This window comes from Mesorhizobium sp. USDA 4775 (assembly GCF_054062655.1).
In genome coordinates this window covers 6312920-6425240 of record NZ_JBSSFM010000001.1, presented here as the reverse complement: position 1 = coordinate 6425240, position 112321 = coordinate 6312920, and the positions used below count along the sequence as shown (strand labels likewise).

The window sequence follows — 112321 nt, the reverse complement described above, 5'->3', positions numbered from 1 at the left end:
GCGGGCGTAGCCGCATTGCCGCCCTCGATCAGGCCCTTCCAGTAGCTCTCCGCCCCTTGCAGATGGGCGCTCATCAGTGCCTGGGCGAGATTGCCGTCACGGCGCAGCAGCGCCTCGTAGATCTGCACATGCTCGGCATGCGAACGCACGCTGCGTTCGGGATCGTTGAAATAGATCGGCAGGCGCTGCTCGCCCATCAGATAGTAGACGCTGCAGATGTTGTGGAAGACGCTGTTCTTGGTGGCGCGCACAATCTCCAGGTGGAACTCGCGGTCCTCTTTGGCCAGACCTTCGCCGGCAGCGATGCGTTCCTCGGAAGCCTTGAGGATCTCGCGCAGTCGCTCGAAATTCTCCTCGGTGGCGCGCGAGCAGGCAAGTTCGGCGGCCTTGATCTCGTGGATCTTGCGCAACTCGACCGTCTCGTAGATCTGCAAGGGATCGAGCGGCAGGCCGGCGCGCGCGAACAGCGCCAGCGCCTCGACGCTCGCCTGCTTGGTGTCGATGTAGATGCCGGATTTGGCGCGCCGCTCGACGATGCGCATGGCTTCGAGGATGGCCAGCGCCTCGCGGATCTGGCCGCGGCTGACGGCGAAATGCTCCGCCAGCTCACGTTCGGATGGGGTGCGGCCGCTCTCCTTGTCCGAGTGGGAGAACAGATAGGCTGCGAGTTCCGCGAGAAGGTTCTTTTCTTTCATCGTCAATTGCGTTGCGCGTGCGCCTCCAGGAATCGCTCAGAAACGGTGAATCCCAATCCGGGCTTTTCCGGGATCGCTATCATACCGTCCTGTGCTTCGACAGTCTCTTCGATCAGATCGTGGATCATCGGGTTGGCGCCGAGTGAATATTCGACGGTGAAACTCGACGGCGAGGCGGCGCAGACATGCAGCCCGGCGAAGAAGCAGGGCGCGCCGGCCCACAGATGCGGCGCAAAGCGCAGATTGAAGGCGCTGGCGATGGTGCCGATCTTCATCGCTTCGCTGATGCCGCCGCAAAAGGCGGGATCGGGCTGGAAGATGTCGGCGGCCTTGAGCACGGCGAGGTCGCGGAAGGCATAGCGCGTCGCCTCGCTTTCGCCAGTGGCGATCGGCACGGCGCCGGAGGCGCGCACTTCCGCCATGCCCGGCTTGTCGTCGGCGATCACCGGTTCCTCGAACCAGGCAAGATCGAGGTCGTTGACGAGGTGGATGAAGCGTTTGGCCTCCGCCACCGTATAGGTGCCGTGGGCGTCGACCATCAGCTCAACATCGGGGCCGAGCGCCTGGCGCGCGGCGCGGACGCGGGCCGCCGAGATGTGCGCGGCGCCATCCATGGCGCCGACCCGCATCTTCAGCGCATTGAAGCCGCCCCGGGCGATGTAGGATTTCAACTGCTCGCCGATGGCGTCGGCGGACGCCCAGCCGCCCGAGGCATAGGCCTGCATGCGGTCGATCTTGCGGCCGCCGAGCAGCCGCCAGACCGGCTGGCCGAGTGACTTGCCCAGGATGTCCCAAAGCGCGATGTCGACGGCGCTGATGGCAGCGATGCTCATGCCGCGCCGCGCCAGTTGCGGCATGGCGTGGCCGGCGCGGGCGGCACTGTCGTGGCGCACGCCGTTGTAGAGCATTTCCCAGATGATGCCGATGTCGGCCGGATCGCGGCCGATCAGCTGCGGCCCGACCTCCTGGTTCAGCATGTGGACGAGGGCGCCGTAGCTGCCGGCGCTGCCGGCAGCGTTCTTGCCTTCGCCCCAGCCGACCAGTCCGTCATCGGTTTCGATGCGCAGGATGGCGGCGTCGAAGGTCGTCACCTGGCCGAAGTCGCTGCGGTGCTGCCGAGCGGCTTCGATCGGGATGCGGACCCACCAGGCTTGGACGGTCTTGATGCGCATGTCTTTCCCCAGCCCCGCCGCCGGTCAGGGCGAAAGGGCGAATTTCCCAACAGTCGTCGACTACTTGATCAGCGGCAGCAGCGTTTCGGCGGTGATGCGCATCTGGTCGGTGTAGAATTTCTCGGTCAGCACGCTGGAGCCGTGGTCCTGGATGAACTTCAGCTGCTCAGGCGAGATATCGACCGGGTGGCGCTCGACCATTTCGGGATAGGGTGCCGCCGGCGTGCGGTCGACCGGGGCGACGAATTCGTTGGTCAGCGCGCCGTCGTAGCCGACCTCCTTCAAGGTGGCGACGATCTTCGGCCAGTCGATCTGGCCGAGGCCGGCTGCGAAGCGGTTGTTGTCGGCGACGTGGAAGTCGAACAGGCGCTTTCCGACCTGACGGATGGCGTCGTAGACGTTAAATTCCTCCATATGGATGTGGTAGGCGTCGAGGCAGACGCCGCATTCGGGGCTGACCGCGTCGGCCAGCGCCAGCGCCTGGGCGCCGCGATTGAACAGGTAGGTCTCGAAGCGGTTGAGCGGCTCGACGGCGATCTTGACGCCGACCTTCTTGGCATGGGTGAAGCATTCGCGGGTCGCGTCGACCACCCATTTCCATTCCTCTTCCTCGGTGCCGTCCGGCACGACCTTGCCGACCGTCGCGGGGACGAGCGTGATGATCTCGCCATCGAGCTCGCTGACCATGGTCAGCACGTCCTTGACGTACTGCACCGAGCGCTCGCGCTGACCCTGGTTCTTGGCGGCAAGGTTGCGTTCGCCCAGCATCAGGGTCACCGCGCCCCAGCAGCGAATGCCATGCTCCTTCAACAGCGCCCGCGTCTCCTTGGTCTTGTACTGCTCGGGCTCGCCGGAAATCTCGATCGACTCATAGCCGAACTTCTTGATGCGCTTGAGCGTCGTCTCCAATGGTTCCGCCCGCATCCAGTTGTGCGTCGAAAGATGCATGGTCTGTCCTTCCCAAATTCGTCCGTATCGTCTGCCTTCGACATGCACCGCCGAAAGACGGCGCAAGGGTTCCTCCCAAGGCATCCCCAGCCTTTTTCCTGCAAACTGGTTCGACCAATTGGGCCTGAAGTGAGGTCTACAGCAAATTGCCTGGAACGGCAAGAAGCGCGGATGCGCAACTTGCTGTGCGAATTATTCCGTTGATTATATTGTGATATATGCCGATGCTTTGGACATTTGCAGATCTCGATCGATGCATTGCCAGGCTTGACCAAATTCCCCTATTTGGTAATACCAGAATGGCAGTGCCTGCAAAGCGCCCGATGCAAAAAGACCAAAATGGCTGGCCCTGCTTCCAATCGGCGCTATGCTTGGTCGCGACACAATGAGGGAGGATGCCGATGCCGACGACAATGAAGGGCCCTGGACTGTTTCTGGCGCAGTTCGCGGGTGACGCAGCGCCATTCAATTCGCTGGCCGCGATCACCAAATGGGCCGCCGGTCTCGGCTATAAGGGCGTGCAGATCCCGACCTGGGACGTGCGCCTGTTCGATCTCGAGAAAGCGGCGTCTTCCAAGACCTATTGCGACGAGGTGAAGGGCATTTGCGCCGATGCCGGCGTCGAGATCACCGAACTGTCGACGCATCTGCAGGGTCAGTTGGTGGCGGTGCATCCGGCCTATGACGCGCAGTTCGACGGCTTCGCGCCGGCCTCGGTCCACAACAATCCCAAGGCGCGGCAGAAATGGGCGGTCGAACAGATGAAGTTCGGCGCCAAGGCCTCGAAGAATCTCAGCCTCAAGGCTTCGGTGTCCTTCTCCGGTGCGCTGGCCTTCCCCTACCTCTACCCCTGGCCGCAGCGGCCGGCCGGTCTGATCGAGGAGGCCTTCGCCGAACTCGGAAAGCGCTGGAAGCCGATCCTCGACGTCTATGAGGACAATGGTGTCGATGTCGGCTACGAAATCCATCCCGGCGAGGACGTGTTCGACGGCGCCACCTTCGAGATGTTCCTCGAGGCGGTCGGTGGCCACAAGCGCTGCAACATCAACTACGACCCGTCGCACTTCCTGCTGCAGCAACTCGACTATCTCGAATTCATCGACATCTACCACGAGCGCATCAAGGCCTTCCACGTCAAGGATGCCGAGTTCAACCCGACCGGCCGGCAAGGCGTCTATTCCGGCTATCAGAGCTGGACCAACCGCGCAGGACGCTTCCGCTCGCTCGGCGACGGGCAGGTGGATTTCGGCGGCATCTTCTCCAAGTTGACGCAGTACAATTATGATTCCTGGGCGGTGCTGGAATGGGAGTGCTGCCTGAAGCACCCCGAGGATGGAGCTGCCGAAGGGGCGCCTTTCATCCAGCACCACATCATCCGCGTGACGGAGAAGGCATTCGACGACTTCGCCGGTGGCGCGACGGACAAGAAAGTGCTGCGCGCGATGATGGGAATCTGACACGGCTTTCCCTTCCCGGAGGGGAGAAGTATCCAAGACACGAGGGACAAAACATGGTCGGCGCATCGAAATCGGAAACGGGAGGCGGCCCGATCCGCTATGGCATGGTCGGCGGCGGGCAAGGCGCCTTCATCGGCGCGGTGCACCGCATAGCGGCGCGCCTGGACAATGAATTCGTGCTGGTGGCTGGTGCGCTGTCGGCGAACCCCGAGCGCGCCAAGGCTTCGGCCGCCGAACTCGGGCTCGATCCGGATCGCAGCTACGCTTCCTATGCCGAGATGGCCAAGGCCGAGGCCAAGCGCCCCGACGGCATCGAGGCGGTGGCCATCGTGACGCCCAACAATGTCCATGTGCCGGCAGCCAAGGCGTTTCTCGAGGCCGGCATCCACGTGATCTGCGACAAGCCGCTGGCGACGACACTGGCCGAGGCGAAAAAGCTCGCCGCGGTCGTCGAGAAGACCGGCAAGGTGTTCGTGCTCACCCACAATTACACCGCCTATCCGATGGTGCGGCAGGCGCGCGAAATGGTGGCCAAGGGCGTGCTCGGCGACATCCGCATCGTGCAGTCGGAATATCCGCAGGACTGGCTGACCGAGGACCTCGCCGCCACCGGCCAGAAGCAGGCATCATGGCGCGGCGACCCCAAGCAGGCGGGCGCCGGCGGTGCGCTGGGCGACATCGGCACCCATGCCTACAATCTTGCCCGCTTCGTCTCCGGGCTAGAGCTGGATTCGCTGTCGGCCGATCTCGATGCCTTCGTGCCGGGGCGGCTGCTCGACGACAATGTCAACGTCATGCTGCGCTTCAAGCCCACCGGCAAGACGCATCCTGCCAAGGGCATGATCTGGGCGAGCCAGGTGGCGCCCGGCCATGAGAACGGGCTGAAGCTGCGCATCTATGGCTCGAAGGGTGGGCTGGAATGGGTGCAGGCCGATCCCAACTATCTCTGGTACACCCCATTCGGCCAGCCCAAGCAGTTGATCACCCGCAACGGCGCCGGCGCGCTGCCGGTGGCGGGCCGTGTCAGCCGCGTGCCGTCAGGCCATCCCGAGGGCTATCTCGAAGGCTTCGCCAACATCTATCAGGAGGCTGCACGCGCCATTCGTGCGGCGCGCAAGAAGGGTGGCAAGCCGGCCAAGGATGTCGTCTTCCCGACCATCCAGGACGGCGTCGAAGGCATGGCCTTCATCGAAGCCTGCGTGAAATCGTCGAAGAAGAATGGCGCGTGGACGAAGCTTTAAGCGCCGGCGGGTAACGAAGGCCTCTTCACTCGGATTGCCGGCCGAATTGCGAAGGGCAATTCGGGGCAATCCGACCTTCTCCAGAGGGGAGAGGAGGTGTCGGCGCTAGGTTTCTTCTCGGGGAGAAGGTGGCCGCGAAGCGGCCGGATGAGGGGGAGTTTGCGCGAAGTTGGTGGGGACAGCCAGCACGCGCTACCAAATTGGGGAGGGCGTCGATGAAAATCGGCATGTGCATGTTCTTGTGGACGACGGCGGTGTCGAAGAAGCATGAGCCTCTGCTTCGCGACATCAAGGCGACGGGCTTCGACGGTGTCGAGATACCGATCTTTGCCGGCATGCCGGACGATTATAAAAAGCTCGGCGACCTGCTCGATCGCATCGGGCTGGAGCGGACTGCGGTCTCCGCGATGGGCGATCCCTCGATGAACCTGATCTCGGCCGATGCGGCAACGCGCAAGGCTGGTATCGCTTACATGAAATGGGCTGTTGATTGCGCCGATGCGCTTGGCGCCAGGACGCTCAGCGGGCCGCTGCATTCGACGCTCGGCGCCTTTTCCGGCAGCGGGCCGACCCCCGCCGAGAAGAACCGTTCCATCGCCTCGCAGCGCGCCATCGGCGACCATGCCGGCACGCGCAACGTCACCATCGGGCTGGAGGCGCTGAACCGCTTCGAATGTTATCTTTTCAACACGATGGCGGACCTCTCGGAGCACATCGATGCCGTCGGCCGTCCGCACATCAAGGCGATGTACGACACCTTTCATGCCAATATCGAGGAGGCCGACCCGATTGGCGCCTATACGAAGCATCGCCGGAATGTCGTGCATATCCACATATCGGAAAACGATCGCGGCGTGCCGGGGCGCGGCAACATTCCGTGGAAAGAGACGTTCGCGGCGATCCGCAAGAGCGGCTATGACGACTGGCTGACAATCGAGGCGTTCGGGCGGTCGCTGAAGGACCTGGCTGCGGCGACCAAGGTTTGGCGCGATTTTTCCGAGAGCCCGGAAGCTGTCTATCGCGACGGGTATAAGCATATCAGGAATGGGTGGAAGAAGGCGGCTTAGGCTCCTCTCTTCGCGAGATGCCGCCGCCAACCATGGCATCCAGGCCTATCACCCCTGCTCGACCTGGATCCTGTTCTAGTCGTGGATGGTGCGGCTCAGCCGGCGGCGCAGGAAGTTCGAGATGTTGTCGAAGATGAAGACGACCAGCAGGATCAGCAGCACCATGTAGAAGACGTTGGCCCAGTTGGAATTGGTGCGCATTGCTTCCCACAGTTTCAGGCCGATGCCGCCGGCGCCGACGGCGCCGATGATGGTAGCGCCGCGGGTGTTGGATTCCCACTGGTAGAGCGTCTGGCTGATGAAGACCGGAATGACTTCCGGCATGACGCCGTAGCGCTGCACCAGGAGACCGTTGGCACCGGTCGACAGCACACCTTCGCGCGGCTTGTCGTCGATGTTCTCCAGCGCCTCGGAATAGGTTTTGCCGAGCGTGCCGATCTCGGTGAAGAAGATCGCGGCACTGCCCGCAAGCGGACCAGGGCCGAAGGCGCGGGTGAAGAACAGCGCCCAGATCAGCATGTCGACCGAGCGCATGAAGTCGAAGAAGCGTTTCAGGACCTGGCTGAGCACACCGCTCGGCGTGATGTTGCGGGCGGCGAAGAAGGCAAGCGGGAAGGCGACGATACCGCCAAGCAGGGTACCCAGGAACGCCATGACGATGGTCTGCAGCAGCTTCGTCCAGACGTCACCGTGCTGCCACTGGGCGTTGTTCCAGATGTTGTCGCCCGCCAGCGCCAGGTTCGAGGTGCCCGGCTTCAAATCAGGCCCGGACACGATCAGCGAGATCACCTCTCCCGCCGATTTGCCGAAGAAGGGCGAGCGTGTGTCGAAGACGAAATTCGCCCAGCCGAGGAAGCGCTTGCGCACCTTGACGCGATCGACGGTGACGCGCACTTCGCCGACGAAGCCCATCTTGGCAACCACCTCGTCGTCATGCGCGGCGATCCAGTCCGGCACCGGGCCTGATATCACCGGCTTGCCGCTGGTCAGCGAAACCGGCACGGTCTGGCCGTTGGCCACGATCGTTGCCTGCGCCTTGCCGAAAGTCACGGATTTCGCCGGGCCGTCGATCAGCACGGTGAAGGTGCCGTCCGGATTCTTGATCACCCAGTCGGGGTTCGGGTTCTCGCCAAGCGCGGAAAAGCGCGGGTATTTTGGCGTGATCTCAGGCTGGTCGAGGCGGAATTCCGGTTGCAGGTCGTAGCTGATCCATTGTGTCAGGAACAGCGGCAGACGCTCCCAGTGCGATTCCCGCAGCACTTGCGGCAGGCTGAAGAACCACAGGACATAGATGAGATAGGTCAGGATGCCGATGAACAGGAACAGCGGAGCGAAGCGCTTGTACAGCGGCCGCCGGAACACTTGCGGATAGCGCTCCTCGATCGACAGTATCTCCTCGGCCGTCATGGTCGCCATGATTCACGCCCCCATCATGAAAGCTTGCTCGCCGACCAGCTTGCGGCGCAGCCAGGCGGAGAACTGGTCGATGATGAAGATGGTCGTGAACAAGAGCAGCACCAGCGCCAGCGTCTTGGCGCCGAAGCCGCGCGAGATGGAGAGCTTCAACTCCTCGCCGATGCCGCCGCCGCCGACGGCGCCGATGATGGTCGAGGCGCGGACATTGATCTCGACGCGCAGCAGTGTGTAGGACATGAAATTGGGCAGGACCTGCGGCAGGTCGGCGAAGCGCACGCGCTCGAACCAGTTGGCTCCGACCGCGCGCAGGCCTTCCTCGGCACGCATGTCGATGTTCTCGTTGATCTCGTAGAACAGCTTGCCGAGCGCGCCGATCGAATGCAGGCCGATGGCGATGATGGCGGCGATCGGGCCGATGGAGACGATTGCCGCGAACAGGCCGGCAATGACGATCTCAGGGAAGGCGCGCAGCAGCTCCATAAAGCGCTTGACGATCAGCCGCAGCGCCGGATGGGGCGTCAGGTTGCGGGCGGCGATGAAGGAAAACGGCACGGCGAAGATGAAACCGACGAAGGTCGAGACCAGGGCTACATTGACCGTCGTGATCATCAGCTCGAAATATTCGGGAATGTAGAAACCGCCCCAGACATAGATCCGGCCGAGCGGGAAATTGTATTCCTGGGTGCCGGTGTCATGCGGCGAGGCGATGTCGAACAGTGCCCGCCAGACGTCGTTCCAATCCTTTGGGACCAACCAGCTCAGAAAATCCAGAATATGCGGCAGCCGGTCGAAAAAGTGCCCGGCATTGGCTTCGTCGGCGAACCACATGCTGGCGAGCAGCGCGGCGAGCAGCAGGCCGACGCCGAGCACTGTATAGAACCGGCGCAGCGACGTCTGGCGTCGCCAGGCATCGGCCATCTGCTGGGGGGCGCCAGAAGAGGCTGTCAATGAGGGGGCTGTCACGGAAAGGGTCATGATCGGAGATGCAAAAAGGGCGGTGCTTTCGGCACCGCCCTTTCCGATTTCGCCGTTAGCCGCCGATGGCTGCCTTACGGGCTTCGACGATGACGTTGTAGAAGTCTGGCTTGACCGGAACGTAGCCGGTGAAATCGCCACCTTCGACGCCCTCGAAGCAAGCCTTGTCCTTCGTCGGCAGCTCGGTGAAGAAGGCGGCGAGCTTGGCGGTCATCTCGTCACCGAGCGCGGTGCGCACGACCAGCGGGCCGTTCGGGATCAGGCCCGAGCGCCAGACTTCGACGAAGTCGTTCGGGTCGACGGCGCCCTTGGCGACGACCTTGTGGAAGGTGCCGGAGGTGAAGCCGTTCTTGAAGTCGCCGATGCCGGAGGAATCATCGACCGCGACATCGACCTTGCCGTCGCGCACGGCCAGGATATTGTTCTCATGGCCGCCGTTGAACTGGGTCGAGGCGAAGAAGGTTTCGTTCGAGGCGCCGGTGTCCTTCGGAATCTGGGTCAGCGGGATCAGGTAGCCCGAGGTGGAGTCCGGATCGGCGTAGCCGAGCTTCTTGCCCTTGGCCGACTTGATGTCGGTGATGCCCGAGGTCTTCAGAGCCAGGCCGATCGAATAATAGCCGGTGGAACCGTCGGTCTGCTTGGTGGTGAGGATCGGGGTCACCGCCTTCGGGTCCTTGAGATAGACGCTGGCGTAGCCGGAGGCGCCGAGTTCTGCGAAGTCGAGCGTGCCGCCGAGCAGGCCTTGGATGACGCCGTCATAGTCGGCGGCAGGAAACAGCGAGACCTTCTCGAAGCCGAATTCGGCCTTCAGATGATCGGCCAGGCATTGGTAGTTGCGCAGCCGGTCGGTCTCGTTTTCACCGCCCAGAATGCCGACGCGGAATTCCTTCATGTCGGCGGCGTGGGCCATGCTGGTTGCCATGGCAAGCACCGAAACGGCGCTGAAAACCATCTTCCTGAACATTTGATGTCTCTCCTGTAAGTTCCGGCCCCGCGCCGGCAGCGTTCTTGATCTTGACAAGTGCCCTTGACGCGGGCGGACGATCCCAACCGCCCTTTCTTGGCCCATGATCTTTCCCGAAAACCGGATTCCACTTTTCGGGATCATGGGCTCAGTAACCCGGGAATGCGGGTTCGAGCGGTCCGGCGGATGCGGCAATCTTCTGCTTGAAGGCAACGCTGGTGGAGGTGATGGCCTCCGATATCTCTGCGCCATTGCTGTCAGCGCCATAGACGAGGCGCACGGCCTCGCGGTTGAGCTCTTCCGGCGGGCCGTCGAAGACGACCTTGCCGGCGGCCATGCCGATGATGCGGTTGCAATAGGCGCGGGCGGTGTCGAGCGTGTGCAGATTGGTGACGACCGTGATGCCCTCGCGCAGATTGATGTCCTGCAGCGAATCCATCACCACCTTCGCGTTGAGCGGGTCGAGCGAGGCGATCGGCTCGTCGGCGAGGATCACTTTGGGCTGCTGCATCATGGCGCGGGCGATGGCGACACGCTGCTGCTGTCCGCCAGACAAGGTGCCGGCGGGCTGAAGCGCGGTGCGGGCTATGTCGAGCCGCTCGAGCGCGGCGACCGCCTCGGCGCATTCGGCGCGCGAGAACATGCCGAGAAGGTTGGACAGGGTCGAGCGATGGTTCAATTTGCCGAGCAGGACGTTTGTCAGCACGTCGAGGCGCGGCACCAGGTTGAACTGCTGGAAGATCATGGCGCAATCGCGCTGCCAGCGCCGCAGCGGCGAGCCGCGCAACCGGGAGACCTCGGCGCCGTCAAAAAAAATCGACCCCTGGCTGGGGTCGACAAGACGGTTGATCATGCGAAGAAGGGTCGATTTGCCAGCGCCCGAACGGCCGATGACGCCAACCATCTGACCCTGCGGGATCGAGATGTTGACGTCGCTGACGGCGGTGTTCTTGCCAAATCGTCGGCTGACGCCGCGGATTTCGAGTGTGGCAGAGCTTGCTGACATGAGCAGGTTCCAGTCCGGACCTTGTTGATCGTCAGGCTCTCGCCTAGCGCAGCCACATGAACCTGCCGTGTCGCCAGCATGTCAGTTTTGTTACGCTCCACAGGCGCGACGGCTGAAGCGCGTCGCGCTGAAACGAATTCACGCGGCGCGCTTCGGGTCTTTGTTTTTATGCATGTCGTTCTCCCAAAACCGGGGCCACTTTCGGGCGACATGCATTGGCGCGTGACCGGCGATCAGCCAAGCACCAGCAATTCCTCGAAGTGCTTCATGTCGCGAAAGGCGCAGAAGGCGGGCGCCTTGATCTCGATCACCGGAGCCTGCCTTGTCAAAAGCGTCAGGCAATCGTCGAACAGAGCCTGCCATGCTGCCGCACGGTCGTCGGCAAGACGCCGGATCTGATACGCGAAGGTGATGTGGAAGACGTAGGCGTCATGATCGGGGTGCCGGTAGCCGAACGGCACCGCCAACGCATCGCGCCATTGACGCATGATGCGCACGTCCTCGTCGGTCGCGCCGGCAACGGTGAGACCGGTGGGCACGACCTCGATCACCTTGATGTTGAAAGGACCGAAGCCCTCGAAGCCCTTCAGGTGCTCCAGATAGAGGCGGGTCATGGCGTCGATGCTGGTGTCGAGCGGTACGTCCTGCGGCCAGTAAGGCAAGCGGCGGCGATATTCGATGATGCCCTGGAACAGCGTCATATGCAGGCTGGAAACGGGCGTGAAGGCGAGCCGGTCGGCGTCGGGCATCGCCAGCATCTTCTCGCGCACCGCAAGCACGGCGGCTTCGGAAGGCGATCCGCTGACGAGATGGCTGACGACGGTGTTGCCGGGCTCGGTCAGGAAATTGCCCGAGGTGTCGTAGCGCGTGCCGAGATGCGCCGGCGGGGTCGGGTTGGTGCCGGCAAAGAATCCGAAAAGCGAGGGTCTGACGGTGTCGAGCATGGCAATCTCCTTGGGGAGATGGCGTCCTGTCCGAGTCCTGTGTCAGAGATATGAACAGGCCCCCTTATGACGGCAATGTGAGGAACTATCCCTCGTATTTCTCCAGGAATGCCTCGGCCGTCAGCTCGCGAAAATCGTCGAGCGAAGCGCGCAGCCTAGCGTGGTCCCAGTCCCACCAGGCAAGCGCCTGATAGCGTTCGGCGGTGCGGCGGTCGAAGCGCTCGCGGATCGGCTTGGCCGGCACGCCGGCGACTATGGTGTAGGGCGCGACATCCTTCGAGACGACCGCGCCGGCGCCGACCGCCGCGCCATCGCCGACAGTGACGCCGGGCAGGACGGTCGAGCCGTGGCCGAGCCAGGTATCGTGGCCGATGGTGACGCGTTTGGCGCGGCGCTGGGCGAAGAATTCGCTCTCGTGCTCGGCGTCGTCCCAATAGTCCGAGGCGCGGTAGGTGAAATGATGCAGCGTCGGCCGCCAAGTCGGGTGGTTGGTGGCGTTGAGGCGCACGCTTGCCGCGATGTTGGCGAACTTGCCGATCGTCGCGCACCAGACAGAGCAATCCTGCATCATGTAGGAATAGTCGCCGAGTTCGCTCTCCGAAACCCGGCTGCGGTCGGCGATCTCGGTCCAGCGGCCAAGCGTCGAATTGTGTACCTCCGCCGTCGGGTGAACCAGCGGCGTCTCCGACAATTTCCTGGTCATGCGGCGAGTTTTCCTGGAGCAAAAGCGGTGACGTCGATGATGCGGTCGGCAACCGCCTCGCGAACATCATGATCGTGGAAGATGCCAAGCAGGGCGACGCCCGCCGCCTTTTTGGCGGCGATGAGTTCGATCACCACGTTGCGGTTGGTAGCATCGAGCGAGGCGGTCGGCTCGTCGAGCAGCAGGATAGGGTGCTCGGTGATGAAGCCGCGCGCGATGTTGACGCGCTGCTGCTCGCCGCCGGAGAAGGTCGCCGGCGGCAGTGCCCAGAGTTTTTCCGGCAAATTGAGCTGCGCCAGCAGGGCGCGTGCCTTGCCGCGTGCAACCTCGCGTTCCTCGCCGCGCTCGACCAGCGGTTCGGCGACGACGTCGAGCGCCGAGACGCGCGGCACGGTGCGCAGGAACTGGCTGACATAGCCGATCGTTTGCCGGCGAACGGCAAGCACGGTGCGCGGGCTGGCGTTGGCGAGATCGATCAGTCCGTCCTCGTGCCTGACGATGATCTGGCCCTCGTCGACGGCATAGTTGCCGTAGAGCATCTTCAGGATCGAGCTCTTGCCGGCGCCCGACGGGCCGCCGAGCACGGTGCATTCGCCCGCCCTGATCGAGAACGAGACACCGGCGACGACAGGCAGTTTGATGCCATCGCGCAGATGCATGGTGAAGCTCTTGGCGACGTCGGAAACAACGAGCGGCGTTGGCATCGTTACACCTGCAAAATGGAAGAAACGAGAAGCTGCGTGTAGGGCGCGCGCGGATCGTCGAGCACGCGGTCAGTGAGGCCGCTTTCGACGACGCGGCCGTCCTTCATCACCATCATGCGCTGCGACAGCAGGCGCGCCACGGCGAGATCGTGGGTGACGACGATGGCCGCGAGACCGAGGTCGGTGACCAGTCCACGCAACAGGTCGAGCAGGCGTGCCTGCACCGAGACGTCGAGGCCGCCGGTTGGCTCGTCCATGAACACCAGCCGTGGGCCGGTGACGAGGTTGCGGGCGATCTGCAGGCGCTGGCGCATGCCGCCGGAAAAGGCACGTGGCTCGTCGTCGATACGGTCTTGCTCGATCTCGACGCGCGACAGCCAGTCGACCGCCGTGGCGCGGATCTTGCCATAGTGGCGGTCGCCCACCGCCATCAGCCGTTCGCCGACATTGGCGCCGGCAGACACCGTCATGCGCAGGCCGTCGGCCGGGTTCTGGTGGACAAAGCCCCAGTCGGTGCGCATCAGAAAGCGGCGCTCGGCCTCGCTCATGCGGTAGAGCTCGCGGAACTGGCCGTCGCGCATGCGGTAGCTGGCGGTGCCCGACGACGGTAAGAGCCGCGTCGACAGGCAATTGAGCAGCGTCGTCTTGCCGGAACCGGATTCGCCAACGACTGCCAGGACTTCGCCCGGCCACAGGTCGAAGGAGACGTTGTCGCAGCCGACGCGCGACCCGTAGAATTTGGAGAGCGCCGATACGCGCAGCAGCGGTTCGTCGGTCATTGTGCCGGCTCCATTTTTTCGGAAGCAAGATGGATTTCCGGAGCAAGATGGCCGCGATGGCCCTCTTCACGCCGCTTCTCGCAATGGTCGGTGTCGGAGCAGACGAACATGTGGCCGCCATGGTCGTCGAGGATGACCTCGTCGAGATAGACATTTTCGGCCGCGCACAGTGCGCAGGGCTGGTCGAAGGTCTGCACCTCGAACGGATGGTCCTCGAAGTCGAGGCTGACGACATCGGTGAAGGGAGGCACCGCATAGATGCGCTTCTCGCGTCCGGCGCCGAACAGCTGCAGCGCCGGCGAGCGGTGCATCTTGGGATTGTCGAATTTCGGCGTCGGTGAGGGGTCCATCACATAGCGGCCCTCGACCTTGACCGGATAGGCATAGGTCGTGGCGATGCGGCCGTGCTTGGCGATGTCCTCATAGAGCTTCACATGCATGAGGCCATACTCCTCCAGCGCATGCATTTTGCGCGTCTCGGTCTCGCGCGGTTCGAGGAAGCGCAGCGGCTCGGGGATCGGCACCTGGTAGACCAGCACCTGGCCCGCGGTCAGCGGATGTTCGGGGATGCGGTGGCGGGTCTGGATGATGGTGGCGCCGGCGGTATCGGTGGTGACAGCGACATTGGCGACCTTCTTGAAGAAGGCGCGGATCGATACGGCGTTGGTGGTGTCGTCGGCGCCCTGGTCGATAACCTTCAGCACGTCATCGGGGCCGATGATCGAGGCGGTGACCTGGACGCCGCCGGTGCCCCAGCCATAGGGCATCGGCATTTCGCGTGAGGCGAACGGCACCTGATAGCCGGGAATGGCGATGCCCTTGAGGATCGCGCGACGGATCATCCTTTTGGTCTGTTCGTCGAGATAGGCGAAGTTGTAGGTGGCGATGTCGGTCATGATGCGACCTCAAGTCCTTTGGCATAGCGCGCCAGCCGCTCGGTGAGCGTGCCGGTGTGCAGTTCGAACATGTGGTTGTCGTCGTCGTAGAAATAGATCGAGCGGCCTTCGCCCTCGACGCGTGGGCGCGGCGGGCGCATGTCGAGGCCTAGTCTGCCGACGCGCTCGGCGTAGCGGTCGAAATCGTCGTCATCGATCTTGAAGGCGATGTGGTTGTAGCTGCGCTCGGCCAGCTTCTCGCCTTGCATGATGGCGATCCAGATGTCGCCGATCAGGAAGAATTTTTCGCGCGACAGCGAAAACTGCGCGGCGTCGCTGGCAAAGACCTCGCGGGCGTCGAAGACGCCCTCGAGTATCCTTGTCATCCGCTCAAGGTCGCGGACGATGAAGGTCATGTGGGACAGGCCTTCGATCATTCCGCGGCCTCCCGCTTTTCGTCGACCTTGGCGGGGTTCTCACGGGCCTCATGTTCGGCGCGCATGCGGCGCACGAGGTCCAGCTCTGCCTGGAAGTCGACATAGTGCGGCAGCTTCAGATGCTCGACGAAGCCGGTCGCCTGGACATTGTCGGAATGCGAGATGACGAATTCCTCGTCCTGGGCGGCGGCGATGATGTCCTCGCCAAGCTCGGAGGCGCGCAGCGCGCGGTCGCAGAGCGCCATGGCCATCGCCTTACGCTCGCTCTGGCCAAAGACCAGGCCGTAGCCGCGGGTGAACTGCGGCGGCGCCTTGGCCGAGCCCTTGAACTGGTTGACCATCTGGCATTCGGTGACCCGCACCGTGCCGAGCGGGGCAGGGAAGGGCAGTTCGGGAACATCCAGTTCCAGCTCAACCTCGCCGATGCGGATTTCTCCGACGAAGGGATGGTTGCGGGCATAGCCGCGCTGGGTGGAATAGCCGAGCGCCAGCAGAAAGCCCTCATCGCCGCGCGACAGCGCCTGTAGGCGGATGTCGCGCGCCATCGGAAATTCCAGCGGTTCGCGGGTGATGTCGCCGGGGACATGGTCCTGCGGCATGTCGCCATCCGGTTCGATCAAGCCTTCGCGGGCCAAGATCGCCGAGACGCGTGGCATCGCTTGCGCTTCGCTCTCACGCTGCAGCGGTTGGGCGACATCAGAGCCGGCTGCAAGCTCGGGATCGAGCAGCCGTTGCGTGTAGTCGAAGGTCGGCCCGAGCAGCTGGCCGCCGGGCAGGTCCTTGTAGGTTGCCGAGACGCGCCGCTCGACCAGCATGGCGCCGGTATCGATCGGCTTGCTGTAGCCGAAGCGCGGCAGGGTGGTGCGATAAGCGCGCACCAGGAAGATCGCCTCAATCATGTCGCCGCGCGCCTGGACGATGGCGAGTGCGGCGAGCTCCAGGTCGTAGAGCGAGCCTTCGCTCATCACCCGGTCGACGCCGAGCGCCAGCTGCTCGACGATCTGGTCGAGGCGCAGGGCCGGCACCGAACGGTCGCCGCGCCGGCGATCGGCGAGCAGGCTGTGGGCGTTACGAATAGCGGCTTCGCCGCCTTTTACCGCGACATACATCCTATGCCTCCATCGTCTTGATGCGCGTGGTGCGCGGCAGGCAGGCTATGCCTTCAGCGGTGGCGAGGATGATGTCGACGCCGCGCGGAAAGCGCTGGATATTCTGCTTCCATTGCTCGATGAAATGACGCGGCATCTGCGCCGGCGCGATCGTGGCGCTGGTTTCGATGCCAGGCCCTTCCAGCAGCAACGGAGTGCCTGAAACGAGGTCGTTGACCTGCAGGATCAGGGTGGTCGACCGGTCGGGATAGTCCTGCGTTCCCTGCGCAAAGCCGTCGAGCGCCATCATCTCGGCCGGCGTGGCGACAAAGGCGAAATGCGCGTCGGCAGGCGTGTTGGCCAGCGGCGCGCCGGTGTGGAAACCAAGCCAGGAATCGATCGCGGCGGAGACGTGCAAGGCGGGGTCGAGCCAGAGCGGCGTGTCGTTGTCGCACAACGCCAGTGCCACGGCCCCGGCGGTTGCCGAGAGTGGCGTCGGCGGGCGGGCCAGGGCCGGCAAAGGCTGCACGCTGCCCGGCCGTGCCATCGCGTCCATGACCGCGCGAAACACCGTCTGGGCGTTGAACACCGGATCGGCAAAGCCGCCCTCGATCGATTGCGCTGCGATATCCATCAGTCTTCTCCGCGAACCATGGTGAAGAAATCCACCTTCGTTGCCGCCGTCTCGGCACGGCGTTTTTCCTGGGCAGTGGCGAGCGCCGACCTCAAAGGCCCGATCAGCCTGGTCTCGACCTCGGTCCGGCGGGCAGGGTCCTGCCAGAGCGCGTCGGCGATCGCCGCGAGCTTCGCCTTCTGCTTGTCGCGGCCAAGCGCGTAGCAATGGCCGACCTGTCCGGACGGTAGCCTGACGGTGGCGCGGGTGACGGTCGCCTCGCCGACATTGAACGGCGCGCCGCCGCCGCCGATGCGGCCGCACAGCGTCACCAGCCCGGTCTCGGGGCCGCGCAGCAGCTCGGCCTGCGAAGGCAGGCCAGCTTCGTTCCAGAGCCGGACGATGTCGTCGCCACTCGATTGCGCCAGCGTCGCCATGGCGGCCTTGCGCTCGGCCTGGTCGCGGGCTTCCTGTCCTCGCATCGGCAGTATTCCTCTTTGCTAAATTCGTCTATTGATATAGACAACTATACAAATTATACATATTACCTAACGCGAGTCCATGACGGGTGGATGACAGGGGATAGATGGCCGGGGGCAATTCATGATCGGGCGACAGGAAGCCGACAGTATCGAGCGGCGCAGCGGCGTCTCGCTGTGGCGGCAGATCGCCGACAGGATCCTGCAGGCGATCGCCACCGGCGATTTCGCCGAGAATGCCGCGCTGCCGCCGGAGGTGACGCTCGCCGAGCGTTATGGCGTCAACCGTCACACGGTGCGCAGCGCCATATCCGCACTTGTGCAGGAAGGAGTGCTGCGGGCAGAGCAGGGGCGTGGCACCTTCGTGCTGTCGCGCAAGCGGCTGTCCTATCCGATCGGCGCGCGCACACGCTTTTCAACAGGCCTGCAGGGGCAGACCTCGGAACGCCACATCGTGCTGCTTTCCTCATCGGTCGAGCCGGCCAGTCAGCGTGTCGCTGAGGGTCTTGGACTGGCCAGGGCGACCGAGGTGATCAGATTGGAGACACGCGGTGAAGCCGATGGACGGCCTGTGTCGCGCGCTGCCGGCTGGTTCGATGCCAGGCGCTTTGCCGGCATCGACAAGGCGATGGCAGAGACTGGCTCGATCACCGCATCGCTGGCCCGCTTCGGCATAGACGATTATCTCAGGCAGTCGACCGTGCTGTCGGCGCGCCATGCCGATGCGGCCGATCTCGCCGACCTCGACCTTCAGCCAGGCGCCATCGTGCTGGTCACGGTGGCCGTCAACATCACGCCGGACGGGCGACCGATCCAGTTTTCGGAGTCGCGCTTTCCGGCCGAACGGGTGGAACTGAAGCTGTCGGCGCTGTGAGCCGGATTCTGCCGACTATCCGACCTCGATCACCGCTTTGATCAGGCCGGATTTCTCGTGCGCCCAGCGGGCGAGATCGCCCGGCGTATCGGCAAGCGTGGTGCGGTGGGTGACGAGCTTGGCCAGGGGCACGGCGCCGTTGCGGATCGAGGCCGCGACATGATCGAAATCGGCACGCAAGGCATTGCGGCTGCCGACCAGCGTCATTTCGCGTTTGTGGAATTCCGGATCGGAGAAGACGATGTCGTCCTTGACGACGCTGACGAGCACCAGTGTGCCGCCATGCGCGACATGGGCGAAGGCCGACTGCACCGACCGGGTGTTGCCGGTGGCGTCGAAGACCACGTCGAAGCCTTCGCCTGATGTCGCTTCCTTGACCAGGTCCGGCACCGCTCCGCGCGAGCCGTCGAGGATACTGAAACCAAGTTCGTTTTCGGCGAAAGCGAGGCGTTCACTGCTCATGTCGAGCAGCGTTACGTCGAGCGCGGCAATGCGGGCGAAGATGGCGTTGCCGAGCCCGATCGGGCCGGCGCCGATGACCAGCGCGCGGGCGCCGGGATCGGCGCGGGCGCGACGTACGGCGTGCGCGCCGATGGCCAGGAATTCGACGGCGGCTGCGTCGGCCAGCGACAGGCCATTGGCCGGATAGAGATTCTGCGCCGGGACAAGAATGCGTTCGCACATCGCGCCGTCGCGATGGACGCCGAGCACCTCGATCTTGACGCAGCAATTCGGCTTGCCATGCCGGCAGGCGATGCACTTGCCGCAGGAGAGGTAGGGGTTGATGACGACCGGTTCGCCAATGGCAAGGTCGACGCCCTCGCCAGTCTCGATGACGGTGCCGGAGACTTCATGGCCCATGATGCGGGGGTAGGCGAGGAACGGGTGCTTGCCCTCGAAAATGTGGTAGTCAGTGCCGCAGATGCCGACATGGCTGACCGCGACCAGTGCCCAGCCGGCAGGGGGGGCACCGGGCGCGGGGCGATCTTCCAGGACGAGCTCCCCGGGCGAGCGGCAGATAACGGCTTTCATGTTTCAGTCCAGTTGGGTTTCCGACCCGTCTTCATGCCGGGCCGGAGATCGATTTCAGCAGTGGTCACTTGCCGCCGCGGCGGCGCAGACCGTCGAAATAGACGATGACGATGATCAGCACGCCGGTGATGATGCGCTGCCAGAAGGCGTTGACGTTGAGCAGGTTGGCGCCGTTGTTGATGGTGGCGAGAATGAAGGCGCCGAGCAGCGGGCCGTGCACCGAGCCGACCGCGCCGAACAGCGAAGTGCCGCCGATGACCGAGGACGCGATCGCCTGCAGTTCCCAGCCCTCGGCCTGGGTCGGGTTGCCGATGCCGATGCGCGAGGCCAGGAGCACGCCGACAAAGGCCGCGCACAGGCCCGACAGCGTGTAGGCCATGTAGATGGTGCGCTGGACATTGACGCCGGAGAGGCGCGACGCCTCGGCGTTGGAGCCGACCGAGAAGAGATAGCGGCCCCAGCGGCTGTGATGCAGGAAGATGTAGGCCGGGATGCCGACCAGGATCACCATCCAGAACAGATTGGGCACGCCGAGGAAGGAGTTGCGCGAGAATTCCTGGAAGGCATCATTGTTGATGGAGATCGAGTTGCCGTTGGTCATCAGAAGGCCGATGCCGCGCAGCGAGGTCAGCGTCGCCAGCGTGATGATGAAGGGCGGCAGGCCCATCTTGACGATGCCGAAGCCGTGGAACAGGCCGATGGCAACGCCGACCAGCAGCGTGATCAGGATGGCAAGGAAGACGGGTATGCCGGCATTGATCAGCATCGCCGCAATGACGGTGGCGAAGCCGACCACCGCACCGACGGACAGATCGATGCCGCCGGTGATGATGACGAAGGTCTGGCCGACCGCCAGGATGGCGATCATCGAACCCTGACGCAGAAGGTTCGAAATGTTGTTGGCCGAGGCGAAGCTCGATGTCGACAGCGACAGGATGACCCAGAGCAGCACCAGCAGCGCCAGCAGCGTCAGCCCGAACAGGGCGTTGTAATTGCGCTTGGGTTTTTCGGCAGGAATCGCCTCGGTGCTCATATCTTTCCTCCCAGCTTTTCTTGTTTCTCGGCGAGCGCCTGTGTGAGAATTTCCTCGTGATCGGCGGTGCGGAATCCGTGTGTCGCCACCAGCTTGCCGCGGCGGAACACATGCAGCGTGTCGGCCAGCTCATAGACTTCCGGCAGATAGGACGAGATCAGGATGATGCCGGCGCCCTTCGACAAGAGCGCGCCGAACAGCCGGTAGATCTCGGCCTTGGTGCCGACATCGACGCCGACTGTCGGCTCGTCGAAGATGAACAGCTTGGCGCCATGCGCCAGCCATTTGCCGATGACGATCTTCTGCTGATTGCCGCCCGACAGGCTGGAGGCCAGCGCGTGGCGTGTCGGCGTCTTGATGCGGAGATCGGCGATCTGGCGGTCGGCCTGGGTCTTCTCCTGCGCGCCGGAGATCAACATGTTTTTGGAGATGCGCTTGTAGATCGGCAGGTTGAGATTGAGGCCGACCGGCAAATTGAGGCAAAGGCCCTGGTCGCGGCGGCTTTCCGGCGCTAGCGCCATGCCGAGCTTGATCGCGTCATGCTCCGAATTGACCTGGACCGGCTTGCCTTCCCACAGGATCTGGCCGGCCGATTTGCGATGGCGGCCGTAGAGCGTGGTGACGAATTCGCTGCGCCCGGCGCCGATCAGCCCGTAGAGCCCGACGATCTCGCCGGCGCGGACCGTCATCGAGACATTTTCGAAGCCCTTGCCCGACAGGTTCCTGGTTTCCACGATCGCGGCACCCGGCGTGAAGTGCTCCTTGTGATAGACCTGCTCGATCGAGCGGTTGATCATCAGCTTGACCAGTTCGGCATCGTTGGTCTCGGCGATGTTTCTGGTGCCGACCAGCGTGCCGTCGCGCAGCACGGAGACGCGATCGGCGAGCTCGAAGACTTCCTCCATGCGGTGGCTGATGTAGATGATGGTCACGCCCTCGGACTTCAGGCGGCGGATCAGGGTGAAGAGCTGGTCGGCCTCCTTGCGGGTGAGGTAGGCGGTCGGCTCGTCGAAGATCAGGAATTTGGTACCACGCACGGTGGCGCGGGCGGCGGCGATCAGCTGCTGCTGGCCGATGGTGAGGTCGCCGAGCACGACATGCGCCGGCAGATCGAAGCCAAGATCGTCGATGATCTTCTGCGCTTCCTTGACCATGGCGCGCTGCTGCAGGATGCCGAAGCGCGAATTCTCCTCGCCGAGGAACATGTTGGCGGCAACCGTCAAATGCCGGCAAAGCACGACTTCCTGGTGCACGGCGTTGATGCCGAGCGCCATCGCCTCATGCGGGGTCGCCAGCGGCGCGGGCTTGCCTTCCCAGATGACATCGCCGGAGGTACGCGGCATGACGCCGGTCAGAAGCTTGATCAGAGTGGATTTGCCGGCACCGTTCTCGCCGACGATGGCGTGGATTTCGCCCGACTTGAAGGCCAGCGTCACCGGCTTCAGCGCATGGGTGCCCGGATATTTCTTCTCGAGGCCACGCAGTTCGAGGATCGTCCTGCCGGGCTCGAGCACAGGGGCGGGGTGCAGCTCTTGCGCCGTCGATGTCATGACATCCTCCTCCCAGATTGGCCTCACGATTTGGCATGCGGCGAGGCTTTGAAATGCCATCCAGAGCAACCTAGCCCAGGCTGGCGGATTTCCAAGCGATATGACTGTCGTTTCCGGGGCGCGAGGCCCCGGAAACTGTGCGGTTGCGCCTAAGGCTCAGTTGAGCTTCGGGTTGAGCAGCGCGTCGATCTTGGGTTCTTTCATATTCGCCTTGGTGACGAGGTTGGCGCCGGTGTCGACATTGGCCTCAACCTTCTCGCCCTTCGAGGCGGCGAGCGCGGTCTTGATGCCATCATAGCCCATCCGGTAGGGGTCCTGGACGACGAGGCCGGAAATGACGCCGTCATTCAGGAACTTGATCAGCTTCTCGTCGCTGTCGAAGCCGATCAGGCCGACCTTGCCGGCAAGCTTGTTCTCGGCGATCGCCTGGCCGACGCCCTGCGCCATGATCAGGTTGGAGGCGAAGATGCCCTTCAGATCCGGATTGGCGGTGATCAGGTCGGTCGCGATGTTGAGGCCGGTGGTGGCCTGACCGTCGGCATATTTGTCGGCGATCAGCTCGAGGCCGGGATACTTGGCCTTGAGCTGTTCCTTGAAGCCCTGGGCGCGCTGCTCGAGCGAGCCGGCGCCAGGGAGTGCGGTGATGAGGGCGACCTTGCCTTCGACCTTGCCGCCATTGGCCGCACCGATGGCTGCTGCAAGACCGTCCGCGGCGACGCGGCCGCCCTGGACGTTGTCGGTGGTCAGGAACGAGGTGAAGGCCTTGGAGTCGGCGCCGGAGTCGATGCCGATGACCTTGACCTTGGCCGCTGCCTCGTCGATCGGCTTGCCGAGCGCCTTGGCTTCGGTCGGCGCGATGACGACGGCGGCCGGGTTGCCGGCGACGGCGTTCTCGAGGATGGAGATCTGGCCGTTGACGTCGGTTTCAGCCTGGGCGCCGAGTTCCGGCACGTTGACGCCGAGATCCTTGCCGGCCTTGCGGGCGCCGGCGAGCACGATCTGCCAGTAGAAGGACGTGGTGTCCTTGACGATGATCGGAATAGTCACATCCGCCGCCGAAACCGGCGCCGAGTGCATGACGCCGGCGAGCATCGACGCTGCTGCCAGGGCCATGACGGCGCGGCGGTTGAGAATGCTGGTCACGAATTTCATAGGATTCCTCCCTAAGTCGCCCGGTGAACGTTACGGAAGCTCCGTTCGGATAGGCGTGGCCCAAACAGAACTTTATCAATAAAAAACATTTACGCTGTTTTGATAGTGCATCGATCTGGACGATGCAAGCGGTGTTTCGCACCTGATTCCCATGTCAGGCACGGACACATTCACGCGCCGCTCCTCCCTGGACGCAGCCGAACGCTCCCGTTTCGTGAATACATGGAATATTAATTCCATGCATTAGTCAATATGGAACATTCATTCTTTCCGCGGAGTCGCGCGTTTGTGAAGTCGAGCCTCTCCCGTCAAGGCTGGTGGACGCCGGTTTCACGCCAGGCTCTGCACCACCGTGTAGGGACGATATTTGGCGTATTCCGCCCCTGGCACGTCGGTGTCGAGCAGTTCGAGGTTGCGTGTCAGGTTTGCCAGTTTGGCGGTGCCGGTCAGCACGGTGGCGACCGTCGGCTCGTGCAGGGGAAACTGAAAGGCAGCAGCGGCCAGCGGGTAACCGCCTTCGCCGGCGATCTTTTCCATGGCGTCGACCCGATCGAGTATATCGCGGCCGGCGGGCTGGTAATCGAAATGCGCTCCTTGCACCGGCCCGGTCGCCAATATGCCGGAGTTGAACACGCCGCCGATCACCAGCGATGTCTGCTGCTCCCGGCACAGCGGCAGCAGTTCGGCTTCGGCGCTGCGGTCGAGCAAGGAATAGCGGCTGGCGAGCAGGATGCAGTCGAGTGGGGCCTGGCGCATCACGTCGAGGCAGATCTGGACTTCGTTGACGCCGAGGCCGTAGGCGGAAATCGCGCCGGCCCGCTTCAGCTCCTCAAGTGCCTTGAGCCCGCCATCCATCAGCTGGCGAAAGTGTAGCTTGTTCTTCTCGACGCCATGCGTGTAGGCGCCGATGTCGTGCACATACAGGATATCGATCTTGTTCAGCCCAAGCCGCGCATAGCTGAAGTCGACCGACCGCATGATGCCGTCATAGGAATAATCGTAATCGAGCGCGAAGGGCAGCGGATCGACATAAGAGTGATCGGGCACCTGGCCTTCAGGCACCGGGCGGAACAGGCGTCCGACCTTGGTGGACAGCACGTAGGAATCGCGCGGCTTATAGCGCAGGAAGTCGCCGAAGCGGCGTTCCGACAGGCCGAAACCATAGAAGGGCGCGGTGTCGAAATAGCGCAGGCCCGCGTCCCAGGCGCCTTGCAGCGTTTCCATCGCCGCCTCGCGTGGACAGGCGCGGTACAGGCCGCCGATCGCGGCGCCGCCGAAGCTGACTTCGGTGACCTCGAGCGCCGTCTTGCCGATGCGGCGTTTTTCCATGCAAACCCTCCCCGTCGCCGGCCGCTGTCCAGCCTGGCAGATCTACCACATTTCAGTTGAATTCAGAGCGTCGCGCCGAGATGCCAGGGCACGAACTCGTTGTCGCCATAGCCAAAATCCTCGCTCTTGGTCTTGCGGCCGGAAGCCGTCTCAACAATGAGTTCGAAGATCTCGCGGCCCATGCCGGCGATGGTCTTTTCGCCCGAGGCGATGACGCCGCAATTGACGTCCATGTCCTCTTCCATCTGGTGATACATGGTCGAGTTGGTGGCGACCTTGATCGACGGTGTCGGCCGGCAGCCGAAGCAAGAGCCTCGGCCGGTGGTGAAGACAATGACGTTGGCGCCGCCCGCGACCTGGCCGGTGGCCGAAACCGGGTCGTAGCCGGGTGTGTCCATGAACACCAGTCCGCTGCCGGTGACTTTCTCGGCATAGCCGAACACGCCATTGAGCGGCGTCTGGCCGCCCTTGGCGACCGCGCCGAGCGACTTTTCCAGGATGGTGGTGAGGCCGCCGCGCTTGTTGCCGGGCGAGGGGTTGTTGTCGATCGAGGCGCCATGCTTGGCGACGTGATCTTCCCACCACTTCACATAGCCGTCGAGCTTCTTGGCGATCTCGGGCGTCGCCGCGCGGTAGGCGAGCAGATGCTCGGCGCCGTAGATTTCCGTGGTCTCGGAGAGGATGCCGATGCCGCCGACGCCGGCCAGAATGTCGACGGCCGCCCCCAGCGCCGGATTGGCGGTGATGCCCGACATGCCGTCGGAGCCGCCGCATTGCAGGCCGACGACGATCTCGCTGACCGGAATCGGCTCGCGCTTCAACTGACCGACTTCCTCGGCGATTTCGGCCAGCACGCCCATCGCCTTTTCCACCGATTTGCGCGACCCGCCGGCGTCCTGGATGTTGAAATGGCGTTTGCCGGCGGCGGCACCCTTCTGGCCATAGAGGGTGAGCTGGTTGACCTCGCACCCCAGGCCGACCATCAGCACGCCGCCGAAATTCGGGTGGCGGGCATAGCCGGCAAGCGTGCGATGCAGCACCATCATGCCGTCGCCAGTGCCGCTCATGCCGCAGCCCTGACCGTGGACGATCGGCACGAAACCGTCGATGCCGGGATATTTCGGCAGCAAGGTCCGGTTGGCGGTGTCGGCGATGGAATGGCAGACCGTGGCCGAGCAATTGACGCTGGCGATGATGCCGATGAAGTTGCGCGTGCCGGCGCGGCCATCGGCGCGGCGATACCCCATGAAGGTGCGGGCGCGGTCGGCCGTTGTCGCGTGCTCGGCCTCGCTCGGCGGCACCACCGGCAGGCGGCCGGCCTCGAACACCAGATTGTGCGAATGGACATGCTCGCCCGGTGCGATGTCCTGTGTGGCGCGGCCGATCGCCTGGGCGTATTTGACCACGGCTTCACCGGCGGCAATCGGCTTGATCGCCACCTTGTGGCCGGGCTCGATAACGGCGGTGGCAAGCGCGCCGCCCGGCAGGGCCGTGCCGATCTCGATGCGGCCATTGGCAACGGCGACATTGTCGGCGGAGGACAGAAGAATGGTGTTCGAGACGTTCACGGGCGGTTTCCTGGGTGATCCTGAGATGCGCGGATTGACACGCGCTTGTTAAGAGTTAATGTCTTTTATCGTGAAAAAACAGTTTTGCGTCAATTGTTTTTTCGCAGGCGCTCCGCACGCCTCTGGCTAGCGGCGGTGCTGCAAACAATGGACCGTGCCCTGGCGAAAGCAATTCCTGCTTTCCAGGGTCATGGGAACGTCATATTGCGCTTCAAGCCGGCCGCCGCAAGCGCTGGCATGAATGGGTCAGGGGATGTCCAAGAGCAACAACGTCTACAAGGACGCCTATAACAGGTGCCTCCGGCTGCTCGACGAAACGCGCAGCCTGCCGTCGGAACCGGAACTGGGCACGCTGCTCGGCGTCAGCCGCACGACCGTGCGCAGCATCCTGGCGCGCATGGAGGAAACCGGCCTGATCGCCTGGAACAAGCGTGCCAAGACGGTGCTGCGCGATCCGCGACCCGACGATTTTTTCCCTGAGGAAGAGACAGACACACTGGCCGAGATCATCGAGCGGTCGTTCATGCGGCGCCTGCTCGCCGGCGGCGCCGAGGCCGGCATGCAGATCAACGAGCTTGAACTGGCGCGCGAGATTGGTGTCGGCACCACCAGCGTGCGCGAGTTCCTGATCCGCTTCTCGCGCTTCGGCCTGATCGAGAAGCGCCGCAACAGCCATTGGGTGCTGAAGGGTTTTACGCGGGCTTTCGCGCTCGAACTGACCGAGATCCGCGAGATGTTCGAACTGCGTTCGGCGGCTGCCTTCGCCGCCCTGCCGCAGGACAGCCCGGTCTGGGCCGATCTCGACCGCCTGGAGGACGAACATCGCCTGCTGGCACAAGAGATCGCCACGCGCTTCAACGCGTTTTCCGAGCTGGACGAGCGCTTCCACCGGCTCATCCACCGGGCCTCGCACAACCGTTTCATCGTCGATTTCTACGACGTCATCGCCATGATCTTCCATTACCACTACCAGTGGAACAAGGCGCAGGAGCGCGAGCGCAACGAAGTCGCGGTCGGCGAGCACCTTGCCTATATCGAGGCGCTCAAATCGCGCGACCTCGGCAAGGTCGACGCCGCCTGCCGCAAGCACCTGAAGTCGGCGCGCCAGACGCTTTTGACCTCCATCCCCGAAAGCCGGTCCTTGCAGAAATCCTGATCGCGCCGCGTTGCCGCAGCATCGAATTGGCGATTTTCGACCTGCCGCTGCCATGATAGGTATCCTTCCAGGAGTTGCTTGAAGAGGCAGATGGCTTGAACCGCCGGGGCAAACGCTGGAGCTTGCCGACCGCGCTTGTCGCGGCCTGCCTGCTGCTGCTCCAGTCGACGCTCGGCGCCTTCGCTTTCGCTACCGGGCCGAATGCCGCGCAACTCGACGCCTTCGGCAATGTCATCTGTACCCGCGACGGTGCCACCCAGCTTCCCGGCGGTGACCAGCACCCATCGCATCTGCCGGCCTGCTGCACGCTTGGCTGCAGCATGTTTTCATCCGCGTTTGCGCCGCCGCCCGACGCCGGGCTGGCCGTGGCCAGCCTTTCGTTTGAAGCGGTCGCCTTCGTTTTTCCGGCGAGCATTTACCTCGGCTTCGCGCGTGAACGCTCGCCGTCGAACCCGCGCGCGCCGCCGCTGGCGGCCTGAGCTTGCTCGCCCAGCGGAACCTTTCGTGGGCGCACCCATCCAACGACCAAACAGCTCGCGACCGGTGACGGCGCGATCATCACTTCATGGAGCAACCATGTCCCATTTTTCCGATATAGCGGCGGGCACTCTGTTCAGCCGCATTCTGTCCCACGTCCAGGAGCGTCTCGGCACTGCCGTGCTTGCTTTGGCGATCATGCTCGCCGGCGCTCAATCCGTCCTGGCGCATGAGTTCAAGGTCGGCGATATCGAGATCGGCCACCCCTGGTCACGCGCCACGCCGGCCGGCGCCAAGGTGGCCGGCGGCTATTTTACCATTACAAACAACGGCAGCGCGCCGGACCGGCTGCTGTCGATTTCCTCCGATATCTCCGAAAAGGCCGAGCTGCATGAGATGGGCGTCAAGGACGGCGTCATGACCATGCGGCCCGTTGTCGGCGGCCTGGAGATTCCAGCCGGCGGCAAGGTCGTTTTGGGTCCCGGCAGCTATCACGTGATGTTCATGGATTTGAAGCAGCCACCCAAGCAAGGCGAGATGTTCGCCGCCACGCTGACCTTCGAAAAGGCCGGGACGGTGACGATCAAATTCGCCGTGCAGGCCATGGGCAGCGCGGCGCCTCAAGAAGACAACGACTGAACTGGCCATAGTACCGAGGGGCATCATGAACAAGTATCTTTTGTCGGCGGCAGCACTTCTGGTGCTGGGGACAAATGCCGCCTTCGCGCACATCACGCTCGAAACCCAGGAGGCGGCGGTCGGCTCGACTTACAAGGCAGTGCTGCGGGTGCCGCATGGTTGCGACGGCAAAGCGACGACCGCCGTGCGGGTGCAGATTCCGGAAGGGGTGATCGCAGTGAAGCCGATGCCGAAACCCGGCTGGACGCTGCAGACCAAGAAGGGCAAATATGAAAAATCCTATCAGCTCTATGGCCAGGCGGTGACCGACGGCGTCAAGGAAGTCGACTGGAGCGGCGGCAATCTGCCGGATGAATTCTACGACGAGTTCGTCTTTCGGGCCATGCTGACGGCGGACCTGCCCGTCGGCCAAAAGCTCTATTTCCCGGTGGTGCAGGAATGCGGCGATGCCGTCGACCGCTGGATCGAGATCCCGGCGGCGGGGCAGGATGAAGACACGCTGGAGACCCCGGCGCCCGGCATCAAGCTCACACCGAAGAAATAGGTTCTCCCTTGGCGCGCTCTGCTTGCCGGACCGCGCCGCATCCTCGTGGCATGGCATGACCGCAATACCCTCTCGGATGGTCGATACCAACAGCAAGCGCGTCGGCCGTATTGCCGGCGGGCTGTTGGGCTTGCTCATGGCGCTTGTCGTCATGGCCTCGACCAGTCAGGCTTTTGCCCATGCCGCGCTGATCAAGACCGACCCGGCCGACGGTGCCGTACTGGCCCAGACGCCAACCCAGTTCTCGCTGACCTTCAGCGAACCGGTTTCGCCCTTGGTGCTGACGCTGGTGAAGCCGGACGGCACTCCGGTTGCGCTGACATCCTTCCGCCTCACCGACCAGACGCTCGAGATCGACAATCCGCAAACGCTCAAATCCGGCACGCATGTGCTGAGCTGGCGCGTCATTTCCGCCGACGGCCATCCGGTCGGCGGCTCGCTGCTGTTTTCCATCGGTGCGCCGACCGAGCCGCCCGTCGTGTCCGAAGCCGTCGACTGGCCGTCGCGGTCGGCGATCTGGATCGGCAAGGTCTTTCTTTACATCGGTCTTTTCCTCGGTGTCGGCGGCGCCTTCGCCCTTGCCTGGCTGGCCGGTGAGGGACGTGCCGGTCAGCGTTTTGTCACGGCCGCGATCCTGTGCGGCCTGGTCGCGGCACCCCTGTCGCTCGGCTTTCAGGGGCTCGACGCGCTCGGAGCGCCGCTCTCCCATCTGGCACAGCCGGTGATCTGGCGGACCGGGCTGGGCACCTCCTTCGGCTGGACGGTGCTGGCCGCCCTGACCGCGCTGGGGCTCGGTTTGCTGTCGCTGGCCGGACCGCGTGTGCTCGCCAGGCCATTGGCGCTCGCCGGCCTGGCTGGCGTCGGCGTCGCGCTTGCCGCCAGCGGCCACGCCAGCGCGGCCGAACCGCAATGGCTGACGCGGCCGCTGGTGTTCGTGCACGGTATCGGCATTGCCTTCTGGGGCGGCGCGCTGATGCCGCTAGGTCTCGCGCTGAAGCGCCAGACGGCTGGCGCCGTCGCCTTCCTGCGCCGCTTCTCCTGCGCGATCCTGCCTGTGGTGGCCGTGCTTGCCGCGGCCGGCATCGTGCTTGCCGTCATCCAGGTGCAGACGCCCTCGGCGCTGGCCGGCACCGCCTATGGCCGGCTGCTGCTGGTCAAGCTGGCGCTGCTGGTCTTCCTGTTCACGTTGGCCGCGGTCAATCGCTGGAAACTCACTGCTTCCGCCGAGGCGGGCGCCACGGAGGTGCAGCGCAGGCTCACCCGCTCGATCGGTGTTGAAATGCTGATCGTGCTGGCGATCTTCGGCGTTGCCGCGGGCTGGCGCTTCACGCCGCCGCCACGGGTCCTGGCGATCGCGGCGGCGCAGCCGGTCTCGGTCCACATCCACGCGTTGGAGGCGATGGCCGATCTCAGCATCACGCCAGGTCAAGCCGGGCCTGTCGCCGCCTCGATGATCATCATGACCGGTGATTTCGGGCCACTCGACGCCAAGGAGGTGACGCTGGTGCTGTCGAAGCCCGATTCAGGCATCGAGCCGCTGAAGCGCGCGGCGACCAAGCCCGGCGACGGCAGCTGGCGTGTCGACAACCTCGTCATTCCGGTTCCCGGGCGCTGGACGGTGCGCATCGACATCCTGGTCTCGGATTTCAAGATGGTGAAGATTGAAGCGCCTGTGGACGTCCGGCCGTAACCGACAGATGGGATCGTTGTCGAACGGCTTGCATTGTGCAACTGCAACACAATTCGGCGAGGCGGTTGACGCGGCCCGAAAGGCCCGTCAATCATCCCGGGAAGGACGGGCATCCGGCAAAATCGCGGGCTCCAACCAACAAGATCCGAAAGCAGGGAAGAAACGATGGAAAAAGCCGAAATCGGCCTCATCGGCCTTGGTACGATGGGCTCCAACCTGGCGCTGAACATCGCCGAGCACGGGCACCGCATCGCCGTCTTCAACCGCACAAGGGCACGCACCGACGCCTTCGTCGAGAATGCCGGCGCGCTGAAGGACATGGTTGTGCCCTGCTACAGTCTGGAAGAACTTGCCGCCGCGATCCGGCCGCCGCGCCCGATCATCATCATGGTGCTGGCCGGCAAGCCGGTGGATGAACAGATCGAAGCCTTGCGCGGCGTGCTGTCCAACAACGACATCGTCATCGATGCCGGCAACGCCAATTTTCGCGATACGATGCGGCGCTTCTCCGAACTGTCCGGCTCGGGCCTGACCTTCATCGGCATGGGCGTGTCCGGCGGCGAGGAGGGCGCGCGCCACGGCCCGTCGATCATGGTCGGCGGCACGGAAGATAGCTGGAAGCGTGTCGAGAAGGTGCTGACCGCCATCTCCGCAAAGTTCAAGGACGAGCCCTGTGCCGCCTGGCTCGGCACCGATGGCGCCGGCCACTTCGTCAAGACCATCCACAACGGCATCGAATATGCCGACATGCAGATGATCGCCGAGATCTACGGCATCTTGCGTGATGGCCTCGGCATGGGGCCGAAGGACATCGGCACGGTGTTCTCCAACTGGAACAAGGGCCGGCTCAACTCCTACCTGATCGAGATCACCGCCAAGGTGCTTGCCGCCGACGATCCCAAGACCGGCAAGCCGGTTGTCGACATCATCCTCGACCGGGCAGGCCAGAAGGGCACCGGCAAATGGTCGGTCATCGAGGCGCAGCAACTCGGCATTCCGGCGACCGCGATCGAGGCGGCCGTGGCGGCCCGTGTTCTGTCGTCGATCAAGGACGAGCGGCTGGCGGCGGAACAGGCCTATGGCGCTATCGGCGTGTCGAAGATTTCCGGCGACAAGGATGCGCTGCTGAAAGATCTCGAACTGGCGCTTTTCGCCGGCAAGATCGCGGCTTACGCTCAGGGTTTCGCGGTGATGAGCGGCGCCTCGAAGGAGTTCAACTGGAACCTGCCGATGCCGACCATCGCCAGGATCTGGCGCGCCGGCTGTATCATCCGCTCGCAGATGCTGGATACGATGGCCGAGGCCTTCAGCAGCGGCGGCGCTTCGACCAATCTTTTGATGGCGCCGGCTTTCATCAGCTTGATGCAGGAAGCGCATCCGTCGCTGCGGCGCATCGTGGCGAGGGCTTCCGAGGCCGGCGCGCCGGTGCCGGCGCTGTCTTCGGCACTTGCCTATTTCGACAGCTATCGCCAGGGCCGCGGCACCTCGAACCTGATCCAGGCGCAGCGTGACTTCTTCGGCGCGCATGGCTTCGAACGCATCGGCGAGCAGGGTGCCTTCCACGGTCCGTGGGGCAGCGGCGCGGCGGGTTAGAGCAATTCCAGGAAAAGTGTGAGCGGTTTTCCGTCTGGAATTGCGTCTAGCTCAGTCGTCAGCGCGCTGGTAGGCCAGAACCTCGCCCGGCACGCTGAGACTTTGCAGCGAGCCGGGTGCGGCGCCGCCGATCCAGCCGAGCACGGAGCGGGCGAGCTCCGAGCCCGCCAGCCGGAAGTTCTCGTTGACGATCAGCAGTTCGGGCCTGAACAGATGCAAAAGGTCCGATGATTGCTTGGAGACGATGTCGACGTCGCGGCCAAGCTTGAGGCCGGCATCCTCGATGCCGGCGACGAGCGCAAGCGTGGCGGCGGCGGCGCTGCTGACAAAGCCGTCCGGCCTGATGTCGCGGCGCATCAGTTGCGCGGTCCTCGTCCGGATCTGCTCGATCGAATGGTCGATCGATACGGTACTGAACGGGATCTCGCTGGCGCCGACCTCGCTCAGCGCATCGGCAAAGCCGTTGACCGTATGGCCGTAATAGGTCAGGCCGACGGGTGGCGTCAGCAAGGCGAGCTTGCGGCGTCCCATGCTCGCAAGGCGCCGTACGGCTTCGACCGCGAAGGCATGATTGTCGAAATCATGATAGGGGTGGACCAGCCCCATATCGGTGCGGCCATGCGTGGCAAAAGGAATGCCATGCTCCAGCATATAGCGGGCCCTGGCATCGTTCGGCTGCGTGCGTGAAATGATGACGCCGTCGGCGGAACCGGTCTCGACCAGGTAGCGTATGGGGTCGAGCGGATCCTGCGAGCGCGAATAGGGCGTGACGATCAGGTGGTAGGGCGTGTCGGCAATGACTTCCGAGACACCGTAGATGATGTCTGAGACGAAGCTCATGATCTCGCGGTCGGTGTTGAGCACGAGGCTGATGACATTGGTCTTGCCGGTTCTGAGCCTGACGCCGGCGCGGTTCGGGCGGTAGCCGATCTGCTTGGCGACGAGCTGGACGCGGCGCCTGGTTTCGGCGCCGATCTCAGGGGCATCCTTCAAGGCGCGCGACACGGTGGTGACGCCGAGCCCGGTCATGAAGGCAAGCGTCTTCAGCGTTGGCCGCTCTTGCGCCGACGCTTCCTCGTTCTTTTCCGTATGCCGTCTGTCCATTCGTCCCGCCCGTCAGGCGCATAGCAGCCGCAGGCCGGGTCGGCAATCGCCGTGATTGGCGGCGTCGCATGATTTCAAGCCCGGCAATCCGTCAATATACTGAAACGTTACAGATTGCCAATCGCACTGCGCTGGCGGGCGAATTCGCAGGACGACATGGAGCCGCGAATTCCCTTGAGAATCCAGAGCGAAACGCCCTCCTGGCGACGCTCTATGCCGGCTTTCATGGACCTTCTCTTATTTTGCACTGCAATTGCTCATATTGCGGCGCACAACGGCAAGGCCGGTCGATAGATTTTATTCGCGACTCGAAAAAATATCGAACGGTCTCCACGCCTGGGGTTGCGCCATCCACGCAATTGCCGTATCGAAAATCTGTAACGTTTCAGATTCTGGGAGGAACCGAAATGCGATACAAACTTTTGACCGCTGCCCTGGCGGCCACGGCCGCGCTACAGTTCGCCGGCCCGGCCACCGCGACGGACCTGGAAGTCACTCATTGGTGGACTTCCGGCGGCGAGGCGGCGGCGGTCGCGGAACTCGCCAAGGCATTCGACGCCACCGGCAATCACTGGGTCGACGGCGCCATTGCCGGCTCCGGCGGCACGGCACGGCCGATCATGATCAGCCGGATCACCGGCGGCGACCCGATGGGCGCCACCCAGTTCAATCACGGCCGGCAAGCGGAAGAGCTGGTGCAGGCCGGCCTGATGCGCGACCTGACCGATGTCGCCACCAAGGGCAAGTGGACAGAGGTCGTGCGGCCGAAGAGCCTGCTCGACAGCTGCACCATCGGCGGCAAGATTTATTGCGTGCCCGTCAACATTCATTCCTGGCAGTGGCTGTGGCTCTCGAACGACGCCTTCCAGAAGGCTGGCGTGCCGGTGCCAAAGGACTGGAATGAGTATGTGGCCGCCGCCCCGGCGCTCGAGAAGGCAGGCATCGTCCCGCTGGCGGTGGGCGGGCAAGCCTGGCAGTCGTCCGGCGCCTTCGACGTGCTGCTTGCAGCGGTTGGCGGCACCGACACCTTCCTCAAGGTCTACAAGGACAAGGACGCCAAGTTCGCGGCCGGTCCTGAAGTCGCCAAGGTGTTCAAGGCGGCCGACGATGCGCGCAAGATGGCCAAGAACACCAATGTGCAGGACTGGAACCAGGCCACCAACATGGTCATCACCGGCAAGGCCGGCGGCCAGATCATGGGTGACTGGGCGCAGGGCGAGTTCCAGGTTGCCGGCAAGACCGCCGGCAAGGACTATACCTGTCTTCCCGGCCTTGGCCTGAACGAGGTCATCGCCACGGGTGGTGATGCCTTCTATTTCCCGGTGCTCAAGGATGCCGACAAGTCCAAGGCGCAAGAAGTCCTGGCCGAAACCTTGCTCGATCCCAAGACCCAGGTCGCCTTCAATCTCAAGAAGGGCTCGCTGCCGGTGCGTGGCGACGTCGACCTTAACGCTGCCAATGACTGCATGAAGAAGGGGCTCGCCATCCTGGCCAAGGGCGCCGTCATCCCATGGACCGATCAGTTGCTTTCGCAAGACAGCCAAAAGCAGAAGGAGGACCTGTTCTCCGAGTTCTTCGCCAAGCCCGAGATGACCGTGGAAGAGGCGCAGAAGCGCTTCGCCGACATCATCGCCACGGCGGATTGATACCGCCGGCAAAGTCCCATTCCCTCCCGGTCCGGTGAACTCCAGGCCGGGAGGGTGCGCCCTTACCCGATCCAGCATGGCTGCACCGATGAGCAAGAGCGAACGCCCCAGCCGACTGTTTCGCAATCTCAATGCGAAGGTCGCGTCGATCCCCATGATCCTCACCGCGCTGGTGGTTTTCGTCGGCGGCACGGCGTGGACGGTGCTCTATTCCTTCACCAATTCGAAGCTGTTGCCGCGGCTGAATTTCGTCGGCCTCGACCAGTATTACCGGTTGTGGGCGACCCCGCGCTGGCTGATCTCGATCGAGAACCTGCTGATCTACGGCGTGATCTCGCTGGTTTTCTCGCTGGTGATCGGTTTCATCCTCGCTGCCCTGCTCGACCAGAAGATCCGTTTCGAGGATACGTTCCGCACGATCTTTCTCTATCCCTTCGCACTCTCCTTCATCGTCACCGGCCTTGTCTGGCAATGGCTGCTCAATCCTGACTTCGGCATCCAGGGCGTGATACGAAACCTTGGCTGGACGAGCTTCGCTTTCGATCCGCTCTACAATTCCAGCATCGTCATCTACGGCATATCGATCGCCGCGCTCTGGCAGGGCACCGGGCTGATCATGTGCCTGATGCTGGCCGGCCTGCGCGGCATAGACGAGGATATCTGGAAGGCAGCGCGGGTGGACGGGATCCCGATGTGGAAGACCTATCTGTTCATCATCATCCCGATGATGCGGCCGGTCTTCATCACCACGCTCGTCATCATCGCGTCCGGCATCGTCAAGGTCTACGACCTCGTCGTCGCCCAGACCAGCGGCGGGCCGGGCATCGCCTCCGAAGTGCCGGCAAAATATGTCTACGACTACATGTTCTTCGCCCAGAATCTCGGCCAGGGTTTCGCGGCCTCGACCATGATGCTGCTCTCGGTGATGATTGTCATCGTGCCGTGGGCTTATCTCGAATTCGGAGGCAGGAAGCGTGTCTGACCAAGCCGTCTCCTTGTCCGCGCCGTCCGGCGCCGGCCATGCCGATGCCTCGGGGCCGAGCGGACCGAAGCCGCGTCACATTTTCTCGCGCCGCAACATCTTCCTCTATGGCACGCTCATCGTGGCGGCGCTCTACTACCTCCTGCCGCTCTATGTGATGATCGTCACCTCGCTCAAGGGCATGCCGGAAATCCGCCTCGGCAACATCTTCTCGCCACCGCTCGAGATCACGTTCGAGCCCTGGGTCAAGGCGTGGTCGACGGCCTGCACCGGCCTCAATTGCGACGGACTCTCGCGCGGCTTCTGGAACTCCGTTCGTATCACCGTACCTTCGGTGATCTTGTCGATCGCGATCGCCTCCGTAAACGGCTATGCGCTGGCCAACTGGCGCTTCAAGGGCGCCGACACGTTCTTCATCATCCTGATCGTCGGTGCCTTCATCCCCTATCAGGTGATGATCTATCCGATCGTCATCATCCTGCGCGAGATCGGCCTCTATGGCAGCCTGAGCGGCCTGGTGGTCGTCCATTCCATTTTCGGCATGCCGATCCTGACACTTTTGTTCCGCAACTATTTCACCTCCATGCCGGAGGAATTGTTCCGGGCGGCGCGCGTCGACGGCGCCGGCTTCTGGGGCATCTATCTGCGCATCATGCTGCCGATGTCGCTGCCGATCTTCGTCGTCGCCGTCATCCTGCAGGTGACAGGCATTTGGAACGACTTCCTGTTCGGCGTCGTCTACACGCGCCCCGACACCTATCCGATGACGGTGCAGCTCAACAACATCGTCAACTCCGTGCAGGGCGTGAAGGAATACAACGTCAATATGGCGGCGACCATCCTGACCGGGCTGGTGCCGCTCGTTATCTATTTCATTTCCGGCAGGCTTTTTGTGCGTGGCATCGCTGCCGGCGCGGTGAAAGGGTGATGATGGCAGAAATCGCGAACCCCAGCGTATCGATCCAGAACCTGTCGCTGAACTATGGCGCGGTGTCGGTTCTGCAGACACTCAATCTCGATATCGCCGAGGGCGAGTTCATCGTGCTCCTGGGGCCCTCCGGCTGTGGCAAGTCGACCTTGCTCAACTGCATTGCCCGGGCTGCTCGACATTTCGAAGGGCCGCATCTTCATCAAGGGCAAGAACGTCACCTGGGAGGAGCCCAAGGATCGCGGCATCGGCATGGTATTCCAGTCCTATGCGCTCTATCCGCAGATGACGGTGGAGAAGAACCTGTCCTTCGGCCTGCGCGTCGCGGGCCTGCCCAAGGACGAAATCGCCAAGCGTATCGCGCGCGCCGCGGAGATCCTGCAGATCGAACCGCTGCTGCAACGCAAGCCCTCCGCACTGTCCGGCGGCCAGCGCCAGCGCGTGGCGATCGGGCGGGCGCTGGTGCGCGATGTCGACGTTTTCCTGTTCGACGAACCGCTGTCCAATCTTGACGCCAAGCTGCGATCGGAATTGCGCGTCGAGATCAAGCTGCTGCATCGCAGATTGCAGAACACCATGATCTACGTCACCCACGACCAGATCGAGGCGATGACGCTCGCCGACCGGATCGCGGTGATGAAGGGCGGCGTCATCCAACAGCTCGACGCCCCCGCAAACCATCTACAACCGTCCGGTCAATCGCTTTGTCGCCGGATTCCTCGGTTCGCCGGCGATGAATTTCATCGAGGGTCAACTGGAAGCCGGCGATGCCGCGGCGTTCACCGCCGACGGGGTTTCGATACCGCTCGACCGCTATGAGTTCGACAAGGATCGCGGCAGCGCGGGCAAGCCCTGTGTGTTCGGCATCAGGCCCGAGCACGTCGCCTTTGGAGATGCGGCCAAGGCCATGCCGTTCACCGCCGAGTCAGCCGTCGAGATCGTCGAGCCGATGGGCTCCGACACGCTGGTGTGGACCAAGCTCGGCGGCCGCAATTTTTCCTTCCGCGTCGAGGCGGAAAAGACGCTGCGCACCGGCGATCCAATCCGGATCGGCTTTGACCCAGCCCGCGCCTCGCTTTTCGACACCCCATCCGGCAACCGCCTATAGCTCCCAAGCCCTCCTCCCAAGAACCCACCCTACCAAGCAGAACGGACAGAGACGATGAACTGGTCATTCCAACTTTACAGCGCCCGCAATTTTCAACCTTGGGAGGGCGTGCTCGCCTCGCTCGGCAAGCTCGGCTACGCGCAAGTCGAAGGTTTCGGTGGCGTCTATGAAAATCCCAAGGCCTTCCGCGCGGAACTCGACAAGAACGGGCTTTCGATGCCGACCGGGCATTTCTCCATCGATGCGTTGGAGAAGGATTTCGACGGCGTGCGCAAAACGGCCGAAGCGCTCGGCATCAAGCTTCTGATCTGTCCCTATCTGACGGCCGAGGACAGGCCGTCAGACGCCGCCGGCTGGCGCGGCTTTGGCGAGCGACTGGCCAAGGTTGGCGAGGTCGCCTCGAAGGCCGGCTACGGCTTTGCCTGGCACAACCATGATTTCGAGTTCAAGGCACTCGCCGACGGTTCGGTGCCGCAGGATCACATCCTGTCGTCCGCTCCCGATATCGGCTGGGAGATGGACCTTGCCTGGGTGGTGCGCGGCGGCGCCGATCCGCTGCCCTGGATCGAAAAGCACGGCAAGCGCATCGTCGCCGTGCATGTCAAAGACATCGCCAAGCCGGGCGAGGGACTGGACGAGGATGGCTGGTCGGATGTCGGCCACGGCACGATCGACTGGGCCGACCTGATCAAGGTGTTGCGGGCCAAGAGCGCGGCAAAATACTTTGTCATGGAGCAGGACAACCCCAACGACATCGAGCGCTTCGCTCGTCGCTCGATCGCATCCGTCAAGGCTTACTAGGAACAATCATCATGGCAAAGAAACTGGGTATTGGCGTCATCGGCTGCGGCAACATCTCGAAGGCGTATTTCTCGCTGGCACCGCTGTTTCGCGGCATCGAGATGCGCGCCTGCGCCGACATCAACATGGACGCGGCCAGGGCGCGGGCGAAGGAGTTCAAGCTGCGCGCCGAGACCGTCGAGGACCTGCTCAAGGCCGATGACATCGACATCATCGTCAACCTGACGATACCGGCGGTGCATTACGAGGTGTCCAAACGCGTGCTCGATGCCGGCAAGCACGTCTATTCGGAAAAGCCGTTCGTGCTCTCGCTCGAAGAGGGCCAGGACCTCAAGGCCCGGGCTGAAAGGAAGGGGTTGCGCATCGGCTCGGCGCCCGACACGTTCCTCGGCGGCGCGCACCAACTGGTGCGTGAACTGATCGACGAGGGGAAGCTCGGCAAGATCACCAGCGGCACCTGCCATGTCATGGGTCACGGCATGGAGCACTGGCACCCGAATCCGGATTTCTTTTTCCAGCCGGGCGCCGGACCGGTGCTCGACATCGGGCCGTATTACATCACCAATCTGATCCAGCTGATCGGGCCGGTGAAACAGGTGGCCGCCTTTGCGACGACCCCGGCCAAGGAGCGGACGATTTCGTCGAAACCGCGTGCGGGCGAAAAAATCCCGGTCAACACGCCAACCACCATCCATGGCCTGCTGGAGTTCGAGAACGGCGCCGTGGTGACGTTGAACACCAGCTGGGATGTCTGGGCTCACGGCCATGCGCCGATGGAACTCTATGGCGAAGCGGGCACGGTGTTCGTGCCGGATCCGAATTTCTTCGGCGGCGACGTGCGCTTCACCGAAGAGGGCAAGCCGGTCAAGAAGCTGCCGAAATGGAAGCACCCGCTTGGCGTGCCCAATGAAATGCACGGCCAGGGCATGATGGCCAACTACCGCACGGCAGGTCTCGCCGACATGGCGTTGGCGATAGTCGAGGGGCGGCCGCATCGTTGCTCGATGGAATTGGCGCTGCATGCCGTCGATGTCATGACCGGCATCCTGCGCTCCGGCGAAACCGGCAAGTTCGTCGTCATGCAGACCACTTGCGAGCGGCCGGCGGCACTTGGCGTCAAGGCGGCCAAGGAACTGCTGGCGAAGAAGTAGGCGCAAAGATTATCGATAATGTTGACTTGCCCCTCTCCCCGTTCGGCCGGGGAGAGGGTAAAAGGGCGCCGGGCCGGCTCACCGCTTTGCGATGAAGCTGCCCGGTCTGTTCACATTCGAGGATCTTTCCCAATGCCCTATGTCGCCGCCGAAAATCGCTACGAAAAAATGATCTACAATCGCTGTGGGCGCTCCGGCCTCAAGCTGCCGGCGATCTCGCTCGGCCTGTGGCACAATTTCGGTAACGACACGCCGCACAAGACCAAGCAGGCGATCGTGCGCAAGGCGTTCGACCTCGGCATCACCCATTTCGACCTCGCCAACAATTACGGGCCGCCGCCCGGCTCGGCCGAAACCGCTTTCGGCGAAATCCTGCGCACCGATTTTTCCGCCTATCGCGACGAGCTGATCATCTCGACCAAGGCCGGCTATGAAATGTGGGCCGGCCCTTACGGTGAATGGGGCGGGCGCAAATACATGCTGGCCAGCCTCGATCAGAGCCTGAAGCGGATGGGGCTCGATTATGTCGACATCTTCTACTCACACCGCTTCGACCCGGACACGCCGCTGGAAGAAACCATGGGCGCGCTCGACCATGCGGTGCGCTCGGGCAAGGCGCTCTATGCCGGCATTTCGTCCTACAACTCGCAGCGCACCCGCGAGGCCGCCGACATATTGCGGCAGCTCGGCACGCCCTGCATCATCCACCAGCCGAGCTATTCGATGCTGAACCGCTGGGTCGAGGAAGACGGCCTGCTCGACACGCTGGAAGGGCTCGGCGTCGGCTCGATCGTGTTCTCGCCGCTGGCCCAGGGCATGCTGACCGACAAATATCTTGGCGGCATCCCCGAAGGCAGCCGCGCCTCGCAGGGCAAGTCGCTGAAGTCGGCCTTCATCAACGACCGCACCATCGCCAACATCAAGGCGCTCAACGCCATCGCCGGCAAGCGCGGCCAGACGCTGGCGCAGATGGCGCTGGCCTGGGTGCTGCGCAAGGGCAAGGTGACATCGGCGCTGATCGGCGCCAGCCGGCCGGAGCAGGTCGAGGACTGCGTCGGCGCCCTGAAGGTGCTCGACTTCAGCGATGCCGAATTGGCCGAGATCGATAGCTACGCGCGCGAATCCGACATCAATCTGTGGGCGGCCTCAGCCGAGCGCAAAGGCCCGCCGAGGAAATAAAGCTGTAGGACAAGCCGGCAAATGACAACGGCGGGAACCCTTCCCGCCGTTTTCATGGCAAGCAAAATGTCGAACAAGATGGCTGGGCCTCAGGGCGTCTTCGGCTTCTGGGCCGTGCCCAGCCCGGCTTTCGGCTTTTCCGGCGCAGGAGCAGGGCCCTTCATCTTCGCCTCGATCCAGCCGCCGTAGTTGGCCAGCCGCGTGTAGATGCCATAGGCGTCCTTGTGGCCGCAGGCCGCGCTGCCGTCGGCGGGGCCTTCGCCCCAGCTGACGACGCCGACCTGAACCGGGCCGTCGGCGCCGGTCATGAACAGCGGGCCGCCGCTGTCGCCATTGCAGGCATCGCGCACACCGCTGGTGGTGCCGGCGCAGATCATGTTGCCGGTCAGCGGATCGGTCATGTCGGCGGCAATCGCATTGGCGGCGGCATCGATGCCCTTTTCCGAATAGCGCATGCGGTGGGACAGATCGCCGAGCGCGGCCTTCAGGTCGTGCGCATAGATGGCCTTGATGCCAGTGTTGCAGGCGCTGTTCGGCTGTAGATCAAGGTCGGCGACCATCAGCGTGGTCGGGAACGTTCCGTCCTGCATCTTGCCCCAGCCGGTGACGGTGGTCTTGCCGGTGTCAGGGGTCGCCTGGCGGGTAAGCTTGATGGTCGGCGCATCGGCCGGCTCGGCAAGCCGGAGCAGGCCGAGGTCGTTGTCGAGCGTCTGCTCGCTGTAGCCTTCGTTGACGATGACCTCCACCACCTTGTGGCGCTTGCCTTCGCCGAGGTCGGTGGCGCCGGTCAGCACGGTGACCGAATCCGGTGAGATCGGCTTGCCCTTGTCGTTGAGGCAGTGTGCCGCGGTCAGCACCCATTGCGGGGCGATCAGGCTGCCGCCGCAGAATTGTGCATTGGCCTGCGAGGCCGGGTTCTCGTCCAGCCTGGCGGTGGTGAGCAGCGCGACCTGGAACGGATAGGCGCCCTTTTCGGCCTGGTTGCCGCCATAGACCCGGTCGGCGCCGTCAGGGTTATCAGCGGCTGCCTTGGCCCTGGCCTCGGTCACCCGCTGCATCGGCGAGACCGCCGCTTCGGGCCTTGCGGCGCTTTCATCCGCCCGGCCGGGGTTGATCGATACAAAGGCGGCGGCAATGCCAAGCAGCGATGCGGCAACGATTGGTCCGAACCGATTTGTGATGTGCACCTGAACCTCCTCAGACAATTTTCCCGCGCGGATCGACGCCGGGCATTGTGCAAGGAGGTGTCGCCGGTCCGGCGATCCTCACGCGTGCCGTATCGAAAACGGCGCGCGATCGGTCACAAAACCGAATCCCACTTTTGCTAACCGTGCCCGCGAGCAGAACCCGCACAAAATCCTATAGCCCCCCACGGGCTACGTGGAAGCGATTTGTCATTGCCAATCTTGGATTATTTTAGGCAGTATACCGTTGCAGAGTTTTTTTGGCGGGGGCCTTGAAAATGACAGCCTAGAACAACGCTCGCGGGGAATGCCGGCGAGCAGACTCATTTTTCGGCGTCACCACGATCTCGACAATATTTCTCTATTTTGATCCAGTCCTTGCTGACTTTTGGGAGAGTCTCACCATGACAAAACTGACAAACGCACTTATTGCGTCCGCTTTGCTTTCCACCGCAATGTGGACGGTCCCGGTTTTCGCCGCCGACCCTGGGTCCGCCAGTGCCGGCAATGGCGAAAGCATGCGGGACGTTACTTCAGGCGACTTCAAGGCCGGCCGGGCAAAGCCGATCACGACACCAAAGCTTACTGATGAAGACAGCCGTGCCGCGCCGCTCACCGACGAGAAGGCGGCAGTCAAATCCTATGGCATCGTCGGGCGTTCCGCCGATGGCAAGGAGATCAAGATCGAGCCGAGCGAAGCACTGCGCGAGCTCATCATCAAGGAACTGAATGCGCCGGCCAATGGCGCGGATGGGGCTGAGCGCAAGACCGAGGACCCTGGGCTCGGCGAAGGCGAAGCCGGGCGTCAGGTTTTCGGTCCCGACGATCGTGAGCAGGTCAGGAACACCAAGACCTATCCGTTCTCGGCCATCGGCTATCTCGAAGCCAAATCTCCGAAGACGGGCAGCTATGGCAGCTGCTCGGCAACGCTGATCGGCCCGCGCACGGTGCTCACCGCGGCACATTGCCTCTACAGCCATGAGGACAAGGACTGGCTCTCGGAATATCTCTTCGTGCCAGGCCTCAACGGCAGCACTGCCGACGACGCACCGTTCGGCGCCTTCGCCTATGAAAGCGCCTATGTGCTGCAGGGCTTCATCGACAACTACCAGGGTTACTACGGCTCGGTGATCCCGTGGGATCTCGGCATCATCACGCTGAAGCAGGATGTCGGCACCAACCTCGGCTGGCTGGGCTACGCAAATTATGACGATCTCGGCGACTTCACCGCCAACCTTGTCGGCTATCCCGGCGACAAGCCGATGGGCACGATGTGGAAGGCGAGCTGCGAAGTGCATGCCGAGAACATCGCGCCGGAATATTTCCAGTATGATTGCGATACGTTCCCGGGGTCGAGCGGCAGCTCGGTCTATGCCTATGACACCAAGTCTAAGCAGCGCATCATCACCGGCGTCAACGTGGCGGAAAGCCCCGAGGCGAACACCGCCGTGCGCCTGAACGCCGCTAACGTCCAGTGGATCAACAGCCTGTACAAATAGTCGCTGCGCGTTCGCGGTGAAGACAAAGGCGGCGGGTCGATCCTGCCGCCTTTTTCGTGCCGATTCTTCCCTCATGGCTTCCCTTGCACGAGGCCGGCGCCCCGACTACGCTTGGCTTGCCAAGGGGCGAGGCGTCCAGGGGGCTTGAGGGATGGGACGGACAAAGGCAGTGTTCGGGGTCGCGGCCGCATCGATGCTGGGCGCGATGATGCTTTCACCGGCTTTCGCCGATCCCGCCCCTGTCGGCGCCTGGGCGGAGCGCGTGCAGATCCTCTATCAGGCCGACACACGCTCGGTGCTGCGCAGGACCGTGCGTGTCTGGGATTTCCATCCCGAGAAGAACCTCGACTTCGTCTGGGAGCCGGCCGCGGGCCGCTCGCCTGATAAGACGATCGCCGAGGACGGCACCGTCAACGGTAAGGGCAGGCTGGTGTGGCGGGTGCGCGGCTCGGCGAGCTATGACCCGAAGACCGTCTACTCCAGCTATTTCGGCGATGTCAGGAACGGCCGGCCCGACGGGCAAGGCCGGCTCGAATTGCGCTCAGGCGAGGTTTTCGACGGGCATTGGCTTGGCGGAGAACTCAACGGCGAAGGTATCCATGTCGATGCCGAAGGCAACCGCTATGAGGGGCAGTTCGTAGACGGCATTCCGAATGGCGAGGGCCGGTTGCTGTCGAAGACAGGCGAGATCTTTGCCGGCTCTTTTGTCGGCGGGTTGAAGAACGGCAAAGGCACCACGCGGCTCCCCGGCGGCACGGTCTATGAATCGCAGTGGGTGATGGGCAAGGAGGTCGGCGGCACGCGTCCAGACGTCCTGGCCGATGCCAAGGTCGGAGGCCTCCTCAAGGCGCAGGCCAGCGGCGGCGATGCAGGCAAAGTCGAGATCGGCGTCATCGTCGACCAGCGCATGACCCAGCAGGCCGACATGAAATACCAGCACCTGGTGCGCGACGAGGACATCGCGATCTATCCGGAAGACACCCTCTACAACGACGCCTGGAACGGCACCGGAACGGTCAATACCACCAATGTCTATGAAGGTGCGACCTGGGAGGACACGCCGGCCTTTGCCGAGGTCGACCTGACGACGACGGACGAGTCCAGGGTCAAGCTCGACAGCCTGGAAATGAAGGTCGCTGCCAGCGACGCCTACCGCAAACCGATGTTGTCGATCTCGGAGCATTTCGGCTGCATCGGCTTCCGGCCCGATTTCTCCATCGTCAACAATGGCTGGGGCGACGCCAAGGACATGAAGATGTCGGTCCAGTTCACCACGGTGGACGAAGAAGGCAATCCGACCGGGCAGCCAAGCCGCATGTTCACCAAAGACATCGGCGGTTTCAGCGATGGCGTCGACGTGTCGATCAAGAGCGTGCTCGACGAGGCCGGCGTCGACACGGCAAGCCTTGAGACCGGGCGTTTCCCCTGTCCCTCGGTCGACAGCCTCAATGTCTGCCGCAGCCAGCTCACCAACAAGATCAAGTTCGGTGAGGTCGGCGACTATCTTGGCAATTTCAACCAGGCGATGACGCTGAACGCGATCGGCAAGTTGGACTATTCCTGGGCGGACGATCAGGGCAATGTCTACCAGCAGAGCGAGCCCTTCCGCGCCCAGATGACCATGGCGGTCTTCGAGACTCCCGAATCGATGGCCGAATGCGGCGATGGCGGTGGCGGCAGCCCGGAAGCGATGCGCTACCAGAACATCGAATTCCCGATCGGCAAGCACGACTACACGATCGCCATGCCGGTGCGCGGCAACAAGACTGTCAGCGCCTATACGGCGCGGCTGAAGATGTGGTCGGCGATGTCGTCGATCCACAGTTTCAGCATCGCCGCGCATTTCGCCGACGGCAGCGTGCGCGAGAGCAAGCCGGTGACCTTCTTCTATTTCCGGCCGAAGCAATCGCTGTTCGAGACCAGGACCGAACCGGCGGCGTGCTATCTACCCCGCCAGATGATGGGCTGCGGCTAAGGTATGTCGATATTCAGGTGAGGCCGGTCTGCAAACGGCTGATACCTGCGCTTCCCCGTTATACTGCGTCGCAGTAGAACTGTGCTCACGTACGAAAAGTACGCTCCGCTCCGGTTCTCGGTGTCAGCCGTTTTCGACTCGGCCTGACCTGAATCTCAACACATCTTCAGGTTCTTCACGTCGAAAACGGCAGTCGCCTATCTGCGACCCATCTCGAAATAGTTGGGCAGTGGGATGAGCCTGGCAAAGATCGTGCCTTGGGAAAAGACACGCAATTCCAGCATCGAACCTGAGGAGCGTTGCGCACTCTGGTCGAACAGGAAATTGCCGAGCGAATAGACCTCTGCCACATCGCCGCCGGCAACCGGGACGATCGCCTCACTCGAGACATGCGGATGGCCGCCGACAATGGCCGAGACGCCGCGCAGCCGCATCCCATCGGCAAGCATCTCTTCGCGCGCCGACGGTTCGGTCTTGTACTCGCGGCCCCAATGGACGAAGGCGACGACCGGGCGCTGCGCATTTTCGTGCAGCAGCCGGTCGAGCAAGGCGGAGGTGAGCAGGTCGGTGTTCTTCGAACCGTTGGTGTCGATGTCGGTCAGGCCGACAAGGTCGACATCGGCCAGCGCCAGCGTCTCGCCCTGGCCGAAATGCGGGATGCCGGCTTCGTCCAGCGCGCGCAGCGTCTCGGCATAGCCGGACGGGCCGAGATCATAGGCGTGATTGTTGGCGAGACTGACGCCGGCGACATGCAACCGCTTCAGCATGCTGACGGCGAGGTCTTCCGGCATGGCCAGCGTCATGTCGTCAATCGCTTCCGGCACGTTGGGCAGGATGACGCCTTCGAGATTGACGATCAGCGGCCGCGCTCCGGTCAGCGAAAGGATGCTGTCGACGATCTTGTCGGCAACGCCGTCGCGGACCAGGATCTTCTTCATGGCACGACCGAAATTCACGTCACCAGCGAGATAATAAATCCTGTCCTTTGGCCGCGCCGGGTTGTTGAAGCCGGGACCGAAAGCGCCGAACAGCGCCACGACATAGCTGGTGGTGCGCTCGACATAGTCGGACGTGTGTTCCTGCGAGTTCTCGTTGGCGACCACCAGCGGCTGGGCGCCGAACAATTCGCGCTGCAGCCGGGTCTGGATGTAGAGCGCGCCGACGGAATCGGCATGATCGGGCTGACGCAGGGCCGCTATGCCGTCGAGCGATCCGGCGGCCAGCATGTTCAGCGTCTGCTGGTCGAAACGCCTGGAATCATGCTGGGGCAGATAGTGCGAGAAGTCGGTGGATTCGACGATCAGCGTGTCCTGGTCGACGAGCGGTTTCAGCGCCTCGGCCAGCCGGTCCCAGTCGCCGCGCTTCGCCTTCACCGACATCGCCACCGGCACGATCTTCGCCTCGGGGAAGTAGTGATGCAGGAAGGGCAGCATGGCGCGTACGCCATGTTCCTTGTCGAACAGGCAGGATTCCTCGACCATGTCGCCGTGGGCTTCCAGAAGGCGCACGGCATCGGTGTCGGCGGCCACCGGACCAAGCACGGTGTCGAAGCCGCGCGCCGTGGTGGCGTAGAGCTTGTGCGTCTTGTGGAAATGGTCCGGCGACAGGATGACGATGCGCTTGTAGCGAAAGCCGGACGCTGCATGAAAACCCAGTGCCACGAGGTCGGCGGCCAGCAGGTGATGCGGCACGGTGATGCCGGTCAGCCGCTGGTTGGAGGGCCGGACAGTAGCGACGCTGGCGATGGCGTCCTTGAACAGCGTGGCGTCGTCGTAGAACGTCGGGAAGTTTTCGGTTCCGGGCGGGCAGGCGATCGGGGTGGCCTGTGCCGTGCCGCCGAGAACCAGGGCGAACATGATGACCGTCAGCAGGCGGGCTATCACGGCTCGGCCAACACGATGTTCTCCACGCCGCCGACATAGTAGAACGGCTTCTGCTTCGACGCCGTCAGCCGCACCACTTCGTGCGAAATGAAATCGGCGAGCCCGAACAGCGTGACGCCGCCATCCGAGGTCTTCGCCTTGCCGCGCAGGCCTTCGAGTATCGAATAGGTGAAGACGCCGTGCCCGAGCTCCGGCAATTCGGCGGCGGTGTTGTTGGCCGCGGTCGCCGAAAACACGACGATGCGCGCGTCCTGCGCGTCCTTTTCCAGGCGCGGATTGAAGGCGTTGGCGGCATGGCAGGTGTCGAGCAGCATGAAGCGCATGCCCTTGGCCCGCTCGACCGATTTCTGGACGTCACCCCAGTCGACAAGCGAAGAGCGCTTCCAGCGGTCGGCATCCTGTTTGCGGCCATCGGTCGGGATGAAATAGTAATCCTCGTCGATGTTGATGCCATGGCCGGCGACGAAAACAATGGTGGTGTCGTGTTCGCCAGGCCTGTCGAGGAAATCGGCAAGCTGGTCGTCGATCGTGTGCGAGTCCGGCTCCATGATGTTGTCGGCGCTGGCGACAGTGTAGGTCTGTTGCGCCTTGTCGGGGCTTTCGTCGAGCGCCTCGCGGTTGACCAGAACCAGCGTCTCCATCGACGAGAACAAAGGTGCCGATTTCTGCGCAACCACCTTGAGGAACTCGGTGGCGTCGTCGACGGGGTAGCGCAAATCGCAGGCATGGCCGGAACAGGCGTCGGTCAGGAACGGATATTTGTCGACGCCGATCACCGCGACATAGAGCTTGCCCTTGGCCTCGGCCTTTTCAGTCTTCCTTGCCAGCGCCGTCACGCTGCGCTCGGTCAGATAGCCATATTCGTTGATGCCGGTGATGCGGATAGTGTTTTGACCATCCTCGACCGGCACCTCGACTGTTGTCTTGTTGCCGTCGACCGAGCGCGTCGCGATGTCGCCGACATTGCGGCTGTTCGACAGGATCGAGAAGCCGGCGGCATCGGCTCCGGCTTCCTTGGTGCCTGTGATTTCGACGGCGACATAACCGTCGCGGACCTTGCTCTGGTCGTCGGCGAGGCGAATGCCGAATTCCGGCGGCTTGCGCTGCAAGAGCTTCTGCAACTCGTTGTCGACGCCCGGCCGCATCTCCTGGACTGCCTGTTTGGCGCTGCGCAGGATGATGGCGCGGCGCACCATTTCCGGGCTCCAGAGGTATTTCTTCAACTGGCCGGCGCGGATGAGGCGGCCTTCATGGTCACGGTCCTGGTTGACGTGCCAGCCGATCAGCTTGTCTCCCTCGTCGGAGGAATAATAGTAGCCTTGCGGCATCCAGGCGATCCATTGTGAGCCGGCAAAGAACATCGACACGATCAGCTCGTGCGTCTTCAGGTTCCACAGCCTCACGGTCTGGTCGGCGCTGCCGGTGACCAGAAGGCCGGCTTTCTCCGAGGCGACCATGGCGTTGATTTCGCCGGTGTGGCCGGTGAATTCGCCGGAGACCCTGGCGGTCGCGGCCTTGTATTCCAGCAGCGTGCCGTCATTGCCGCCGGTGATCAGGCCAAGCCCGTTGTCGATCAGCGTGAAGGCGGAATGGGCAAAGCCGTTGGTGGCGTCGTTCTCGATCGAGCGCACCACCTTGCCGCCATTGGCGATCTCCAGCACCGCGTTCTCCAGCGCGTCCTTGCCGCCCACCGTGGCGTGCAGGGACCACTCGCCATCGCTCAGCGCGGCGCGGGCAAACGACGCCGGCTCGGTCAGCGGCTGCGGGTCATCGAAGAACCGCTCGGTTGTGGGCAACTCCAGCCTCTTGTCCAATGCGCCCAATTGTTCCGGGCAAGCCACGCGCTCGGGGCAGGGGTTGGCGTTGCCCCAGGCGATGATGCCGTTTGCCGGATCGATGCCGATAGCGGTCACCGGTTCGCCCACTCCTTGGAGCAAGGCCTTGCGTTCGCCGGTCGCCGGGTCCCAGACTTGGATGGCGTTGCGGGTGCCGCCGGCCGTCGCCACCAGCGAGCCGCCGGCATTGGCGGCGCTGGCATAGACCGTGCCGTCATGGCCGCTGTAGTCGAGCAGCTTCTCGCCGCTGTCGGTGTTCCAGACGACGGAGCGGTGCTTGTCGGCGCAGCGATAGCCGCAGGAGGCGACCAGCCGCGATCCCTTGGCGAAGGTCAGCGAGCCGATGAGGAAATCCTGCTTGGGCATGGCGCGCACCAGCGTCCCGTCGGCCGCGCGCCAGAGCTGGACCTGGCCGTCCTTGCTGCCGGTGGCAAACATGCTGCCGTCCTGCGAGATCGCCAGCGCCAGCACACTGACGTCCCGCAAAGGCTCTGTGCCAGCGGGCAAGGCGATCTCGTCGCCCTTGGCGACATCCCACAACCGGATGCCATTGTCGGTCGTGGTCGCCGCCAGCCGGGTTCCCGCGGCGGCGAAAGCCAGCTTGTCGATGTGCCAGGAATCGGCGTCGAGCTTCTTGTCCAGCGTCCAGCCCGTCGCTGATTTGTCGTCGAGCCGCCAGAGATAGACTATGCCGTCGCCGCCGCCGGCAGCCAGTATCTTGCCATCTGGAGAGAAGGCGAGGTCGTAGGTCGCGTAGTCGGCGGCCTGGAGAACGGCCTTCATCTTGCCGGTGGCGAAGTCGAACAGCCTGATGTCGCCATAGGGCGGCTTGTCGCCGAGACCGGCGCCGAAATAGCCGCCGGCGGCGATCGTCTTGCCGTCCGGCGAGACCGTGACCGCGAAGATCTTGCCGTCGCTGCCATTGCCGAGATAGCCGCGAATGGTGCGTAGCGTCACGCCGCTCTGCCAGTCCCAGATGCGGATGGTCTTGTCATCGGATGCCGAGACAACGTCCTCGCCATCGGGGGTGAAGGCGAGGTCGGCAATCCGTGCGGTATGGCCTCCGGTGTCGAGGTCGAGATGGAAATCCGGGGCGTCCTCGGCGCGGGCGGCAGAGGACGTGATCAAGGCTCCAGCCATGGCCAGCCAGCGGCAGGCACGCATGAGGCGCAAGGTGATTCCGGGTTTCCCCATCGCTATTTGGCTTCGCCCGCTGGTTGCCCGTTGCCAACATAGGCCTCGATCGCCGTGGCAAAAGTCGGCGAACCCGCCTTGCGCTGCTTGTCGACATAGCCGGCAAAATAGCTCCAGAAGGAGACGGCGTAGTCGCGGAAATAGGCATCGGTCACCTTGCGTGAGCACAGGTCGCCGTCGACGCAGAAGGACAGCCGGTTGAGGAAATAGACAATGCGGTCGAAATTCTCGCTGAAGTCGGCGAGCGGCATGTCGCCGCCGGAGGCGCTCATCGCCTCGATGCCGATGCGCTGGCGGAACACCTGTTCCTCGGTCGGCGAAGGATTGGCGCTGAGCAGATTGTCGTATTTGGCGTTGAGGGCGGCAAGGCGATCCTTCAACGCCCGTTGTGCCTGCTGATAGTCCTTGGTTTCCCAGAGCTCGACCAGGGACATGGTCTGCTCGACGCGCTTCTGCTCCTGGTTCGCCAGGAATTGATAGACCGAGAATGCCAGGGTGAAGATGATGGCGAAACGCACCAGCATGCCCGACCAGGCATAGACCAGCATGCGCCAGTCGCGATCGGTGAAGGGATTGCTCTCCTTCTTGATCTCATGGCTGCTCGGCCAAGGAAAACCTTCGGTGGTTTCCGGCAGCGTCTCCTTCGCCGCCAGCGCCTTTGCGGGCGCGGCCACCGGCGTCTGCTTTGTCGTGCCCCCCGGCTTCTTCATTTGCAGCTGTCCAGTTCGATGGTGGCGGAGGGATCAAGCACCACGCCCGGCGCTTCAAGCTGCTTTTTCAGACATGCCAGCTGCGGGCGCGAAACAATGAACTGCATGTCCGGCTCCGCCGGCGCCTTGTTCGGCGACGGCAAGGCCTCGACCACGCCGCGCGAGGCGCAGCTCGAGAGGTCGACCACCACCGCGTCACTGCTGGTCTTGGCGAACTGGTCGTACTGATCGAGGAAGCACGTCGCCAGTTCCGAATTGATGACCACCTGCTTGGCGCAAAGGCCGCATGTGTCCTGCGCAGACGCGTTGACGATCAGCAACAGGCCGCCGGCAAGTCCGGCAACCGTCGTGCGCCAGGAGAAAAAAGACTTCTTCACAATCGATCCTATCTGCTTCGTCAGTCGCTGAACCCTTGGCCGCGGCTGGGGATGTTCTCATATCGCGCCGATCGCGCAAGAGCCCGATATACCAGGCCGTGCGGCCTTGGAGCCGGAGTTCAGGCGCGCGGCACCGTCTCCATCGGGAAGATCATCACCGCCCCCTTCGGGCCGCTCTTGTCGGCAAGCCGCATCACCGAGCGGGTCGGCGGCGCCATGCCGATATCGGCGAGCATGTCGGAGAAGCTGGCGGGGCCGAGGCCGCGCGTCATCGCCGCGACGCCGTCCTGCGCCAGGAAGCTCAAATCCTCCTTCTCGCTTTCCGGCGGCGCCTCGGTCAGCACCGCGATCATCCGTTCCATGCCGAAGCTGGTGTCGGTGAAGGCGAGCAGCCCTTCCTCCAGCGTGGCCTGCGGTGCCAGGCGTTCGGCGACGATGTGGGTGATCGAATAGTCGCTGCCGACATAGAGCACGTTGATGTCGACCAGCTGGTCCGAGCTGTTCTTGGCCAGCACATGCACCTCGTCGCCCGGCGAGACACGCGGCACCGCGGAAGCCTGCAGGGGCTCGAGACCATCCTTGTCGCGGCGCTTGACCTGGAACTGGACGTCGACATCCTCGGGCTTGTAGTCGGAGGCGGCCGCCAGACGCGACAGCCCGGTGGCGCGGAAGATGGTGCGCAAATTCCTGGTCGTGGCGTCGACCAGCTTCTGGCGGTCATCTAGATGGATAATGATCAGCGGCGGCTTGCTGCCGTCCTTCAGCGTCACGTCACCCGACGCCGGCAGGAACCACAGCGCCGGCTTGTCTGACGCGTCCTTGCCGGCGCCGGCAATGGCATTCTCGCGCATCACGGCAAAGCGCAGCTCGGCGCTCTTGCCCGGGTCGACCAGTTCGATGTTGAAGCCGGTTTCCTTGGCCGTGGCCAGTTCGTCGAGAACCGAATTGACGAGCTCGGCTTCTTTCTCCAGCCCCTTCGTCGCGGCCGGCCGAGCGACCGTGAGCCTGTAGTCGACGGCGATCTCCGCCACCCGCGCATAGGCGTTGGCAGGAATATCGGCGAGTTTGAGTGCCGGCTTTTTCTCGAACTCGACCGGCTTGACGCGGCTTTCCAGGTTCTTGGCCGACTGCACCTCGACGTAGCCGACCGCGTCGGACAGCGACGACAGTGCCGAGGGCAGGATGGCGAGCTTGCTGCCAGGCGTGAGGCGATGCAGCAGGCCAGCGCCGATCGTCGCCTCGCCGTCCTTGACGACGATGGGCCACTGCATGACGGCGTCGGTCTTGTCGGTGCCGAAGACGCGGGCGTCGAGTTCGCCCTCGAACAGCGGCGTTGGCCGGGTGCGGCTGTCGGCTGAATATTGCTGCAGCACGGCCTGGCCGAGCTGGCGATAGGTAACGTTGGGGTTTTCGGCGAGCTTCGACAGGATGGTGAAGGTGAACAGGCCGAAGCGCGGCGCATCCGCCGTGCCCTTGGGCAGCGGCATCTCCGGCGTCGTCTCCACCGTCTGGGCCGCATAGAAGGCGACCAGCTTGCCCTTGGTGATGGGTTCGCCGCCGGTCGGCGTCAGGTTGAAGGCATGCTTGCGCGCGCCATTCTCGTCGAGGCCGCGCGAGGCGCTTGCGACCGTGTCCTCATAGGCCTTGACGGTCGCCGCCCTTGCAGCCTCGTCGCCGCCCACCAGGTCGGCGAATTCGACCTTGCGCTCCAGTTCGTCGTCGACTTCGACGGCGCGCGTCGCGGTGCCGGAATGGCAGCAGTCGAAGACCGCCCAGACAAAGGCGCCTTTGTTGCGGATCGCGTCGAGCGCGTCGCCGATCTCATTGTCGACCAGCGCGTTCGGCACGCCGGCATCGCGATTGATCCATTTCTCGATGTCGACGGGCAGGAAGATCTCGTCTAGCCCGTCGGTCTCGTCGCCCTTGACCCTTTCGGGCTGCTGGGCGCCGTGGCCGGACAGATGCAGATAGACGAAATCGTCGCGCTGAACCTTGGTGGCAAGGTCGGCGAGTGCCGCCTTGATCGCCGCATGGGTCGGCAAGCCTTTGGCACCGGGCACGTCCTTGGCGAGCAGCGTGACGTTTTCGGGCGCGAAGCGTACCGGGTCGGGTACGTTCTTCAGCAGGTATTCGTGCACCAGGCCGGCATCGTTCTTCGGCCCGATCAGCCAGTTCCTTTGCGGCAGGGCAGGATATTCGGTGCAGGCGACCAGCAGCGCGTGATAGGTGCGCGATGCCGCCAGCGCCCGGAACGAGAGCGTACCGGCCGCCACGAGCGCGGACGTGCCGACAAGCAGCGTCCGGCGTGTCAATTTGATCATATTGCTTCCCCAAGCCCGATCGAATTTCCCAAGCGAAACCACCCTCGTCGAGGATTTTGTCAGTATTTTGAACGTCGCTGCGCCATCAAACCTGCCGTCGTCAAATGCGCCGGCACGTTATCGATCGGTCCAGGACAACAACAGAAGAGTAGCAAAGACGACGGTTCGTCGCTATCTGAATGGGATGAGGCGGTTTGCGCGGGCAAACAGCCTGGAGATGGCGCAGGACAAGTTGGAACCGGACCATGGCGGCAAGGGATGTGCTGACGAAGAACCAGTTGTGCGTGCTCGAGAAGCTCGAGACCGCCAGCGGACCGCTCAGCGCCTACACCTTGCTCGACCAGTTGCGCGAACGCGGTTTTCGCGCGCCGCTGCAGGTGTATCGCGCGCTCGACACGCTGGTGAAGTCCGGCTTCGTGCACCGGCTGGAAAGCATCAACTCCTTCGTTGCCTGCGCCGAGCCGCATGATCACAGCCATTCGATGACCGCCTTCGCCATCTGCGACACATGTGGGCAGGTGACCGAGATGTCGGACCATGATGTCGACCACCGGCTGAACGAATGGGTCCATTCGACCGGCTTCGCCGCCAAGAAGGCGGTCATAGAATTTCGCGGGACGTGCGCGAAGTGCCGGGCTGTGGCCGCTTAGGTCTTCTCTTCGTAGGATGACGAAGCGTTGGCGCTAATGCGCCTCATCCCAGTTGTTCGCGGCTCGCGCGTCGACATGGAGCGGCACCGACATTGAGACCGCCGGCATCGCCGCGTTTTCCATGACGTGGCGCACGACTGGGATCGTCGCTTCGACTTCGGCCTCGACCGTCTCGAAGATCAACTCGTCGTGCACCTGCAGCAGCATGCGGGCCGACAGTTTCGCCTTGTCCAGCGCTTCCTCCATGCGCACCATGGCGCGGCGGATGATGTCGGCGGCGGTGCCTTGCAGGCGGGCGTTGATCGAGGCGCGCTCGTTGAACGCGCGCAGCGACGGGTTCGAGGAGCGGATATCCGGGTAGTGGATGCGGCGGCCGAAGATGGTTTCGACAAAGCCATTCTCGCGGGCATAGGCCTTGGTCTCTTCGATGTAGTCGCGGATGCCGGGGAAGCGCTCGAAGTATTTCTTGATGTAGTTGCTCGCTTCCTCGCGCGGAATCGACAGCTGGTTGGCAAGGCCGAAGGCGGAAATGCCATAGATGATGCCGAAATTGATCGCCTTGGCGCGACGGCGGACTTCCGAAGGCATGCCCTGCACGGGGACATTGAACATTTCCGACGCAGTGATGGCGTGGATGTCGGCGCCGTCGGCGAAAGCCTGCCGCAGTTGCGGAATCTCGGCGACATGGGCGAGCACGCGCAGTTCGATCTGGCTGTAGTCGGCCGAGACCAGCCGGTTGCCCTTGTCGGCGATGAAGGCGGTCCTGATCTTGCGGCCTTCGGCGGTGCGCACCGGAATGTTCTGCAGGTTCGGGTCGGAGGACGACAGCCGGCCTGTCGTCGTCGCGGCCAGCGCGTAGGAGGTGTGCACGCGCCTGGTGTCGGGATGGATGAAGCCGGGCAGCGCATCGGTGTAGGTCGATTTCAGCTTGGTCAACTGGCGCCAGTCGACGATCTTGCGCGGCAGTTCGTGGCCTTCGGCGGCGAGGTCTTCCAAAAGCTGTGCCGAGGTCGACCATTGGCCGGTCTTGGTCTTGGAGCCGCCGGGCAGGCCCATACGGCCGAACAGGATATCGCCGAGTTGCTTGGGCGAGCCGATGTTGATGCGCTCGCCGATGAGCTGGTAGATCTCCTCTTCCAGCCGGGCGGCACCCTGCGCGAGTTCGCCCGAAAGCCTGGACAGGATCTGCCGGTCGACCGAAATGCCGCGCTGTTCCATGCGCGCCAGAACCGGCACCAGCGGCCGTTCCAGCCGCTCATAGACCGAGACCAGGCCCTTGGCGGCAAGCCGTGGCTTCAGCACCAGCCACAGACGCAACGTGATATCGGCGTCTTCGGCGGCGTGCGCCGTCGCCTTGTCGATGTCGACCTGGTCGAAACCGACCGAGCTCTTGCCGGAGCCGGTTACGTCCTTGAGCTGGAGCGGGGTATGGCCAAGCCATTTCTCGGCAAGCTGGTCGATGCCGTGACCGTGCGGGGTACCGGCATCGAGCACGTAGGAGATCAGCATGGTGTCGTCGAAGGGCGCGACATCGATGCCGTAACGGCTCATGATGACGAGATCGTATTTCAGGTTCTGCGCGATCTTGAGGACGGATTTGTCCTCGAGCAGCGGTTTCAGCACCGCCAGCGCCTCGCGGAGAGGTATCTGGTTTTCGAGCGCGCCGCCGCCGAGCAGGTCGCCATTGCCGCTCTTGTGGGCAAAGGGAATATAGCCGGCGCGGCCGGGCGCCGTGGCTATCGCCATGCCGATCAGTTCGGCCTGCATCGGATCGCCGGATGTCGCCCTGACGTCGAAGGCGGTGACGCCAGCCTCCCGCGCCTCGGCGACCCAGACTTTCAAGGTCGCGATATCGCGAATGCAGAGATAGGCCGCCGTGTCGATCTTGCCGGTCGCCGCGCGCTCCAGCCGCATGGCCGAGAGCAGGGAAGGGGTATCGCCTTGCTTGGCGGCGTCCACCGTCGGTGTAGTGGTCGCATCACCGTTGGCCTGGCCTGCCTCGGCACCGCTGCGGGCCACAACCGGCGCTCCGGCGCCGACATCGGGGCCGTGGGCATGGTCGGCGCGCTCGACGATCACCGCGACGGCCTGGACGTCGCTGGCCTCGGTGCTTGTGGCTTCCGCCACGCGGCGGGTCAGCGAGGTGAATTCCATGGTCTTCAAGAAGCCGATCAGCTTCGGCCCGTCCGGGGCATGCAGGACGAAGTCGTCCAGCCCCTCGGCCACCGGCACGTCGTTCTTCAGCGTCACCAGCTGGCGCGAGATCAGCGCCTTGTCGGTGTTGGCGATGATCGATTCGCGCCTCTTGTCCTGCTTGATCTCGCCGGCGCGGGCGAGCAGCCCGTCAAGGTCGCCAAACTGTTCCAGCAGTTGCGCCGCCGTCTTCGGGCCGATGCCGGGCACGCCGGGTACATTGTCGACGGAATCGCCGGTCAGCGCCTGCAGATCGACCATCTTCTCCGGCGGCACGCCCCATTTCTCGATGACCTCGGGAATGCCGATCTGGCGGTCCTTCATCGGGTCGTACATGCCGACCGTATCGCCGACCAGCTGCATCAGATCCTTGTCGGAGGAGATGATGGTGGTGTCGCCGCCGGCTTCGCGGGCCAGCCGGCAATAGGTGGCGATGAGATCGTCGGCCTCGAAGCCTTCCATCTCGATGCAAGGCAGGTTGAAGGCCTTGGTCGCCTGTCGGATCAGGCCGAATTGCGGGATCAGGTCTTCAGGCGGCGCCGAACGGTTGGCCTTGTATTCGGGGTAGAGGTCGTTGCGGAAAGTTTTCGAGGAATAGTCGAAGATGACCGCGAAATGCGTCGGCACAATGCCTACATCGGTGTTGCGGGCATCCTGCATCAGCTTCCACAGCATGTTGCAGAAACCGGAAACAGCACCGACAGGCAGGCCGTCGGATTTGCGCGTCAGCGGCGGCAGTGCGTGATAGGCCCGGAAGATGTAGCCCGAGCCGTCGATGAGGAAGAGATGATCGCCTTTTTTCATGCCGGCAGGGATAGCGCGGCGCGGTGGCTTGGTCCATGCCAAACACATCGCCAGATATCGGTTCCGTCAACACCCTGACAGATCGGGGGCGTGCAAGCCCGATCACGGGCACGTTACAAAAGTGTAACGTTGGTGCCCTTGAATCGCCACGTTCAGAGACCCAAATACATGTCATCGGCAGTTTTCGCCGAAGTCCGGAGCAAGGCCCGTCCCCCGCCTATCCCGGACAACTGCGGCAGCCTATCCCCCCTCTCCGGGCTGCCGCATCGTTTCGAGTATGAGGCCGCCGTGGTTCCCCCTCCACCACGGCGGTCTTTTTTTGGCCCGCGGCAGCGGACTTTTTTGGCCTGCGGCGGCCGACTGGCGCAGTGGTCCAACACTCCCGGGCTTTTCGTTTCGCCGCTCTGCCTTTACGGTTCCGGCACTGAATCGAAAGGCTTCACAGATGTCCGCAGTTTCCCCCGTCCTCGACCGCCTCGACAAGAATCTCGACCAGAGCCTGGAGCGCCTGTTCGGCCTGCTCAGGATCAAGTCGATCTCCACCGATCCGGCCTATGCCGCCGACTGCCGCAAGGCGGCGGAATGGCTGGTGGCGGAGCTGAAGCTGATCGGCTTCGATGCCAGCGTGCGCGACACGCCGGGCCACCCGATGGTGGTTGCGCATCATGAGGGGCCGGCAGGCGCCCCACATGTGCTGTTCTATGGCCATTATGACGTGCAGCCGGTCGACCCGATCGAATTGTGGGAAAACGATCCGTTCGCACCAGCGGTGAAGGAGGTTGGGCCTGACCACAGGGTGATCACCGGGCGTGGCTCTGCCGACGACAAGGGCCAGCTGATGACCTTCGTCGAGGCTTGCCGCGCCTGGAAGCAGGTGCATGGCAATTTGCCATGCCGCGTCACCATCCTGTTCGAAGGCGAGGAGGAGTCCGGCTCGCCTTCGCTGAAGCCGTTCCTCGAGGCCAATGCCGACGAGCTCAGTACCGATTTCGCGCTTGTCTGCGATACCGGCATGTGGGACCGCGAGACGCCGTCCATCTGCGTTTCGCTGCGCGGGATGGTTGGCGAAGAGGTGACGGTCAAGGCGGCTGACCGCGACCTGCATTCGGGGCTTTATGGAGGTGCCGCCGCCAATCCGATCCGTATTCTGGCCAAGGTGCTGGCTGACATCCACGACAAGGATGGCCACATCACCATTCCCGGCTTTTATGACGGTGTCGAGGAAACACCAACACAGGTGCTGAAGTCTTGGGAAAGTCTCGGCGAGACGGCCGAGACTTTTCTCGGCCCTGTCGGCTTGTCGATCCCTTCGGGCGAAAAAGGCCGCTCGGTGCTGGAACTGACCTGGGCACGGCCGACCGCCGAGTTCAACGGCATCATCGGCGGCTACACTGGAAAAGGCTTCAAGACGGTGATCGCGGCGGAAGCCTCGGCCAAGGTGTCGTTCCGCCTCGTTCACAAGCAGGATCCAAAGAAAATCCGCGCTGCCTTCCAGAAATTCGTCAAGGAGCGCATTCCGGCCGACTGTTCCGTCGAATTTCACCCGCATGGCGGCTCGCCGGCAATCCAGCTTTCCTATGACTCGCCGTTCCTGGCCAAGGCCAAGGACGCGCTGTCGGACGAATGGGAGAAACAGGCGGTCACGACCGGCAGTGGCGGATCAATCCCGGTTGTCGGCGATTTCCAGACCTATCTCGGTATCGAGTCCCTGCTGGTCGGCTTCGGCCTCGACGACGACCGCATCCACTCTCCCAACGAGAAATACGAGCTGTCGTCCTTCCACAAGGGCCAGCGCTCCTGGGCGCGCATTCTCGATGCGCTGACGCGCTGAGCGGAGGAAAGTCGTTTTCCTGTTGATTTTTCACCGGATCGCGGCGAGGACGGGGAACGCCGCGACCGGAGAAGACCATGGCCGACATCCGTTTCCACAAGCATGATTTGCCCGACCTTTCGCATTACAACGTCGGGGCGGTAGCCATCGACACCGAGACGCTGGGTCTGAACCCGCATCGCGACCGGTTGTGCGTGGTGCAGATATCGCCTGGCGACGGCAGCGCCGACGTCATCCAGATCGCACCGGGCCAGAAGAAGGCGCCGAACCTCGTCAGCCTGCTGAAGAACCGCAACGTGACGAAGCTGTTCCATTTCGGACGCTTCGACATTGCCGTGCTCTACAACGCCTTCGGGGTGATGCCCGAGCCGGTGTTCTGCACCAAGATCGCTTCGCGGCTGACCCGCACCTATACCGACCGGCACGGGTTGAAGGACATCTGCTTCGAGCTTCTCGGCGTCGGCCTGTCCAAGGCGCAGCAATCATCGGACTGGGCGGCCGAAACGCTGTCGCCCGAGCAACTCGAATATGCCGCCTCCGACGTGCTCTATCTGCACCGGCTGCGGGATGTGCTGGCCGGGCGGCTGGCGCGCGAGGGGCGGACCAAGGAGGCCGATGCCTGCTTCCGCTTCCTGCCGACGAGGGCCAAGCTTGACCTGATGGGCTGGGACGAAGAGGATATCTTCGCGCACAGCTGACGACTTGAGAGCCTGCTGGCCGGTGGCCGACTGGAACCAGACGCTGACCGCCGCGTTTTGTCGGCGCAGTTCAACGGCTAAATGGGGGATAGGATGGCCGACCGAAAGCCGATATCGACAGCTCCGACCGATGGCTCCAAGGTCTCCATCACGTGGAAGGACGGCGACGGCGTCATCAACGAATCCATCGGGCAATACCGTGAAGATGGCTGGTGGGTCTACACCGACAGCCACACGCAAAAGAAGGTCGAGCCGACCAGCTGGCGGCCCGCTTCCGGCGACGACGACGATCAATGAGCGCCGCTGGCGGGGCCAGCTGCTTTCGAATAGCCTGAAGCCGTTGATATCGGGGCCGATTCGGAGCCTTCCGCTCCGCGCTCGCCCCCTTGCTCGGAGGAAATCGGCATGGGCGTAGAAAGCCTTCTCGTCTTCATCATCATCGGTGCCATCGCCGGCTGGCTTGCCGGTCTCATCGTTTCCGGTTTCGGCTTCGGCCTGATCGGCAACATCATCGTCGGCATCGTCGGCGCGTTCATCGCCGGCTGGCTGTTGCCGCGGATCGGCTTCTCCATCGGCGGCGGCATCATTGCTTCCATCATCCACGCCACGATCGGCGCCATCATCCTTCTGGTGCTGGTCAAGGTCCTGAAACGAGCCTGAGGCTCGAAACGACAAAGGGCGCGCCGTGAAGCAGAATACGCTCTATCTCATCATTGGCGCGCTCGTCGTCGTGGTCATCGCGCTCGGCGTCTATGTCTACCGCGAGCAAACCAAGCCGAAGGGTGTCGAGCTCAAGATCGACGACAAGGGCATTTCGATCCAGCAGAATTGAGCCTGCCGTCGACCGGCGGCGCGGCGCCGACTGTCCTGTGCGGCAGGCCAGTCCGGCGGAAGTCGGCCCGAAGGCCTTGATATCGACCGGTCGAACAGCATCGTGGCGGTGACCTGCGAGGACCAGACGCTGGCCTTTTTGGCGCTGTCGTCGATACTCGGAGGAGTTGAAAATTGCCGGCAGGACGGGGCCATTGCATCGGCGTAGTGCCGGACGAGCGATTGTCCCGGCATGGAATTAGAATGACGGATCGGCGCTCCGGCGCTATAATGTCGACACAGGGCGTTTGGGATCAACCAACCTATTGCTAGGAGGTTGCTATGAAACACCAAACACTAGACCAACTGCATGCAGTGGCCGAGGTCAACATACAGCCGGTGATGAGCCGAACCCAACGTCTGATGCGTTGGGCCGAGCTTCTTGAACGTGAGCCCAGCCGGCTCCTGACCGCGCTTGCCGGGACCGAATACCGTGCGCTGCCGGAGCGCGATGTCATGCGAGCAGATGACTCGCCGATAGCGGTTGCCTTCACTGACCCCATATTGCACGACGAGGGTCTGAAAGACGACAGTTATGGCGAAGCCAAGCGCTTCTTCGAGCTGACCGACCATCAACTGCACGAGATCGTCTGCTACTGCCATGTCGGCGAGGTCATGCAATCGTCGAGGGCAGCGCTCTCGGTGCGTGCGGCGATCGGCTGACGCATGCCCACCAGGTGATCGCCTGGTGACGAGTGATTTGGGGCGCGGTCGAACGCGAGGCTGCGACCATTTGCGATCGCGCCCCAACACGGAACATGTCCGCGACCGCCTGGGTCGCGGCGAGGAATGGCTGGGCCTTGGCGCCCGGACAAAATGCTAGGCGAGGATTGTTCCATCGCGGCGGGCGCGACCGTTTGCCGACGCCAAAATCAGGGCTCGAACAGCGCGATCACTGCCGGACCCCAGGCATTTGATTATCAATCGCTTTGAATTTTTCCGACTTAACCCGCCCTTAAATCGCCGCATCTACTCTGCAACCGGAGCGCCATAGGCACCGGGGACAGCAAGCGCAGGCATGGCGAACCGCAAAGATAGCCGCATCGAGCCCAGTTTCGAGGGACCGCCACAGGCGCGATCCCAGCCGGGTCTTTCGGTGAGCGAGGAGGACCGCGTCGTGCCGAGCAACCGCAAAGCCTCCGCAAGGCGCAAATCGTCGAAGGCGAAATCGTCGCGCGGCGGGCGTGGCAGGAGCCGGCGCGGCCTGTTCGGCGTGCTCGGCCGCCTGTTCTACTGGTGCTTCGTGCTTGCCATCTGGGGCGGCATCGCGGTGGCGGGCGTCGTCGTCTATTACGGTGCCAAGATGCCGGCGGCCACCACCTGGTCGATCCCCGACCGCGCCCCCAACATCAAGATCGTCTCGGCCGATGGCCAGTTGCTCGCCAATCGCGGCATGAGTGGCGGCGAAGCCGTCGGCCTGCACGAAATGTCGCCTTACATTCCCGAAGCCGTCATCGCCATCGAGGACCGCCGGTTCTATTCCCATTTCGGCGTCGATCCGATCGGCCTGTCACGCGCCATGGTGACCAACCTCATCGGCGGGCATTTCTCGCAGGGCGGTTCGACGCTGACGCAGCAATTGGCCAAGAATCTGTTCCTGAAGCCTGACCGCACGCTGGAGCGCAAGGTGCAGGAGGTGCTGCTGGCGCTGTGGCTGGAGCACAAGCACACCAAGGACCAGATTCTCGAAATGTACCTCAACCGGGTCTATTTCGGCTCCGGCGCCTTTGGTGTCGAGGCGGCTTCGCGGCGTTATTTCGGCAAGAGCGCGCGTGACGTCACGCTCTCGGAAGCAGCGCTGCTTGCGGGCTTGCTGAAAGCGCCGTCGCGGCTGTCGCCGGCGCGCGACCCAAAGGCCGCGGAGGAGCGTTCACAGCTCGTGCTCGCGGCCATGCGTGAAGAAGGCAAGATCAGCGACAAGGAGCTGAAGACAGCGCTCAGCGCGCCAGCGACGCGCGCGCCGTCCTACTGGACCGGCTCGGAAAACTATGTCGCCGACACGATCATGGAAGAACTGCCCGACCTGATCGGCGACGTGCGCGGCGACATCGTCATCGACTCCACCGTCGACCTGAACCTGCAGAAGCTCGCCGAGCAGTCGATCCGCCGGCTGATCGACGAAAGCGGCAAGAAGCTCAACGTCACCCAGGGCGCGCTGGTGTCGATCGACGATTCCGGCGCGGTGCGCGCCATGGTCGGCGGCTACGACTATTCGACCAGCCAGTTCGACCGCGCTTCCGAAGCGCGCCGGCAGCCGGGCTCGGCGTTCAAGCCGTTCGTTTATATGGCGGCACTGGAAGCCGGCCGCACGCCAGACAGCATCCGCAACGACGCGCCGATCAAGATCGGCAACTGGACGCCCGACAATTACGGCGGCAAGTATTTTGGCAAGGTCACGCTGGCGACGGCGCTGGCCAAGTCGCTGAACTCGGTCGCCGCGCAGCTGACCATGGAGGTCGGGCCGAACGCGGTGGTGGAAGCGGCGCACCGCATGGGCATCCAGTCCGAACTGCAGGCCAACACCTCGATCGCGCTCGGCACCTCGGAAGTGACGCCGCTGGAGCTGACCTCGGCCTATGTGCCGTTCGCCAATGGCGGCTACAAGCCCGATATCCACTTCATCCGCCGCATCACGACAACCGAGGGCAAAGTGCTCTACGACAGCAGTGGCGGCAGCGCGCCGCGTGTGGTGAAACCCGAGATCGTCGGCATGATGAATTCGATGATGACCGGAACCGTCGAGGTCGGCACGGCCAAGAAGGCGGCCTTCGCTTGGCCGTCGGCCGGCAAGACCGGCACCAGCCAGAATTCGCGCGATGCCTGGTTCGTCGGCTACACCGCCAATCTCACCACCGGTGTGTGGTTCGGCAATGATGACGGCACGGGGATGAAGAAGGTCACCGGTGGAGCGCTGCCGGCGCAGGCCTGGCACGAATTCATGGTCGCCGCACACGAGGGCGTGCCGGTGCGGCCGCTGCCCGGCACCTGGAAGTCGACGCCGGCCGACACGATCGTGCCCGACGACATACCTTCGGCCGACAACAACCAGCCAGCGCCGGTCCCGTCCGCGTCGGTTGGCCAGCAGGCGCCGTCGGCACAGCCGACCCAGGCGGTAGCGCCGGCCCGCGTGGCGCGGCCTGCCCAGACCGTCGATGCCGATGGCTTCAACATGCCGGCGGACGACGGCACCACCGCTTCGGTCGGCCATCCGGTGCCGCCGGGCAATGTTGGCGGTCCGCTGAAGAAGAGGAAGCAGACCTCGATCCTGGATATTCTGGGCGGCGGCTGAGGCGGACGCTCCGGCAGTTCGCAGCGGCGTCAATCAGCCTCTCGCCAGCGCCACGGTGTTCGGCTACACCTCCGGCCGGAGACCGCGACATGGCCGAACTCGACACCCGAAAAAACCATCGTGCTGACCGGCGCCAGCCGTGGCATCGGCCATGCCACGGTCAAGCGCTTTTCACGCGAGGGCTGGCGCGTCATCACCTGTTCGCGCCAGGCTTTCGCCGAGGATTGCCCGTGGCCGGCCGGCCCGGAAGACCATATCAAGGTCGATCTTGCCGATCAGGAAGATGTCGGCATCGCCGTCTCGGAAATCCGCCATCGGCTCGAAGCACATGGCGGCCAGCTCAATGCGCTGGTCAACAATGCCGGCATTTCGCCCAAGCTCAAGGACGGCAACAGCCGCATGAACTCGATCGACACGCCGATGCATGTCTGGCGCGACGTGTTCCAGGTCAATTTCTTCGCGCCAATCATGCTGGCGCGCGGCCTGTTCAAGGAGTTGGCGACGGCCAAGGGCTCGATCGTCAACGTCACCTCGATCGCCGGCACCCGCGTGCATCCCTTCGCCGGCACCGCCTATGCGACATCGAAGGCGGCTCTCGGCTCGCTGACGCGCGAGATGGCGCATGACTTTGGTCCGCATGGCATCCGGGTCAACGCCATCGCGCCAGGCGAAATCGACACGGCGATCCTGTCGCCGGGCACGGAAAAGATCGTCGAGACGATCCCGCTCAGGCGCCTCGGTACCACCGCCGAGGTCGCCGACATCATCTTCTTCCTGTGCTCGCAGCAGGCCTCCTATGTGACCGGCTCGGAAATCCACATCAACGGCGGCCAGCACGTGTGAGTGAGGACTTCGGCGGGGGTTGCTCATCCGGCGACCGTGAGAACAGCCTTGCCGCTGAAGCTGCGCTGCCGCATGGCGTCCAGGGCCTGGGCGATGTCCGTCCATGGCACGGTCAAGGCGACGCGGGTTTCAAGCCGGCCGGCCGCGACCAGGGCGAGCAGCGCGGCAATGTCGGCGCCAATGCCTGAGCCGGACGTGTAGTAGGCGAAGGTCTGAAGCCTCGCTCCCTCATGGCCCGGAACGAACTGGCGGAAGCCAATGGGCGTGAGCTCGCCACTGCTTGAACCGAACATGACGATGGTCCCGCCGGGCGCGACGCGTTCGATCGCGCGGGCGAGGCTTTCGCCGCCGACCGACTCGGTGATCAGCGAAAATGGTCCCTCGGCCAGCTCGATCGCCTCGACCACCTGCTCGGCTCCGAGATCGCGGAGATCCCCGGCATGCCGGGCGGCGGCGACCGCGGTCACCAAGGCACGTTGTTCGCGGGCGATCTGGATCTGGAAACGGCCGACTGCGCCGCTCGCGCCGGTGATCAGCACCTTTTGGCCGGCCAGGTCACCGCCATGGCGCAACGTCCTCATCGCCGTCGTGCCCGCCACGGGGAGCGTGGCGGCGGAAACGAAGCCGACCTCATCCGGCAGGACGGCGAGACGGGCGGTCGGAACGGCGACGCGTTCGGCCCAGCCGGCCTCGTCGACCAAAGCCACGACCCGCGCGCCCTGGGCTGGCCCGGAGCCATCCGCTGCCGCCCGTTCGACGATCCCGACAATGTCCTGGCCGGGTATCCAGCCGTCCGCACGTATGGTGAGCAGGCGCAGTTCGCCGCGGTTCAACGAGGTTGCGCGGACGGCGACCAGAGCCTCGTTCGCGCAAGGCTGTGGCTCGTCCACCTCGGCGAGTTTCAGTCTGACGGCATTGTCGGAAGAGATGGTGAGCGCGAGCATGGAGTACACCTTGGCCAATTGGCGAGAACGGCTCGAGCCTACCGATTTATGCTGACGAATAATCTAGATATAAAGGCAATTCATCGCTAAAATCTGTCAATCATGAGACAGCCGCTCCGTTATCCATGGCTCGATTTCGACGTCGATGACATCGTTGCTCCGGCGATTGCCGTGCGCGTCGACGTCACCGAGACCAAGGCCGAGGTGTCGCAGCATTGGCACCGCAAAGGGCAACTCGTCTTCGCGCTCAGCGGCGGCGTCACCTGCCGCGTTCCCAGCGGCCTCTGGATGGTGCCGCCGCATTGTGGCGTGTGGGTGCCGAGCCGCATGCAGCACAGCAACATCGCGACGGCCAATGCGCGGATTTTCTTCGTCTACATCGAGCCGGGCGCGGCTGCGCTGCCGGATCGGTGCTGCACGCTTTCGATCTCGCCGCTGCTGCGCGAGCTTATCATCGAACTGTCGGACTGCGCGCCTGATGACGCGCGGTGCGCTTTCCTGGGAAGCGTCCTGCTTGCCGAACTGCCTGATATGCCTCTCCAGCAATTGCATCTGCCGTTCTCCTCCGAGCCGCGCCTGAAGCGGATCGCCGAATCGCTGGCGAACGATCCTGCCGACCGCAGCACGTTGGCCGAATGGGGAAAACGCGTGGCGCTCAGCGAGAGCAGTCTTGCTCGTCTCGTCGTCAAGGAAACCGGCTTGAGCTTCGGCCGCTGGCGCCAGCAATTGCACTTGATCGTTGCGATAAGGGAACTGGCTTCGGGTGCCACCGTTCAGCGGGTTTCGGGTGATCTCGGCTATGAGTCCGTCACGGCCTTCATCACCATGTTCAAGAAGGCGCTCGGCAAGCCTCCCGCGCAATATCTCAGCAGCATCGCACGCAATGGCGGTTCTGCCTTCGTGGCGTGATCACGCGGCGGACGGTTCGGTCGCAGATGGCTTGTGACCGAGCACCTCCTCGACGATGCCGCGCGCGATTTCGCGCTCGCCCATGATCACCGTGTCGGCGCCGAGCCCCTTGAGATGCTCGACCTCGGCATCGGAATGGGCGCGGGCGACGACGTTGATGCCGGGATTGGCGGTGCGCGCCCTGAGCACGATCTGGCCGGCTTCGAACGCATTGGGGATGGCGAGGATCAGCCGGCTGGCGCCTTCGGGATTGGCGGCGGCGAACACTTCGGCGTTGGCGGCATTGCCGGCGACGCTCTCGACGCCATCGGCCTTCAGCTTGGCCAGTGTCTTGTCTGCGTCCTCGATGACGAGGAAGGGCAGCGCTGCTTCTTTCAGCGCCGCCCCGACAAGGCCGCCGACACGGCCATAACCGATCAGAATGGCATGGCCGGTAAGCGCCGTCTTCGGCGGCGGGCCGTCTTCCTTTTTGGTCGCGGCGACCGAGGCGACCTGGCCCGGTTCGGTCGCCGGACCGACCGGCTTGGCGTCGGCCGGCGGCGCCGTCCTGGCGGCACGGGCCTCCAGCCATGGCTTCATCCAGTCGATGACCAGGAACATCAGTGGGTTGAGCACGATCGACAAGATGGCGCCGGCCAGGATCAGGTCGCGGCCCTGTTCTGGCAGAAGTTTCAGCCCGACGCCGAGTTCGGCCAGGATGAAGGAGAATTCGCCGATCTGGGCAAGGCTGGCCGAAATCATGAGGGCGGTCGCCAGGGGATAGCCGAAGGCGACGACGATGACGAACGCCGCCAGCGACTTGCCGATGACGATGATGGCCAGTGTCGCCAGGATCGGCAGGCCGTTGCTGAGCAGGCTGAACGGGTCGAACAGCATGCCGACCGAGACGAAGAACAGCACCGAGAAGGCGTCGCGCAGCGGCAGCGATTCTTCGGCCGCGCGATGGCTAAGCTCGGATTCGCTCATGATCATGCCGGCGAAGAAGGCGCCGAGCGCCAGCGAGACGCCGAACAGTTTCGCCGCGCCGAAGGCGACGCCGAGCGCAATGGCGAGCACTGAGAGACGAAACAGTTCGCGTGACCCGGTATGGGCGACGTAGTGCAGAATCCACGGAATGACCCGGCGGCCGACCACCAGCATGACGACGACGAAGGCGGCGACCTTGGCGAGCGTGATGTCGACGACGCCCCAGATGCCGTAGCTGGCCGGCAGCGACAGCAGGCCGCTCGAATGCACATCCGCCTGTTCCTGGCCACCCAGCACGCCGGCAAGGGCTGGCAGCAGCACCAGCGCCAGCACCATGGCCAGATCCTCGACGATCAGCCAGCCGACGGCGATGCGGCCGCGTTCGGTCTCGATCAGCCGGCGTTCCTGAAGCGCGCGCAGCAGCACCACGGTCGAGGCGACCGACAGCGCCAGGCCGAACACCAGCCCCGCGCCCATCGACCAGCCGAGCATCCAGGACAGTCCGGCGCCGAGTGCCGTGGCAAAGCCGATCTGGACGATGGCGCCGGGCACGGCGATGGCGCGGACCGACAGCAGGTCCTTCAGCGAGAAATGCAGGCCGACGCCGAACATCAAGAGGATGACGCCGATTTCGGCCAGTTCGTTGGCCAGGCCGGCATCGGCGACGAAACCGGGCGTATTCGGCCCGACCAGGACGCCGGCTACGAGATAGCCGACCAGCGGCGGAATGCGGAAACGGTTGGCGAGAGCCCCGAAGACGAAAGCCAGCCCCAGACCGGCGACGATGGTGGCGATAAGGGGCGTGTCATGCGGCATTGTCTATGGAGCGCCTTTCAAGTTTGCGATGTCGGATGTGCGCCGCCCTGAGCCGCCGCCTGTTTTGCAATATGGTGGAAGGGGTGACGGTGATGCAACCCGCAGGGTGCGAAAATCGACGGTGCGGCGGCAAAATGCTCGACCGGCGGCAGAGAGGCCGCCGGTCCGTTTCGCGCTCACTGTGGCATTGGCTTTGGGATCCATCGCCTGCGGTCAGGCTGCCTGCAGCATGGCCTCGATCTCGGAGATGGCGTGGTTGGTCATGGTTTTTGGAATTTCAGCCGTCACCTTGTCACCGACCGCCTTGTGCAGCTTCTTGCGCATGGCGCCGAGCATCACCGGCGGGGCGACAAGCACGATGCTGTCGAACTCACCACCATGGGCGAGTTTGTACAGGCGGGCCGCGATCTCTTCCGCGAAGCGTTCCTTGCCGATACGGTGCCAGTCGGTATCCTCGACAGCGCTGCGGTGCACGGACGGGCCGTCATTATAACGGCCGGGGCTGTCGCTTCCCTGTTCACGGGTGGGCGGGTTCTCCTGTTCCATCACCTGCACGACTTCGAGATTTGGAAACTTGTTGTCGCCGGCATTCTTGAGCAAGAGCGCTTTTTCACCGTCGGCCACCAGGACCCAGATGCCGTGCCTCAGTTTGATTGTGTCCATGAAAGCGCTCCTTTTTGATGAATGGCTACGCTGCGGAACGCGTATCAACCCGGCAACGTTCCAACCCCTCTCCCGCAAAGCGACGGCGGCGCCGCCGGCGGTTGAACGGGCGATCGGTAAGCGGGCGACATTAATCTACTGAATTGGTAGAAATTAGAAAAAACTGTTTTGCCAGATAGGGGGCAGGTGGCTAAAAAGACCTGAAATCAAGGCTCGCTTCAGCGGCTTGAATCCGCCCGCACCCCGGATGTGGAATATTTTTCTCCTGCCTTTCGCAGTTGCGAAAAAGCGATTGCCTGCCATCACAGGATGCGCGAGTGCTTTGCTTCTGGTTTTTCGCGCCCGGGCGTAAAACTGCGACACTGTTCTCGGATTGCTTTTCCCATGCCGCAGGCCAATGCCAAGCTCAATGCCTTCCCCGTCTTTGTGCGGGTCGAGGGCGAAGCCGTGGCCATTGTCGGCGGTGGCGACGAAGCCCTGGCCAAGGCGCGGTTGATCGGACAGTCGAGCGCGGTGCTGCGCATCATCGCTCAAAATGCCGAGCCGGAGCTGCTTGCCTTCATCGCTCAGTCCGGCGCCAGCCATGTCGCGGCAGCTTATGACGCCTCGCAGCTGGAAGGCGCGGTCATGGTGTTTGCCGCCAGCGGCGATGAGACGCTCGACCGCCGCGTCGCGGCGGACGCGCGCGAGCTGGGCATTCCGGTCAATGCAGTCGACCGGCCGGAACTCTGCGACTTCTTCACCCCGGCGCTGGTCAACCGCGCGCCGGTCGCCATTGCCATCGGAACCGAAGGTGCCGGCCCGGTGCTGGCCCAGATGCTGCGGGGCCGCATCGATCAGATGCTGTCGCCATCGCTCGGTTCGCTGGCGACGCTCGCCGCTTCGCTGCGTGGGGCAGCCGAGAAATTGCTGCCGAAAGGCAATGCCCGCCGCCGCTTCTGGAACAGTTTTTTCCAAGGTGCACCTGCCCATGCCGTGGAAGCCGGCCAGCTGTCGCAGGCCCATGACGCTGCCGTCGATCTGCTGTTGTCGAACGCACCCGCTTCGGGCCACATCGCGTTGGTTGGCGCTGGTCCGGGCGCCGAGGATCTGCTGACGTTGCGTGCGCATCGCCTGCTGATGGAAGCCGACGTCATCGTCCATGACGCGCTGGTGCCGGAGGCGGTCGTCGCCATGGGCCGCCGCGATGCCGAGCGTCTGCCGGTTGGCAAACGCAAGGGCTGCCACAGCAAGAGCCAGGCCGAAATCAACGCGCTGCTGGTGGAGCTTGGTCAGCAGGGCAAGCGCGTGGTGCGGCTGAAGTCGGGCGATCCGCTGGTGTTCGGCCGCGCCGGCGAGGAAATGGCGGCACTGCGTGATGCCGGTATCGCCTATGAGGTGGTTCCGGGCGTCACCGCGGCCTTTGCCGCGGCGGCCGATTTCGAACTGCCGCTGACCTTGCGCGGCGTCTCCTCATCCATGGTGTTCACCACCGGCCACGACCTCAAGGGCAATTCATTGCCCGACTGGGCCAAGCTCGCGATTTCCGGCGCCACCGTCGCCGTCTATATGGGCCGCTCGGTGGCGGCCGAAGTCGCCGGCCGACTGATCGAAGCAGGCCTGTCGCCGGACACGGCGGTGGCCGTGGTCGAGAATGCCAGCCTGGCCAACCGGCGCCGTTTCCACGGCACGCTGGCTGACCTGCCGTCGCTGGAAGCGCGTGGCGATCTTTCCGGGCCGGTCATGACCATTATCGGCGATGCTGTCGCCGGCGCCAATTTTGAACGGTCCGAGCCGCTTGCGGCACATAGGAATGAAGGCGCGGCCAAAGCCGCCGCAGAGAGAGTTCAGCCATGAAGATACTGACCGCCAACCGCCTGACGGATGGCATCGCCGTCTGGTACGCCGATGGCGGCTGGGTTGAGACGGTGGGCCAGGCCGATCTTGCCCATGACAAGGCGGCCGAGGATCGCCTTGAGGCGATCGGCGCCAAGGCCTATGCCGACAATGAAGTGGTCGACGTCAATCTGATCGACGCGGAAGTCGTCGACGGTGTCGTCGAGCCGGTGCGGCTGCGTGAAAAGATCCGCGCCGCCGGCCCGACCATCCGCGGCGATCTCGGCAAGCAGGCCGAGCGGGCGGCGTAGCCAGGTTTTGAGTGAAACGGGCGGACGCGCCCTGAAAGACGAAGCATGTACCGTTACGATGAGTTCGACCACGATTTTGTCCAGGCCCGCGTCGCCGAGTTCAGCGACCAGGTCCAGCGCCGGCTGTCCGGCGAGATATCGGAGGACCAGTTCCGGCCGCTGAGGCTGATGAACGGCGTCTATTTGCAGCTGCACGCCTATATGCTGCGCATCGCGGTGCCCTACGGCACGCTGAACGGCAAGCAGCTGCGCATGCTCGGCCATATCGCCCGCAAATACGACAAGGGCTACGGCCATTTCACCACGCGCCAGAACATCCAGTTCAACTGGCCGGCGCTGTCGGACATTCCGGCGATCCTGGCCGATCTGGCAAGTGTGGAGATGCACGCCATCCAGACCAGCGGCAACTGCATCCGCAACGTCACCGCCGACCACTTTGCCGGTGCCGCCGCCGACGAGGTCGCCGATCCGCGTCCCTATGCGGAGATCCTGCGGCAATGGTCCTCGGTGCATCCGGAATTCTCGTTCCTGCCCAGGAAATTCAAGATCGCGGTGACCGGGGCAGAGCGCGACCGCGCTGCTATCCAGACGCACGATATCGGCCTGCACCTGAAGAAGAACGCCGCGGGCGAGCTTGGCTTTGCCGTCTATGTCGGCGGCGGCCAGGGCCGTACGCCGATGGTGGCACGAAAGATCCGCGATTTCCTGCCGGAAGCCGATCTTCTGTCCTACTGCACGGCGATCCTGCGCGTTTACAACCTCTATGGCCGCCGCGACAACAAGTACAAGGCGCGCATCAAGATCCTGGTGCACGAGACCGGCGTCGAGGAAATCACCCGCCAGGTCGAGGCCGAGTGGCAGGAATTGAAGGACGCCGAGCTGAGGCTGCCGGATGCCGATATCCGGGCCATCCAAGCCTATTTCGCGCCGCCGGCGCTCACTGATCGGCCGGAAGGCGACCAGGCGGTCAAGCTGGCGCGTCTCGATTCCAAAGGCTTCTCGGAGTGGCTCGACCAGAATGTGGTGACGCATCGCCATCCCGACTACGCGGCGGTGACGATTTCGCTCAAGGGCATCGGCGAGGTGCCGGGCGATGCTTCCGACAGCCAGATGGAGGCGGTCGCCGACATCGCCGAGACATACGCTTTCGACGAGCTGCGTGTCAGCCATGAGCAGAACTTGATCCTGCCGCATGTGGCGCGCGCCGACCTCAAGGCGGTCTATGACGCGCTGGTCGATATCGGGCTGGCGACGGCCAACTCCAATTTGATATCGGACATCATCTCGTGCCCCGGCCTCGACTATTGCGCGCTGGCCACCGCACGCTCGATCCCGATCGCGCAGGAAATCTCGCAACGCTTCGCCTCGCTGGAGCGGCAGCGCGAGATCGGCGAACTGAAGCTGAAGATCTCCGGCTGCATCAATGCCTGCGGCCATCACCATGTCGGCCATATCGGCATCCTCGGCGTCGAGAAAAAGGGCTCCGAGCTCTATCAGGTGACGCTGGGCGGTTCGGCCGACGAGAACACCTCGGTCGGCGAAATCATCGGCCGCGGCTTCTCGTCGGAAGAGATCACCGACGCCATCGAGCAGATCGTCGAGACCTATCTCGGCCTTCGACTCAACACTCAAGAAAAATTCATCGACGCCTACCGCCGTGTCGGTCCCGCGCCGTTCAAGGAGGCGCTCTATGCTGGCGAAACCAAGGCCGCTTGACCACATCGCCGATGCCGATGACGGCGTCGCCGCCAAGGCGGCGGGATTTGACGCGCTCTATGGCCATCTGAAGCCGATCGAGATCATCGAGCGCTCGGCCCGCGAACTGTTTCACGACGAGATCGCTGCCGTGTCGTCCTTCGGTGCGGATTCGGCGGTGCTGCTGCACATGATCGCGGAGATCGACCGCACGCTGCCGGTCATCTTCCTCGACACCGGCAAGCATTTCGAGGAGACGCTCGGCTATCGCGACGCGCTTGTCGCCGATTTCGGCCTGACCAACATCCAGGTCATCAAACCCGAGGAAGCGGCGCTCGCGCGGATCGATCCGACGGGCAATTTGCACCAAAGCAACACCGATGCCTGCTGCGACGTGCGCAAGGTAGAGCCGCTGGCGCGTGGCGTGGCGCCGTTTGGTGCCTGGTTCACCGGCCGCAAGCGCTTCCAGGCCTCGACGCGGGCAGCGCTGCCGGTGTTCGAGGCGGTCGGCGCGCGCATCCGCATCAATCCGCTGGCGCACTGGACGACATCGGACCAGGCCGACTACATGCGGGTGCATGCGCTGCGCGAGAATCCGCTGGTCGCCTATGGCTATCTGTCGATCGGCTGTTTCCCCTGCACGCAACCGGTGCAGCCGGGCGAGGATGCGCGCAGCGGCCGCTGGGCCGGTCATGCCAAGACCGAGTGCGGCATTCACCTGTCGGGGCTGGAAGTGTCGCTGACCGACGCATCACTATAGGATGTGCTGATATTCAGGTGAGGCTGGCCTGCAAACGGCAGCTTCCTGCGCTTCCGGTGCTCACGTACTTCAAGTACGCTCCGCTCCGGTTCTCGGAAGCCGCCATTTTAGGCGCAGCCTGACCTGAATCTCAACACATCCTTGGCTCGTTTGAATATTTGGGAATTTTGATGACCGAAACGACGACACCGGAGACCCGGCTCTGGACCCCGCAGGGTTTTCGTGAGGACGAGTGGGCTCATGCCGAAAGTGCCGACGCGCTGTCCGGCAATGGCCGCTTCATCCTGCCGCTGCAGGCGTTCCTCGACCTTGATCCGGAGGTGCGCCGGTCCGCCAAAGAGCGGCTCGGCGTGGTGCTGCAGCCCGGCGATCAACTCGAGAAGATAGCCGACCTGCTCGACCAGCTGTCGCTGGTGGCGCTGGTCTTCCCGGCCTTCAGCGATGGGCGCTCCTTCTCCAAGGCCGAACTGCTGCGCAGCCGCTACCACTTCGAGGGTGCAGTTCGCGCCACCGGCCAGGTGCTGGTCGATCCGTTGCCGCACATGCTGCGTCTCGGCTTCGACGAGTTCGAGATTTCCAACCCGGTGCTGCTGAAGCGCCTGGAAGAGGACCGCACCGGCGGCTTGGGGCTTTACTATCAGCCAGCCGCCGTGCCGGAGCCCAAGGGCCCGAAGTATTCCTGGCGGCGCGTTCGCAGCTGACGTAGGGGTAATTCCACCCATCTTTACATAGGCCGAAATCGAGCCTTCTCTTGGTCATCCGGACGGAAACATCCGCCGGGTACGAGGGAGGAAGTCATGGATTTCGACTATGTCATCGCCGGTGGCGGGTCCGCCGGCTGCACGCTTGCCGCGCGGCTGTCCGAAGATCCATCGAAAACGGTCTGCCTGATCGAAGCCGGCGGCGCGGGCAGTAACCTGCTTATCCGCGCGCCGGCAGGCATCATCGCACTGTTGCCGGGTCGGCCGAAGATCAACAACTGGGCGTTCGAGACTGTGCCGCAGCAGGGTCTTGGCGGCCGCAAGGGCTACCAGCCGCGCGGCAAGGCGCTGGGCGGATCCAGCGCGATCAACGCCATGCTCTACACGCGCGGGCACCGCGGCGACTATGACGAATGGGCCGATCTCGGCTGCGACGGCTGGTCATGGGACGAGGTGCTGCCCTATTTCCGGCGGGCGGAAGGCAATCAACGCGGCGCCGATGCCCTGCATGGCGGTGACGGGCCGCTGCGGGTTGCCGAGCAGCAAGAGCCACGTCCGCTCTCCCGGGCCTTTGTCGAGGCCTGCGGCGAAAACCAGATCCGCCGCAACGATGATTTCAACGGCGTCGAACAGGAGGGTGCCGGGCTTTATCAGGTGACGCAATTCTGGGGCGAACGCCGCAATGGCGAGCGCTGCTCGGCGGCCGCTGCCTATCTGAAACCGGCCATGAACAGGTCGAACCTTACCGTCATCACCGGAGCGCATGCCACGGCGGTCATCCTCGATGGCAAGCGCGCCACCGGCGTGCGGTATCGCGCGGGGAAGGGCGAAGCCGTCGCGAAAGCCAGGCGCGAGGTGATCGTCTGTGGTGGCGCCTTCGGTTCGCCTCAGCTCCTGTTGCTGTCAGGCATTGGCCCGGCTGCCGAGCTCGCCGTGCATGGCATTCCGGTCAGGCATGAACTGCCCGGTGTTGGCAAGAACCTGCAAGATCACCTCGATTTCATCATGGGCTGGACGTCTAGGGATGCCGACATGATGGGCATCGGCCTGCGCGGCCTACCTGGCCTGCTGCGGCACATGCTGCGCTGGCGGAAAGATGGCGGCGGCATGATCGCCACGCCCTATGCCGAAGGCGGTGCCTTCCTCAAATCCGATCCGGCGATAGAACGGCCCGACCTGCAACTGCATTTCTGCATCGCGATCGTGGATGATCATGGCCGGAAGCTGCATATGGGATATGGCTTTTCCTGCCATGTCTGCGTGCTGCGGCCGCATTCGCGCGGCGAGGTCGGGTTGTCGACTCATGATCCCATGGCACCGCCGCGCATTGATCCGCGCTTTCTTTCGGACGAACGCGATGCCGGGCTTTTGCTCAAGGGGGTCAGGATGATGCGCGGTATCCTGGAGGCGCCGGCGCTGGCCAGATATCGCCACAAGGAGATCTACACCGCCGGTGTTTCGAGCGACGCGGAACTGATGTCCCACATCCGTGCCCGCGCCGACACGATCTATCACCCGGCCGGCACCTGCAAAATGGGCGTCGACGAGTTGGCGGTGGTCGATCCGCAACTGCGGGTGCACGGGCTCAAGGCCTTGCGGGTCGTCGACGCCTCGGTGATGCCGACGCTGATCGGCGGCAACACCAACGCTCCGACCATCATGATTGCCGAGAAGGCGGCGGACATGATCAAGGCGGCCGCCTGACTGCGGCTCTGGTCGAACCAGCAAAGTTATTTTCGTCTGCCGAGAAGCGCCTTCTGTCGAGAAGGCGGAAAACTGGTCATACCAATTTGGCGATTTGCGCTTTCCCTTTGACCCTGCTGTCCTTAGGATAGGCAATATTATTTCACGACCCGAAATAAATATGGCCGCAAGGGAGGAACCGGGAATGGCTGGCAAGAAGATATTGATGCTCGTTGGCGAGTTCAGCGAGGAGTATGAGATTTTCGTCTTTGAACAGGCCATGCATGCCGTCGGCCACACCGTGCATGTCGTCTGCCCGGACAAGAAGGCCGGCGATGTCCTCAAGACATCTCTGCACGACTTTGAAGGCCACCAGACCTACACGGAAAAGCTCGGCCACGACTACATCCTCAACAAGACGTTTTCCGAGGTGGACCCGGCCAAGTATGACGCCGTCTACGCGGCGGGCGGGCGCGGTCCCGAATACATCCGCATCGACAAGCGGGTGCAGGCGCTGGTGCGGCATTTCCACGAGGCCGGCAAGCCGATCTTCACCATCTGCCATGGCGTGCAGATCCTGATCGCGGTCGATGGTGTCGTGCGGGGCAGGGAAGTGGCGGCACTCCACTATTGCGAGCCGGAAGTGACGTTGGCCGGCGGCATCTACATCGACGTCGCGCCGACCGGCGCCCATGTCGATGGCAATCTGGTGTCAGCCAAGGGCTGGCCGGGCCTGTCCAACTTCATCCGTGAGTGCCTGAAAGTGCTTGGCACCGAAATCCGGCATGGCGAGATCCTGATGCGCGAAGAGCGCCAAGCCGCCTGAACAGGGTTTGCTTCCGCCGCCGCGCCACGGCGCGGCGGTCGTCGTTCTAGGGCGTTTCCCCGTTTCACGGAAACGGCGAACCGCTCTAACTCTATGTTTTGACGCAGTTCCCAAGGGAAAGCGCTATGCGCTTCTCCCGGGAAACCGCTCACACTTTTCCTGGAATTGCTCTACATCGTCGCCCGTGCCTCGCGGAACGACACCAGCTTGCGGCGGTTCTCGTCCCACAATGCCAGTTTGACGCAGCGCAGGCTGTCGAGCAGCGTGACGCGACCGATGCCGCGCAGTTCCGGATAATCGCGCAGCACTTCCTGCAGCCGGTAGCCCGGCACCTTGGCGGAGAGGTGGTGGACGTGATGGACGCCGATATTGCCGGTGAACCAGTTCAGCACCGGCGGCAGGTCGTAATAGGAGGAGCCGTGCAAGGCGGCATGCTGGAACTCCCAGTCGTCATCCTTTGCCCACTCCGTCTCCTCGAACTGGTGCTGGACGTAGAACAGCCAGATGCCTGCCGAGCCGGCGAGAATGACGATCGGCAGATGGACGACCAGGAACGCACCGGGACCGACAGTCCAGATAAGCAGGGCCGCCGCAAGCGCGATGGCGAGATTGGTGGTCATCGACGACACCCACGGCGTCAGGCCGCCGCGCATCATGCCGATGGGCAGCCTTTGCGAGAAGATGAACAGCCAGATCGGCCCAAGCCCAAACATCACCAGCGGATGGCGATAGAGCCGATAGGCGAGGCGCCTGCGCCAGGACAATTGCCGGTATTCGGCAACGGTCAGCGTCGTGATGTCGCCCATGCCGCGCTCGTCGAGATTGCCGGCGCTGGCATGATGTGTCGCGTGGGCGCGCCGCCAGCAATCGTAGGGCGTCAGCGTCAGGACGCCGAGCGCGCGGCCGATCCAGTCGTCGGCATAGCGGTTGGCGAAGAAGGAGCCATGGCCGCAATCATGCTGGATCATGAAGATGCGCACCAGGAACCCGGCGGCCGGGAGGATCAGGATCAGCCCCCACCAATGGCCATAGGCATAGGCGGCCGAGGAGAGCGCCCACAGCGTGGCAAAGGGAATGAGGGTGATGGCGAGTTCGACGGCGCTGCGTCGCCGGTCCGGCTTCTTGTAGCGCGCCAAGATCTTCAACCAGGCACGCTTGCTATTGGCGGCCGCATCGGGGGAAATCATGTTCATCAGGAAGCATAGGCGCGGCATGTGGCTACCGCAAGGCAGCCATCACGCAAAATTACTGTGCGTAATTGTCGCGTAAAGAGCGACGAGAGCTATTGCCGCCGCAATCTTGTACCGCCATCCTCGACCCGATCGAGGCGGTCGAGCAATTGCCTGAAGCGGTCGTGAGTATCGGTTTCGATGCGGAAAGCCGGCAAGGTACGCAGAAAACGCGTCATCGCCTCGGCACCGAACTGGCGCCGGACTTCTGCGGCGAGCCTTTCTCCCTTTTCAGCCTTGTTCCGGGTCATCATTTCAAATCCTGTGTCGGCTCCGAAACTCCTGCAGTAGGGGAATGGTTCCCGCATCACGCTTCCGTGGCAAGCCAAGCCGGCAAGTACAGTAAACTTTGAATTAAAATATAAGCATCGCCATTGATCACCGCCCAGGTCCGGCCAAAGGCTCAATGGTCGCTTACCCCTTGATTTTTGGCTGCCAAACCTCGATATCGGGCACAAAATCCATACCATTCGAGATTGACGGGAAACGGCGATGAGCGACCAGGCAAAAGACGAACGCGCGCCCAGTGAAGCCGAGGCGGTCGAGGCCAATGCCGAGCGCACGGAAGGCAGCATTGACGGCGACTACGAAGCGCTTGTGCGACTGCTGAAGGAAAATGAAGAGCTGAAGGACCGCGCGCTGCGCGTCGCGGCCGAGATGGAGAACCTGCGCCGCCGCACCGCGCGCGACGTGCATGACGCGCGTACCTATGCGGTTGCGAATTTCGCCCGCGACATGCTGTCGGTGTCGGACAATCTGCGCCGCGCGCTGGACGCCATTCCGGCGGAGGCCAAGGCCTCGGGCGACGCCGGCTTCAAGGCGCTGATCGAAGGCGTCGACCTGACCGAGCGCGCCATGCTGTCGGCGCTGGAACGGCATGGGGTCAAGAAGCTCGCGCCGGAAGGCGAGAAGTTCGATCCCAATTTCCATCAGGCCATGTTCGAAGTGCCCAATCCCGATGTCCCGGCCAACACCGTGGTCCAGGTCGTCCAGCCGGGCTATTCGATCGGCGAGCGCGTGCTGCGTCCGGCCATGGTCGGCGTCGCCAAGGGCGGCCCGAAGATTGCCGCCGAGGCGCCGGTCGAGCCGGGGCCGGTGAATGAGCAGGCGGAGAAGGATGCGTAGCTAGGGGTTAGGCAGTAGGGCAGTAGGGCAGTAGGGAATAAGGCAGCCGTATCAATCGTGCGGCTTCGTGCTATTCATGCGCAGTCCCTAATCCCTACTGCCTACTCCCTTACCGCCATGAATCCCATCGCCCTTCTCGATTATGCCGGCGTCGCCGTCTTTGCGGCGACCGGGGCGTTGGCTGCTTCGCGAAAGCAACTCGACATTATCGGTTTCCTGTTCCTGGCCAGCGTCACCGGCATCGGCGGCGGCACGTTTCGCGACCTCATCCTCAATGTGCCGGTCTTCTGGGTGGGAAACCGCGACTATGTGCTGATCTGCGCCGTGGTGGCGGTCCTGGTCTTCTTCACCGCGCATCGCGTCGAATCCCGCTACAAGCTGTTGCTGTGGCTCGACGCCATCGGGCTGGCCGCCTTTTCGGTGATGGGCGCGGCCAAGGGGCTGGCCATCACCGGTTCGCCGGTGGTTTCGATCATCACCGGCATGCTGACCGCGACCTTCGGCGGCATATTGCGCGATCTGCTTGCCGGCGAACCATCGGTGCTGCTGAGGCCGGAGATCTACGTCACGGCCGCTCTGGCGGGCGCCGCCATCTTCACATTGGGCGACGTCGCCGGATTGCCGCAGATCGTCTCGGGGTTCGCCGGCTTCGTCGTGGCGCTAGCCGTACGCGGCGGCGCGCTGCGTTTCGGCTGGTCGTTTCCGTCGTACAGGAGCCGGCCGGGAAGGCGGCCGGAGGATATTCCGTAAGGAGGGGGATAGGGAATAGTCAGTAGTGAGTGGTCAGCGAAGCGTGTATCGTATCGTCTTGCCTACTGCCCTTACGCCGCAAAGCGTTGCGCTTCCCCGCCATAGTAGTTGACGTAGCGGGCGCCGATCTCCTTGACCGGCATCACCACGAAGACGTCGACGGTCGAGAATTCGCGGTCGATGACGCAGCCGTCGCCGATGCGGGCGCCGACCCTCAGATAGCCCTTCACCAGAGGCGGCATCGCCGCGATCGCCGCCTTGGTGTTGACCGCCTCGATCGGCATCAGGTCCATGGAGCAATAGCGCCCGGACACCGCGCGCACATCCCAGGCCGAATTCGTGCGGCAGTGATGGGCGAGATAGGTGAGCGCCTCGGCATGCGCCGCCGGCACAGTGCCGTGGAAGGAAGCGCAGCCGGTCATCACGCCGATTTCGTAGTGATTGATGTAGGCCCAGATGCCTTGCCACAGCGCCTCGATGGTGCGCTTCGAGCGGTATTCCGGCAGAACGCAGGATCGGCCGAGCTCGAGGAAACGCTGGCCGGGATGGCGGGCGATGAGCTTGGTCAGCTCGAATTCGCCTTCGGAATAGAAGCCCCCGGCGGCGGCCGCGATTTCTTGCCGCAGCAGCCGGTAAGTGCCGACGATGCGGCGGTGTTCGGGGCCGGAAATCGAATTGTCGAAGACGAGCAGATGATCGCAGAGCGGATCGAACCGGTCGGCGTCGCGGCGGTCCTGCACCTGGAACAGGTCCTTGCGGGCGCCAAGCTCGTCGTAGAATACGCGGTAGCGCACTTCCTGCGCGGCCGCGATCTCGGCCTCGTTGCGGGCGAGCCGCACTTCGAGATTGCCGATACGGCCGAGTGCCGCGCCCTTTATGACGGAATCGACATTACGCCCGGCGAGCAAGGCGCTGCTGGCGTTCGGCCGAGTGTCACATTCCGGCATAACTGTATGCACGAGTGATTCTCCTTCGAGCCATCCCTCTTGGCACGGGGATACGGTGTAGGTGCAACAGGATTGTGACAGTACCGTGATAAGGCGTCGCGGGCAATACTTCGTCGGCTGGCGAAAACGGTCAACCGGCTACGTTAGGGGAGGAGAGGCGAGGTGCGTCTCGCGTGCACGGATCAAGTCGCCGCGCCTCAAACCCTTGTTTTCATGGATGTCGCCCTCGGGAAATCGGGGCCACTTTGAGTTGGCATGCATCAGCCGCGGCTGGAAAAAAGCAGATCAAGCAGCAACCTGGCCCTCGACGGCGTTGACAAGCGCATCCGGGTCGAGCGGCTTGGTGACGAAGCCGCTGGCGCCGTGGGCAAGCACCGCATGGCGGGTCTTTTCCTGGCTGTCGGCCGACAGCACCATAATCGGCACGGGCGGCGCCGATGTCTCTTCCTCATGGCGGCGGATCGCGGCAATGGCGTCCAGCCCGTCCATGACCGGCATATGCAGGTCCATCAGCACCACGTCGAAGCGGTGCTTGTGTCCGGCGCTGGTGACGGCCTCGACCGCGGCCTTGCCATTGCCGACTACCTTGACGCGGTGTCCCGCCTTCAACAGCGTGGCGCGGGCCAGCATGGCATTGATGTCGTTGTCCTCGGCGATCAGCACGGACAAGCCCAACTGGCGGTCGCTTGAAGCGCGCAGCGCCGGGGTGCGGCGCTTTTCCGGCTGCGGCTGGGCAAGAGCCGGCGCATGGCTGGTCAAAAGAACACGCAAAAGTGTTCCACCGCGCACCGGCCGGGCCAGGAAGGTCGCGTAGCCGCTGGCGCGGAACTCGCCAAGCATGCCTCGGTCGGTCGGCGCGATCAGCGTGATGGCTTCGCAATCGGAAAAGCCGCCTTGGCGCAACCGCTTGAGCACTCTCCCATCGCTCTCCTCCATGGCCGCGTCGACGAGAAGCACGTCGCAGCCCTCGGCCAGGGGCACGGCCTGAGCCACGGTCGTGGCGATACCGGCCGTGCCGCCATTGGCGCGGATGGTGCGGGCGATGGCGTCGGCCTCGACGGCGTTTCTAGACAGGATCACCGCGCGCCTGCCGGCAAGCACGTTCTGCCGGCCCTGAGGCGCCTCGGTGGCGCCTCCGTCGCCGGGATTTCGAAGACGAAGTCCGACCCTTGGCCAAGCCGGCTGGAGACCGAAATCGTGCCGCCCATGGCAGTCACCAGCCGCTTGGAGATAGCAAGTCCGAGCCCCGCTCCGCCATGTGCGCGTGTCGAGGTGCCGTCGGCCTGTTCGAACTCCTCGAAGATACGCTCCATGTCCTCTTCGCGCAGGCCGGGACCGGTGTCGGTGATGGTGAAGCAGATGCGGTCGCTGGTCTCGGTGCGGGCGCGCGCGATGCTGACCAGCACGCCGCCGCCGTCGGTGAACTTGATGGCGTTGCCGATCAGATTGAGCAGCACCTGCCTGACCCGGCCTGGATCGGCTGTGATCAATTGCGGTACATCCGGTTCGACGTGGCAGCCGAGCCCAATACCCTTCGCGAAGGCGCGCGCGGCGAGCAATTCGATAATGTTGTCGGCGATCTCGCGCACCGACATGGGCTGCGGTTCCGGATCGAAGCGACCGGCCTCGATCTTGGAATAGTCGAGCAGGTCCTCGATCAGGGCGAGCAGGGCGCTGGCCGAGGTCGAGATGGCGCCGACATAGGTCTGCTGTTCCGGCGACAGGCTGGTATCGGCGAGCAGCCTGGCCATGCCCATGATGCCGTTCATCGGCGTGCGGATTTCATGGCTGACCGTGGCGAGGAAGCGCGATTTGGCCTGGCTTGCGTATTCGGCGCGCTCGCGCGCGGTGATGAGCGAGGATTCGGCGCGCTTGCGGGCAGTGATGTCGCGGGCGATGGCGCGATGCGATGCCGTGCCGCTGTCCTTGTCGCGCACCGACAGTTCGATCCAGGAGAACCAGCGCGGGCCGCTTGGCGTGCGGATGGCGACGTCGGTGGAACTGAGGCACTCATGGTCGGAAAAGGCGGCATCGGGGACGATGCCGACCTCGATGCCAAGTTCGGCCAGGGTCTTGCCGGCAAGATCGCGCTGATCGGCTTCGACCAGATCGGCGAACACCTTGTTGGCATAGACAATGTGGCCGTCGCGATCGCGATGGATGACGAGGTCGCCCAGCGCATCGATGAGACCGCGAAAGCGCTCCTCGCTTTCCTGCATTTCCCACATGCGGTCGGCCAGCGTCTCGATCTCGGCGCGGCTTCGGGCGGTGGTCTCGTCCAGCAGTACCACGGTACGGTGGACGCTGCGTCTGGCATGGAAATGCATGGCCAGGCCGGCGAGGCCGGTTGCCAGCAAGGCGAGGCTGATGAAGATCGGCGCCCCCGTCAGATGCGCGAGGCCCGCCAGGACCAGGATGGCAACGAAGGTGAGCAGCGGCAGGCCTTCCCGCCTGACCAATTGCTGCTCGGGCACCAGCGGCGGCGCGGCGATGAACCGCCGCGCCGCCGCTGGCGCCGCAACCGCATCGACATCGTCGCCCTTGTTCGCCTGTTGGCTGTCGGATTCCGCGATCATGCGAAACCCTTGCCAGACAGAGATTATGGAAAATTGCGGCGGATCGTTCGAATTTTAGTGGATAGGCGTTTTTGTCCCGACAGCAGCGGATTCGCCACCGGATTGGGCGATCCGTCCCCTGGCTGGAGCCCGCGAGGCGGGCTTACATGTCGACGACGACGCGACCGCGGATCTTGCCGTCGACGATGTCGCGCGCGGCATCCATGATGTTGTCGAAGCCGATGGTCGTGGACAGGCTGGCGAGCTTTTGCAGGTCGAGATCGGCGCCGATGCGCCGCCAGGCCTCGAGGCGCACGGCCTTCGGCGCCATCACCGAATCGATGCCGAGCAGCGAGACGCCGCGCAGGATGAAGGGGGCGACGCTCGACGGCAGGTCCATGCCGCCGGCCAGGCCGCAAGCCGCGACGGCTCCGCCATAGGAAGTCATCGACAGCACATTGGCCAGCGTGTGGCTGCCGACCGAATCGATGCCGCCGGCCCAGCGTTCCTTGGCCAGCGGCTTGGCGGGCTGGCTGAGCTCGTCGCGCGAGATCACCTCGGCGGCGCCGAGATCGATCAGATAGGGGCTTTCGGCATTGCGTCCGGTCGACGCAATGACGTGGTAACCCAGGCTGGACAGGATGGAGACCGCGACCGAACCGACGCCGCCGGCGGCACCTGTCACCACCACCGGGCCGCGATCGGGCAGGATGCCGTGCCGCTCCAGCGCCATGACGCAGAGCATGGCGGTATAGCCGGCGGTGCCGACCGCCATCGCGTCATGGGCGCTGATGCCTTCCGGCAGCGGCACCAGCCAATCGCCCTTGACGCGGGCGCGCCCGGCATAGGCGCCGAAATGCGTTTCACCGACACCCCAGCCATTCAGGATGACCTTGTCTCCCTTGCGCCAGTCGGGATTGGAGGATGAGATGACCGTGCCGGCGAAGTCGATGCCCGGAACCAGCGGCCAGCGGCGGACCACCGGCGCCTTGCCCGTAATGGCCAGCCCATCCTTGTAGTTCACCGTCGTCGCCTCGACCGCGACGGTGACGTCGCCCTCCATCAGGTCGGCTTCGGTTGAGGTCCGTCACGGCGACCGACTGTTTCTTGTCGGCGTCGCGCGAGACGAGGATGGCTTTGAAGGTTTCGGACATCTTTTTCTCCGCGCGCTTGCTTGGTGTCCTGGACTGTGCGGCGACGGCCGCGTCGGGTCAATCTTTGGAAGGCTTGGCGTTCGAAGGCTCGCGACGCCAGCCGATGAGTTCGTCGAAGACGACCAGTGCCGCGCCCACGGAAATGAAGGCGTCGGCGAGGTTGAAGACGGCAAAGGACCAGACCGGCGTGTGGAACAGGATGTAGTCGATGACGTGGCCGTAGACGGCGCGATCGATCAGATTGCCCAGCGCGCCGCCGATGATCAGGGCAAATCCGGTGCGGGCGACGACATGGCCCGATGGCGTGCGGGTGGCGAGGTAGAGCACGAAAGCCACGACCAGGACGGCGATGACCACCAGGCCGGTATCGCCGAAGGAGGAGAACATCGAGAAGGCGATGCCGGTGTTGTAGGTGCGAAACAGCGCCAGGAACGGCACCAGATCGAGCTTTTCCTGGAATGGCAGGCCGGTCTCGACCAGATGCTTGATCCACTGATCGAGCGCGATGGCCGCGACGACGAGCAGCGCGTAGGGGGACCATGATCTCACGGGCGGGCAACCTTCATTGCTGGTCGGCGATTGGTTCGAGCTTCAGCGCGCCGCGCCGGATCTCGAACAGCATGATGCCGGTGGCGACGGCGAGATTGAGCGAATCGGCGCGGCCCGCTTGCGGGATCCTGAGCAGACGGTCGCAACTCGCCGCGAGGCTTTCGGGCAGTCCCTGTTGCTCATTGCCCATCATCAGCAGCACGGGCCCACGGGAAAAATCGACCGAGCGATAGTCGACCGCACCTTTCAGATGCGTGCCGGCGACAAGGCCCGAAAAGCCGCCGCGCCAGGCAAGGAAGGCCTCGGTCGTTGCCTTCGCCACCGGAACAGCGAAGATCGAACCCATGGTGGCGCGCACCGTCTCCACGGAAAATGGATCCGTGGTGTCGCCGACCAGGATGACACCCTTGGCGCCGACGGCATCGACGGTGCGGATGACGGTGCCGAGATTGCCGGGATCGCGCACCCGATCGAGCGCCACCCAGACATCGCCATTGTCGGCGCGGATGTCCTTCAGGGCGAGGAATCTCTGCGAAAAAACGCCGACCACCATTTGCGGATTGTCGCGGCGGGTGATGGCGACAAGCACCTTTTCCGACACTTCGAGCACCGTGCCGCCGGCGGCAACCGTGCGCGCCGCGACCTTTTCCACCGCAGGGTTGCCGCGCCCGGCCTTGGCGAACACAAGCGTCCTGATCTGCCAGCCCAGGTCGAGCGCATCGATGACCAGCTTCAGCCCCTCCGCCATGAAGGCGTTCTGCTGGTCGCGGAATTTCTTCAGAGCGAGTGCCTTGATGTCCTTGATCAGCGGATTGGCGAGGCTGGTGACTTCCTTCACCTGGCCGGGTGCGCCCACATGCCGTTCGTTCATTCAGGCCACCCAACGCGAAAACAATGAGGTCGAAAGCGCCCTGCCGGCGGACTTTTCGCGGATGATCAGCTCACCCGATTCAACCCTGCCGCCCATGCCGGCGAAGGTGTCGCGCATCAACGCGTGGATGGCGAAGAAGGAGGCGCGGATCGAATAGGCGGTCAACACCACGGCAAGCGGCTTCGGCGTCAGGATCGCGCGGCAGAGATCGGTCAGGGCAGGCAAATCCTCGAACAATTGCCAGACCTCGCCCTTGGGGCCGCGGCCATAGGCCGGCGGGTCGAACAGGATGATGTCGTAGCGGCTGCCGCGGCGTTCCTCGCGCTCGGCGAATTTCACCGCATCGTCGACGATCCAGCGGATCGGCTTGCTGCCCAGCCCGGCCATCTCCTGGTTCTCGCGAGCCCAACCGATCGCCTTCTTCGAGGCGTCGACATGGGTGACCTCGGCGCCGGCGCGGGCCGCCACCAGCGAGGCGAGACCGGTATAGCCGAACAGATTCAATACTTTGACCGGCCGTTTGGCGGCTGCGATCAGCCCGGCCATGTGGTCCCAGTGCGAGGCCTGCTCGGGAAAGACGCCGACATGGCGAAACGAGGTGAAACGGCCGAGATAATCGATGCCGTCATGCTTCATCGGCCAGGTCTCGCCGAGCGGCATCTTCGGGAAACGCCAGCGGCCGATGCCCTCTTCGTCGGTGTCGCCGGTGAAGATGGCGTCGGCACGCTCCCAGTCCCTCGCCGGCAAGGCCTTCTGCCAGATCGCCTGGCCCTCGGGCCGCACGATGCGATAGGGGCCGTATTGTTCGAGTTTCTGGCCGGCGCCGCTGTCGAGCAGCGCATAATCGGCATTCGGCGCCACTTCTAGAATCAGCGGAAGCTGCTCGGCGGGCAGGGCGCCGTCACGGCGGGCAAGGATGCGCGGGGCTGAATTCGGTGCGGACTGGCTGTCCGGTTTCGCGTCACGCGGTTCGCGCGGCCTGGGGTCTGGCCGACCACGCGTCTCGTGCGGACGCACCTCTCCGGTTCCGCTTTTCGCGGTCGGGCGGTTGTCGCGGCGTTTGTCGCGAAAAGACTTCAAGCGGGAGCATCTCCGAGCGGCGTGCCGCTTTTGGCATGAGGACAGCGGCGGTGCAACCAAGTCTGCCACAGCCACCGCTGCTGTTCATGTCGGCCAGCGATGGACCAATGTCAAAGAAACAGGCAAATCTGCCGCATGTCCCGCTCCGAACGCCTCCTCGACCTCATACAGTGCCTGCGCCGGCACCGCCGGCCGGTGAGCGGGCAGGTGCTGGCCGATGAGCTCGGGGTTTCGATCCGCACGCTCTACCGCGACATTGCCACGCTGCAGGGGCAGGGCGCGCCGATCGACGGCGAGGCAGGGTTGGGCTATGTGCTAAAACCCGGCTTCATGCTGCCGCCGCTGATGTTCACCGACGAGGAGATCGAAGCCATTGTGCTCGGTTCGCGCTGGGTTGCCAAGCAGCCGGACCAGCGTCTCTCAGCCGCTGCCGCCAATGCGCTTGCCAAGATCGCGGCCGTGCTGCCGGACGATCTGCGCGAGGATCTCGATGCCTCGACCCTGTTGGTCGGGCCGCCGATGACGGCGATTGAAGGCATAGACCTCGGCGTCGTGCGGCAAGCCATCCGCAACGAGCGCAAACTCGGCTTTCTTTATCGCGATGCCGGGGGTGCTGCTTCGCAACGTGTGGTCTGGCCGTTCGCGCTCGGCTTCTTCGACAAGGTGCGGGTGGTGGTGGCGTGGTGCGAGATGCGGCAGGATTTCCGGCATTTTCGCACCGATCGCATATCCGGCCTCGACGCCATCGATGCGCGCTATCCGCGTCGCCGCCAGGCGCTGCTCAAGGAGTGGCGGGCGACGCTCGACAAGCCACGCGGCCCATGAAGGCTACTGCCAAAATCTGACAGTAGCCTATTCTATATCAGCCAAGTCGAAACGTTGAAACAGCTTGGAGAACAGATATGGCCACCCCGAATTTCGTCATCCTCTATGTCGACCAGCCGCTCAAGAGCGGCGCCTTCTACAGCGCGCTGCTGGGTCGCGAGCCGGTCGAAAGCGCGCCGACCTTCGTGCTGTTCGTGCTCGACAACGGCTTCAAGCTCGGCCTCTGGTCGCGCCATACGGTCGAGCCGGCGGCGGCTGCGTCCGGTGGCTGCGGCGAGATCGTGTTTGCGCTGGAGACGCCGGACGCGGTCGACGCTACCCATGCCGACTGGTCAAGGCGCGGCTTGAAGATCCTGCAGACGCCGACCGACCTGGATTTCGGCCGCACTTTCGTTGCGCTCGATCCCGACAACCACCGCCTGCGCGTCTACTGGCTGTCCGACGGACAACAGGCCGATGGAGAACAAAAATGAGCGCCTATTGGATCGCCGTGGCGTCGGCCGAACATGTCCGGCGCGGCCGCAAGGACGGTTTCATGCAGGTCAACCACGGCAAGGCGGCGCCGCTGCGTCGCGTCAAACCCGGCGACGGCATCGTCTACTATTCGCCGACCACAATTTTGCGCGAAAAAGACGGCCTGCAGGCTTTCACGGCAATCGGCACGGTGCGGGAGGGCGAACCCTATCAAGGCGAAATGGGCGGCGGCTTCACGCCGTTCCGGCGCGATGTCGAATGGGCGACGGCTGAAGAAGCGCCGATCAAGCCGTTGCTCGAACGGCTGGACTTCACCGCCGGCAAGTCGAATTGGGGATATCAGCTGCGCTTCGGCCTGTTCGAAATCACCGATCACGATTCTCGTCTGATCGCAGAGGCGATGGGTGCCGAAACGCACGGAGCAGTGAGCTAGGCCTTCAGCGCGTTATAAACGGCAATGCCGGCGGCGAGGTCCTCGAGTGCCGCGCCAACCGACTTGAACAGCGTGATCTCGTCAGCGCTCTGGCGGCCCTTCCTCTGGCCGCGCGCCAGTTCGTGCAAATCGGCGACGATCGCGCCCGGCTTCAGCACGCCGGAGGCCAGCGGCTGGACGATGTCGCCGGCTTCCTTGGTGGCGCCGGCGCGGGTGTCGACATAGACGCGGGCGCGGGCGATGGCGTCGTCATCACTTTCACGCATCGTCGGGGTGAAGCCGCCGACCAGGTCGACATGGGTGCCTGGCCGCAGCAGAGCGCCCTTGATCAGCGGCGTGGTGGTGATCGTCGCCGAGGAAACGATATCGGCCTCGCCAAGTTCGGCATCGAGGTCGGTCGCGGCACTGGCCGCAAAGCCGTCGGCGCGCAAATCGGCCGCGACCTTCTCGGCGTTTGCCGGGGTGCGGTTCCAGATGCGGATGGTTTTGATCGGCCGCACGGCCGAATGCGCCTTGGCCAGGAACGGCGACAGGGCGCCCGCGCCGACCACAAGCAGCCGCGAGGCGTCATCGCGGGCAAGGTAGGACGCCGCCAGTGCCGAGGCGCAGGCGGTGCGCCACTGCGTCAGCCGCTGGCCGTCGATCAGGGCTTCCGGTTCGCCGGTTGCGCCATCGAGCAGCAGATAGAGCCCCATCACGGCGGGCTTGCCGATGGCGTTGTTGTCGGGCGAGACGGTGACGATCTTGACGCCGATATGGCCACCGGAAGACGTGCCGGCGGCGTTGAAATCGGTCCATGCCGGCATCAGCAGCAAGGTCGAGGCCGCACCATCGGGTCGTTCGACCGCGTGATGATGCCTGACCGGCTGCACCGCACCCTCGCGGAATGCCGTGCGCAACGTCTCGACCAGTCCAGGAAAGGTCAGTGCACGATCGACCTCGGCGGCCGAAATGGTCAGCATGAAAGGCTCCGTGGAACGAAAGGCACCGGGGGACGGCTTAATTGGTCGGCTTTGGCAATGCCGATCCTTGGGCCGATCCCTGGGTTGATCCTTGCGGCACTGATGGCGCGCGGCTGACCGCCTGGCGCAGGTTTTCCGCCTCGACGCCGCGCTGGCGCGCCAGTTTGCGGTAGCGGCCCTGCTTGACCCAGGTCGCCAGGCTGCCGACGATCATGCCGATGGCAAGCGCCAGGAACAGGAAAATGAACAGCGGCAAGGTGAGCGTCAGCTTCGGATTGCCGGGATTGAACGGGTCCAGCGTGAAGGCGACGAGTTCGCGGTTGGCGACGGCCAGCGCGATCAGGATGATCGCCAGGGGCACGAAGACCACGATGAGCATGAAACGATTGAGCATTATGTTTTCCGTCGGCAGCTGGCGCTGTAGCCGCGCCTACTTGCCGCCGTTCAGCCTTTCGCGCAGTTCCTTGCCGGTCTTGAAGAACGGCACCCACTTCTCCTCGACCTCGACGGATTCGCCTGTGCGCGGGTTGCGGCCGGTGCGGGCGGGGCGGTTTTTCACCGAAAAGGCACCGAATCCGCGCAACTCGACCCGGTTGCCTTCAGCGAGAGCGTCGGTGATCTCGTCGAAGATCGCGCCGACGATGTTTTCGACGTCGCGCAGGAAAAGATGCGGATTGCGCGTGGCAATAATCTGCACAAGTTCGGACTTGATCATCAGACGGGTCCCCGTGAAAGCAGTTCGGTCAAAATTATGAGGATGATTTTATTGGCTTTTTCAGCTGTTCCAAACGGCGCTCAAGGGTGCCAGACAGAAACGAGGCCGTCAAGAAACAAGCGGTCGGCGCCAAGTTCGTGGATGACATCACTGCTGTAGTCCGGCAGGCCGAGTGCGCTGCCGAGCGTTTTCACCATGGCTTTTGACCACAGGAAGCTGCCGCGCCGCTCCGTGTCCTTCCATTCGACCACCTTGAGCTTGGCGTCAACGCCCTTGGTCGCCAGCCAGTCGATCGCCTCGGTTTCGCCGCCGACGGCGTCGATCAGCCCGTTGGCGACACCCTGGCGGCCGGTGAAGATCGATCCGTCGGCAAGCGCCAGCGCCTGTTCGTGGGTCATCTTGCGGCGTTCGGCGACGATGCCGACAAACCAGTCGTAGCTGTCGAGGATGAGCTTGCGGACCATGGCGCGCTCGTCGTCATTGGTCGGCTTGAAAGGAGAGGGCGAAGCCTTGAGCGGCGAGGATTTCACTTCCTCCAGCTTGATGCCGAGCTTGTCCATCAGGCCGCTGACGTCGGGATACTGGATCAGCACGCCGATCGAACCGACGATCGAGGTCTTGCGGGCGACAATGTGGTCGGCCGCGCTTGCGATCATATAGCCCGCCGATGCGGCGAGCGTGCCGACTTCGGCCACAACCGGCTTGTCGGCTGCCACCTTGCGCACTTCCTCGTAGATCGATTCACCGCCGACGGTGGTGCCGCCGGGTGAATCGATCGCCAGGATCACGCCCTTCACCTTCGACGACTTGCGGATGTCTTCCAGACGCTTGATCAGTTCCTCGTCCTCGGTGATCGTGCCTTCGATCCTGACCTTGGCGATATGGTCGACAGCCGAGCCGCCGAGATCGTCGCGATAGAACCAGGCCGACAGCGCGATCACTCCGAGGGCGACGATGCCGATGGCCGCAACACGCCAGAATGTCAGCTTGCGCCGCAAACGGCGGCGGTCGATCAGGTCGTCGGCTCTCAATGCCATGGTCAGCCTCACAGTCGGCGGGAAGAGACGCTTTTAGACCATGATGTCTTCATCGGGAAGCAGTTCCGTCTTGCCTATGGCGCGGCAATCCGCCCGCGGTGACCCCAACACTGTCCTTTTTGTGACTGGCCTGTGCAAGGGGCGCGAGGTAAAGGGGAGGAGCAGCGGTGATGAAAAAAGGCGCAGGCGCGCCCATTTCTGCTATGAAGTACCGGCTGTTGTGCCGACCTCGTTTTCGTTTGTACAACTACAGTTGTCACATTTTTGCGGTTTTCGTGGGCTTGTGCTTGCTTGAGAGTGCCGGCCCCCCACCTATAGGCGGTGTTCCTTGGCGGGCAGGGTCTAGAAGAAAGCAGTCATGTTAGCGCGATCGAATGAATCGACCAGCCCCGAGACGGCGTTGGCTCCCCCGGTGGATGGCTGGACGCGGGGCGACGCGTTCGACCGCGCCCAGCGTCATTCGCGCCGCGTGCGCGTGCTCAAATTTGCCGTGCCCCTGGCCGCGGCGCTGATCGCCGTCGCCTTCCCGATCTATTCCTATCTGGCCGCCCCCGTCTCGGTCGCGGTGCAGTCGGAAGGCGCCGCCTTTTCCAATGGCAAGCTGGTGATGGCCAATCCCAAGCTCAACGGTTTCACCAAGCAGAAGCAGCCCTATTCGATGACAGCCCTGCGGGCGATCCAGGATGTCAATACGCAAGGCATCATCGAGCTCGAAGGCATAGACGCCAAGGTGCCGGTCGGGCCGGACAATGTCGCTGCCATCAAAGCCTCGCACGGTATCTACGATCGCGACGGCAATACGATGAAAATGACCAGCGACGTCATGATCACCACGACAGACGGCATGCAAGCCAAGTTCAAATCGGTCTTCCTCGACATGGGCAAAGGCACTATGAAGACGGACGACCCCGTCGACGTCAGCAGTGGCGGGTCGCAGATCACAGCGGATTCCCTGTCGGTCCAGGACAATGGCAAGATCCTGGTGTTCGAGAAGAGGGTGCGCGTCAACATCGATCCCGCCAGCGTGAAGGCGGCTGAGGCAAAGGGCGAAGAATCGAATGTGGCACAATAGTTCGACACGGCTTGCGGCCGCAACTTCGGCGCTGCTTCTGCTGGGCCTTGTGCCGTCGCTGGCGCAGTCGGGTGCCAGCAGCCAGTCCGGGCTCAAATTGTCCGGCGACAAGCCAATCCAGATCGAAAGCGACAAGCTGGAGGTGCGGCAGGCCGAGAACGTCGCCGTGTTCACCGGCAACGTCACCGTCGTCCAGGGGCCAACACTGCTCAAGGCCGGCAAGATGACGGTCTATTATGTCAAGGATCCCAACGCGGCCGCCAAGGGCACCGAAGCGGCGGGTGCCGCAATGACCGGCTCCGCCAACATCGATCACCTCGAAGTCAGCAGCAAGGTCTACATCAAGTCGGATGATCAGGTTGCGACGGGCGACAATGGCACCTTCGACATGAAGACGCAGGTGCTGGTCCTGTCCGGCAAGGAAGTGGTGCTGTCGCAAGGCCCCAACGTGCTCAAGGGCTGCAAGCTGACCGTGCAAATGAAGACTGGCCTAGCCAACGTCGATGGTTGCGGGGGACGTGTCATCATGTCGATGACGCCGCCGAAATCGGATGCGCCAAAGGCGGGAGCGACGAACCCCTGATGGCCAGCCTGTCATCGCTGACGGCGCGTCTTCCGGGACGCGCCGCAGCCAAGGTTTCGGCTCCGGCCACGATCACCGTCGACAAGGCGAAGTTCAAGGGAACCTTGATCGCCAAGGGCCTGACCAAGAGCTACAAGGGCCGCAAGGTGGTCAGCGGGGTCACGCTCGGCGTGCGCGCCGGCGAGGCCGTCGGGCTGCTCGGCCCCAACGGCGCCGGCAAGACGACCTGTTTCTACATGGTCACCGGCCTCGTGCCGGTGGATGAAGGCACGATCGAGATCGACGGCTTCGACGTCACCTCGATGCCGATGTATCGTCGCGCCCGCCTCGGCATCGGCTATCTGCCGCAGGAGGCGTCGATCTTCCGAGGCCTCAACGTCGAGCAGAATATCCGCGCGGTGCTCGAAGTGGTCGAAAAGGACCGCAAGGTGCGCGAGCGCAATCTCGACGAACTGCTCGAGGAATTCCACATCAGCCATCTGCGCAAGGCGCCATCCATGTCGCTCTCCGGCGGCGAGCGGCGGCGCCTGGAAATCGCACGCGCGCTGGCGACACGCCCGGCCTACATGCTGCTCGACGAGCCCTTTGCCGGCATCGATCCGATCGCCGTCGCCGATATCCAGCAGCTGGTGCGCCATTTGACGGCGCGCGGCATCGGCGTCCTCATCACCGACCACAATGTGCGCGAGACGCTCGGGTTGATCGACCGTGCCTACATCATCCATGCCGGCCAGGTGCTGACCCATGGCCGTGCCGACGAGGTGGTGGCGAACCCGGATGTGCGGCGGCTTTACCTCGGCGAGGGCTTTACGCTCTGACCTTTTTCTCATGCGATTCCGGGCGGACCATCGTTTCCGGAGATTTGCCTTAGGCGTGAAATTTGTTTCCTGACACGATTTTTTGCGTGTCGCGGGCTGATTTTTCGCGATTTTGCTCCGAGATAACGCTCCGGTAAGCGGCTTTTGCTAGGCTTTGCCTTGACAAGCAAAAGCCGGGCCAGTTTCTATGGCCGGCTGCCGAATTCATTTCGGGAGGCGCGGACGCGTAGAGGAGGCGTTTGAAACCGAACCATGGCGTTGGCGGCGAAACTACAGCTCAGACAGTCCCAGTCGCTGGTGATGACGCCGCAGCTGATGCAGTCGATTCGGCTGCTGCAGTTCACCCATGTCGAGCTTGAGCACTTCATCGACGAGGAGATCGAGCGCAACCCGCTTCTGGAGCGCGCCGAGCCGCAGGATGACGCCGCGAGCGACCAGATGCAGAAGATCGAGGCCGAGCCGCAAGCGGCCGCCGAGGGCGACTGGTTCGAGAACGAGGCTGGGTGGAGCGCCGAGGCGATCTCGGAAAAACTCGATACGTCGCTGGAGAACCTGTTTCCTGACGATCCCGGCACCAGCGAGCGGCTCGGACCCGACCTGACGGCGCAATGGAAATCGGCTTCCGGCAATGGCGGCGGCGCTTCATCCGAGGGGCTCGACGCCGGCGATATGGCGGCGAGCGCCATCACCTTGCGCGACCATGTCGGCGAGCAGATCGCCCTCGCCTTCGTCGATCCCGCGGCGCGGCTGATCGCAGGCGAACTCGCCGATGGCCTCGACGAGACCGGCTATGTCAGGGCCGATCTCGAGGAGATCGCCATGCGTCTGGGCACCGATGCAGCGAGCGTGGCCAAGGTGCTGGCGGTGTGCCAGACTTTCGAACCGACCGGCCTGTTCGCCCGCGACCTTGCCGAATGTGTTTCGCTACAGCTTGCGGCGCGCGACCGTCTCGACCCGGCGATGAAGGCCCTGGTCGCCAATCTCGAGCTTTTGGCGCGGCGTGATTTCCAGACGTTGAAGCGAATCTGCGGCGTCGACGAGGAGGATCTGCTCGACATGCTGGCCGAAATCCGGGCACTCGATCCGCGCCCGGGCATGGCGTTTTCGGGTGGCGCCAGCGACGCCATCGTCGCCGATGTCGAGGTGCGCGCCGCCAATGACGGCAGCTGGACCGTCGAACTCAACGCCGAAACGCTGCCGCGCGTGCTGGTCGACCATATCTATTTCGCCCAGGTGTCGCCGCATGCGAAGAACCAGGCGGAGAAGGATTTCCTGGCCGAATGCCTGCAGAACGCCAACTGGCTGACGCGCAGCCTCGACCAGCGGGCAAAGACGATCCTCAAAGTGGCCTCGGAAATCGTGCGCCAGCAGGATGCGTTCCTGGTCCACGGCGTGCGCCAGCTGAAGCCGCTCAATTTGCGCACGGTGGCCGACGCCATCGGCATGCACGAATCGACCGTCAGCCGCGTCACCGCCAACAAATACATGCTGACCCCGCGCGGCGTGTTCGAACTGCGCTATTTCTTCACCGCCTCGATCGCCGCGTCGGGCGGCGGCGACGCGCATTCCTCGGAAGCGGTGCGTGACCGCATCAAGCAGATGATCGACGAGGAGAGACCCGTCGATGTCCTTTCGGATGACGCGATCGTCGACATGCTGAAGGAAAGCGGCGTCGATATCGCCCGGCGCACGGTCGCCAAGTATCGGGAAGGCATGAATATTCCGTCTTCGGTGCAGCGCCGGCGCGAGAAGCGGGCGCTCGCCAGCGCCGGGCGTTAGGCGCCTACGATTTTCCACAGCTTTCGAGCTTCATTGACAAGCCGCGGGGAAGTGGCTAGAAGCCCGCCCGCATGAGACGGGCCCGATGCCCGCTAGCGGATGGTCCGTCACGACAATGGCCTCGGGACGGTCAAAAAGGCGGCTTGTGATCAACCGGAAAGTTCGGATTTAAATCGGCGCGAGTGACGCCGCAAAGCTTGTGCGCACGGATCACGAGTATAAACTCGGGCCAGTTTGAAGCCTGAGCAAGGAAGGTCAGTTTTCAGATGAATCTGCGCATATCGGGAAAACACATGGATATCGGCGATGCGTTCCGCACACGCATCAACGATCGTGTCGGCGAAGCGATCGGCAAATATTTCGATCGCGGCTTTGCGGGGCACGTCACCGTCATCAAATCGGGCTCGCGCTATTCGGCGGATTGCATGATCCGGCTGGATTCCGGCGCCTCGCTGCAGGCCACGGGCGATGCCCAGGATCCGACGCTGGCCTTCGAGGCCGCGGCCGATCGGCTGGAGACCCGGCTTCGGCGCTACAAGCGCCGTCTCAAATCGCACAATTCGGGCAACGCCAATGGCGAACTGACCGACATCGCCTATACGGTGATGGCGCCGCTCGCCGATGACGACGAGGAGATCCCGGAGGATTTCGCGCCGGCCATCGTCGCCGAATCAACCATGACGCTGAAGACCATGTCTGTGGCCTCCGCGGTCATCGAGCTCGATACCAAGGACAGTCCGGTGTTCGTTTTCCGCAACGCCGGAACCGATCATCTCAATATCGTCTATCGCCGGCCCGACGGAAACATTGGCTGGATCGACCCGTCCACGACCAAGGTCGCACAGGGATAAAAGCCAGCCGCACGAGGGGTGGGGACTGGCCACGGCAGGCGAACAAGGGATTTTCAAGCATGGATCTGAGCGATCTTATCAGCGTTCCGGCGATTTTGCCGGCGTTGAAGGCGAACTCCAAGAAGCAGCTTCTGCAATTGCTTTCCGAACGGGGGGCGGCGATTTCGGGTATTCCGGAGAGGGAAGTGTTCGACACCATCCTGCAGCGTGAGCGGCTGGGCTCGACGGGCGTCGGCAATGGCATCGCCATTCCGCACGGCAAGCTCGCCGGCGTGAAGCGCATCGCCGGTGTTTTCGCCCGGCTGGAAACGCCGGTCGATTTTGAGTCGCTGGACGACCAGCCTGTCGATCTGGTGTTTCTGCTGCTGGCGCCGGAAGGGGCGGGCGCCGATCATCTGAAGGCCTTGTCGCGCATCGCACGCGTGCTGCGCGACGCCGACACGGTGGCCAAGATCAGGGGGACGCGCGATGCCGCGGCGATCCACGCGCTGTTGTCGGACACGCAGGCCTCGCACGCCGCCTGAATCTGGATTTTGAAAAAGGCTGCCAAGGGCCGCCGCGAGCGGCCCTTTTCGTTTCAGCCAACCGGTCGCTCTTAGTGGATGGCGACGGTGGTCAGGTCGTTTTCCATGGCGCCGGCCAGTGCGCGGTCACGCGCGTCGGAAAGCAGGATCGGCTGGCCATTGGCGGCAAACAGCGCCCATAGTTCCAGGCCGGGCGCAATTTCGCCGATGTTGGGGAAGCGGCCGAGCAATTCATCGCTCGAGACCTTGCGCAGATAAGCGACCGAGCCTTCGCCGAGATGGGCGAATTCACCGCTGGTCATGGTGATATTCTCGTCAGTTCTGGTCATTTCAAGCCTCCTTGGCGCGAGGACGCCGCTCAAGGCCATCCCGCATGAGAGCCATCGGTGAAGATCAGTCTTTCACCGATATATTTATTTTCCGTACCAGCCGTTCGGACTCCGGGCGATCGAGGTCGATCGACAAAAGGCCGTTCTTCAGCTCTGCCGCGATCACGCGCATGCCGTCGGCCAGCACGAAACAGCGCTGGAACTGGCGCGCGGCTATGCCGCGATGAAGGAATTCGCGCTCGGTGTCGTCGGTCTGACGGCCGCGCACGACCAGCTGGTTTTCCTCCGTTGTCACATCGAGATCGCTTTCGGCGAAACCGGCGACGGCGAGCGTTATGCGCAGCCTCTCGGCCTTGCCGTCGGCACCGCTGAGGCGCTCGATGTTGTAGGGAGGGTAGCTGTCACCGGACTTCGCCAGACGCTCCAAGGTCTTTTCCATGGCGTCGAAACCAAGGAGAAGCGGGCTGGAGAAAGGCGTCATTCGACTCATGTTACACTGTCCTCTCAAGAGCGACATAAACTGGAAAAACCCGGATGGCATTTTTCCCGATGGCCTTGATATGGTCCGCCCCGCGACCAAGTTCAAGCCATCACAAGACCCGCCCAAAAAGACCAAGCCTTGGACTCACAGGAATAATCGACATGGCGCTTGAAACGACGCGCGGATGCAAAGAGAAGCGCTGCGGTCGTCCTTCAGGCGTGCGATCGATCCGGTGAGCTCACGGCCCCCCAAACAAGGAATTGAAATGCCCCAACCCTGCAAGATCATCATCGACACCGATCCCGGCCAGGACGATGCCGTCGCCATTCTCTTGGCGCTCGGCAGCAGCGAACTGGAGATTGTCGGCATCACCGCCGTTGCCGGCAACGTGCCGCTGAAGCTTACCGAGAAGAATGCCCGCAAGATCTGCGAACTGGCCGGCCGCCCGGAGGTCAAGGTCTATGCCGGCGCCATCCGTCCCCTGGCGCGCACACTGGTCACCGCCGAGGAAGTGCATGGCAAGACCGGCCTCAACGGGCCACAACTGCCCGAACCGACGATGAAATTGCAGGAGCAGTATGCCGTCGATTTCATCGTCGAGACGCTCATGAACGAAGAGAGCGGCACCATCACGCTCTGCCCGCTCGGGCCGTTGACCAACATCGCGCTGGCGCTGATCCGCGAACCGCGGATCGCGCCGCGCATCAAGGAAATCGTGCTGATGGGCGGCGGTTTCTTCGAGGGCGGCAACGTCACGCCCGCGGCCGAATTCAACATCTATGTCGATCCGCAGGCCGCCGATCTGGTGTTCAAGTCCGGCATCCCGATCGTGATGATGCCGCTCGACGTCACCCACAAGGCGCTGACCACCACCAAGCGCATCCAGGCTTTCCGCGCGCTCGGCACCAAGGTCGGCATCGCGACCGCCGAGATGCTGGAATTCTTCGAGCGTTACGACGAGGGCAAATACGGCACCGACGGCGGCCCGCTGCACGACCCCTGCGTCATCGCCTACCTCCTGAAGCCGGAGCTGTTCAAGGGCCGTAACTGCAACGTCAGCGTGGAGACCGCCTCGGAACTGACCATGGGCATGACCGTGATCGACTGGTGGGGCGTCACCAAGCGGGAAAAGAACGCCATGGTGATGCGCGACATCGACCATGACGGCTTCTTCGCGCTGCTGGTCGAGCGGCTGGGGCGGCTTTAAAAAAGCTTCCTTCTCCCCGTTCACGGGGAGAAGGTCCCGGCAGGGGGATCAGGGGGGGCGCAGACGTTGATATTTTACCCGCAGCCTCGGCGCTGCCCTCACCCGATCAGTTCGCGACCACCATACCGGGGCGAGCCGCCTGTCTCGCCCGTCCCCCGTGATCGGGGCGAGGGAAGGGAGTTTCTACTTCGACCTCGAAAACGCCAGCCACAGGCCGCCGCCGACCAGAAAACTGCCGCTGATCCTGGACATGAGCTTGATGCGGCTGGCCGACAGCAGGCGCCCGGCGCGCCCTGCGGCGAGTGCGTAGGTCGAATCTGACATGGCGGCGAAGATCATGGCGGTCAGGCCCATGACGATGATCTGCAGCGAGTAGTTGCCTTGCGGCGCGATGAACTGCGGAAAGAAGGCGCCGAAGAACACCAGCGTCTTGGGATTGCTCAGCGCCACCAGCAGGCCCTGCAGGAAGAAGCCGCCGCGCGGCTTTCTCGCCGTTCCGTCGGCGTTCAGCGTGCCCTTGGAGCGGAACATCTGCACGCCCATCCAGATCAGGTAGGCGGCGCCGATCAGCCTGACCCATTCGAACCAGTGGCCCATGCCCGCGATCAGCGTGTTGAGGCCGATGCCGACAATGGCGATCATGATGGCAAGCCCGGCCTGCGTGCCGGCGACGTTGGCCAGACCGGCGCGGGTTCCATGGCGGATGCTGTTGGCGATGATCAGCGTGACCGTCGGTCCCGGCACCAGGATGATGACGATGCAGGCGAGAACATAGGCGGCGTAGAGTTCCAGCGACATGTATTTTTCCCTCGGAGTGCCGCCGACGCGGCGCGACTGGGACAATCAATGCATGGCCGCAGCCTCCACGCAAGACGTCCGAGAAGCACCTCGCCGTCGTATGCGCGTCAGGCGCCGGCAGGCCAAGGCAGTGTCGCCTCATAGGCCGCCGCCGCCCTCAGCACAGCGAGATCGCCACGCGGCCGGCCTATCAGCTGCATGCCCATTGGCCGACCCTTGTCGTCGAAGCCGACCGGCACGTTGACCGCCGGGCAGCCGCCAAGCGTGGCGAAGGCTGAAACCTGCATCCAGCGGTGATAGCTGTCCATCGGCCGTCCCGCGACCTCACTGGGCCAGTGCATGCCGACGTCGAAGGGGAAGACCTGCGCGGTGGGCAGGGCGATGAGGTCGAAGCGGTCGAAGATCGACAGCAGCATCCGATGCCAGGAGGTGCGCACGACCGAGGCCGCGCGGATCTGCGGCGCCGTCAGCCGCATGGCGTTCTCGATTTCCCATATGGCTTCCGGCTTCAGCAAGCCTCGTCTGGATGGATCGTCATAGTGGACCTTGAGGGCGCAACCGCTGCTGGCCTGGCGCAGCGTCACGAAGGCCTGCCAGAGCGCCTCGAAGTCGAAATCCGGCAGCAAGGGCTCCGCTGGGAAGGATGCATCCGCGAACCGGCCGAGAGCCGCCTCGCACAGATCGAGAATGCCGGCCTCGATCGGCAGATGGCCGCCGAGGTCGCCGAACCAGGCGACGCGGCCGCCGGTCGAGGGCGGTGCAAGCCCTTCGAGGAACGAACCCGGTTTCTCATAAGACAGGGGCGCCTGCGGATGGTAGCCCGCCTGCACGTCGAGCAGCAGCGCCATGTCGGCGACGTTGCGGCCCATCGGGCCTTCGACACCCATCTGCGCGTGGAAGACCTCAAGATCGGGTCCGGCGGGAACAAGCCCTTGCGACGGCCGGAAACCGTAGACATTGTTCCAGCCTGCCGGATTGCGCAGCGAGCCGCCGAAGTCGCTGCCATCGGCGACGGGCACCATGTCGAGCGCCAGCGCCACCGCCGCGCCACCGCTCGAGCCGCCGGCGGTGAGCGCCGGATCGAAGGCGTTCAGCGTCGGCCCGAAGACGTTGTTGTAGGTGTTGGAGCCGAGCCCGAATTCGGGGACATTGGTCTTGCCGATGATGATGGCGCCGGCGTTGCGGATGCGCTCGACGAAGAAATCGTCTTCCTGCGGCACGAAATCGGCGAAGATCGGCGAGCCGAAGGAGGTTCTGAGGCCAGTCGTCGAGGCGAGGTCCTTGATGGCGATCGGCAGGCCGAAGAGTGTCCCGGTTTCGCTCGCCTGCCTGGCATCGGCTGCATCGGCCTCGCGCAGGATATCGCCGCGATCGCGCAACGAGACGATGGCGTTGACCTGCGGGTTAACCGCTTCGATGCGGTCGAGGAAGGCCGTCACCACCTCGCGTACGGACAGTTTCTTGCGACGGATGGCGCCGGCAAGCTCGATAGCGGACAGGCGGCAGATATCGCCGGCCGGCGGCACAGCGTGTTTCGTCTCAGGGCGCATCATTTCAGCTGACGTCCTGCAAGGCTTGATCGACATCCCTGGCCAGCGGGATCGACGGCTGGGCGCCGGGCTTGAGACATGCGAGCGAGCCCGCCGCACCGGCTCGCGCCAGCGCCTTGTCGAGCGCAAGGCCGGACGACAGGCCGGCAGCGAAGTAGCCGCAGAAGGTGTCGCCGGCGCCGACTGTGTCGACAGGCGTGATCTTCATGGCCGCAACGGTGAGGAAATCGCTTGGCGTCGCCGCCATGACGCCATCGCCGCCGAGGGTGACGACGATGGTGCGGCCGGTTTTCGCGGCAAAGTCGCGCATGCGTGCCGCACGGTCGCGGCCGTTCAGCGCCAGCGCCTCGCCATAGAGGTCGAACTCGGTCTCGTTGGCGACGGCATAATCGGCCTTGCCGAGGAAAGCCGCCGCGTCGCCCTGGAAAGGAGCGGTGTTGAGCACGGTGATGGCGCCGGCGGCCCGTGCCTGTTCGAGTGCCGCATCGACGGTCGCTAGCGGGATCTCGTGCTGGAGCAGCACGACATCGCCCTTTTTCAGGAAGGCCTTGGAGAGGTCGCCGGGCACCACGGAAGCATTGGCGCCGGGAACCACGGCGATGATGTTCTCGCCATCGGCACCGACCATGATCAGTGCCGTTCCGGTCGAGGCAAAGGTTTCGCCCACGCCCGACAGGTCGACCATGGCCTCGCGCAGCAATGCCAGCGCCTCGCCGGCGAAACTGTCCTTGCCGACGGCGCCGACCATGCGCACCGGGACACCGGCGCGCGCGGCGGCAAGCGCCTGGTTGGCGCCCTTGCCGCCGGGCGCCGTGGCGAAACCGGAACCGCTCACCGTTTCGCCGGGGCTCGGCAAGCGGTCGACTTTGGCGATAAGGTCGAGATTGATCGAGCCGATGACGACTATCAAGAAAGTGCCTCCCTGCCAGCGCTGGCCGGAAATCAGGATCGACTTTCGGAAAGCACGATGTGGATCGAGATCCACAATGTGGATCGAGATGGCGAGGTGCGCCGGTGCATCCGTATCCATGCGCCGTCACCCCGGTGCGGGGAAGCTAGCGCGTCATGCGATGAGTTGCCAGACCATGTGGATGTCAAAAAGCGATTTGTCGCCTCACTCGCAGCGCACGGTGACGGTGCCCTGATAGCTGCCGGCGGGAAAGATGCCGCTCGACTTGGTGGCGGTGAGATCGACCTGCAGGGCGTGGGTACCGTTGGTGACCCTTTGCGGCACGCTTCCGTTGATGTCGACCCCCGAGCCATCGAGCCGGAAGACAGAGGCGAAAGTGACGTTGGTGCCGCCGCCGCTCGGCGCGGACGAGAATGCGGCAGGCGCCGGCGCCGAAACCGAATAGCAGTCGAGCAAGTTGAGGATGGAGCACAATAGGGAGCTCGCCACCACGGTGGCGCTGGCGCTCGATCCGCCTGCCTGTTTGGAGCCCAGTATGCTGATGGCCGGATTTGCGGTCATCGTCCCCGATGCCCCGACCATGATTGTGCAGGTGCCGATGATCACAGCTTGCGCGGGAAGGCAGAAGCCGGCAAGGGCTGCCATCGTAAGCAGCGCGCGACTATTTCTTTTTCTTTTTCTTGCCATCGCTGTTTCCGGTCCTGATGGTCCAGCCTTCGTTGGCCCATCCAGGTGACGCGGCCGCGGTGGCGGGAGCGCTGGTGGCCACGCTTCCCGTCGGGCCGTCGCCGCGGAGGCCCATTTTGAGCAGTTTCAGCTCCAGTTGCAGGCGCTGGACTTCCAGTTCGTAGAGGCGGCTGCAATCGAGGCGTTTCGGTGTGCGCCCGATCGGGATCACCACCCGGCCATAGGTCGCGACGCCATTGTCCGTCTGGTTGTTGCCTCTGATCACGCCGAGATCGACATAGGCACCGGAACCGGAAACGGCGGAACGGCAAGTGGTGCCGTCCGCGGCATGGACCTCGTCCTGGCCCTGGGGCAAGGTGACGCCGGGCAAATTGAAGCCGTTCTCGTTCTGGTTGAGATTGTAGATCTGGTCCTGGGCCTGGGTTGGAGCGGTGCTTGCCACAGCAGCCGCGAGTGCCAGCGTCAGGACTTGCGGTGCCCAAAAAACTTTCCGCATATCTGCGCCCTTATCTGCGTCTGCTGGTTGGGGAAGGGGATGCTTTCGGTACAGATACGCACTTTACGCTCGGCAGCGCCGCCGAAGGGCACGACCACAAGGACCGGACGGGAAGCCTGGGCACCGAGCTGGAAGGCAGCCGGTGATATCCTGGCGTCCACCGGCTGAAAATCCTGATCGTAGACGTGGATTTCGATCTTGATCTTCTGGTCGTATGGATTGGCCGGGAAGACGCGAACCGCGAAGACGTCGGTGAAACTGTTGACCTCGCCGCGCATCGGCGACATCGACTGGGCCGCAGCGGCAGCAGGGATCAGGCCGACGGCCAGCGCCGTCGCCAGGGGTCCAAAAAATTTCAAGGATGCCTCCTTCCCGGGCGCTACTCGCAGCGCAGCGTTACCGTTGCCTGATAGTTGCCGTTGGCGAAGCGGTTGCTGCCGCCCTTCGTGCCGGCGAGATGGACCGAAACGAGGTCGGCGCCGGGTGTGCTGATGGCGGTCGCGGAACCGGTCTCGACGATGGAGTGCGCACCGGCGGAAGAGTAGGTTGGTGTCCAGGTGGTCGATGTCGTGTCGGCCGACGGCACCGTCGTGGCGGTAACCGGATCGACGCTCACCGACACGCCGCCTGTCGTCGTCAGCGTGACGGTTCCGGCAGAGCCGCCGCTGTTGTGGGAACTGAGTGTCTGGAGGTCGGGACTGACCGTCATCGTGCCGTTGGTGGCAATGACAAGCGTGCAGGTCGGGGTGATCGTGCCATTGAAAATGACATTTTGCGTCGCAGCCAATGCAGGCTGGCCCAGACACGCGACCAGCAAGGTTGCACCGAAGGCGGTGCGAAACAACTTCATCGAGACCTCCTATTAAGTCGGATCGCCCGAATTAACAGGAGTCATGATCGCTTTATCGTGGTTAATTTAGCGTAAACTAAAATAATTCGCGGAAATAACATCTTATAAAAACCGAAGGTTGTCCCCGGTTGTATCGTGAATTTCCGATAGAGCCCAAGTAATACTTTCCGCTTTCCAAGATCTGTAAATTTCTTCGCCGAAAACTGGAAAAACGATATTTATGATGACACTTGACCTGCCTCCCAGCCAAGGATGGCGCGCTTGCGGGTCAGGCCCCAGTGGTAGCCGGTGAGGTCGCCGGACTTGCCGATGGCGCGATGGCAAGGCACCACGAAGGAGAGCGGGTTTGCGCCATTGGCGGCGCCGACCGCGCGGCTGGCGCTTGGCGCGCCGATGCTGGCGGCGATCGAGGAATAGGTGCGGGCCTTGCCCATCGGGATCTGCAGCAGCGCCTCCCAGACGCGAACCTGGAAGTCGGTGCCGATCATGACGACATGCAGCGGCTGGTCGGGGCGCCACAGCGTCGGATCGAAGATGCGCGCGGCGTAAGGACCGGTCGCGGCCAGGTCCTCGACATAGATGGCGTTCGGCCAGCGGCTGGACATGTCGGCGAAGGCGGCGCGCTCCTCGCCGGGGTCGCTGAAGGCGAGGCCGGCAAGCCCGCGGTCGGTGGCCATGATCAGGGCGGTGCCGAAGGGCGAGGGATGGTAGCCGTAGCGGATGGTGAGGCCGGCGCCGCGCGTCTTGTAGTCGCCCGGCGACATTGCCTCATGGGTGACGAACAGGTCATGCAGCCGGCCAGGGCCGGACATGCCCAGTTCGAACGAGGTTTCGAGCAGCGGCATGCCGGAATCGAGCAACCGGCGGGCGTGGTCGAGCGTCACCGCCTGCAGGAAGGCTTTGGGCGACAGGCCGGCCCAGCGGGTGAAGAGTTTTTGCAGGCCGGTTGGCGTCTCGCCGACCTCCTCGGCAAGCTCCTCGAGCGAAGGCTGGTCGCGATAGTCGAGGCTGATCTTCTCGATAGCGCGGCGCACGATCTCGTAGTCGCTGCCTTGCGGCGTGATGTCCTTTTTGAGGACGGCTGTCTGTGTGCTCATCGAACTGTCTCCTTGGCCAGGAATATCGCCCCTTGGGGCGGCGATCGCCACCCGAAACTTGCCTTCTTGCCGCGCATACCCAGATAGACTCGGGGGTTTGAGAGCCTGTTCCATCCCGATGGGTCGGGATGGGGCTCTCTCTTTGTGTTCGAGCATGATCTTTTCCGAAAACCGGTATCCACTTTTCGGGATCATGCTCCTGCCAGGAGTCGCTCATGGCTGGCGAGAAAGTGCATCTGACCGGGGCTAAGGAAACGTTGCTGATGACGCTATACGGCAAGGCGCTGGAGAGCCAGTTGCCCCATTCGCTGCTTGGGGATCATTTCGCCGACGAGGCGGTGCGCAAGATCGACTATGACTTCTCCAGGCTCAAGGTCGACGAGAATCTCGGCATCGGCCTGGCGATCCGGGCCAAGACACTGGACGTTCGTGTAGAGGATTTTCTGGCCAGAAATCCCGGCGCCATCGTGCTGCATCTGGGCTGCGGGTTCGATACGCGCATCTTCCGTGTCGATCCGCCGCCAGGCGTGGACTGGTTCGATGTCGACTATCCCCAGGTCATCGAACTCAGGCGAAAACTTTACCCGTCACGCGACCGTTATCATCTCATCGCTTCGTCGGTGACCGAGCCCGGCTGGCTGGCCGAAGTGCCCCACAACCGCCCGGCCATCGTGGTGGCGGAAGGGCTGACGCCCTATCTTCCCGCCGATGAGGGGCTGCGCCTGGTTTCGCGGCTTGTCTCGCATCTTGCCGGCGGCGAGCTGATGTTCGACGCCTACAGCCGTTTCGGCCTGACGCTGCTTCGTCTCAATCCCACCATCAAGGCGACTGGCGCCGAGGTTCACTGGGCGATCGATGATCCGCACGAGCTGGAGCTGGCGGTTCCGAAACTGCGGTTCGTCGAGGATATTTCCGCCTACATGCCCGAACACGCCGCCCGCATGGGCTGGCCCGCCAAACTCTTCGTTCGCCTTTGGAAACACATTCCGGCGCTGCGCAAGGTCGGCAGGCTTCTGCGCTATCGGTTCTAGAGCAATTCCAGGAAAAGTGTGAACGGTTTTCCCGGGAAAAGCGCGTAGCGCTTTCCCTAGGGAATTGCGTCAAAACAAAGAGCCGTTTAGCGCGCCTTGGCGGTCGCCAGCGCGCGCGAAAAGGCTGTCGCAAAGCTCTCGCGGGACTCGGGGTCGAGAAAGCCGCCGATCGGCACGTTCTGGCCTTGGCCTTCAACCGTCATTTTGGTGATGCCGATCTCGGCGTGACGGGCGACCGAAAACCGGGCCCAGAACGGGTTGAAGCGGTGGGCTTCCGATTTTCCCGAAGGGGCCGTCTTGCGGATGTCGAGGGTGGTACGCGAGACCGATACCTCCTCGCGGGCGCGGGCGGCGCGGTAGTTGACGCGGAAGGCGATGTAGACGGCGACCACGTCGAGACCGAAGAAGCCGAATACCGGCCAGGCGCCGCGCGACAGGAAGAACGCGCCGGTCGCCAGCCAGCCGAACGACAAAGCGGCCATCAGGACCAGGAAGCCTGTCCTGCCAAGCGACCGGTGTGGGGTCAGCAATGCGTGAAAGAAGGGCTCGTCGGCCTGGAACGAGGCGTTTGTGTCGCTCATGACAGGATATTATAGGAGGGAAATGGCGAGCCCCAAGTCCAAAGATTCTTCCATGCCCGAAAAAGAATTGCCGCCAGGACGGCGCGATGGTTCCAATGCCAAGCCGCGCCCACGGCCGGTGCGGCGGACGTCGCGCTACGGTCCGGCGGAAGTGCACGAGATCTTCCGCCGGTTTTCCGTCCAGCGGCCGGAGCCGAAGGGTGAGCTCGAACATGTCAACGCGTTTACGCTCTTGGTGGCGGTGGTGCTTTCGGCGCAGGCGACCGATGCCGGCGTCAACAAAGCGACAAGGGCCTTGTTCAAAGCCGCCGACACGCCGCGGAAGATGCTGGCGCTGGGCGAGGCCAAGGTCGGCGACTATATCAGGACCATCGGTCTGTGGCGCAACAAGGCCAAGAACGTCATCGCGCTGTCGGAAGCGCTGATCCGCGACCACGGCGGGGAAGTGCCCGACAACCGCGACGAGCTGGTCAAGCTGCCAGGCGTCGGGCGCAAGACCGCCAATGTCGTGCTCAACATGGCCTTCGGCCAGCATACGATGGCGGTCGACACGCATATTTTCCGGATTGGCAACCGGCTTGGCCTGGCGCCCGGCAAGACGCCCGAACAGGTCGAGCAAGGGCTGCTGAAAATCATCCCGGACGAATATATGCGCCATGCGCATCACTGGCTGATCCTGCATGGGCGCTATGTCTGCAAGGCGCGCAAGCCGGATTGCCCGGCCTGCGTCATCGCCGATATCTGCAAGGCTGAGGAGAAGACGACCAGCATTCCGGCGCCCCTGGTGCCGATCGCTCCGCTCGATCCGGTGGACGAGGTTCAGAGCCAAGGCTGACTGGCCCGGGCTTCAACTCTCCTCCACGAACACCTCTTCGCGCTTCTTCTTGACCGAGGGCAGGAAGACGATGACGAGCACGGCCAGCGCCACCAGCAGCAGGCCGGCGCTGATCGGCCGCGTCAGGAAGGTTGAGGCGTCGCCGCGCGACAGGATCATGGCGCGGCGCAGGTTTTCCTCGAGCAGCGGGCCGAGCACGAAGCCGAGCAGCAGGGGTGCCGGTTCGCAGCGCAGCTTGGTGAGGACATAGCCGAGCAGGCCGAAGAAGGCGACGGCATAGAGATCGAAAGCATTGGTGTTGACGCTGTAAACGCCGATCGAGCAGAACGCCATGATGATCGGGAAGAGCACGTAATAGGGGATCGTCAGCAGCTTCACCCAAAGGCCGATCAGCGGCAGGTTGAGGATGATCAGCATCAGATTGCCGATCCACATCGATGCGATGATGCCCCAGAACAGCGCCGGCTGCTCGGTGGCGACATTGGGGCCGGGCACGATGCCCTGGATGATCATGGCGCCGATCATCAGCGCCATGACAGGATTGGCCGGAATGCCCAGCGTCAGCATCGGGATGAAGGAGGTCTGGGCGCCGGCATTGTTGGCCGATTCCGGTCCGGCGACGCCGGCGATGGCGCCCTTGCCGAATTCCTGCGGTGTTTTCGACACGCGTTTCTCGACCGAATAGGAGGCAAAGGCCGCAAGCACCGCACCACCGCCGGGCAGAATGCCGAGCGCCGAACCGATGATGGTTCCGCGCACGATGGGTGCTGCCATACGCTTGAAGTCGTCGCGGGTCGGCATCAGGCCGGAGACCTTGCTGATCAGCACCGAGCGCTCATGCTCGTTTTCAAGGTTGCGCAGGATCTCGGCGACGCCGAAGACGCCGACCGCCACCGCGACGAAATTCAGCCCGTCGGCATATTCGCGGATGCCAAGGGTGAAGCGCGGCGCGCCGGTGTAGATGTCGGTGCCGACGATGCCAAGCAGCAGGCCGAGCACGACCATCGCCAGCGCCTTGACGATCGAGCCATGGGCGAGCGCGATGGACGAGACGAGGCCGACGATCATCAACGAAAAATACTCCGCCGCGCCGAACTGCAGGGCTATCGCCGTCAACGGCGGGGCAAAGACGGCGACGAGGAAGGTCGACACCGTGCCGGCGAAGAACGAGCCGATCGCGGCGATCGCCAATGCCGCCCCGGCGCGGCCCTGGCGGGCCATCTGATAGCCGTCGATGGCGGTGACGGCCGACGAGGATTCACCGGGCATGTTGATGAGAATGGCGGTGGTCGAGCCGCCATACTGGGCGCCGTAGTAGATGCCGGCAAGCATGATGAGGGAAGAAACCGGGTCGCCGATCTGGAAGGTGATCGGCAACAGCATGGCGATGGTTGCGGTGGCGCCGATGCCGGGCAGGACGCCGATCAGCGTGCCGAGCAGGACGCCGATCAGGCAGAAGCCGAGATTGGCCGGCGTCGAGGCGGTCGAAAAGCCGAGCGCGAGATTGTTGAGCAAGTCCATGTCAGCGTCTCACAATGCCAGTCATGAGGGCAGCCAGGGGCCGAAGCGCTGGAACGGCAGGCCGAGCGCGTAGCTGAAGACGAGGACCGAGAACAGCGTCAGGCCAGCCGACAACACGAGCGCGGTGAGCGGCTTCATGCGGCCGCTGGCGAAGGCGGCGATCAGCGCCGTCAGGAAGATCGACGGCACGAAGCCGAGGCCGCGCACCGTCAGGCCGAAGAAGATCGGCGCCGGCAGGATGAACAACATGCCGCGCCACGCCACTGGGCCGATCGGCTCACCCTCGACGCGTATCGCCTGGACGAGGATGATGGCGCCTAGCAGGATCAGCACGATCGCCAGGACCAGCGGGAAATAGCCCGGCCCCATGCGCAACGCCGTGCCGATTTCGAGGCTGAGCGACTGCAGCGCGAAGAACGCACCGAAAAAGATGAACAGCGCGGCGCACAGGCCGTTGGTCCTGTCGATTGCGAAAGGTTTCATGACGGTCCTCCCAGGCGCTGGGGCCTGCCGTTGCAAATGGGAAATCGGATCGAAGCGAACGGGGCGCCGCGGGCGCCCCGTTTCAAGCCATCAGTCGGCGTACTGGCCGGCGGCTTCGATGATCGGCTTCCAGCGCGCGATCTCGCTTTCCAGCTTGGCCTTCAGCGCCGCCGGCGTCGCGTCGGCCTCCGATGACGGCCTGGTGCCGAGTTCGGCGAAGCGGGCGATGACGTTCGGGTCCTTCAGGGCAACCTGGAGCGATTTCGACAGGCGGTCGGTGATCTCGGCCGGCGTGCCCTTCGGCGCATAGAGGCCGTGCCAGATGCCGACCTGCACCGCGGGGAGGCCGGCTTCGATCGTCGTCGGCACATCCTTCAGCACGTCGAGGCGCTCCGGCGAGGTGACGGCATAGGCCTTGATCGTGCCGCCCTGGATCTGCTTGGTGGTGTTGGTGGTCTGGTCGCACATAATGTCGACCTGGCCGCCGAGAAGATCGGTCATGGCCGGGCCGGTGCCCTTGTAGGGCACGGTGACCAGCGGCGTGCCGATGGCGCTCATGAACAGCATGCCGCACAGATGCGAGGCCGCACCGATACCGGCATTGGCGACGGTGATGCTGTCCTTGTTGGCGTTGGCGTAGTCGACAAGCCCTTTCAGATCGGTCGGCGGAAGATCCTTGCGGCCGATGATGGTCATCGGCACTTCGGTCACCAGGCCGACATATTCAAAGGCGTTCAGCGTGTCGTAGGCCAGCTTTCTGTAGAGCGTCGCACTCGTCGCCATGCCGATGTGATGGAGGAGCAGCGTGTAGCCATCGGGATCGGCATTGGCGACGCGGCCCGCGCCGAGCGTGCCGCCGGCGCCGCCGACATTCTCGACGATGACCTGCTGGCCGAGATCCTTCGACATGGCTTCCGCGACGAGCCGGGTGACGGTGTCGGTCGGACCGCCTGCCGCAAACGGCACGACAACGGTGATGGTACGTTCGGGATAGGATTGTGCGTCGGCGGCGAACGAATAAAGCGTGACGGCCGCGGCGGCGGCCAGAGCGGCAACAAATTTTCGCATCGTAATTCTCCTCCGGGATATGAATAAACCGCTGCGCGGAACTCCTCTCAATGCCGGCCGCGGATGAAACAACAACCAGCGCACGCCAATAGATTGCAATCGGACTCAAATGGCAAACTGGGATATCTGCGGCAGCCGGCACGCAACGAATAGATGTTCGAACCACAAGGCGGGATCCGAAACGGTCGATAGTCGACCGGCTTCGGCAAATGCCGATTGCAGACCCTACTCGCTCACGTTCTATTCCAGATCTATTGGTAGCCGTAACCGCGCGCCATCGCCGCCGCGAAGACCGGGATCAGCAGGAAGACGAAGGCCTCGGCGCGGATATAGGTCTTCACCGAGGCCAGTTCGCCCGCCGGCACGGCGAAGGCGGGATTGGCGCTGGCCTGCCGGTTCCAGGAAATGAAGCGCACGGTCGGGATGATCGACAGCAGGCCGACAATGCCGAATGCCGCCATCTTGGCCCAGAACATCCAGTTGTAGACGTAGAACTCCCAACCCTTGAGGCCCCAGAAGACACGGCCGATGCCGACGATGATGATGAGTGAGGCGATGATGCCATAGTGGCGGTCGATGCCGGCGAGTCGCTTAAGGGTTACGGCGGGCAGGTCGCCGCGGATCAGCACGAATTCGGCGCCGATGATCCCTGCCAGGGAAAACACCAGCAGATGATGGATAATGGCAAGCACAAGGTCGGTCGTGTCCATGTTTCTTCCC

General features: G+C 63.6%; 107 protein-coding genes and 3 pseudogenes (1 of these 110 only partly in view). 50 read left to right on the top strand and 60 right to left on the bottom strand.

Going from position 1 to position 112321, the window contains the following annotated elements; all coding sequences use genetic code 11:
- The 3 genes in view from ACVILI_RS31535 to ACVILI_RS31525 are tightly spaced (at most 60 nt apart) and all read right to left on the bottom strand, a layout consistent with a single transcriptional unit that may run on beyond the window.
- Positions 1-695 carry the 5' portion of a FadR/GntR family transcriptional regulator gene (locus ACVILI_RS31535; RefSeq protein WP_019861288.1) on the bottom strand. The gene continues 25 nt to the left of window position 1, outside the view, so 695 of the gene's 720 nt are visible here — the first part of the coding sequence; its start codon is at positions 693-695; the stop codon falls past the left edge of the window.
- Positions 696-697: 2 nt separating this feature from the next.
- On the bottom strand, positions 698-1867 hold the full coding sequence (locus ACVILI_RS31530) for a mandelate racemase/muconate lactonizing enzyme family protein (protein WP_038649807.1): 1170 nt from the start codon (positions 1865-1867) through the stop codon (positions 698-700).
- 60 nt (positions 1868-1927) lie between these two features.
- Entirely contained in the window at positions 1928-2815 is an 888-nt protein-coding gene (locus ACVILI_RS31525; RefSeq protein WP_019861286.1) for a sugar phosphate isomerase/epimerase family protein, read from the bottom strand.
- Between the two features lie 401 nt (positions 2816-3216).
- Between ACVILI_RS31525 and ACVILI_RS31520 the strand changes: the two genes are divergently transcribed.
- From ACVILI_RS31520 to ACVILI_RS31510, 3 genes are all read left to right on the top strand, one after another.
- Positions 3217-4272: a sugar phosphate isomerase/epimerase family protein gene (locus ACVILI_RS31520; protein ID WP_038653379.1), complete on the top strand. Its 1056-nt coding sequence runs from the start codon at positions 3217-3219 to the stop codon at positions 4270-4272.
- A 53-nt stretch (positions 4273-4325) separates the two neighbouring features.
- Positions 4326-5513, top strand: a complete 1188-nt coding sequence (locus tag ACVILI_RS31515; protein WP_038649804.1) for a Gfo/Idh/MocA family protein — start codon at positions 4326-4328, stop codon at positions 5511-5513.
- 215 nt (positions 5514-5728) lie between these two features.
- Positions 5729-6580, top strand: coding sequence for a sugar phosphate isomerase/epimerase family protein (locus ACVILI_RS31510; protein WP_038649802.1), 852 nt, complete (start codon positions 5729-5731; stop codon positions 6578-6580).
- A 75-nt stretch (positions 6581-6655) separates the two neighbouring features.
- On the opposite strand, the gene phnE (ACVILI_RS31505) is transcribed toward ACVILI_RS31510, so the two are convergent.
- The 13 genes from phnE (ACVILI_RS31505) to phnG form a co-directional block, all read right to left on the bottom strand.
- Positions 6656-7996 carry a phosphonate ABC transporter, permease protein PhnE gene (phnE, locus tag ACVILI_RS31505; RefSeq protein ID WP_038649799.1) on the bottom strand — a complete coding sequence of 447 codons (1341 nt, stop codon included), beginning with the start codon at positions 7994-7996 and terminating at the stop codon, positions 6656-6658.
- A gap of 3 nt (positions 7997-7999) precedes the next feature.
- On the bottom strand, positions 8000-8971 hold the full coding sequence (gene phnE / locus ACVILI_RS31500; protein WP_038649796.1) for a phosphonate ABC transporter, permease protein PhnE: 972 nt from the start codon (positions 8969-8971) through the stop codon (positions 8000-8002).
- Positions 8972-9026: 55 nt separating this feature from the next.
- Entirely contained in the window at positions 9027-9935 is a 909-nt protein-coding gene (gene phnD, locus ACVILI_RS31495; protein WP_019861278.1) for a phosphonate ABC transporter substrate-binding protein, read from the bottom strand.
- Between the two features lie 148 nt (positions 9936-10083).
- Positions 10084-10941 (bottom strand): phosphonate ABC transporter ATP-binding protein, encoded by an 858-nt coding sequence (phnC, locus tag ACVILI_RS31490; protein ID WP_038649793.1) that lies wholly within the window; start codon positions 10939-10941, stop codon positions 10084-10086.
- Positions 10942-11174: 233 nt separating this feature from the next.
- Positions 11175-11885, bottom strand: coding sequence for a DUF1868 domain-containing protein (locus tag ACVILI_RS31485; protein WP_027047412.1), 711 nt, complete (start codon positions 11883-11885; stop codon positions 11175-11177).
- Positions 11886-11970: 85 nt separating this feature from the next.
- Positions 11971-12588, bottom strand: coding sequence for a DapH/DapD/GlmU-related protein (locus ACVILI_RS31480; protein ID WP_027047411.1), 618 nt, complete (start codon positions 12586-12588; stop codon positions 11971-11973).
- On the bottom strand, positions 12585-13292 hold the full coding sequence (phnL, locus tag ACVILI_RS31475) for a phosphonate C-P lyase system protein PhnL (protein ID WP_038649790.1): 708 nt from the start codon (positions 13290-13292) through the stop codon (positions 12585-12587). The genes ACVILI_RS31480 and phnL overlap by 4 nt, the downstream gene beginning before the upstream one ends.
- Before the next feature lie 2 nt (positions 13293-13294).
- Entirely contained in the window at positions 13295-14071 is a 777-nt protein-coding gene (gene phnK, locus ACVILI_RS31470) for a phosphonate C-P lyase system protein PhnK (protein ID WP_013892928.1), read from the bottom strand.
- A complete protein-coding gene (locus ACVILI_RS31465; protein ID WP_038649787.1) occupies positions 14068-14967 on the bottom strand; it encodes an alpha-D-ribose 1-methylphosphonate 5-phosphate C-P-lyase PhnJ in 900 nt (299 codons plus the stop codon). The genes phnK and ACVILI_RS31465 overlap by 4 nt, the downstream gene beginning before the upstream one ends.
- Complete coding sequence (fosX, locus tag ACVILI_RS31460; RefSeq protein WP_038649784.1) at positions 14964-15383, bottom strand: FosX/FosE/FosI family fosfomycin resistance hydrolase; 420 nt, start codon at positions 15381-15383, stop codon at positions 14964-14966. The genes ACVILI_RS31465 and fosX overlap by 4 nt, the downstream gene beginning before the upstream one ends.
- A complete protein-coding gene (locus ACVILI_RS31455; protein ID WP_038649781.1) occupies positions 15380-16492 on the bottom strand; it encodes a carbon-phosphorus lyase complex subunit PhnI in 1113 nt (370 codons plus the stop codon). Before ACVILI_RS31455 ends, fosX begins: the two co-directional genes overlap by 4 nt.
- A gap of 1 nt (position 16493) precedes the next feature.
- Positions 16494-17105: a phosphonate C-P lyase system protein PhnH gene (phnH, locus tag ACVILI_RS31450; protein ID WP_038649778.1), complete on the bottom strand. Its 612-nt coding sequence runs from the start codon at positions 17103-17105 to the stop codon at positions 16494-16496.
- Complete coding sequence (phnG, locus tag ACVILI_RS31445; RefSeq protein WP_038649775.1) at positions 17105-17566, bottom strand: phosphonate C-P lyase system protein PhnG; 462 nt, start codon at positions 17564-17566, stop codon at positions 17105-17107. The genes phnH and phnG overlap by 1 nt, the downstream gene beginning before the upstream one ends.
- Positions 17567-17687: 121 nt before the next feature.
- Between phnG and phnF the strand changes: the two genes are divergently transcribed.
- On the top strand, positions 17688-18437 hold the full coding sequence (gene phnF, locus ACVILI_RS31440; protein WP_019861269.1) for a phosphonate metabolism transcriptional regulator PhnF: 750 nt from the start codon (positions 17688-17690) through the stop codon (positions 18435-18437).
- 15 nt (positions 18438-18452) lie between these two features.
- Here phnF and ACVILI_RS31435 read toward each other — a convergent pair whose 3' ends face one another.
- The 6 genes from ACVILI_RS31435 to ACVILI_RS31410 form a co-directional block, all read right to left on the bottom strand.
- Positions 18453-19469: a zinc-binding alcohol dehydrogenase family protein gene (locus ACVILI_RS31435; protein WP_038649772.1), complete on the bottom strand. Its 1017-nt coding sequence runs from the start codon at positions 19467-19469 to the stop codon at positions 18453-18455.
- Between the two features lie 64 nt (positions 19470-19533).
- Positions 19534-20502: an ABC transporter permease gene (locus ACVILI_RS31430; RefSeq protein WP_019861267.1), complete on the bottom strand. Its 969-nt coding sequence runs from the start codon at positions 20500-20502 to the stop codon at positions 19534-19536.
- Positions 20499-22052 (bottom strand): sugar ABC transporter ATP-binding protein, encoded by a 1554-nt coding sequence (locus ACVILI_RS31425; RefSeq protein WP_038653376.1) that lies wholly within the window; start codon positions 22050-22052, stop codon positions 20499-20501. Before ACVILI_RS31425 ends, ACVILI_RS31430 begins: the two co-directional genes overlap by 4 nt.
- A gap of 156 nt (positions 22053-22208) precedes the next feature.
- Positions 22209-23204 (bottom strand): ABC transporter substrate-binding protein, encoded by a 996-nt coding sequence (locus tag ACVILI_RS31420; RefSeq protein ID WP_019861265.1) that lies wholly within the window; start codon positions 23202-23204, stop codon positions 22209-22211.
- A 330-nt stretch (positions 23205-23534) separates the two neighbouring features.
- The gene (locus ACVILI_RS31415; protein ID WP_038649769.1) at positions 23535-24533 is read right to left on the bottom strand and encodes an aldo/keto reductase; all 999 of its coding nucleotides are present in this window, start codon (positions 24531-24533) and stop codon (positions 23535-23537) included.
- Between the two features lie 62 nt (positions 24534-24595).
- Positions 24596-26101, bottom strand: coding sequence for a UxaA family hydrolase (locus ACVILI_RS31410; RefSeq protein ID WP_019861263.1), 1506 nt, complete (start codon positions 26099-26101; stop codon positions 24596-24598).
- Positions 26102-26354: 253 nt separating this feature from the next.
- On the opposite strand from ACVILI_RS31410, the gene ACVILI_RS31405 reads away from it, so the two are divergent.
- The 6 genes from ACVILI_RS31405 (at position 26355) to gndA (ending at position 32200) form a co-directional block, all read left to right on the top strand.
- Positions 26355-27257 carry a GntR family transcriptional regulator gene (locus ACVILI_RS31405; protein WP_019861262.1) on the top strand — a complete coding sequence of 301 codons (903 nt, stop codon included), beginning with the start codon at positions 26355-26357 and terminating at the stop codon, positions 27255-27257.
- A 122-nt stretch (positions 27258-27379) separates the two neighbouring features.
- Complete coding sequence (locus ACVILI_RS31400; RefSeq protein WP_038653373.1) at positions 27380-27736, top strand: DUF2946 family protein; 357 nt, start codon at positions 27380-27382, stop codon at positions 27734-27736.
- Between the two features lie 97 nt (positions 27737-27833).
- Positions 27834-28373, top strand: coding sequence for a copper chaperone PCu(A)C (locus ACVILI_RS31395; RefSeq protein ID WP_038649764.1), 540 nt, complete (start codon positions 27834-27836; stop codon positions 28371-28373).
- A gap of 25 nt (positions 28374-28398) precedes the next feature.
- Entirely contained in the window at positions 28399-28917 is a 519-nt protein-coding gene (locus ACVILI_RS31390) for a YcnI family copper-binding membrane protein (protein WP_038649761.1), read from the top strand.
- A gap of 55 nt (positions 28918-28972) precedes the next feature.
- The gene (locus ACVILI_RS31385; protein WP_240564524.1) at positions 28973-30607 is read left to right on the top strand and encodes a copper resistance CopC/CopD family protein; all 1635 of its coding nucleotides are present in this window, start codon (positions 28973-28975) and stop codon (positions 30605-30607) included.
- 165 nt (positions 30608-30772) lie between these two features.
- A complete protein-coding gene (gene gndA / locus ACVILI_RS31380; protein ID WP_019861257.1) occupies positions 30773-32200 on the top strand; it encodes an NADP-dependent phosphogluconate dehydrogenase in 1428 nt (475 codons plus the stop codon).
- Positions 32201-32251: 51 nt separating this feature from the next.
- On the opposite strand, the gene ACVILI_RS31375 is transcribed toward gndA, so the two are convergent.
- Positions 32252-33304, bottom strand: coding sequence for a LacI family transcriptional regulator (locus tag ACVILI_RS31375; RefSeq protein ID WP_038649755.1), 1053 nt, complete (start codon positions 33302-33304; stop codon positions 32252-32254).
- A 407-nt stretch (positions 33305-33711) separates the two neighbouring features.
- Here ACVILI_RS31375 and ACVILI_RS31370 point away from each other — a divergent pair, with 407 nt between their 5' ends.
- The 7 genes and pseudogenes from ACVILI_RS31370 (at position 33712) to mgrA (ending at position 41099) form a co-directional block, all read left to right on the top strand.
- Positions 33712-34950 (top strand): ABC transporter substrate-binding protein, encoded by a 1239-nt coding sequence (locus ACVILI_RS31370; RefSeq protein ID WP_019861254.1) that lies wholly within the window; start codon positions 33712-33714, stop codon positions 34948-34950.
- An 88-nt stretch (positions 34951-35038) separates the two neighbouring features.
- Entirely contained in the window at positions 35039-35932 is an 894-nt protein-coding gene (locus ACVILI_RS31365) for a carbohydrate ABC transporter permease (RefSeq protein ID WP_027047408.1), read from the top strand.
- Positions 35925-36860 (top strand): carbohydrate ABC transporter permease, encoded by a 936-nt coding sequence (locus tag ACVILI_RS31360; protein WP_019861251.1) that lies wholly within the window; start codon positions 35925-35927, stop codon positions 36858-36860. Before ACVILI_RS31365 ends, ACVILI_RS31360 begins: the two co-directional genes overlap by 8 nt.
- Positions 36861-36862: 2 nt before the next feature.
- Positions 36863-37968, top strand: a pseudogene (locus tag ACVILI_RS31355) (ABC transporter ATP-binding protein).
- A gap of 54 nt (positions 37969-38022) precedes the next feature.
- Positions 38023-38769, top strand: coding sequence for a sugar phosphate isomerase/epimerase family protein (locus ACVILI_RS31350; RefSeq protein ID WP_038649752.1), 747 nt, complete (start codon positions 38023-38025; stop codon positions 38767-38769).
- Positions 38770-38780: 11 nt separating this feature from the next.
- Complete coding sequence (locus tag ACVILI_RS31345; protein WP_038649749.1) at positions 38781-39920, top strand: Gfo/Idh/MocA family protein; 1140 nt, start codon at positions 38781-38783, stop codon at positions 39918-39920.
- A 132-nt stretch (positions 39921-40052) separates the two neighbouring features.
- On the top strand, positions 40053-41099 hold the full coding sequence (gene mgrA / locus ACVILI_RS31340; RefSeq protein ID WP_019861247.1) for an L-glyceraldehyde 3-phosphate reductase: 1047 nt from the start codon (positions 40053-40055) through the stop codon (positions 41097-41099).
- Positions 41100-41188: 89 nt separating this feature from the next.
- Here mgrA and ACVILI_RS31335 read toward each other — a convergent pair whose 3' ends face one another.
- Positions 41189-42286 (bottom strand): S1 family serine peptidase, encoded by a 1098-nt coding sequence (locus ACVILI_RS31335; protein ID WP_038649743.1) that lies wholly within the window; start codon positions 42284-42286, stop codon positions 41189-41191.
- A 401-nt stretch (positions 42287-42687) separates the two neighbouring features.
- Here ACVILI_RS31335 and ACVILI_RS31330 point away from each other — a divergent pair, with 401 nt between their 5' ends.
- Positions 42688-43782 (top strand): trypsin-like serine peptidase, encoded by a 1095-nt coding sequence (locus ACVILI_RS31330; RefSeq protein ID WP_038649740.1) that lies wholly within the window; start codon positions 42688-42690, stop codon positions 43780-43782.
- Between the two features lie 151 nt (positions 43783-43933).
- Entirely contained in the window at positions 43934-45757 is a 1824-nt protein-coding gene (locus tag ACVILI_RS31325; RefSeq protein ID WP_038649737.1) for an MORN repeat-containing protein, read from the top strand.
- A gap of 197 nt (positions 45758-45954) precedes the next feature.
- Here the strand turns inward: ACVILI_RS31325 and amrB are convergent, their stop codons facing one another.
- From amrB to ACVILI_RS31300, 5 genes are all read right to left on the bottom strand, one after another.
- The gene (amrB, locus tag ACVILI_RS31320) at positions 45955-47640 is read right to left on the bottom strand and encodes an AmmeMemoRadiSam system protein B (protein WP_038649735.1); all 1686 of its coding nucleotides are present in this window, start codon (positions 47638-47640) and stop codon (positions 45955-45957) included.
- Positions 47637-50669 (bottom strand): caspase family protein, encoded by a 3033-nt coding sequence (locus tag ACVILI_RS31315; protein WP_240564525.1) that lies wholly within the window; start codon positions 50667-50669, stop codon positions 47637-47639. Before ACVILI_RS31315 ends, amrB begins: the two co-directional genes overlap by 4 nt.
- Positions 50670-50671: 2 nt before the next feature.
- Positions 50672-51379: a DUF4760 domain-containing protein gene (locus tag ACVILI_RS31310; protein WP_038649730.1), complete on the bottom strand. Its 708-nt coding sequence runs from the start codon at positions 51377-51379 to the stop codon at positions 50672-50674.
- Positions 51376-51756, bottom strand: coding sequence for a hypothetical protein (locus tag ACVILI_RS31305; protein ID WP_019861241.1), 381 nt, complete (start codon positions 51754-51756; stop codon positions 51376-51378). The genes ACVILI_RS31310 and ACVILI_RS31305 overlap by 4 nt, the downstream gene beginning before the upstream one ends.
- 119 nt (positions 51757-51875) lie before the next feature.
- Entirely contained in the window at positions 51876-54077 is a 2202-nt protein-coding gene (locus ACVILI_RS31300; protein ID WP_457102729.1) for a caspase family protein, read from the bottom strand.
- A gap of 245 nt (positions 54078-54322) precedes the next feature.
- Between ACVILI_RS31300 and ACVILI_RS31295 the strand changes: the two genes are divergently transcribed.
- Positions 54323-54727: a Fur family transcriptional regulator gene (locus ACVILI_RS31295; RefSeq protein WP_027047405.1), complete on the top strand. Its 405-nt coding sequence runs from the start codon at positions 54323-54325 to the stop codon at positions 54725-54727.
- 33 nt (positions 54728-54760) lie between these two features.
- Here the strand turns inward: ACVILI_RS31295 and polA are convergent, their stop codons facing one another.
- A complete protein-coding gene (gene polA / locus ACVILI_RS31290) occupies positions 54761-57724 on the bottom strand; it encodes a DNA polymerase I (protein WP_240564527.1) in 2964 nt (987 codons plus the stop codon).
- A gap of 445 nt (positions 57725-58169) precedes the next feature.
- Between polA and ACVILI_RS31285 the strand changes: the two genes are divergently transcribed.
- The 8 genes from ACVILI_RS31285 (at position 58170) to ACVILI_RS31250 (ending at position 65255) form a co-directional block, all read left to right on the top strand.
- Positions 58170-59555 (top strand): M20/M25/M40 family metallo-hydrolase, encoded by a 1386-nt coding sequence (locus tag ACVILI_RS31285; protein WP_038649724.1) that lies wholly within the window; start codon positions 58170-58172, stop codon positions 59553-59555.
- 77 nt (positions 59556-59632) lie between these two features.
- Positions 59633-60253, top strand: coding sequence for a ribonuclease D (locus ACVILI_RS31280; protein ID WP_019861235.1), 621 nt, complete (start codon positions 59633-59635; stop codon positions 60251-60253).
- Between the two features lie 93 nt (positions 60254-60346).
- Entirely contained in the window at positions 60347-60550 is a 204-nt protein-coding gene (locus tag ACVILI_RS31275; RefSeq protein ID WP_038649721.1) for a hypothetical protein, read from the top strand.
- Positions 60551-60658: 108 nt separating this feature from the next.
- Positions 60659-60913: a GlsB/YeaQ/YmgE family stress response membrane protein gene (locus tag ACVILI_RS31270; protein ID WP_019861233.1), complete on the top strand. Its 255-nt coding sequence runs from the start codon at positions 60659-60661 to the stop codon at positions 60911-60913.
- 25 nt (positions 60914-60938) lie between these two features.
- The gene (locus ACVILI_RS31265) at positions 60939-61085 is read left to right on the top strand and encodes a hypothetical protein (RefSeq protein ID WP_019861232.1); all 147 of its coding nucleotides are present in this window, start codon (positions 60939-60941) and stop codon (positions 61083-61085) included.
- A gap of 320 nt (positions 61086-61405) precedes the next feature.
- Positions 61406-61786, top strand: a complete 381-nt coding sequence (locus ACVILI_RS31260; protein WP_084791676.1) for a hypothetical protein — start codon at positions 61406-61408, stop codon at positions 61784-61786.
- 355 nt (positions 61787-62141) lie between these two features.
- Positions 62142-64412: a transglycosylase domain-containing protein gene (locus ACVILI_RS31255; RefSeq protein ID WP_019861230.1), complete on the top strand. Its 2271-nt coding sequence runs from the start codon at positions 62142-62144 to the stop codon at positions 64410-64412.
- A gap of 120 nt (positions 64413-64532) precedes the next feature.
- A complete protein-coding gene (locus ACVILI_RS31250) occupies positions 64533-65255 on the top strand; it encodes an SDR family NAD(P)-dependent oxidoreductase (RefSeq protein ID WP_457102728.1) in 723 nt (240 codons plus the stop codon).
- Positions 65256-65278: 23 nt separating this feature from the next.
- On the opposite strand, the gene ACVILI_RS31245 is transcribed toward ACVILI_RS31250, so the two are convergent.
- Complete coding sequence (locus tag ACVILI_RS31245) at positions 65279-66199, bottom strand: zinc-binding dehydrogenase (protein WP_020629043.1); 921 nt, start codon at positions 66197-66199, stop codon at positions 65279-65281.
- Positions 66200-66301: 102 nt separating this feature from the next.
- On the opposite strand from ACVILI_RS31245, the gene ACVILI_RS31240 reads away from it, so the two are divergent.
- Positions 66302-67108 carry an AraC family transcriptional regulator gene (locus tag ACVILI_RS31240; RefSeq protein WP_019861226.1) on the top strand — a complete coding sequence of 269 codons (807 nt, stop codon included), beginning with the start codon at positions 66302-66304 and terminating at the stop codon, positions 67106-67108.
- Here the strand turns inward: ACVILI_RS31240 and ACVILI_RS31235 are convergent, their stop codons facing one another.
- Both ACVILI_RS31235 and ACVILI_RS31230 read right to left on the bottom strand, forming a co-directional pair.
- Positions 67109-68890: a cation:proton antiporter domain-containing protein gene (locus ACVILI_RS31235; RefSeq protein WP_457102727.1), complete on the bottom strand. Its 1782-nt coding sequence runs from the start codon at positions 68888-68890 to the stop codon at positions 67109-67111. It lies immediately after the preceding gene.
- A gap of 213 nt (positions 68891-69103) precedes the next feature.
- Positions 69104-69553 carry a baeRF12 domain-containing protein gene (locus tag ACVILI_RS31230; RefSeq protein ID WP_019861223.1) on the bottom strand — a complete coding sequence of 150 codons (450 nt, stop codon included), beginning with the start codon at positions 69551-69553 and terminating at the stop codon, positions 69104-69106.
- A gap of 384 nt (positions 69554-69937) precedes the next feature.
- Between ACVILI_RS31230 and cysG the strand changes: the two genes are divergently transcribed.
- The 7 genes from cysG to ACVILI_RS31195 all read left to right on the top strand — a co-directional run bounded on the left by cysG (position 69938) and on the right by ACVILI_RS31195 (position 77344).
- Entirely contained in the window at positions 69938-71389 is a 1452-nt protein-coding gene (cysG, locus tag ACVILI_RS31225; RefSeq protein WP_019861222.1) for a siroheme synthase CysG, read from the top strand.
- Positions 71386-71679, top strand: a complete 294-nt coding sequence (locus ACVILI_RS31220; RefSeq protein WP_019861221.1) for a DUF2849 domain-containing protein — start codon at positions 71386-71388, stop codon at positions 71677-71679. The genes cysG and ACVILI_RS31220 overlap by 4 nt, the downstream gene beginning before the upstream one ends.
- A gap of 45 nt (positions 71680-71724) precedes the next feature.
- Positions 71725-73395 (top strand): nitrite/sulfite reductase, encoded by a 1671-nt coding sequence (locus ACVILI_RS31215; protein WP_038649716.1) that lies wholly within the window; start codon positions 71725-71727, stop codon positions 73393-73395.
- Entirely contained in the window at positions 73370-74134 is a 765-nt protein-coding gene (locus ACVILI_RS31210) for a phosphoadenylyl-sulfate reductase (RefSeq protein WP_038649713.1), read from the top strand. Before ACVILI_RS31215 ends, ACVILI_RS31210 begins: the two co-directional genes overlap by 26 nt.
- Before the next feature lie 170 nt (positions 74135-74304).
- A complete protein-coding gene (locus ACVILI_RS31205; protein ID WP_019861217.1) occupies positions 74305-74835 on the top strand; it encodes a DUF934 domain-containing protein in 531 nt (176 codons plus the stop codon).
- A 96-nt stretch (positions 74836-74931) separates the two neighbouring features.
- Complete coding sequence (locus ACVILI_RS31200; protein WP_038649710.1) at positions 74932-76539, top strand: GMC family oxidoreductase; 1608 nt, start codon at positions 74932-74934, stop codon at positions 76537-76539.
- A 184-nt stretch (positions 76540-76723) separates the two neighbouring features.
- The gene (locus ACVILI_RS31195) at positions 76724-77344 is read left to right on the top strand and encodes a DJ-1/PfpI family protein (RefSeq protein ID WP_010911510.1); all 621 of its coding nucleotides are present in this window, start codon (positions 76724-76726) and stop codon (positions 77342-77344) included.
- Positions 77345-77514: 170 nt separating this feature from the next.
- Here the strand turns inward: ACVILI_RS31195 and ACVILI_RS31190 are convergent, their stop codons facing one another.
- Both ACVILI_RS31190 and ACVILI_RS31185 read right to left on the bottom strand, forming a co-directional pair.
- Entirely contained in the window at positions 77515-78537 is a 1023-nt protein-coding gene (locus ACVILI_RS31190) for a fatty acid desaturase (protein ID WP_038653370.1), read from the bottom strand.
- Positions 78538-78626: 89 nt separating this feature from the next.
- Positions 78627-78827, bottom strand: coding sequence for a hypothetical protein (locus ACVILI_RS31185; RefSeq protein ID WP_019861213.1), 201 nt, complete (start codon positions 78825-78827; stop codon positions 78627-78629).
- Between the two features lie 238 nt (positions 78828-79065).
- Between ACVILI_RS31185 and grpE the strand changes: the two genes are divergently transcribed.
- Both grpE and ACVILI_RS31175 read left to right on the top strand, forming a co-directional pair.
- A complete protein-coding gene (gene grpE, locus ACVILI_RS31180) occupies positions 79066-79698 on the top strand; it encodes a nucleotide exchange factor GrpE (RefSeq protein ID WP_019861212.1) in 633 nt (210 codons plus the stop codon).
- Between the two features lie 117 nt (positions 79699-79815).
- Positions 79816-80448 (top strand): trimeric intracellular cation channel family protein, encoded by a 633-nt coding sequence (locus ACVILI_RS31175; protein WP_038649707.1) that lies wholly within the window; start codon positions 79816-79818, stop codon positions 80446-80448.
- A gap of 71 nt (positions 80449-80519) precedes the next feature.
- On the opposite strand, the gene olsB is transcribed toward ACVILI_RS31175, so the two are convergent.
- The 6 genes and pseudogenes from olsB to ACVILI_RS31145 all read right to left on the bottom strand — a co-directional run bounded on the left by olsB (position 80520) and on the right by ACVILI_RS31145 (position 87604).
- Complete coding sequence (gene olsB, locus ACVILI_RS31170) at positions 80520-81395, bottom strand: l-ornithine N(alpha)-acyltransferase (RefSeq protein WP_010911504.1); 876 nt, start codon at positions 81393-81395, stop codon at positions 80520-80522.
- 285 nt (positions 81396-81680) lie between these two features.
- Positions 81681-83971, bottom strand: a pseudogene (locus ACVILI_RS31165) (ATP-binding protein).
- 142 nt (positions 83972-84113) lie between these two features.
- Positions 84114-85104: pseudogene (acuI, locus tag ACVILI_RS31160) on the bottom strand (acrylyl-CoA reductase (NADPH)).
- 57 nt (positions 85105-85161) lie between these two features.
- Positions 85162-85653, bottom strand: coding sequence for a signal peptidase II (gene lspA / locus ACVILI_RS31155; protein ID WP_038649700.1), 492 nt, complete (start codon positions 85651-85653; stop codon positions 85162-85164).
- 13 nt (positions 85654-85666) lie between these two features.
- Entirely contained in the window at positions 85667-86524 is an 858-nt protein-coding gene (locus ACVILI_RS31150; RefSeq protein WP_038649697.1) for a TrmH family RNA methyltransferase, read from the bottom strand.
- Positions 86525-87604: a class I SAM-dependent rRNA methyltransferase gene (locus ACVILI_RS31145; protein ID WP_038649694.1), complete on the bottom strand. Its 1080-nt coding sequence runs from the start codon at positions 87602-87604 to the stop codon at positions 86525-86527.
- Positions 87605-87739: 135 nt separating this feature from the next.
- Here ACVILI_RS31145 and ACVILI_RS31140 point away from each other — a divergent pair, with 135 nt between their 5' ends.
- The 3 genes from ACVILI_RS31140 to ACVILI_RS31130 all read left to right on the top strand — a co-directional run bounded on the left by ACVILI_RS31140 (position 87740) and on the right by ACVILI_RS31130 (position 89336).
- Positions 87740-88429: a helix-turn-helix transcriptional regulator gene (locus ACVILI_RS31140; RefSeq protein WP_038649691.1), complete on the top strand. Its 690-nt coding sequence runs from the start codon at positions 87740-87742 to the stop codon at positions 88427-88429.
- Positions 88430-88506: 77 nt separating this feature from the next.
- Positions 88507-88902, top strand: coding sequence for a VOC family protein (locus tag ACVILI_RS31135; protein ID WP_032921384.1), 396 nt, complete (start codon positions 88507-88509; stop codon positions 88900-88902).
- Positions 88899-89336, top strand: a complete 438-nt coding sequence (locus ACVILI_RS31130) for an EVE domain-containing protein (RefSeq protein WP_038649686.1) — start codon at positions 88899-88901, stop codon at positions 89334-89336. The genes ACVILI_RS31135 and ACVILI_RS31130 overlap by 4 nt, the downstream gene beginning before the upstream one ends.
- Here the strand turns inward: ACVILI_RS31130 and lhpI are convergent.
- From lhpI to sppA, 4 genes are all read right to left on the bottom strand, one after another.
- Positions 89333-90298 (bottom strand): bifunctional Delta(1)-pyrroline-2-carboxylate/Delta(1)-piperideine-2-carboxylate reductase, encoded by a 966-nt coding sequence (gene lhpI, locus ACVILI_RS31125; protein WP_038649683.1) that lies wholly within the window; start codon positions 90296-90298, stop codon positions 89333-89335. The genes ACVILI_RS31130 and lhpI overlap by 4 nt on opposite strands.
- A 37-nt stretch (positions 90299-90335) precedes the next feature.
- Positions 90336-90692, bottom strand: a complete 357-nt coding sequence (locus ACVILI_RS31120; protein ID WP_019861201.1) for a DUF1049 domain-containing protein — start codon at positions 90690-90692, stop codon at positions 90336-90338.
- A 36-nt stretch (positions 90693-90728) separates the two neighbouring features.
- A complete protein-coding gene (locus ACVILI_RS31115; protein WP_006200394.1) occupies positions 90729-91013 on the bottom strand; it encodes an integration host factor subunit beta in 285 nt (94 codons plus the stop codon).
- Positions 91014-91093: 80 nt separating this feature from the next.
- The gene (gene sppA / locus ACVILI_RS31110; RefSeq protein WP_038653367.1) at positions 91094-92050 is read right to left on the bottom strand and encodes a signal peptide peptidase SppA; all 957 of its coding nucleotides are present in this window, start codon (positions 92048-92050) and stop codon (positions 91094-91096) included.
- Between the two features lie 358 nt (positions 92051-92408).
- Between sppA and lptC the strand changes: the two genes are divergently transcribed.
- The 6 genes from lptC to ptsN all read left to right on the top strand — a co-directional run bounded on the left by lptC (position 92409) and on the right by ptsN (position 97677).
- Complete coding sequence (gene lptC, locus ACVILI_RS31105; protein ID WP_038649678.1) at positions 92409-93122, top strand: LPS export ABC transporter periplasmic protein LptC; 714 nt, start codon at positions 92409-92411, stop codon at positions 93120-93122.
- A complete protein-coding gene (locus ACVILI_RS31100; RefSeq protein ID WP_019861198.1) occupies positions 93109-93705 on the top strand; it encodes an LptA/OstA family protein in 597 nt (198 codons plus the stop codon). Before lptC ends, ACVILI_RS31100 begins: the two co-directional genes overlap by 14 nt.
- The gene (gene lptB, locus ACVILI_RS31095; RefSeq protein ID WP_019861197.1) at positions 93705-94523 is read left to right on the top strand and encodes an LPS export ABC transporter ATP-binding protein; all 819 of its coding nucleotides are present in this window, start codon (positions 93705-93707) and stop codon (positions 94521-94523) included. The genes ACVILI_RS31100 and lptB overlap by 1 nt, the downstream gene beginning before the upstream one ends.
- Before the next feature lie 252 nt (positions 94524-94775).
- Positions 94776-96302, top strand: coding sequence for an RNA polymerase factor sigma-54 (rpoN, locus tag ACVILI_RS31090; protein ID WP_038649675.1), 1527 nt, complete (start codon positions 94776-94778; stop codon positions 96300-96302).
- A 266-nt stretch (positions 96303-96568) separates the two neighbouring features.
- Positions 96569-97153 carry a ribosome hibernation-promoting factor, HPF/YfiA family gene (gene hpf / locus ACVILI_RS31085; protein WP_019861195.1) on the top strand — a complete coding sequence of 195 codons (585 nt, stop codon included), beginning with the start codon at positions 96569-96571 and terminating at the stop codon, positions 97151-97153.
- Positions 97154-97212: 59 nt separating this feature from the next.
- Complete coding sequence (gene ptsN, locus ACVILI_RS31080) at positions 97213-97677, top strand: PTS IIA-like nitrogen regulatory protein PtsN (RefSeq protein WP_038649671.1); 465 nt, start codon at positions 97213-97215, stop codon at positions 97675-97677.
- Between the two features lie 71 nt (positions 97678-97748).
- Here ptsN and ACVILI_RS31075 read toward each other — a convergent pair whose 3' ends face one another.
- A complete protein-coding gene (locus tag ACVILI_RS31075) occupies positions 97749-98006 on the bottom strand; it encodes a BQ00720 family protein (protein ID WP_032920755.1) in 258 nt (85 codons plus the stop codon).
- Between the two features lie 64 nt (positions 98007-98070).
- Positions 98071-98496: an Hsp20 family protein gene (locus ACVILI_RS31070; protein ID WP_013893014.1), complete on the bottom strand. Its 426-nt coding sequence runs from the start codon at positions 98494-98496 to the stop codon at positions 98071-98073.
- 256 nt (positions 98497-98752) lie between these two features.
- Between ACVILI_RS31070 and ACVILI_RS31065 the strand changes: the two genes are divergently transcribed.
- Entirely contained in the window at positions 98753-99694 is a 942-nt protein-coding gene (locus tag ACVILI_RS31065; RefSeq protein WP_038649668.1) for a nucleoside hydrolase, read from the top strand.
- 183 nt (positions 99695-99877) lie between these two features.
- Here ACVILI_RS31065 and ACVILI_RS31060 read toward each other — a convergent pair whose 3' ends face one another.
- The 8 genes from ACVILI_RS31060 to ACVILI_RS31025 all read right to left on the bottom strand — a co-directional run bounded on the left by ACVILI_RS31060 (position 99878) and on the right by ACVILI_RS31025 (position 106082).
- Positions 99878-100492 (bottom strand): LysE family translocator, encoded by a 615-nt coding sequence (locus tag ACVILI_RS31060; RefSeq protein ID WP_019861191.1) that lies wholly within the window; start codon positions 100490-100492, stop codon positions 99878-99880.
- A gap of 107 nt (positions 100493-100599) precedes the next feature.
- Positions 100600-102045 carry an amidase gene (locus ACVILI_RS31055; protein ID WP_038649665.1) on the bottom strand — a complete coding sequence of 482 codons (1446 nt, stop codon included), beginning with the start codon at positions 102043-102045 and terminating at the stop codon, positions 100600-100602.
- 1 nt (position 102046) lies between these two features.
- Complete coding sequence (locus ACVILI_RS31050; protein ID WP_038653364.1) at positions 102047-102952, bottom strand: ribokinase; 906 nt, start codon at positions 102950-102952, stop codon at positions 102047-102049.
- A gap of 204 nt (positions 102953-103156) precedes the next feature.
- Positions 103157-103639, bottom strand: coding sequence for a hypothetical protein (locus tag ACVILI_RS31045; RefSeq protein ID WP_019861188.1), 483 nt, complete (start codon positions 103637-103639; stop codon positions 103157-103159).
- Positions 103614-104135 carry a hypothetical protein gene (locus ACVILI_RS31040; RefSeq protein WP_038649662.1) on the bottom strand — a complete coding sequence of 174 codons (522 nt, stop codon included), beginning with the start codon at positions 104133-104135 and terminating at the stop codon, positions 103614-103616. The genes ACVILI_RS31045 and ACVILI_RS31040 overlap by 26 nt, the downstream gene beginning before the upstream one ends.
- The gene (locus ACVILI_RS31035) at positions 104102-104494 is read right to left on the bottom strand and encodes a hypothetical protein (RefSeq protein ID WP_019861186.1); all 393 of its coding nucleotides are present in this window, start codon (positions 104492-104494) and stop codon (positions 104102-104104) included. Before ACVILI_RS31035 ends, ACVILI_RS31040 begins: the two co-directional genes overlap by 34 nt.
- Before the next feature lie 20 nt (positions 104495-104514).
- Entirely contained in the window at positions 104515-104985 is a 471-nt protein-coding gene (locus ACVILI_RS31030; RefSeq protein WP_038649659.1) for a hypothetical protein, read from the bottom strand.
- Between the two features lie 218 nt (positions 104986-105203).
- Entirely contained in the window at positions 105204-106082 is an 879-nt protein-coding gene (locus tag ACVILI_RS31025) for a methylated-DNA--[protein]-cysteine S-methyltransferase (RefSeq protein WP_038649656.1), read from the bottom strand.
- 215 nt (positions 106083-106297) lie between these two features.
- Here ACVILI_RS31025 and ACVILI_RS31020 point away from each other — a divergent pair, with 215 nt between their 5' ends.
- A complete protein-coding gene (locus ACVILI_RS31020; protein ID WP_038649653.1) occupies positions 106298-107113 on the top strand; it encodes a class I SAM-dependent methyltransferase in 816 nt (271 codons plus the stop codon).
- 86 nt (positions 107114-107199) lie between these two features.
- Here ACVILI_RS31020 and ACVILI_RS31015 read toward each other — a convergent pair whose 3' ends face one another.
- A complete protein-coding gene (locus ACVILI_RS31015) occupies positions 107200-107694 on the bottom strand; it encodes a DUF2244 domain-containing protein (protein ID WP_038649650.1) in 495 nt (164 codons plus the stop codon).
- A 22-nt stretch (positions 107695-107716) separates the two neighbouring features.
- Between ACVILI_RS31015 and nth the strand changes: the two genes are divergently transcribed.
- On the top strand, positions 107717-108529 hold the full coding sequence (gene nth, locus ACVILI_RS31010; RefSeq protein ID WP_038649647.1) for an endonuclease III: 813 nt from the start codon (positions 107717-107719) through the stop codon (positions 108527-108529).
- 12 nt (positions 108530-108541) lie between these two features.
- On the opposite strand, the gene ACVILI_RS31005 is transcribed toward nth, so the two are convergent.
- The 4 genes from ACVILI_RS31005 to ACVILI_RS30990 form a co-directional block, all read right to left on the bottom strand.
- Complete coding sequence (locus tag ACVILI_RS31005) at positions 108542-110050, bottom strand: tripartite tricarboxylate transporter permease (RefSeq protein WP_038649644.1); 1509 nt, start codon at positions 110048-110050, stop codon at positions 108542-108544.
- A gap of 21 nt (positions 110051-110071) precedes the next feature.
- A complete protein-coding gene (locus ACVILI_RS31000) occupies positions 110072-110533 on the bottom strand; it encodes a tripartite tricarboxylate transporter TctB family protein (RefSeq protein WP_038649641.1) in 462 nt (153 codons plus the stop codon).
- A 90-nt stretch (positions 110534-110623) separates the two neighbouring features.
- Positions 110624-111601 (bottom strand): tripartite tricarboxylate transporter substrate-binding protein, encoded by a 978-nt coding sequence (locus ACVILI_RS30995; RefSeq protein WP_038649638.1) that lies wholly within the window; start codon positions 111599-111601, stop codon positions 110624-110626.
- 251 nt (positions 111602-111852) lie between these two features.
- Positions 111853-112311 (bottom strand): DUF2214 family protein, encoded by a 459-nt coding sequence (locus tag ACVILI_RS30990; protein ID WP_038649635.1) that lies wholly within the window; start codon positions 112309-112311, stop codon positions 111853-111855.
- Positions 112312-112321: the final 10 nt, after the last annotated feature.

Excerpts from the sequence above, each read along its gene's own strand:
- ACVILI_RS31530 (WP_038649807.1), bottom strand. The coding sequence starts at position 1,867 with ATGCGCATCAAGACCGTCCAAGCCTGGTGGGTCCGCATCCCGATCGAA.
- ACVILI_RS31525 (WP_019861286.1), bottom strand. The coding sequence starts at position 2,815 with ATGCATCTTTCGACGCACAACTGGATGCGGGCGGAACCATTGGAGACG.
- ACVILI_RS31520 (WP_038653379.1), top strand. The coding sequence starts at position 3,217 with ATGCCGACGACAATGAAGGGCCCTGGACTGTTTCTGGCGCAGTTCGCG.
- ACVILI_RS31515 (WP_038649804.1), top strand. The coding sequence starts at position 4,326 with ATGGTCGGCGCATCGAAATCGGAAACGGGAGGCGGCCCGATCCGCTAT.
- ACVILI_RS31510 (WP_038649802.1), top strand. The coding sequence starts at position 5,729 with ATGAAAATCGGCATGTGCATGTTCTTGTGGACGACGGCGGTGTCGAAG.
- phnE (WP_038649799.1), bottom strand. The coding sequence starts at position 7,996 with ATGGCGACCATGACGGCCGAGGAGATACTGTCGATCGAGGAGCGCTAT.
- phnE (WP_038649796.1), bottom strand. The coding sequence starts at position 8,971 with ATGACCCTTTCCGTGACAGCCCCCTCATTGACAGCCTCTTCTGGCGCC.
- phnD (WP_019861278.1), bottom strand. The coding sequence starts at position 9,935 with ATGTTCAGGAAGATGGTTTTCAGCGCCGTTTCGGTGCTTGCCATGGCA.
- phnC (WP_038649793.1), bottom strand. The coding sequence starts at position 10,941 with ATGTCAGCAAGCTCTGCCACACTCGAAATCCGCGGCGTCAGCCGACGA.
- ACVILI_RS31485 (WP_027047412.1), bottom strand. The coding sequence starts at position 11,885 with ATGCTCGACACCGTCAGACCCTCGCTTTTCGGATTCTTTGCCGGCACC.
- ACVILI_RS31480 (WP_027047411.1), bottom strand. The coding sequence starts at position 12,588 with ATGACCAGGAAATTGTCGGAGACGCCGCTGGTTCACCCGACGGCGGAG.
- phnL (WP_038649790.1), bottom strand. The coding sequence starts at position 13,292 with ATGCCAACGCCGCTCGTTGTTTCCGACGTCGCCAAGAGCTTCACCATG.
- phnK (WP_013892928.1), bottom strand. The coding sequence starts at position 14,071 with ATGACCGACGAACCGCTGCTGCGCGTATCGGCGCTCTCCAAATTCTAC.
- ACVILI_RS31465 (WP_038649787.1), bottom strand. The coding sequence starts at position 14,967 with ATGACCGACATCGCCACCTACAACTTCGCCTATCTCGACGAACAGACC.
- fosX (WP_038649784.1), bottom strand. The coding sequence starts at position 15,383 with ATGATCGAAGGCCTGTCCCACATGACCTTCATCGTCCGCGACCTTGAG.
- ACVILI_RS31455 (WP_038649781.1), bottom strand. The coding sequence starts at position 16,492 with ATGTATGTCGCGGTAAAAGGCGGCGAAGCCGCTATTCGTAACGCCCAC.
- phnH (WP_038649778.1), bottom strand. The coding sequence starts at position 17,105 with ATGGATATCGCAGCGCAATCGATCGAGGGCGGCTTTGCCGATCCGGTG.
- phnG (WP_038649775.1), bottom strand. The coding sequence starts at position 17,566 with ATGCGAGGACAGGAAGCCCGCGACCAGGCCGAGCGCAAGGCCGCCATG.
- phnF (WP_019861269.1), top strand. The coding sequence starts at position 17,688 with ATGATCGGGCGACAGGAAGCCGACAGTATCGAGCGGCGCAGCGGCGTC.
- ACVILI_RS31435 (WP_038649772.1), bottom strand. The coding sequence starts at position 19,469 with ATGAAAGCCGTTATCTGCCGCTCGCCCGGGGAGCTCGTCCTGGAAGAT.
- ACVILI_RS31430 (WP_019861267.1), bottom strand. The coding sequence starts at position 20,502 with ATGAGCACCGAGGCGATTCCTGCCGAAAAACCCAAGCGCAATTACAAC.
- ACVILI_RS31425 (WP_038653376.1), bottom strand. The coding sequence starts at position 22,052 with ATGACATCGACGGCGCAAGAGCTGCACCCCGCCCCTGTGCTCGAGCCC.
- ACVILI_RS31420 (WP_019861265.1), bottom strand. The coding sequence starts at position 23,204 with ATGAAATTCGTGACCAGCATTCTCAACCGCCGCGCCGTCATGGCCCTG.
- ACVILI_RS31415 (WP_038649769.1), bottom strand. The coding sequence starts at position 24,533 with ATGGAAAAACGCCGCATCGGCAAGACGGCGCTCGAGGTCACCGAAGTC.
- ACVILI_RS31405 (WP_019861262.1), top strand. The coding sequence starts at position 26,355 with ATGTCCAAGAGCAACAACGTCTACAAGGACGCCTATAACAGGTGCCTC.
- ACVILI_RS31395 (WP_038649764.1), top strand. The coding sequence starts at position 27,834 with ATGTCCCATTTTTCCGATATAGCGGCGGGCACTCTGTTCAGCCGCATT.
- ACVILI_RS31390 (WP_038649761.1), top strand. The coding sequence starts at position 28,399 with ATGAACAAGTATCTTTTGTCGGCGGCAGCACTTCTGGTGCTGGGGACA.
- ACVILI_RS31385 (WP_240564524.1), top strand. The coding sequence starts at position 28,973 with ATGACCGCAATACCCTCTCGGATGGTCGATACCAACAGCAAGCGCGTC.
- gndA (WP_019861257.1), top strand. The coding sequence starts at position 30,773 with ATGGAAAAAGCCGAAATCGGCCTCATCGGCCTTGGTACGATGGGCTCC.
- ACVILI_RS31375 (WP_038649755.1), bottom strand. The coding sequence starts at position 33,304 with ATGGACAGACGGCATACGGAAAAGAACGAGGAAGCGTCGGCGCAAGAG.
- ACVILI_RS31370 (WP_019861254.1), top strand. The coding sequence starts at position 33,712 with ATGCGATACAAACTTTTGACCGCTGCCCTGGCGGCCACGGCCGCGCTA.
- ACVILI_RS31365 (WP_027047408.1), top strand. The coding sequence starts at position 35,039 with ATGAGCAAGAGCGAACGCCCCAGCCGACTGTTTCGCAATCTCAATGCG.
- ACVILI_RS31350 (WP_038649752.1), top strand. The coding sequence starts at position 38,023 with ATGAACTGGTCATTCCAACTTTACAGCGCCCGCAATTTTCAACCTTGG.
- ACVILI_RS31345 (WP_038649749.1), top strand. The coding sequence starts at position 38,781 with ATGGCAAAGAAACTGGGTATTGGCGTCATCGGCTGCGGCAACATCTCG.
- mgrA (WP_019861247.1), top strand. The coding sequence starts at position 40,053 with ATGCCCTATGTCGCCGCCGAAAATCGCTACGAAAAAATGATCTACAAT.
- ACVILI_RS31330 (WP_038649740.1), top strand. The coding sequence starts at position 42,688 with ATGACAAAACTGACAAACGCACTTATTGCGTCCGCTTTGCTTTCCACC.
- ACVILI_RS31325 (WP_038649737.1), top strand. The coding sequence starts at position 43,934 with ATGGGACGGACAAAGGCAGTGTTCGGGGTCGCGGCCGCATCGATGCTG.
- ACVILI_RS31315 (WP_240564525.1), bottom strand. The coding sequence starts at position 50,669 with ATGGGGAAACCCGGAATCACCTTGCGCCTCATGCGTGCCTGCCGCTGG.
- ACVILI_RS31310 (WP_038649730.1), bottom strand. The coding sequence starts at position 51,379 with ATGAAGAAGCCGGGGGGCACGACAAAGCAGACGCCGGTGGCCGCGCCC.
- ACVILI_RS31300 (WP_457102729.1), bottom strand. The coding sequence starts at position 54,077 with ATGATCAAATTGACACGCCGGACGCTGCTTGTCGGCACGTCCGCGCTC.
- ACVILI_RS31295 (WP_027047405.1), top strand. The coding sequence starts at position 54,323 with ATGGCGGCAAGGGATGTGCTGACGAAGAACCAGTTGTGCGTGCTCGAG.
- polA (WP_240564527.1), bottom strand. The coding sequence starts at position 57,724 with ATGAAAAAAGGCGATCATCTCTTCCTCATCGACGGCTCGGGCTACATC.
- ACVILI_RS31285 (WP_038649724.1), top strand. The coding sequence starts at position 58,170 with ATGTCCGCAGTTTCCCCCGTCCTCGACCGCCTCGACAAGAATCTCGAC.
- ACVILI_RS31280 (WP_019861235.1), top strand. The coding sequence starts at position 59,633 with ATGGCCGACATCCGTTTCCACAAGCATGATTTGCCCGACCTTTCGCAT.
- ACVILI_RS31275 (WP_038649721.1), top strand. The coding sequence starts at position 60,347 with ATGGCCGACCGAAAGCCGATATCGACAGCTCCGACCGATGGCTCCAAG.
- ACVILI_RS31270 (WP_019861233.1), top strand. The coding sequence starts at position 60,659 with ATGGGCGTAGAAAGCCTTCTCGTCTTCATCATCATCGGTGCCATCGCC.
- ACVILI_RS31260 (WP_084791676.1), top strand. The coding sequence starts at position 61,406 with ATGAAACACCAAACACTAGACCAACTGCATGCAGTGGCCGAGGTCAAC.
- ACVILI_RS31255 (WP_019861230.1), top strand. The coding sequence starts at position 62,142 with ATGGCGAACCGCAAAGATAGCCGCATCGAGCCCAGTTTCGAGGGACCG.
- ACVILI_RS31245 (WP_020629043.1), bottom strand. The coding sequence starts at position 66,199 with ATGCTCGCGCTCACCATCTCTTCCGACAATGCCGTCAGACTGAAACTC.
- ACVILI_RS31240 (WP_019861226.1), top strand. The coding sequence starts at position 66,302 with ATGAGACAGCCGCTCCGTTATCCATGGCTCGATTTCGACGTCGATGAC.
- ACVILI_RS31235 (WP_457102727.1), bottom strand. The coding sequence starts at position 68,890 with ATGCCGCATGACACGCCCCTTATCGCCACCATCGTCGCCGGTCTGGGG.
- ACVILI_RS31230 (WP_019861223.1), bottom strand. The coding sequence starts at position 69,553 with ATGGACACAATCAAACTGAGGCACGGCATCTGGGTCCTGGTGGCCGAC.
- cysG (WP_019861222.1), top strand. The coding sequence starts at position 69,938 with ATGCCGCAGGCCAATGCCAAGCTCAATGCCTTCCCCGTCTTTGTGCGG.
- ACVILI_RS31220 (WP_019861221.1), top strand. The coding sequence starts at position 71,386 with ATGAAGATACTGACCGCCAACCGCCTGACGGATGGCATCGCCGTCTGG.
- ACVILI_RS31215 (WP_038649716.1), top strand. The coding sequence starts at position 71,725 with ATGTACCGTTACGATGAGTTCGACCACGATTTTGTCCAGGCCCGCGTC.
- ACVILI_RS31210 (WP_038649713.1), top strand. The coding sequence starts at position 73,370 with ATGCTGGCGAAACCAAGGCCGCTTGACCACATCGCCGATGCCGATGAC.
- ACVILI_RS31205 (WP_019861217.1), top strand. The coding sequence starts at position 74,305 with ATGACCGAAACGACGACACCGGAGACCCGGCTCTGGACCCCGCAGGGT.
- ACVILI_RS31200 (WP_038649710.1), top strand. The coding sequence starts at position 74,932 with ATGGATTTCGACTATGTCATCGCCGGTGGCGGGTCCGCCGGCTGCACG.
- ACVILI_RS31195 (WP_010911510.1), top strand. The coding sequence starts at position 76,724 with ATGGCTGGCAAGAAGATATTGATGCTCGTTGGCGAGTTCAGCGAGGAG.
- ACVILI_RS31190 (WP_038653370.1), bottom strand. The coding sequence starts at position 78,537 with ATGAACATGATTTCCCCCGATGCGGCCGCCAATAGCAAGCGTGCCTGG.
- ACVILI_RS31185 (WP_019861213.1), bottom strand. The coding sequence starts at position 78,827 with ATGATGACCCGGAACAAGGCTGAAAAGGGAGAAAGGCTCGCCGCAGAA.
- grpE (WP_019861212.1), top strand. The coding sequence starts at position 79,066 with ATGAGCGACCAGGCAAAAGACGAACGCGCGCCCAGTGAAGCCGAGGCG.
- ACVILI_RS31175 (WP_038649707.1), top strand. The coding sequence starts at position 79,816 with ATGAATCCCATCGCCCTTCTCGATTATGCCGGCGTCGCCGTCTTTGCG.
- olsB (WP_010911504.1), bottom strand. The coding sequence starts at position 81,395 with ATGCCGGAATGTGACACTCGGCCGAACGCCAGCAGCGCCTTGCTCGCC.
- ACVILI_RS31150 (WP_038649697.1), bottom strand. The coding sequence starts at position 86,524 with ATGAACGAACGGCATGTGGGCGCACCCGGCCAGGTGAAGGAAGTCACC.
- ACVILI_RS31140 (WP_038649691.1), top strand. The coding sequence starts at position 87,740 with ATGTCCCGCTCCGAACGCCTCCTCGACCTCATACAGTGCCTGCGCCGG.
- ACVILI_RS31135 (WP_032921384.1), top strand. The coding sequence starts at position 88,507 with ATGGCCACCCCGAATTTCGTCATCCTCTATGTCGACCAGCCGCTCAAG.
- ACVILI_RS31130 (WP_038649686.1), top strand. The coding sequence starts at position 88,899 with ATGAGCGCCTATTGGATCGCCGTGGCGTCGGCCGAACATGTCCGGCGC.
- lhpI (WP_038649683.1), bottom strand. The coding sequence starts at position 90,298 with ATGCTGACCATTTCGGCCGCCGAGGTCGATCGTGCACTGACCTTTCCT.
- ACVILI_RS31120 (WP_019861201.1), bottom strand. The coding sequence starts at position 90,692 with ATGCTCAATCGTTTCATGCTCATCGTGGTCTTCGTGCCCCTGGCGATC.
- ACVILI_RS31115 (WP_006200394.1), bottom strand. The coding sequence starts at position 91,013 with ATGATCAAGTCCGAACTTGTGCAGATTATTGCCACGCGCAATCCGCAT.
- sppA (WP_038653367.1), bottom strand. The coding sequence starts at position 92,050 with ATGGCATTGAGAGCCGACGACCTGATCGACCGCCGCCGTTTGCGGCGC.
- lptC (WP_038649678.1), top strand. The coding sequence starts at position 92,409 with ATGTTAGCGCGATCGAATGAATCGACCAGCCCCGAGACGGCGTTGGCT.
- ACVILI_RS31100 (WP_019861198.1), top strand. The coding sequence starts at position 93,109 with ATGTGGCACAATAGTTCGACACGGCTTGCGGCCGCAACTTCGGCGCTG.
- lptB (WP_019861197.1), top strand. The coding sequence starts at position 93,705 with ATGGCCAGCCTGTCATCGCTGACGGCGCGTCTTCCGGGACGCGCCGCA.
- rpoN (WP_038649675.1), top strand. The coding sequence starts at position 94,776 with ATGGCGTTGGCGGCGAAACTACAGCTCAGACAGTCCCAGTCGCTGGTG.
- hpf (WP_019861195.1), top strand. The coding sequence starts at position 96,569 with ATGAATCTGCGCATATCGGGAAAACACATGGATATCGGCGATGCGTTC.
- ptsN (WP_038649671.1), top strand. The coding sequence starts at position 97,213 with ATGGATCTGAGCGATCTTATCAGCGTTCCGGCGATTTTGCCGGCGTTG.
- ACVILI_RS31075 (WP_032920755.1), bottom strand. The coding sequence starts at position 98,006 with ATGACCAGAACTGACGAGAATATCACCATGACCAGCGGTGAATTCGCC.
- ACVILI_RS31070 (WP_013893014.1), bottom strand. The coding sequence starts at position 98,496 with ATGAGTCGAATGACGCCTTTCTCCAGCCCGCTTCTCCTTGGTTTCGAC.
- ACVILI_RS31065 (WP_038649668.1), top strand. The coding sequence starts at position 98,753 with ATGCCCCAACCCTGCAAGATCATCATCGACACCGATCCCGGCCAGGAC.
- ACVILI_RS31060 (WP_019861191.1), bottom strand. The coding sequence starts at position 100,492 with ATGTCGCTGGAACTCTACGCCGCCTATGTTCTCGCCTGCATCGTCATC.
- ACVILI_RS31055 (WP_038649665.1), bottom strand. The coding sequence starts at position 102,045 with ATGATGCGCCCTGAGACGAAACACGCTGTGCCGCCGGCCGGCGATATC.
- ACVILI_RS31045 (WP_019861188.1), bottom strand. The coding sequence starts at position 103,639 with ATGGCAAGAAAAAGAAAAAGAAATAGTCGCGCGCTGCTTACGATGGCA.
- ACVILI_RS31040 (WP_038649662.1), bottom strand. The coding sequence starts at position 104,135 with ATGCGGAAAGTTTTTTGGGCACCGCAAGTCCTGACGCTGGCACTCGCG.
- ACVILI_RS31030 (WP_038649659.1), bottom strand. The coding sequence starts at position 104,985 with ATGAAGTTGTTTCGCACCGCCTTCGGTGCAACCTTGCTGGTCGCGTGT.
- ACVILI_RS31025 (WP_038649656.1), bottom strand. The coding sequence starts at position 106,082 with ATGAGCACACAGACAGCCGTCCTCAAAAAGGACATCACGCCGCAAGGC.
- ACVILI_RS31020 (WP_038649653.1), top strand. The coding sequence starts at position 106,298 with ATGGCTGGCGAGAAAGTGCATCTGACCGGGGCTAAGGAAACGTTGCTG.
- ACVILI_RS31015 (WP_038649650.1), bottom strand. The coding sequence starts at position 107,694 with ATGAGCGACACAAACGCCTCGTTCCAGGCCGACGAGCCCTTCTTTCAC.
- nth (WP_038649647.1), top strand. The coding sequence starts at position 107,717 with ATGGCGAGCCCCAAGTCCAAAGATTCTTCCATGCCCGAAAAAGAATTG.
- ACVILI_RS31005 (WP_038649644.1), bottom strand. The coding sequence starts at position 110,050 with ATGGACTTGCTCAACAATCTCGCGCTCGGCTTTTCGACCGCCTCGACG.
- ACVILI_RS31000 (WP_038649641.1), bottom strand. The coding sequence starts at position 110,533 with ATGAAACCTTTCGCAATCGACAGGACCAACGGCCTGTGCGCCGCGCTG.
- ACVILI_RS30995 (WP_038649638.1), bottom strand. The coding sequence starts at position 111,601 with ATGCGAAAATTTGTTGCCGCTCTGGCCGCCGCCGCGGCCGTCACGCTT.
- ACVILI_RS30990 (WP_038649635.1), bottom strand. The coding sequence starts at position 112,311 with ATGGACACGACCGACCTTGTGCTTGCCATTATCCATCATCTGCTGGTG.